Origin of the sequence: Rhodococcus sp. Z13, from assembly GCF_025837095.1 — a bacterium.
GTDB classification, from domain to species: domain Bacteria; phylum Actinomycetota; class Actinomycetes; order Mycobacteriales; family Mycobacteriaceae; genus Rhodococcus; species Rhodococcus sacchari.
Genome location: NZ_CP107551.1, coordinates 575,388 through 689,760 on the forward strand (window position 1 = coordinate 575,388; position 114,373 = coordinate 689,760).

Annotated in this window: 108 protein-coding genes, 1 tRNA gene, 1 pseudogene and 1 riboswitch (2 of these 111 only partly in view); of the genes and pseudogenes, 62 read left to right on the plus strand and 48 right to left on the minus strand. The window is 69.9% G+C overall.

Annotated features, from left to right (window positions below; genetic code table 11):
- From OED52_RS02685 to OED52_RS02715, 7 genes are all read right to left on the minus strand, one after another.
- On the minus strand, window positions 1–631 hold the 5' portion of the coding sequence (locus tag OED52_RS02685; protein WP_264153161.1) for an MCE family protein. It extends 386 nt beyond the left edge of the window; 631 of the gene's 1,017 nt are visible here — the first part of the coding sequence; its start codon is at window positions 629–631; its stop codon lies beyond the left edge, outside the window.
- Window positions 628–1,785, minus strand: a complete 1,158-nt coding sequence (locus tag OED52_RS02690; RefSeq protein WP_264153162.1) for an MCE family protein — start codon at window positions 1,783–1,785, stop codon at window positions 628–630. Before OED52_RS02690 ends, OED52_RS02685 begins: the two co-directional genes overlap by 4 nt.
- Window positions 1,786–1,790: 5 nt before the next feature.
- Entirely contained in the window at window positions 1,791–2,651 is an 861-nt protein-coding gene (locus OED52_RS02695) for an MlaE family ABC transporter permease (protein WP_264153163.1), read from the minus strand.
- Window positions 2,652–2,700: 49 nt separating this feature from the next.
- A complete protein-coding gene (locus OED52_RS02700; RefSeq protein ID WP_264153164.1) occupies window positions 2,701–3,465 on the minus strand; it encodes an MlaE family ABC transporter permease in 765 nt (254 codons plus the stop codon).
- A gap of 119 nt (window positions 3,466–3,584) precedes the next feature.
- A complete protein-coding gene (locus OED52_RS02705; RefSeq protein ID WP_264153165.1) occupies window positions 3,585–5,228 on the minus strand; it encodes a long-chain-fatty-acid--CoA ligase in 1,644 nt (547 codons plus the stop codon).
- Entirely contained in the window at window positions 5,225–6,340 is a 1,116-nt protein-coding gene (locus OED52_RS02710; RefSeq protein ID WP_264153166.1) for an acyl-CoA dehydrogenase family protein, read from the minus strand. Before OED52_RS02710 ends, OED52_RS02705 begins: the two co-directional genes overlap by 4 nt.
- A gap of 32 nt (window positions 6,341–6,372) precedes the next feature.
- The gene (locus OED52_RS02715) at window positions 6,373–7,557 is read right to left on the minus strand and encodes an acyl-CoA dehydrogenase family protein (protein ID WP_264154559.1); all 1,185 of its coding nucleotides are present in this window, start codon (window positions 7,555–7,557) and stop codon (window positions 6,373–6,375) included.
- A 137-nt stretch (window positions 7,558–7,694) separates the two neighbouring features.
- On the opposite strand from OED52_RS02715, the gene OED52_RS02720 reads away from it, so the two are divergent.
- From OED52_RS02720 to OED52_RS02775, 12 genes are all read left to right on the plus strand, one after another.
- Complete coding sequence (locus OED52_RS02720) at window positions 7,695–7,880, plus strand: ferredoxin (protein ID WP_264153167.1); 186 nt, start codon at window positions 7,695–7,697, stop codon at window positions 7,878–7,880.
- Between the two features lie 138 nt (window positions 7,881–8,018).
- Entirely contained in the window at window positions 8,019–8,927 is a 909-nt protein-coding gene (locus OED52_RS02725; RefSeq protein ID WP_264153168.1) for a 3-oxoacyl-ACP reductase, read from the plus strand.
- 507 nt (window positions 8,928–9,434) lie between these two features.
- Window positions 9,435–10,202 carry an MlaE family ABC transporter permease gene (locus OED52_RS02730; protein WP_413247707.1) on the plus strand — a complete coding sequence of 256 codons (768 nt, stop codon included), beginning with the start codon at window positions 9,435–9,437 and terminating at the stop codon, window positions 10,200–10,202.
- Window positions 10,203–10,218: 16 nt separating this feature from the next.
- Complete coding sequence (locus OED52_RS02735; protein WP_264153169.1) at window positions 10,219–11,067, plus strand: MlaE family ABC transporter permease; 849 nt, start codon at window positions 10,219–10,221, stop codon at window positions 11,065–11,067.
- A gap of 10 nt (window positions 11,068–11,077) precedes the next feature.
- Window positions 11,078–12,256: an MCE family protein gene (locus OED52_RS02740; protein ID WP_264153170.1), complete on the plus strand. Its 1,179-nt coding sequence runs from the start codon at window positions 11,078–11,080 to the stop codon at window positions 12,254–12,256.
- A gap of 2 nt (window positions 12,257–12,258) precedes the next feature.
- Complete coding sequence (locus tag OED52_RS02745) at window positions 12,259–13,278, plus strand: MCE family protein (protein WP_264153171.1); 1,020 nt, start codon at window positions 12,259–12,261, stop codon at window positions 13,276–13,278.
- On the plus strand, window positions 13,275–14,345 hold the full coding sequence (locus OED52_RS02750) for an MCE family protein (RefSeq protein ID WP_264153172.1): 1,071 nt from the start codon (window positions 13,275–13,277) through the stop codon (window positions 14,343–14,345). Before OED52_RS02745 ends, OED52_RS02750 begins: the two co-directional genes overlap by 4 nt.
- The gene (locus OED52_RS02755) at window positions 14,342–15,682 is read left to right on the plus strand and encodes an MCE family protein (protein WP_264153173.1); all 1,341 of its coding nucleotides are present in this window, start codon (window positions 14,342–14,344) and stop codon (window positions 15,680–15,682) included. Before OED52_RS02750 ends, OED52_RS02755 begins: the two co-directional genes overlap by 4 nt.
- Complete coding sequence (locus OED52_RS02760) at window positions 15,679–16,896, plus strand: MCE family protein (protein ID WP_264153174.1); 1,218 nt, start codon at window positions 15,679–15,681, stop codon at window positions 16,894–16,896. The genes OED52_RS02755 and OED52_RS02760 overlap by 4 nt, the downstream gene beginning before the upstream one ends.
- Window positions 16,893–18,305 carry an MCE family protein gene (locus OED52_RS02765; protein ID WP_264153175.1) on the plus strand — a complete coding sequence of 471 codons (1,413 nt, stop codon included), beginning with the start codon at window positions 16,893–16,895 and terminating at the stop codon, window positions 18,303–18,305. The genes OED52_RS02760 and OED52_RS02765 overlap by 4 nt, the downstream gene beginning before the upstream one ends.
- Window positions 18,305–18,880: a hypothetical protein gene (locus OED52_RS02770; protein WP_264153176.1), complete on the plus strand. Its 576-nt coding sequence runs from the start codon at window positions 18,305–18,307 to the stop codon at window positions 18,878–18,880. Before OED52_RS02765 ends, OED52_RS02770 begins: the two co-directional genes overlap by 1 nt.
- Window positions 18,877–19,443 (plus strand): twin-arginine translocation pathway signal, encoded by a 567-nt coding sequence (locus OED52_RS02775; protein ID WP_413247708.1) that lies wholly within the window; start codon window positions 18,877–18,879, stop codon window positions 19,441–19,443. The genes OED52_RS02770 and OED52_RS02775 overlap by 4 nt, the downstream gene beginning before the upstream one ends.
- 22 nt (window positions 19,444–19,465) lie before the next feature.
- Here OED52_RS02775 and OED52_RS02780 read toward each other — a convergent pair whose 3' ends face one another.
- The gene (locus tag OED52_RS02780; protein WP_264153177.1) at window positions 19,466–20,977 is read right to left on the minus strand and encodes an alpha,alpha-trehalose-phosphate synthase (UDP-forming); all 1,512 of its coding nucleotides are present in this window, start codon (window positions 20,975–20,977) and stop codon (window positions 19,466–19,468) included.
- A 46-nt stretch (window positions 20,978–21,023) separates the two neighbouring features.
- A complete protein-coding gene (locus OED52_RS02785) occupies window positions 21,024–21,233 on the minus strand; it encodes a hypothetical protein (RefSeq protein WP_264154808.1) in 210 nt (69 codons plus the stop codon).
- Window positions 21,234–21,407: 174 nt separating this feature from the next.
- On the opposite strand from OED52_RS02785, the gene OED52_RS02790 reads away from it, so the two are divergent.
- The 3 genes from OED52_RS02790 to OED52_RS02800 all read left to right on the plus strand — a co-directional run bounded on the left by OED52_RS02790 (window position 21,408) and on the right by OED52_RS02800 (window position 24,068).
- Entirely contained in the window at window positions 21,408–22,208 is an 801-nt protein-coding gene (locus OED52_RS02790) for an alpha/beta fold hydrolase (protein WP_264153178.1), read from the plus strand.
- Window positions 22,209–22,443: 235 nt separating this feature from the next.
- Entirely contained in the window at window positions 22,444–23,835 is a 1,392-nt protein-coding gene (locus OED52_RS02795; protein ID WP_264153179.1) for a lysine N(6)-hydroxylase/L-ornithine N(5)-oxygenase family protein, read from the plus strand.
- The gene (locus OED52_RS02800; RefSeq protein WP_264153180.1) at window positions 23,832–24,068 is read left to right on the plus strand and encodes an MbtH family protein; all 237 of its coding nucleotides are present in this window, start codon (window positions 23,832–23,834) and stop codon (window positions 24,066–24,068) included. Before OED52_RS02795 ends, OED52_RS02800 begins: the two co-directional genes overlap by 4 nt.
- A gap of 36 nt (window positions 24,069–24,104) precedes the next feature.
- On the opposite strand, the gene OED52_RS02805 is transcribed toward OED52_RS02800, so the two are convergent.
- The gene (locus OED52_RS02805; RefSeq protein ID WP_264153181.1) at window positions 24,105–25,793 is read right to left on the minus strand and encodes a threonine/serine exporter family protein; all 1,689 of its coding nucleotides are present in this window, start codon (window positions 25,791–25,793) and stop codon (window positions 24,105–24,107) included.
- A 145-nt stretch (window positions 25,794–25,938) separates the two neighbouring features.
- Here OED52_RS02805 and OED52_RS02810 point away from each other — a divergent pair.
- Together OED52_RS02810 and OED52_RS02815 are read left to right on the plus strand one after the other, a co-directional pair.
- Window positions 25,939–26,013 (plus strand) — tRNA-Thr (locus OED52_RS02810).
- Window positions 26,014–26,157: 144 nt separating this feature from the next.
- Window positions 26,158–26,622 carry a PPOX class F420-dependent oxidoreductase gene (locus OED52_RS02815; RefSeq protein WP_264153182.1) on the plus strand — a complete coding sequence of 155 codons (465 nt, stop codon included), beginning with the start codon at window positions 26,158–26,160 and terminating at the stop codon, window positions 26,620–26,622.
- Between the two features lie 124 nt (window positions 26,623–26,746).
- Here the strand turns inward: OED52_RS02815 and OED52_RS02820 are convergent.
- Both OED52_RS02820 and OED52_RS02825 read right to left on the minus strand, forming a co-directional pair.
- Window positions 26,747–26,983 (minus strand): annotated as a pseudogene (locus OED52_RS02820) (hypothetical protein); the annotation flags it as partial.
- 196 nt (window positions 26,984–27,179) lie between these two features.
- On the minus strand, window positions 27,180–27,653 hold the full coding sequence (locus OED52_RS02825; RefSeq protein WP_264153183.1) for a general stress protein: 474 nt from the start codon (window positions 27,651–27,653) through the stop codon (window positions 27,180–27,182).
- A 139-nt stretch (window positions 27,654–27,792) separates the two neighbouring features.
- Here OED52_RS02825 and OED52_RS02830 point away from each other — a divergent pair, with 139 nt between their 5' ends.
- Together OED52_RS02830 and OED52_RS02835 are read left to right on the plus strand one after the other, a co-directional pair.
- Window positions 27,793–28,410: a TetR/AcrR family transcriptional regulator gene (locus tag OED52_RS02830; protein ID WP_264153184.1), complete on the plus strand. Its 618-nt coding sequence runs from the start codon at window positions 27,793–27,795 to the stop codon at window positions 28,408–28,410.
- 34 nt (window positions 28,411–28,444) lie between these two features.
- The gene (locus OED52_RS02835) at window positions 28,445–29,314 is read left to right on the plus strand and encodes a ribokinase (protein ID WP_264153185.1); all 870 of its coding nucleotides are present in this window, start codon (window positions 28,445–28,447) and stop codon (window positions 29,312–29,314) included.
- On the opposite strand, the gene OED52_RS02840 is transcribed toward OED52_RS02835, so the two are convergent.
- From OED52_RS02840 to OED52_RS02850, 3 genes are all read right to left on the minus strand, one after another.
- Window positions 29,315–30,148 (minus strand): ABC transporter, encoded by an 834-nt coding sequence (locus OED52_RS02840; protein WP_264153186.1) that lies wholly within the window; start codon window positions 30,146–30,148, stop codon window positions 29,315–29,317.
- Between the two features lie 64 nt (window positions 30,149–30,212).
- Window positions 30,213–30,527, minus strand: coding sequence for a DMT family transporter (locus tag OED52_RS02845; protein ID WP_264153187.1), 315 nt, complete (start codon window positions 30,525–30,527; stop codon window positions 30,213–30,215).
- An 11-nt stretch (window positions 30,528–30,538) separates the two neighbouring features.
- A riboswitch (guanidine-III (ykkC-III) riboswitch) is annotated at window positions 30,539–30,603 on the minus strand.
- A gap of 40 nt (window positions 30,604–30,643) precedes the next feature.
- Entirely contained in the window at window positions 30,644–30,850 is a 207-nt protein-coding gene (locus OED52_RS02850) for a hypothetical protein (RefSeq protein ID WP_264153188.1), read from the minus strand.
- Between the two features lie 138 nt (window positions 30,851–30,988).
- Between OED52_RS02850 and OED52_RS02855 the strand changes: the two genes are divergently transcribed.
- A complete protein-coding gene (locus tag OED52_RS02855) occupies window positions 30,989–32,101 on the plus strand; it encodes an alpha/beta fold hydrolase (protein WP_264153189.1) in 1,113 nt (370 codons plus the stop codon).
- A gap of 12 nt (window positions 32,102–32,113) precedes the next feature.
- On the opposite strand, the gene OED52_RS02860 is transcribed toward OED52_RS02855, so the two are convergent.
- From OED52_RS02860 to OED52_RS02875, 4 genes are all read right to left on the minus strand, one after another.
- On the minus strand, window positions 32,114–33,589 hold the full coding sequence (locus tag OED52_RS02860; RefSeq protein WP_264153190.1) for an MDR family MFS transporter: 1,476 nt from the start codon (window positions 33,587–33,589) through the stop codon (window positions 32,114–32,116).
- 79 nt (window positions 33,590–33,668) lie between these two features.
- On the minus strand, window positions 33,669–34,097 hold the full coding sequence (locus OED52_RS02865; RefSeq protein ID WP_264153191.1) for an HIT family protein: 429 nt from the start codon (window positions 34,095–34,097) through the stop codon (window positions 33,669–33,671).
- 22 nt (window positions 34,098–34,119) lie between these two features.
- A complete protein-coding gene (locus OED52_RS02870) occupies window positions 34,120–34,584 on the minus strand; it encodes an ArsR/SmtB family transcription factor (RefSeq protein WP_264153192.1) in 465 nt (154 codons plus the stop codon).
- Window positions 34,581–35,702, minus strand: coding sequence for a class A beta-lactamase-related serine hydrolase (locus OED52_RS02875; protein ID WP_264153193.1), 1,122 nt, complete (start codon window positions 35,700–35,702; stop codon window positions 34,581–34,583). The genes OED52_RS02870 and OED52_RS02875 overlap by 4 nt, the downstream gene beginning before the upstream one ends.
- Window positions 35,703–35,835: 133 nt before the next feature.
- Here OED52_RS02875 and OED52_RS02880 point away from each other — a divergent pair, with 133 nt between their 5' ends.
- From OED52_RS02880 to OED52_RS02895, 4 genes are all read left to right on the plus strand, one after another.
- Window positions 35,836–36,501 carry a nucleoside/nucleotide kinase family protein gene (locus OED52_RS02880; RefSeq protein WP_264153194.1) on the plus strand — a complete coding sequence of 222 codons (666 nt, stop codon included), beginning with the start codon at window positions 35,836–35,838 and terminating at the stop codon, window positions 36,499–36,501.
- Between the two features lie 10 nt (window positions 36,502–36,511).
- The gene (purD, locus tag OED52_RS02885) at window positions 36,512–37,765 is read left to right on the plus strand and encodes a phosphoribosylamine--glycine ligase (RefSeq protein ID WP_264153195.1); all 1,254 of its coding nucleotides are present in this window, start codon (window positions 36,512–36,514) and stop codon (window positions 37,763–37,765) included.
- 156 nt (window positions 37,766–37,921) lie between these two features.
- The gene (locus OED52_RS02890; RefSeq protein WP_264153196.1) at window positions 37,922–39,661 is read left to right on the plus strand and encodes a CocE/NonD family hydrolase; all 1,740 of its coding nucleotides are present in this window, start codon (window positions 37,922–37,924) and stop codon (window positions 39,659–39,661) included.
- A gap of 30 nt (window positions 39,662–39,691) precedes the next feature.
- The gene (locus OED52_RS02895) at window positions 39,692–40,867 is read left to right on the plus strand and encodes a pyridoxal phosphate-dependent aminotransferase (RefSeq protein ID WP_264153197.1); all 1,176 of its coding nucleotides are present in this window, start codon (window positions 39,692–39,694) and stop codon (window positions 40,865–40,867) included.
- A 4-nt stretch (window positions 40,868–40,871) separates the two neighbouring features.
- On the opposite strand, the gene OED52_RS02900 is transcribed toward OED52_RS02895, so the two are convergent.
- Window positions 40,872–42,500, minus strand: coding sequence for a GMC oxidoreductase (locus OED52_RS02900; protein WP_264153198.1), 1,629 nt, complete (start codon window positions 42,498–42,500; stop codon window positions 40,872–40,874).
- 108 nt (window positions 42,501–42,608) lie between these two features.
- Between OED52_RS02900 and OED52_RS02905 the strand changes: the two genes are divergently transcribed.
- From OED52_RS02905 to OED52_RS02935, 7 genes are all read left to right on the plus strand, one after another.
- Window positions 42,609–43,238 (plus strand): TetR/AcrR family transcriptional regulator, encoded by a 630-nt coding sequence (locus OED52_RS02905; protein WP_264153199.1) that lies wholly within the window; start codon window positions 42,609–42,611, stop codon window positions 43,236–43,238.
- A 103-nt stretch (window positions 43,239–43,341) separates the two neighbouring features.
- A complete protein-coding gene (gene purB, locus OED52_RS02910) occupies window positions 43,342–44,763 on the plus strand; it encodes an adenylosuccinate lyase (protein ID WP_264153200.1) in 1,422 nt (473 codons plus the stop codon).
- 68 nt (window positions 44,764–44,831) lie between these two features.
- Window positions 44,832–45,464 carry a TetR/AcrR family transcriptional regulator gene (locus OED52_RS02915; RefSeq protein ID WP_264153201.1) on the plus strand — a complete coding sequence of 211 codons (633 nt, stop codon included), beginning with the start codon at window positions 44,832–44,834 and terminating at the stop codon, window positions 45,462–45,464.
- Window positions 45,461–45,889 (plus strand): HIT family protein, encoded by a 429-nt coding sequence (locus OED52_RS02920; protein WP_264153202.1) that lies wholly within the window; start codon window positions 45,461–45,463, stop codon window positions 45,887–45,889. The genes OED52_RS02915 and OED52_RS02920 overlap by 4 nt, the downstream gene beginning before the upstream one ends.
- 4 nt (window positions 45,890–45,893) lie before the next feature.
- On the plus strand, window positions 45,894–47,495 hold the full coding sequence (locus OED52_RS02925; protein WP_264153203.1) for an L-lactate permease: 1,602 nt from the start codon (window positions 45,894–45,896) through the stop codon (window positions 47,493–47,495).
- A 99-nt stretch (window positions 47,496–47,594) separates the two neighbouring features.
- A complete protein-coding gene (locus OED52_RS02930) occupies window positions 47,595–48,638 on the plus strand; it encodes a Dyp-type peroxidase (protein WP_264153204.1) in 1,044 nt (347 codons plus the stop codon).
- A 19-nt stretch (window positions 48,639–48,657) separates the two neighbouring features.
- Window positions 48,658–49,452 carry a family 1 encapsulin nanocompartment shell protein gene (locus OED52_RS02935; RefSeq protein ID WP_264153205.1) on the plus strand — a complete coding sequence of 265 codons (795 nt, stop codon included), beginning with the start codon at window positions 48,658–48,660 and terminating at the stop codon, window positions 49,450–49,452.
- Here OED52_RS02935 and OED52_RS02940 read toward each other — a convergent pair.
- The 4 genes from OED52_RS02940 to OED52_RS02955 all read right to left on the minus strand — a co-directional run bounded on the left by OED52_RS02940 (window position 49,419) and on the right by OED52_RS02955 (window position 56,965).
- The gene (locus OED52_RS02940; RefSeq protein WP_264153206.1) at window positions 49,419–50,657 is read right to left on the minus strand and encodes an MFS transporter; all 1,239 of its coding nucleotides are present in this window, start codon (window positions 50,655–50,657) and stop codon (window positions 49,419–49,421) included. The genes OED52_RS02935 and OED52_RS02940 overlap by 34 nt on opposite strands.
- Before the next feature lie 23 nt (window positions 50,658–50,680).
- Window positions 50,681–53,935 carry an NAD-glutamate dehydrogenase gene (locus OED52_RS02945; RefSeq protein WP_264153207.1) on the minus strand — a complete coding sequence of 1,085 codons (3,255 nt, stop codon included), beginning with the start codon at window positions 53,933–53,935 and terminating at the stop codon, window positions 50,681–50,683.
- A gap of 123 nt (window positions 53,936–54,058) precedes the next feature.
- On the minus strand, window positions 54,059–55,444 hold the full coding sequence (locus OED52_RS02950; RefSeq protein WP_264153208.1) for an aspartate aminotransferase family protein: 1,386 nt from the start codon (window positions 55,442–55,444) through the stop codon (window positions 54,059–54,061).
- A gap of 15 nt (window positions 55,445–55,459) precedes the next feature.
- Complete coding sequence (locus OED52_RS02955) at window positions 55,460–56,965, minus strand: CoA-acylating methylmalonate-semialdehyde dehydrogenase (RefSeq protein WP_264153209.1); 1,506 nt, start codon at window positions 56,963–56,965, stop codon at window positions 55,460–55,462.
- A 185-nt stretch (window positions 56,966–57,150) separates the two neighbouring features.
- On the opposite strand from OED52_RS02955, the gene OED52_RS02960 reads away from it, so the two are divergent.
- Window positions 57,151–58,770, plus strand: a complete 1,620-nt coding sequence (locus tag OED52_RS02960; RefSeq protein WP_264153210.1) for a PucR family transcriptional regulator — start codon at window positions 57,151–57,153, stop codon at window positions 58,768–58,770.
- Window positions 58,771–58,783: 13 nt separating this feature from the next.
- On the opposite strand, the gene OED52_RS02965 is transcribed toward OED52_RS02960, so the two are convergent.
- The 7 genes from OED52_RS02965 to OED52_RS02995 all read right to left on the minus strand — a co-directional run bounded on the left by OED52_RS02965 (window position 58,784) and on the right by OED52_RS02995 (window position 65,575).
- Complete coding sequence (locus OED52_RS02965) at window positions 58,784–59,431, minus strand: 3,4-dihydroxy-2-butanone-4-phosphate synthase (RefSeq protein WP_264153211.1); 648 nt, start codon at window positions 59,429–59,431, stop codon at window positions 58,784–58,786.
- 127 nt (window positions 59,432–59,558) lie between these two features.
- On the minus strand, window positions 59,559–60,830 hold the full coding sequence (locus OED52_RS02970; RefSeq protein WP_264153212.1) for an ethanolamine utilization protein EutH: 1,272 nt from the start codon (window positions 60,828–60,830) through the stop codon (window positions 59,559–59,561).
- 137 nt (window positions 60,831–60,967) lie between these two features.
- The gene (locus OED52_RS02975) at window positions 60,968–61,744 is read right to left on the minus strand and encodes an SDR family NAD(P)-dependent oxidoreductase (RefSeq protein ID WP_264153213.1); all 777 of its coding nucleotides are present in this window, start codon (window positions 61,742–61,744) and stop codon (window positions 60,968–60,970) included.
- Window positions 61,745–61,826: 82 nt separating this feature from the next.
- Window positions 61,827–62,165, minus strand: a complete 339-nt coding sequence (locus OED52_RS02980) for a cupin domain-containing protein (RefSeq protein ID WP_264153214.1) — start codon at window positions 62,163–62,165, stop codon at window positions 61,827–61,829.
- A gap of 75 nt (window positions 62,166–62,240) precedes the next feature.
- On the minus strand, window positions 62,241–63,320 hold the full coding sequence (locus OED52_RS02985) for an LLM class flavin-dependent oxidoreductase (RefSeq protein WP_264153215.1): 1,080 nt from the start codon (window positions 63,318–63,320) through the stop codon (window positions 62,241–62,243).
- An 85-nt stretch (window positions 63,321–63,405) separates the two neighbouring features.
- The gene (locus OED52_RS02990; RefSeq protein WP_264153216.1) at window positions 63,406–63,912 is read right to left on the minus strand and encodes a flavin reductase family protein; all 507 of its coding nucleotides are present in this window, start codon (window positions 63,910–63,912) and stop codon (window positions 63,406–63,408) included.
- A gap of 313 nt (window positions 63,913–64,225) precedes the next feature.
- The gene (locus OED52_RS02995) at window positions 64,226–65,575 is read right to left on the minus strand and encodes a TetR family transcriptional regulator (RefSeq protein ID WP_264153217.1); all 1,350 of its coding nucleotides are present in this window, start codon (window positions 65,573–65,575) and stop codon (window positions 64,226–64,228) included.
- Window positions 65,576–65,582: 7 nt separating this feature from the next.
- On the opposite strand from OED52_RS02995, the gene OED52_RS03000 reads away from it, so the two are divergent.
- On the plus strand, window positions 65,583–66,005 hold the full coding sequence (locus OED52_RS03000; RefSeq protein WP_264153218.1) for a hypothetical protein: 423 nt from the start codon (window positions 65,583–65,585) through the stop codon (window positions 66,003–66,005).
- Here OED52_RS03000 and OED52_RS03005 read toward each other — a convergent pair.
- The 3 genes from OED52_RS03005 to OED52_RS03015 all read right to left on the minus strand — a co-directional run bounded on the left by OED52_RS03005 (window position 66,002) and on the right by OED52_RS03015 (window position 68,070).
- Window positions 66,002–66,487 (minus strand): MarR family winged helix-turn-helix transcriptional regulator, encoded by a 486-nt coding sequence (locus OED52_RS03005; RefSeq protein ID WP_264153219.1) that lies wholly within the window; start codon window positions 66,485–66,487, stop codon window positions 66,002–66,004. The two genes, OED52_RS03000 and OED52_RS03005, sit on opposite strands and share 4 nt — an antisense overlap.
- Before the next feature lie 55 nt (window positions 66,488–66,542).
- The gene (locus OED52_RS03010; RefSeq protein WP_264153220.1) at window positions 66,543–67,277 is read right to left on the minus strand and encodes a PE-PPE domain-containing protein; all 735 of its coding nucleotides are present in this window, start codon (window positions 67,275–67,277) and stop codon (window positions 66,543–66,545) included.
- Window positions 67,278–67,407: 130 nt separating this feature from the next.
- On the minus strand, window positions 67,408–68,070 hold the full coding sequence (locus OED52_RS03015; protein ID WP_264153221.1) for an alpha-ketoglutarate-dependent dioxygenase AlkB family protein: 663 nt from the start codon (window positions 68,068–68,070) through the stop codon (window positions 67,408–67,410).
- 91 nt (window positions 68,071–68,161) lie between these two features.
- On the opposite strand from OED52_RS03015, the gene OED52_RS03020 reads away from it, so the two are divergent.
- Together OED52_RS03020 and OED52_RS03025 are read left to right on the plus strand one after the other, a co-directional pair.
- Window positions 68,162–68,974: an SDR family oxidoreductase gene (locus tag OED52_RS03020; protein WP_264153222.1), complete on the plus strand. Its 813-nt coding sequence runs from the start codon at window positions 68,162–68,164 to the stop codon at window positions 68,972–68,974.
- A gap of 69 nt (window positions 68,975–69,043) precedes the next feature.
- Complete coding sequence (locus tag OED52_RS03025; RefSeq protein ID WP_264153223.1) at window positions 69,044–70,015, plus strand: phosphotriesterase family protein; 972 nt, start codon at window positions 69,044–69,046, stop codon at window positions 70,013–70,015.
- An 8-nt stretch (window positions 70,016–70,023) separates the two neighbouring features.
- Here OED52_RS03025 and OED52_RS03030 read toward each other — a convergent pair whose 3' ends face one another.
- Together OED52_RS03030 and OED52_RS03035 are read right to left on the minus strand one after the other, a co-directional pair.
- Window positions 70,024–70,773, minus strand: coding sequence for a 2OG-Fe(II) oxygenase (locus OED52_RS03030; protein ID WP_264153224.1), 750 nt, complete (start codon window positions 70,771–70,773; stop codon window positions 70,024–70,026).
- A gap of 76 nt (window positions 70,774–70,849) precedes the next feature.
- Window positions 70,850–71,278, minus strand: coding sequence for a MarR family winged helix-turn-helix transcriptional regulator (locus OED52_RS03035; RefSeq protein ID WP_264153225.1), 429 nt, complete (start codon window positions 71,276–71,278; stop codon window positions 70,850–70,852).
- An 88-nt stretch (window positions 71,279–71,366) separates the two neighbouring features.
- On the opposite strand from OED52_RS03035, the gene OED52_RS03040 reads away from it, so the two are divergent.
- Window positions 71,367–73,241, plus strand: a complete 1,875-nt coding sequence (locus tag OED52_RS03040; protein ID WP_264153226.1) for an ABC transporter ATP-binding protein — start codon at window positions 71,367–71,369, stop codon at window positions 73,239–73,241.
- Here the strand turns inward: OED52_RS03040 and OED52_RS03045 are convergent.
- Genes OED52_RS03045 through OED52_RS03055 form a run of 3 tightly spaced genes read right to left on the minus strand, consistent with a single transcriptional unit; the run spans window position 73,192 to window position 76,803 of the window.
- Window positions 73,192–74,841: a (2,3-dihydroxybenzoyl)adenylate synthase gene (locus tag OED52_RS03045; protein WP_264153227.1), complete on the minus strand. Its 1,650-nt coding sequence runs from the start codon at window positions 74,839–74,841 to the stop codon at window positions 73,192–73,194. The genes OED52_RS03040 and OED52_RS03045 overlap by 50 nt on opposite strands.
- 40 nt (window positions 74,842–74,881) lie before the next feature.
- Window positions 74,882–75,667, minus strand: a complete 786-nt coding sequence (locus OED52_RS03050) for a 2,3-dihydro-2,3-dihydroxybenzoate dehydrogenase (RefSeq protein ID WP_264153228.1) — start codon at window positions 75,665–75,667, stop codon at window positions 74,882–74,884.
- A complete protein-coding gene (locus OED52_RS03055) occupies window positions 75,664–76,803 on the minus strand; it encodes an isochorismate synthase (RefSeq protein WP_264153229.1) in 1,140 nt (379 codons plus the stop codon). Before OED52_RS03055 ends, OED52_RS03050 begins: the two co-directional genes overlap by 4 nt.
- 180 nt (window positions 76,804–76,983) lie before the next feature.
- On the opposite strand from OED52_RS03055, the gene OED52_RS03060 reads away from it, so the two are divergent.
- A complete protein-coding gene (locus OED52_RS03060) occupies window positions 76,984–77,205 on the plus strand; it encodes a phosphopantetheine-binding protein (protein WP_264153230.1) in 222 nt (73 codons plus the stop codon).
- Between the two features lie 57 nt (window positions 77,206–77,262).
- Here OED52_RS03060 and OED52_RS03065 read toward each other — a convergent pair whose 3' ends face one another.
- Window positions 77,263–77,631, minus strand: coding sequence for a hypothetical protein (locus OED52_RS03065; protein WP_264153231.1), 369 nt, complete (start codon window positions 77,629–77,631; stop codon window positions 77,263–77,265).
- A 235-nt stretch (window positions 77,632–77,866) separates the two neighbouring features.
- Here OED52_RS03065 and OED52_RS03070 point away from each other — a divergent pair, with 235 nt between their 5' ends.
- The 3 genes from OED52_RS03070 to OED52_RS03080 are packed head-to-tail and all read left to right on the plus strand — an operon-like array spanning window position 77,867 to window position 81,395.
- Entirely contained in the window at window positions 77,867–78,754 is an 888-nt protein-coding gene (locus tag OED52_RS03070) for a phosphoribosylaminoimidazolesuccinocarboxamide synthase (RefSeq protein ID WP_264153232.1), read from the plus strand.
- A 6-nt stretch (window positions 78,755–78,760) separates the two neighbouring features.
- Window positions 78,761–80,908: a S9 family peptidase gene (locus OED52_RS03075; protein WP_264153233.1), complete on the plus strand. Its 2,148-nt coding sequence runs from the start codon at window positions 78,761–78,763 to the stop codon at window positions 80,906–80,908.
- A 34-nt stretch (window positions 80,909–80,942) separates the two neighbouring features.
- Window positions 80,943–81,395: an SRPBCC family protein gene (locus tag OED52_RS03080; protein WP_264153234.1), complete on the plus strand. Its 453-nt coding sequence runs from the start codon at window positions 80,943–80,945 to the stop codon at window positions 81,393–81,395.
- Between the two features lie 85 nt (window positions 81,396–81,480).
- Here OED52_RS03080 and OED52_RS03085 read toward each other — a convergent pair whose 3' ends face one another.
- Both OED52_RS03085 and OED52_RS03090 read right to left on the minus strand, forming a co-directional pair.
- Entirely contained in the window at window positions 81,481–82,173 is a 693-nt protein-coding gene (locus tag OED52_RS03085; protein WP_264153235.1) for a response regulator, read from the minus strand.
- Window positions 82,170–83,720 (minus strand): sensor histidine kinase, encoded by a 1,551-nt coding sequence (locus tag OED52_RS03090; RefSeq protein ID WP_264154562.1) that lies wholly within the window; start codon window positions 83,718–83,720, stop codon window positions 82,170–82,172. The genes OED52_RS03085 and OED52_RS03090 overlap by 4 nt, the downstream gene beginning before the upstream one ends.
- A gap of 156 nt (window positions 83,721–83,876) precedes the next feature.
- Between OED52_RS03090 and OED52_RS03095 the strand changes: the two genes are divergently transcribed.
- The 6 genes from OED52_RS03095 (at window position 83,877) to OED52_RS03120 (ending at window position 90,035) form a co-directional block, all read left to right on the plus strand.
- Window positions 83,877–85,238, plus strand: coding sequence for a cation:dicarboxylate symporter family transporter (locus OED52_RS03095; RefSeq protein WP_264153236.1), 1,362 nt, complete (start codon window positions 83,877–83,879; stop codon window positions 85,236–85,238).
- A 166-nt stretch (window positions 85,239–85,404) separates the two neighbouring features.
- Complete coding sequence (locus OED52_RS03100; RefSeq protein WP_264153237.1) at window positions 85,405–86,259, plus strand: IclR family transcriptional regulator; 855 nt, start codon at window positions 85,405–85,407, stop codon at window positions 86,257–86,259.
- Between the two features lie 67 nt (window positions 86,260–86,326).
- Entirely contained in the window at window positions 86,327–86,899 is a 573-nt protein-coding gene (locus OED52_RS03105; RefSeq protein WP_264153238.1) for an SRPBCC family protein, read from the plus strand.
- A gap of 34 nt (window positions 86,900–86,933) precedes the next feature.
- Window positions 86,934–87,428, plus strand: a complete 495-nt coding sequence (locus OED52_RS03110) for a glutathione peroxidase (protein WP_264153239.1) — start codon at window positions 86,934–86,936, stop codon at window positions 87,426–87,428.
- 5 nt (window positions 87,429–87,433) lie between these two features.
- The gene (bluB, locus tag OED52_RS03115) at window positions 87,434–88,090 is read left to right on the plus strand and encodes a 5,6-dimethylbenzimidazole synthase (protein ID WP_264153240.1); all 657 of its coding nucleotides are present in this window, start codon (window positions 87,434–87,436) and stop codon (window positions 88,088–88,090) included.
- Between the two features lie 301 nt (window positions 88,091–88,391).
- Window positions 88,392–90,035: an FAD-binding dehydrogenase gene (locus tag OED52_RS03120; RefSeq protein WP_264153241.1), complete on the plus strand. Its 1,644-nt coding sequence runs from the start codon at window positions 88,392–88,394 to the stop codon at window positions 90,033–90,035.
- 7 nt (window positions 90,036–90,042) lie between these two features.
- Here OED52_RS03120 and OED52_RS03125 read toward each other — a convergent pair whose 3' ends face one another.
- Together OED52_RS03125 and OED52_RS03130 are read right to left on the minus strand one after the other, a co-directional pair.
- Window positions 90,043–90,714, minus strand: coding sequence for an MBL fold metallo-hydrolase (locus OED52_RS03125; RefSeq protein WP_264153242.1), 672 nt, complete (start codon window positions 90,712–90,714; stop codon window positions 90,043–90,045).
- 28 nt (window positions 90,715–90,742) lie between these two features.
- Window positions 90,743–92,983 (minus strand): heavy metal translocating P-type ATPase, encoded by a 2,241-nt coding sequence (locus OED52_RS03130; protein ID WP_264153243.1) that lies wholly within the window; start codon window positions 92,981–92,983, stop codon window positions 90,743–90,745.
- Between the two features lie 177 nt (window positions 92,984–93,160).
- Between OED52_RS03130 and purS the strand changes: the two genes are divergently transcribed.
- The 15 genes from purS (at window position 93,161) to purM (ending at window position 110,217) form a co-directional block, all read left to right on the plus strand.
- The gene (purS, locus tag OED52_RS03135; RefSeq protein ID WP_264153244.1) at window positions 93,161–93,406 is read left to right on the plus strand and encodes a phosphoribosylformylglycinamidine synthase subunit PurS; all 246 of its coding nucleotides are present in this window, start codon (window positions 93,161–93,163) and stop codon (window positions 93,404–93,406) included.
- Window positions 93,403–94,080 (plus strand): phosphoribosylformylglycinamidine synthase subunit PurQ, encoded by a 678-nt coding sequence (gene purQ, locus OED52_RS03140; protein WP_264153245.1) that lies wholly within the window; start codon window positions 93,403–93,405, stop codon window positions 94,078–94,080. Before purS ends, purQ begins: the two co-directional genes overlap by 4 nt.
- Before the next feature lie 268 nt (window positions 94,081–94,348).
- Window positions 94,349–95,158, plus strand: coding sequence for an SDR family NAD(P)-dependent oxidoreductase (locus OED52_RS03145; protein WP_264153246.1), 810 nt, complete (start codon window positions 94,349–94,351; stop codon window positions 95,156–95,158).
- Window positions 95,159–95,213: 55 nt separating this feature from the next.
- Window positions 95,214–96,386, plus strand: a complete 1,173-nt coding sequence (locus OED52_RS03150) for a serine hydrolase domain-containing protein (RefSeq protein WP_264153247.1) — start codon at window positions 95,214–95,216, stop codon at window positions 96,384–96,386.
- A 51-nt stretch (window positions 96,387–96,437) separates the two neighbouring features.
- On the plus strand, window positions 96,438–98,684 hold the full coding sequence (locus tag OED52_RS03155; protein ID WP_264153248.1) for a cytochrome P450/oxidoreductase: 2,247 nt from the start codon (window positions 96,438–96,440) through the stop codon (window positions 98,682–98,684).
- A gap of 89 nt (window positions 98,685–98,773) precedes the next feature.
- Complete coding sequence (locus OED52_RS03160; RefSeq protein ID WP_264153249.1) at window positions 98,774–99,370, plus strand: TetR/AcrR family transcriptional regulator; 597 nt, start codon at window positions 98,774–98,776, stop codon at window positions 99,368–99,370.
- Between the two features lie 249 nt (window positions 99,371–99,619).
- Window positions 99,620–99,970: a VOC family protein gene (locus OED52_RS03165; protein ID WP_264153250.1), complete on the plus strand. Its 351-nt coding sequence runs from the start codon at window positions 99,620–99,622 to the stop codon at window positions 99,968–99,970.
- A 108-nt stretch (window positions 99,971–100,078) separates the two neighbouring features.
- Entirely contained in the window at window positions 100,079–101,374 is a 1,296-nt protein-coding gene (locus OED52_RS03170) for a M18 family aminopeptidase (protein ID WP_264153251.1), read from the plus strand.
- A 140-nt stretch (window positions 101,375–101,514) separates the two neighbouring features.
- A complete protein-coding gene (locus OED52_RS03175) occupies window positions 101,515–102,105 on the plus strand; it encodes a Uma2 family endonuclease (RefSeq protein WP_264153252.1) in 591 nt (196 codons plus the stop codon).
- Window positions 102,106–102,172: 67 nt separating this feature from the next.
- The gene (gene purL / locus OED52_RS03180) at window positions 102,173–104,452 is read left to right on the plus strand and encodes a phosphoribosylformylglycinamidine synthase subunit PurL (protein WP_264153253.1); all 2,280 of its coding nucleotides are present in this window, start codon (window positions 102,173–102,175) and stop codon (window positions 104,450–104,452) included.
- Window positions 104,453–104,454: 2 nt separating this feature from the next.
- Window positions 104,455–106,230 (plus strand): alpha/beta hydrolase, encoded by a 1,776-nt coding sequence (locus tag OED52_RS03185; protein WP_264153254.1) that lies wholly within the window; start codon window positions 104,455–104,457, stop codon window positions 106,228–106,230.
- A gap of 17 nt (window positions 106,231–106,247) precedes the next feature.
- Window positions 106,248–106,901, plus strand: coding sequence for a CPBP family intramembrane glutamic endopeptidase (locus OED52_RS03190; RefSeq protein ID WP_264154563.1), 654 nt, complete (start codon window positions 106,248–106,250; stop codon window positions 106,899–106,901).
- Between the two features lie 11 nt (window positions 106,902–106,912).
- Window positions 106,913–107,299 carry a sterol carrier family protein gene (locus OED52_RS03195; protein ID WP_264153255.1) on the plus strand — a complete coding sequence of 129 codons (387 nt, stop codon included), beginning with the start codon at window positions 106,913–106,915 and terminating at the stop codon, window positions 107,297–107,299.
- 124 nt (window positions 107,300–107,423) lie between these two features.
- A complete protein-coding gene (gene purF, locus OED52_RS03200) occupies window positions 107,424–109,007 on the plus strand; it encodes an amidophosphoribosyltransferase (protein ID WP_264153256.1) in 1,584 nt (527 codons plus the stop codon).
- Between the two features lie 136 nt (window positions 109,008–109,143).
- Complete coding sequence (purM, locus tag OED52_RS03205; RefSeq protein WP_264153257.1) at window positions 109,144–110,217, plus strand: phosphoribosylformylglycinamidine cyclo-ligase; 1,074 nt, start codon at window positions 109,144–109,146, stop codon at window positions 110,215–110,217.
- 325 nt (window positions 110,218–110,542) lie between these two features.
- Here purM and OED52_RS03210 read toward each other — a convergent pair whose 3' ends face one another.
- The 4 genes from OED52_RS03210 to ygfZ all read right to left on the minus strand — a co-directional run bounded on the left by OED52_RS03210 (window position 110,543) and on the right by ygfZ (window position 113,717).
- Window positions 110,543–110,734, minus strand: a complete 192-nt coding sequence (locus OED52_RS03210) for a DUF3073 domain-containing protein (RefSeq protein WP_264153258.1) — start codon at window positions 110,732–110,734, stop codon at window positions 110,543–110,545.
- A 195-nt stretch (window positions 110,735–110,929) separates the two neighbouring features.
- On the minus strand, window positions 110,930–111,910 hold the full coding sequence (locus OED52_RS03215) for an asparaginase (protein ID WP_264153259.1): 981 nt from the start codon (window positions 111,908–111,910) through the stop codon (window positions 110,930–110,932).
- Entirely contained in the window at window positions 111,907–112,590 is a 684-nt protein-coding gene (locus tag OED52_RS03220; protein WP_264153260.1) for an MOSC domain-containing protein, read from the minus strand. Before OED52_RS03220 ends, OED52_RS03215 begins: the two co-directional genes overlap by 4 nt.
- Window positions 112,587–113,717, minus strand: coding sequence for a CAF17-like 4Fe-4S cluster assembly/insertion protein YgfZ (ygfZ, locus tag OED52_RS03225; protein WP_264153261.1), 1,131 nt, complete (start codon window positions 113,715–113,717; stop codon window positions 112,587–112,589). Before ygfZ ends, OED52_RS03220 begins: the two co-directional genes overlap by 4 nt.
- Window positions 113,718–113,773: 56 nt before the next feature.
- Between ygfZ and OED52_RS03230 the strand changes: the two genes are divergently transcribed.
- A protein-coding gene (locus OED52_RS03230; protein WP_264153262.1) for an aminodeoxychorismate lyase crosses the window boundary here: on the plus strand, window positions 113,774–114,373 show its 5' portion. The gene runs 255 nt beyond the window's last position; the window shows 600 of its 855 coding nt (coding positions 1–600); its start codon is at window positions 113,774–113,776; its stop codon lies beyond the right edge, outside the window.

Below are 114,373 nucleotides of genomic sequence, written 5' to 3' on the forward strand. Positions count from 1 at the left end.
CGCGGTGCGCCGCGAGATTGGTGAGCACCGAGTCGAGGTTGCTCACCACCTGCCCGACCAGCACGTCCCGGTCCGCGATGTCCGAGGTGAGCGAGGCGGTGTGGGCGAGAACGGATTCGACGGTGCCGCCCTGACCCTGCAGCACCGTGATCAGGTCGGCCGACAACCGGTTGACCTGATCCGGGTCCAGGGCCCGGAACAGCGGGGTGAAGCTGCCGATGAGCACGTCGAGGTCGAGGGCGGGACGGGTGCGGTCGGTGCCGATCGTCTCCCCGGGCACCATCGGCGTGGGATCGCCGGGGCCCTCGGACAGTTCGAGATAGCGGTCGCCGACGAGGTTGAGATAGCGCACGGTCGCGACGGTCGCGCGGGTCGGGGTGTACGAGGAGTCGACCTCGAAGGTGACGTCGATGCGGTTGTCCTCGGCGAAGTCGACGGCGGAGACCCGCCCGACCTCGACGCCGGAGACCCGGACGAACTGTCCTTCCTCGAGACCGGACACTTCCTCGAAGACGGCCTGGTAGCGGGTGTGTTCGCCGAAGCGGACCTGGCCGAACACGACGAACAGGCCGGCGAGGATCACGACCATCACGAGGGCGTAGATCCCGGCCGCGAGCGCGGTGCGGGTCATCCGGCACCTCCGGTGAGCAGTTCGAACAGGGAACCGGGCACGAAGACGGGGGAGGTGTGGCCCGCCTCGAAGGGATTGGCGCCGGTGTTCGCGACGACGTAGGGCGCCGGGGTCTCGTCGAGGGTGACGATCGGCAGCGGACCGCAGCGGGGACCGCCGGTGGCCTCGACGACCGGCAGGTGCCGCGGGTACTCGTACGGGTCGACGCCGAGCAGGAAGGTCGACTTGAGCATCATCGACGAACCGTTGCCGCCGGCAGCGGGTTCGGTGAGCTGCCGTGCCCGGTCGGCGCCCTGCAGGAAGCAGGTCAGCACCGGCGAGTACTCCTCGAGCAGGGAAGCGGTGGGCCGCAGCAGGTCGAGCACATCGACGATCGGCTGCGCATTGGGTTCGACGACGCGCCGCCCGGTCTCGCCCATCCCGATGGCGGCGAGCAGGACCCGGTCGAGGTCGTCGGCGTGGTCGACGATCGTCGCGCCCGTGACCGTGAGGTTCCCGAGCGAGGCCATGATGTCGTCGGTCGCGGCGGCGTAGACGTCCGCGGTGGCCGCGGCGGAGCCGAGGTCCTCGCGCAGCACGTCGGTGCGCGGTTCCAACTGTGCGAGCACGGTGTCGGTGTCGCCGAGGGCCTGCCCGAGCGACTCGCCCTGCCCGCGCAGCGCCGACGCCAGCGACCCGAGGGTGCGGTTGAGTTCGGCCGGGTCGACGGCCTGCAGCACGCTCGACAGCGACTCGAAGACCGTGTTCGTCTCCACCGTCACGCTCGACGCGCGCAGGACCGTGCCCTCGGCCAGCCCGATCGGGTCCGGTGCGGGCGGGTCGATGAGGGTGACGTACTTGGCGCCGAAGACGGTGGTCGCGCGGATGTCCGCGCCCACGTTCGCGGGCAGCCGGGCCGCGTCGTCGGGGTTCAGCCGCAGTTCGATCACCGCGCCCTCGGGGGTGTGGTGCACCGCCGACACGCTGCCCACGTGCACCCCGTGCGCCTTGACCATCGCGCCGGGTTCGAGCACCAGGCCGGAGCGGCCGCTCTCGACCGTCACCGTCACGCCGGAGGTGAAGGTCCCGCGGAACCCGTGGTAGACGAGGACCAGCACGGCGACGGAGACGACGAGGAAACCCGCCGCCGCCGCTCGGGGCAACCACTTCGGCATCGCGTTCACCCCGCCAGGTGCAGCTGGCGGCTGCTTCCGTAGAGGACCAGGGAGATCAGCAGTGTCACCGTCACCACGGCGATGAGCGACATGCGCACCGCGCGTCCGGTCGCCACGCCCACCCCGGACGGGCCGCCGGTGGCGGTGTAGCCGTAGTAGCTGTGCACGGTCATCACGACCACGGCCATGGTGATGGCCTGGACGAACGACCACAGCACGTCGGTGGGGCGCAGGAAGGTCGCGAAGTAGTGGTCGTACACGCCGGGGGACTGGCCGAGGATCGTGACCGTGGCGATGCGGCTGGCCAGGAACGACGCGAGCACCGACAGCGAGTACAGCGGGACGACGGCGACGAGCCCGGCCAGGATGCGGGTGCCCACGAGATAGGGCACCGACTTGATGGCCATGACCTCGAGGGCGTCGATCTCCTCGCTGATGCGCATCGCGCCGAGTTGCGCGGTGGTGCCGGCGCCGATGGTGGCGGCGAGCCCCACCCCGGCGGTCACCGGTGCGACGACGCGGACGTTGACGTAGGCGGCGAGGAAGCCGGTGAGGGCCTCGACGCCGATGTTGCCGAGCGAGGTGAAGCCCTGCACGGCTACCGTCGCCCCGGCGAACAGGGTGAGGAAACCCATGATGGCGACACTGCCGCCGACCATCGCGAGAACACCGGTGCCGAGGCCGATCTCGGACACCACACGCAGCGTCTCGCGCGGATGGTGCCGCGCGGCGCGCCCGGTGGAGAGCAGGGCACCGATCAGGAAGATCACCTGACGACCGAGGGTGTCGACCGCGCGGGAGAGGCCGCGGCCGGCACGCCGCACCGCGTGCGCGGTGCGGCCGGTGGCGACACCGAGCACACTCATGCGTCCATCACCGCGAGTCCGCTCATGCGTCCATCACCGCCGGGTCCGCTCATCGGCCCATCACCGCGATCCCGATGGAGGTGAGCAGCATGTTGGCGAGGAACAGGGCGACGAAGGCGAACACCACGGTCTCGTTGACGGCCTCGCCGACGCTCTTCGGACCGCCGCTGACGGACAGTCCGCGATGGCATGCGATGAGGCCGGCGAGCAGGCCGAAGACCGCGGCCTTGATCTCCGACAGCAGCAACTCGCCCGGCCCCACGAGCAGGGTCACGCCGGCGGCGTAGGCGCCGGGGTCGACATTCTGCAGCGTCACCGAGAAGAAGAACCCGCCGATGAGCCCGATCGCGCACACCGCGCCGTTGAGGGTCACCGCCACCGCGGTGGACGCGAGCGCGCGGGGAAGGACCAGCCGGGCGGCCGGGTCGATGCCGAGGACCTCGAGCGCGGCGATCTCGTCGCGGATGGTGCGCGAGCCGAGATCGGCGGCGATGGCGGTGGCACCGGCGCCGGCGACGACCAGCACGGTCACCAGGGGGCCGATCTGGGTGATGGCGCCGAGCCCGGCCCCGGCGCCGCTGAGGTCGCCCGCACCGATCTCGAGGAGCAGCGAGTTGAGCGTGAACACCACGAGGACGGTGAACGGTACCGACATGAGGATGGTGGGTACGAGCGACACCCGGGCGATGAACCAGAACTGGGTGAGGAATTCACGCCACTGGAAGGGTGCACGGAACAGGGCTCCGAACGCGTCGAGCGACAACGCGTAGAAACCGCCCAGAGCCTGCGCTGTCGCGCGGGGCACCGATCCCATAGTCCTGCCTTCCCCCACGGTCGCATCGACGAAACCGCGCCCCGATGTCTCGGGGTCCGCCGAACATACCCCAGGGTATGTAGGTGGACAAGGGGTCGATCCCAGGAACCGGGACGACGTTAACCGGTCGTCACACCGGGCGGGAGGGGCTCGAGAAGGTGTGTCTCCGCGGGCGACAGCAGGTGGAACTCCGTGTCGCCGCGGTCCCGGACCCAGACCGGATCGGTGCAGTGCCAGCGCTCGGCGGCCAGCGACCGGGTGACGACCTTGAAGGTCGCGGTGCGGGGGAACTCGGTGCACACCCGCACCAGTGTCGGCCTCTGCTTCGGGCCGAGATCGGGTTGCGCGTCGAGGAAGCGGGCGACCTCGACGGGATCGAACCCGGTACCGGCCGCGGGGATCACCGCCGCCATCACCCGATCCCCGACCTGCCTGTCGGGCACCCCGTACACCACCACCTGCGCGAAGCCCTCGTAGCGGGACAGGATCCGCTCGATCGGTGCCGCCCCGAGGTTCTCGCCGTCCACCCGCAGCCAGCCCGAGCTGCGGCCGGCGAAGTAGACGAAGCCGTCCGCGTCCCGGTAGGCGAGGTCACCGCTGTGGTAGCGGCCGTCGCGCATCCGCTCCGCGTCCGCCTCCGGATTCCTGTAGTAGCCGTCGAACAGGCCCGGTCCACGCATGTTGACCAGCTCGCCGGTCGCCTCCGCGGGATTGAGGATGCGGCCGTCGGCGTCGAATTCGGCCGGGGGACAGACCCGTCCGGTCTCCGGATCGAGGATCTCGACGCCCTCCGGCAACCGGCCCAGTGCACCGGGCGGGGCGTCGGGGGCCGCGCCGATCGCGATGCCGCCCTCGGTGGAGCCGAAACCGTCGACGACGCGGGCACGGAAACGCCGCCCGAACTCGGCGACGTCGCGCGCCGACCCCTCGTTGCCGTACATGATCCGCAGGGGATTGTCGCCGTCGTCGGGTCGCTCAGGGGTCGCGACGATGTACGACAGGGGTTTGCCGACGTAGTGCGCGAAGGTCACCCCGAACCGGCGCACGTCGGGCAGGAAACCCGACGCCGAGAAACGGCGGCGCAGCACGATGTTGCCGCCCGCGGCCAGCCCGATCGACCAGCCGGCGATCATCGCGTTCGAGTGGAACAACGGCATGGAGACGTAGACGGTGTCGTCGCGGCCGAGCCCGAAACGGGTCGCGAGCATCACCGCCGGATCGGTGAACTTGCGGTGGGTGCAACGCACCGCCTTCGGATCCCCGCTCGTGCCCGAGGTGAAGATCAGCATGAACAGGTCGGCGGGATCGGCGGCCGGGGCCGGCACCGGGGTGTCCGCGAACGGGGCGAGCAGCGCCTCCCAGCCGGGCGAGTCCACGTCGATCACCCGCACGTCGCCGAGATCGAGGCCGTCGAGCAGCGGGGCGTGCACGGCCTCGGTGAACACCACCCGGCAGTCGGCGAGCGCGATGTCGCGGGCCAGCGCGTCGCCGCGGCGGGTCGTGTTCAGCCCCACCACGACCGTGCCGGACAGCGCGGCCGCCCCGAGCAGCAGGGAGAACTCCGGCACGTTGTCCATGAGGATGCCGACGTGCCGGGGCTCCCGCCCGTCGAGCAGGTGCCGCAGCAGCGCCGCCCGCCGGCGGGAGAGCCGTACGTGCTCGCGCCACGACAGTTCGACGTCCTCGAACCGCAGCCCGCGGTCGTCGACCTCGGCGAGGCCCAGGAACAGCTCGGTGACGGTCGCGGTGCCCACGTCGTTCATACGGGGGTGTCGGCGAGTTCGCGGCCGAGCGCCCGCAACTGTTCGGTGGCCGATCCGAGCAGGAACTCGTGCTGCTTGGCCGCGAGGAAGTAGCGGTGCACGGGATGGTCCTCGTCGAGGCCGACACCGCCGTGCACGTGCACCGTGGTGTGGGCGACGCGGTGCCCGGCGTCGGCCGCCCAGAACGCGGCGGTCCGCAGGGCCTCGGTGTGGGGCAGCCCCGCCGAGATGCGGAAGGCGGCCTGCCACAACGTCAGCCGCACCGCCTTGACGTCGATGTAGGCGTCCGCGAGACGCTGCGCCACCGCCTGGAAGCTGCCGATCGGCCGGTCGAACTGCACGCGTTCGCGGGCGTACGTCGAGGTCAGCTCGAGGGCCTGCTCGAGCACGCCGGTCTGGTAGGCGACCGACCCGAGCAGTGTGCGGTCGCGCAGCCACGACGCCACGGCCGCACCGTCGGTACCGAGTACACGGTCGGCGGGCACGGCGACCTGCTCGAGCCCGAGGACGCCGCGGCTGCCGAAATCGGTGGTGTGCAACCGTGTGACGCGCACACCCGGATCGTCGGCGCGGACCAGGAACACCGCGACCCCCGCGCCGGTGGTGGCCGGGACGAGGAAACCGTCGGCGACGGGCGCGGCGTCCACCATGATCTTCACGCCGTCGAGCACGTAGCCGTCGCCCGAGGCCTGCGCGCGGGTGGCCGGGGCGGTGGGATCCGGGTTCAGTTCCTCCTCCAGCGCCGCGGACAGGATCGTCTCGCCGGTCGCGGCGGGGCGGGCCCAGGCGGTGCGCTGGCCGTCGGTGCCGAACTCCGCGATCGCCGACGCGCACGCGGCGATGGAGGTGAGATAGGGGACGGCCGCGACCCCGCGGCCCAGTTCGCGCAGGATGCTCGCCTGCTCGAGCGGGCCGTAGCCGTCGCCACCCACCGCCTCGGGCAGTGCGGCGGCGAGAACGCCCGAGGAGGCCAGCGACTCCCACAGGGTGCGGTCGGTGCGGTCCTCGGCGGCGTCGAGCTCGCGCAGGTGCTCGTTGGTGACGATGTCCGTGACGATGTCGCGGGTCAGGCCCGCGAGATCCTGCTGGGCCTCGGTGAGAGTGAAGTCCACGATCGACAGTCCTTGTCCGCTCTGTGGGGTTGTCAGCGCTTGGACGGGGGCAGGCCGAGGGCGGTCATGGCGATGATGTCGCGCTGGACCTCGTTGGTGCCGCCGCCGAAGGTGAGGATGAGGGAGCTGCGGTGCATGCGTTCGATGCGGCCGCGCAGCAGCGCACCGGCCGAGTTCTGCCGGACCGTCGCGGCAGGGCCGAGGATCTCCATGAGCAGCCGGTAGGCCTCGGTGGCGAACTCGGTGCCGAACACCTTGTTGGCGGAGGCGGCCTCGGGGCCGAGGGGAGTGGTGCCCGCGCTCGAGGCGATGTCCCAGTTCATCAACTGGAGGTATTCGGCCTTCGCGTGCACCCGCGCGAGGTTGATCTGCACCCACTCCTGGTCGATCACCCGGCGGCCGTCGGGCAGGCGGGTCTGCTGGGCCCAGCGGCGGACCTCGGCGAGTGCGCTGAGGACGGGACCGGCGGAGGTGAGCGCGACCCGCTCGTGGTTGAGCTGGTTGGTGATCAGCGCCCAGCCGCCGTTGACCTCACCGACGAGCGCGGAGGCCGGTACCCGGACGTTCTCGTAGTAGGTGGCGCTCGTGTCCGGCCCGGCCATGGTGTGCACCGGGGTCCAGGAGAAGCCCGGAGCATCGGTGGGGACGATGAAGACGCTGATCCCCTTGTGCTTCTTGGCATCCGGATCGGTGCGGGCGGCGAGCCAGACGTAGTCGGCGTAGGCGATCAGGCTCGTCCACATCTTCTGCCCGTTGATCACCCACTCGTCGCCGTCGCGCACCGCGGTGGTGCGTAGCGAGGCGAGATCCGTTCCGGCCCCGGGCTCGGAGTAGCCGATGGAGAAGTGCAGTTCGCCCGCGGAGATGCGCGGCAGGAAGAACTCCTTCTGCTCCTTCGTGCCGTAGTGCATGATCGTCGGCGCGACCGAGTCGATGGTGAGGAAGGGGACCGGCGCCCCGGCGATGGCAGCTTCGTCCGTGAAGATCAATTGGTCCATCGCGGAACGGTTCTGGCCGCCGTACTCCTCGGGCCAGCCGAGGGTGAGCCAGCCGTCCTTGCCCATCTGCTGGACGATGTCGCGGTATACCGTGCCCGAACCGTACTCGCCGGTGGTGGTGGCGAGCGCCTCACGACGTTCGGGAGTCATGAGTTCCGCGAAGTACGTACGCAATTCCTCTCGGAGGGCCTGCTGTTCGGGGGTGTAGGAGATGTCCACGAACGCTCCAATTTCGGTCACCGCGGTGTCGCCGCGGATCGTCACTGCGGGAATACCGCGAATCATTGCACAGAATTGGAACGCGTTCTAGTCTGAACCTCGATCGGTCGGTGCGAAAGTGAAGCGAGGTCCGAGAAATGGATGTCAAGGTCGACTTCGATCGCTGCGAGGCGAACGGTGTGTGCGTCGGGTTGGCGCCCGAGGTGTTCGATCTCAACGACGACGACGAACTGATCGTCACGCATCCGGTTCCGCCGGGAAGCGAGGATGCCGTGCGGGAGGCGATCGCCCAGTGCCCGCGCGCCGCGCTCGTCGAGGCGTGACCCCTGCCGACTCGGTGCGTGCAGCCGAGCCTTGTCAGGAAAAGTAACAAGTTCTACATTCTCGATACCGCCCCGCCGCACGCGGGGTGTCGACCGGCCTGGGGCCGGGAATCGGGCCGAATCTCGAGGAGTGCGTGGATGAGTTCTGTCGCCGGCGACGGTGTGTCTCTCGAAGGGAAGGTCGCCGTTGTCACGGGCGCCGGTGCGGGTCTCGGCCGGGCGGAGGCGCTCGCGCTGGCGCGGGCCGGCGCCTCGGTGGTGGTCAACGATCTGGCCGGCAGCGACGCCGTGGAGGACACCCTCGCGCGTATCCGCGATCTGGGTGTGGAGGCGGAGTTCGTGCCGGGCAGTGTCGCCGAGCGCGACACCGCCGACGCGATGGTCGCCGCCGCCCGCGGCAAGCTCGGGGGCCTCGACATCGTCGTGAACAACGCCGGCATCACCCGGGACCGGATGCTGCCCAACATGTCCGACGACGAATGGGACGCCGTGCTCGCGGTGCACCTGCGCGGGCACTTCCTGCTGTGCCGCAACGCCGCGGCCCACTGGCGCGAGCTGTCCAAGGAGACCGGCGGTCCCGTCTACGGGCGGATCGTCAACACCTCCTCGGAGGCCGGGCTGCTCGGCCCGCCCGGGCAGGCGAACTACGGGGCCGCAAAGGCGGGCATCACCGCTCTCACGCTCTCGGCGGCGCGCGGACTCGAACGCTACGGCGTCCGGGCCAACGTCATCTGCCCCCGCGCCCGCACGTCGATGACCGAGGCGGTCTTCGGTGAGGCACCGTCCGACGGGATCGATCCGCTCTCGCCGGACCATGTCGCGAATCTGGTCGCCTACCTCGCGTCGCCGGCCGCCGACCGGATCAACGGACAGGTGTTCATCGTCTACGGCCCCATGGTGGCTCTCATGGCCGCGCCGGTCGTCGAGCAGCGCTTCGACGCCCCGTCGCAGTGGACGCCGGAGACACTGGCCACCGAGCTGGGCGGCTACTTCGCCGACCGCGATCCCGCGCGGACGTTCTCGGCGTCGTCGGCGCTCGATCTCTGATCGTTCCCGTGCCCGCCGCTCCGGCACCGGAGCGGCGGGCACGGCGTCTGTGGGGGCTCCGGGCCCGTGCGAGACTCCGGGTGCGAGTTCCCGGTCCGTGGGAGGCCCCGGCGTCCGGTTCCGGATGACGGTACCGTGTACTCCGGTAGCGTCACGCCCACCCCGCGGGGTTTCCTCCGGCTCGGCCGGCCCCTCCAGTGGATTCTGATACCTGTTCTAATTTTTCTTTCCCGGCAGCCGTCCGAATTCGTGTCTTCCCGCCGAATACGTCACATGTGCGCGGTGTGGGCCGGGCCGGCCCGATCGAAGAAAACGCCAGCGTAAACCCACTTACGGACTGTGGCGGATGTATAAATACATCCCCTGGTCGTCACCCGAACGAAAGTCGAGCGCGATGTCGATCGATGAACTTTTGACAGGTGAACACGTTCTAGTTAATATGACGCGGGTCACAGGATGCGGCATCGTTCGGCTGCACGCCGGCGAGACGAGGATCGAAGGGGGGAGATGGTGGTAGACCTCCTCGAGGTCCCCCTGCGGGCAGTGGGCGGACTCTTCGCCATGACCGGCGACACCGCCCGCGCGGCATTCTCCCGTCCCTTCCAGCGACGCGAGTTCGTCGACCAGGCGTGGTTCGTCGCCCGGGTCTCCCTCGTTCCCACACTCCTGGTGGCCGTGCCGTTCACGGTTCTCGTGAGCTTCACCCTCAACATCCTGCTCCGCGAGATCGGCGCCGCCGACCTCAGCGGCGCGGGTGCCGCACTCGGCGCCGTGACGCAGGTGGGGCCTATGGTCACCGTGCTCATCGTCGCCGGCGCCGGCGCCACCGCCATCTGCGCCGACCTCGCCGCCCGCACCATCCGCGAGGAGATCGACGCGATGCGCGTGCTCGGCATCGACCCGATCCAGCGGCTCGTCGTCCCGAGGGTCCTCGCCTCCACCGTGGTGGCCCTGCTGCTCAACGGGCTGGTGTGCACCATCGGCATCCTCGGCGGGTTCGTCTTCTCGGTCTTCCTGCAGGACGTGAACCCCGGCGCGTTCGTCAACGGCATCACGCTGCTCACCGGATTCGGAGAACTGATGATCTCCCAGGTCAAGGCGGGACTGTTCGGCATGATCGCCGGACTCGTCGCCGCCTATCTCGGTCTCAACGTCAAGGGCGGCGCCAAGAGCGTCGGTGACGCCGTCAACCAGACCGTCGTGTTCGCCTTCATGGCGCTGTTCGTGGTCAACCTCCTCGTCACCGCGGTCGGCATCAAGCTGACCGCCGGATGAGGGGAGCGGAGAACTCATGGCAGTGATTTCCTGGCGCTTCCCCCGTGCGGCGCGGCGCCTGTCGAGCATGTCCTCCTCCGTGGACCGGGTCGGGGAACAGGCGCTGTTCTTCGGGCGGGCCCTGGCGACCATGCCCCGCGCCCTCGTGCACTACCCCAAGGAGACCGTGCGGCTGGTCGCCGAGATCAGCATGGGCACCGGCGCTCTCGCCGTCATCGGCGGCACCGTGGTCATCGTCGGCTTCCTGACCCTGTTCACCGGCGGCATCATCGCCGTGCAGGGCTTCAGCTCGCTCGGGAACATCGGGGTCGAGGCGCTCACCGGCTTCTTCGCCGCGTTCATCAACGTGCGTATCGCCGCACCGACCATCGCGGGAATCGGTCTGGCCGCCACCATCGGCGCCGGCTCCACCGCCCAGCTCGGCGCCATGCGGGTCTCCGAGGAGATCGACGCGCTCGAGACGATGGCGATCCCGTCGATCCCCTATCTCGTCTCCACTCGCGTGCTCGCCGGGATGATCGCGATCGTGCCGCTGTACTCCCTCGCGGTGATCGCCTCGTTCGTGGCGAGCCGGTTCGCGACGGTGGTGCTCTACGGCCAGTCGGCCGGCGTGTACGACCACTACTTCTCGACGTTCCTCATACCCACCGACATCCTGTGGTCGTTCGTCCAGGCCATCGTGATGGCGATCGCCGTGATGCTCATCCACACCTACTACGGATTCACCGCCGGCGGCGGACCGGTCGGCGTGGGTGTCGCGGTGGGCAACGCGGTGCGGGCCTCGCTCGTCGCGGTCGTCACCGTCACCCTGCTCATCTCTCTCGCCGTCTACGGCGCGACCGGCAACTTCAACCTGTCGGGATAGGGCGCGTTGCATGGACACTCCTTCGTGGCAGAAGAAACTCGCCGCCCTCGGACTCGTGGGCGGACTCGCCGCCGTCGTCGCGGTGGCCCTGACTATGTTCGCCGGGGGCTTCACCAGCACCGTCCCCGTCACCGTCACCTCCGCCCGCTCCGGCCTGGTGATGGACCCCGACGCCAAGGTGAAGATGCGCGGCGTCGAGGTCGGACGCGTCGCCGCCGTCGAACACACCCCCGACGGTGCGGTGCTGAAGCTGGCGATGCAGCCGGGACAGATGCACTTGATCCCGTCCGACGCACGGGTGTCGATCGAGTCGACGACCGTCTTCGGCGCCAAGTTCGTCAACATCGTCGTCCCCGAGGACCCCTCGCCCGTTCCGCTGCAGGAGGGCGCGGTGATCGCCGCCGACAACGTGACGGTCGAGTTCAACACCGTCTTCGAGCACCTGTCCGACGTCCTCGCCCAGATCCGCCCCGAGAAGCTCAACGCCACCCTCGGCGCCCTCTCGGAAGCGCTCAACGGCCGCGGCGACGCACTCGGCGCGACCCTCGCGGAGGCGGACGCCTATCTCGCCGAGATGAATCCGTCGCTGCCCCAGCTACGGGCCGATCTCGTCTCCGCCGCCCAGGTGACCGAGCTCTACGCGGACACCGCCCCGGATCTGATGACCACGGTCGGCAACGCCACCGACGTCGGCAACACCGTCGTCGACGAACAGCAGCAACTCGACCTGCTGCTCATGAACCTCACCGGTCTCGCGAACACGGGACGAGACGTACTGGGAGAGAACGAGCCACAGTTGGTCACCGCACTCGACAGTCTCAGCCACACCACGGGCCTGCTCGGCGAGTACTCGCCGGAGCTGACCTGCTTCATCGTCGGCCTCAACGACGCCCGGATCGCCTTCGAACCGATGGCCGGCACCGGCAAGTACGCGGCCCTGACCCTGAGTACCAGCTTCATGGGCGGCGCGACCCGCTACAACGACGCCCAGGACCTGCCGGTGGTCGGTGCCAGCGGCGGCCCGAACTGCTGGGGCCTGCCGAACTTCGATCCGCGCCGCGACGGCCACGCACCGTTCGTCGTCACCAACACGGGCACCACCCCCTACCAGCCGGCGACGGAGGCCTGGATCCGGTACCCGACGATCTTCCAGTACCTGTTCGGCGATCATCTCGCAGGTGGGCAGTGACGATGAGAGCCACCACGATCAAGTTCCTCGTCTTCGCCGTCACGATGGCGCTGATCTTCGCGGGTCTGGCCGTCGTGTTCAGCCAGACCCGGTTCACCGGCACCGAGGACTACCACGCGACCTTCACCGACGTGTCCGGCCTCGGGGTCGGCGACAAGGTCCGCATCGCGGGCGTGCAGGTCGGCTCCGTGAAGAAGGTGGGCATCGGCCCCGACAACACCGCGGAGGTCGAGTTCGACGTCGATTCGAAGTACATGCTGTTCACCAGCACCCGGGCAACGGTGCGCTACGAGAATCTCGTCGGCGACCGCTATCTCGAACTGCTCGAGGGCCCCGGCGGACTCGACATCCTGCCGCCCGGCGGCAGCATCCCGCTCGACCGGACCGAACCGGCTCTCGACCTCGACCTGCTCCTCGGCGGGTTCAAGCCGCTGCTCCAGGGCCTCGACGCCCAGCAGGTCAACGAACTGTCCGGGGCGCTGCTGCAGGTCTTCCAGGGGCAGGGCGACACCCTCGTCTCGCTGCTGGGGAACACCAACTCCTTCACCAACTCCCTCGCCGACCGGGATCAACTGATCGGGGACGTCATCGACAACCTCAACGCCGTCCTCGGCACCATCGACGACCACGACCGCCAGTTCGCCGACACCATCGACCGGTTGCACACCCTCGTCGACGGGTTGGCCGCCGACCGCGATCCGATCGGCGCCGCGATCCCGCAACTGGCCGCCGGCACCGCCGATCTCGCGTCGCTGCTGCAGAACAACCGCCCCGACCTGCAGACCGTGATCGCCGAAACCAACCGCACCATGACTCAACTCGACCTCGGCAAGGACGACATCAACCGCTCCCTCGAGCGGCTGCCGTCCGACTACAAGAAACTCATCCGGGTGGGCTCCTACGGGAACTTCTTCCAGTTCTTCCTGTGTGCCAACACCTTCAAGTTCTCCGGGCCGGACGGCACCACCATCCGGTACACCACGGCGAACCACGACACGGGAAGGTGCGCGAAGATCGAATGAGTGCACCCCGCGACCCCAACCACGTCCGCACCGGCATCATCGGCCTGGCGGTCTCCGCCGCGATCGTCCTCGCCGGCCTGCAGTACGACCAGCTGCACTTCCTCTCGGGTGGCCTGACCTATTCGGCCCGCTTCGAGGACGCCGGAGGCCTCGTGCCCGGCGACGACGTCATGCTCGCCGGTGTCACCGTCGGGGACGTGACCGACGTCCGGCTCGACGAGCAGGCCGTTCTGGTGACGTTCCGCATCCAGGACGGCATCGGACTCGGCGACGGCACCGGCGCCGACATCAAGACCAACACGGTGCTCGGTCGCAAGTCGCTGGCGCTGCGACCCGGCGGCGACGGTGTGATGCGTCCCGGCACGGTGATCCCACTCGAGTACACCAACTCCCCGTACTCGCTCACCGACGCCCTCGGCGACCTCACCACCAGCGTGTCCGAACTCGACACCGACCGGATCAACGACTCGCTCGACGCGCTGTCCGAGTCGCTGCAGGACACCCCGCCGGAGATCCGCGGGGCCCTCGAGGGCATGACCCGGCTGTCGCAGTCGATCAACGAACGCGACGAGTCGCTGCGGGAGCTGCTCGAGCGCGCCGAGTCGGTGACCGGCATCCTCTCCGAACGCAGCGACCACATCAACGAACTCGTCGTCGACGCGAACGCCTTGTTCGGGGAACTGAGCCTGCGCCGCGACGCCATCACCGAGCTCATCGCGAACGTCTCGGCCGTCTCGCGTCAGCTCACCGGGCTGGTGCAGGACAACCAGGCGCAGATGGCCCCGACGCTCGAGAAGCTCAATCTCGTCACCGCGAATCTGCAGGCCAACAAGGAGAACATCGCCGGGGCGCTCGACGGTCTCGGTCCCTACATCAGCGCGCTCGGCGAATCCGTGGCGAGCGGCCCGTTCTTCAACGCCTACGTGTCGAACATCCTGCCCGCACCGTGGTGGAAGGCCGTGGTGGACAGCCAGGTTGCACCCGAACTGCTGGAACAGGACCTGCAGGACGTGATTCCGAAGGAGCCCCCCACCATCAAACGGGACGGCGAAGGGGAGGGTGAATGAGCACCGACACCACGCCGGCCGAGACCACCACCGGCCGCCGGCGCCCCCGCTGGCTGATCCCCGCGGCGATCGCGGTCGTCGCCGCGCTCGTGCTCGGCGGACTCGCCGCGTTCGTCCTTCCCGACCTCGGGAAGCGCACGGTGTACGCCGAATTCGTCTCCACCACGGGCCTCTACGAGGGCGACGACGTCCGCGTGCTCGGCGTGCCGGTGGGGAGCATCACCGACATCGAACCCCGCGAGGACCTCGTGCGGGTGACCATGAAGGTCGACGACTCCGTCGAGATCCCCGCCGACGCGAACGCCGTGATCATCGCCCAGAGCCTCGTCTCGGCGCGTTTCGTCCAGCTCACCCCCGTGTACTCGGGCGGACCCACCATCGAGGACGGTGCCACGATCCCGGTGCAGCGCACCGCATCCCCGGTGGAGTGGGACCAGATCAAGACCGAACTGATGCGCCTGTCCGAGGCCCTCGGTCCCGAGGAACTCGACCCGCAGGGCTCGCTCGGCCGGTTCATCGACACCGCCGCCGAGAACCTCGACGGCAACGGCGAATCCGTGCGTGCCGCACTGCGGGAGCTGTCGGACACGATGCACACCCTCTCCGAGGGCCGCACCGACCTGTTCTCGACGATCCGCAACCTGCAGACCTTCGTGTCGGTGCTGTCGTCGAGCAACGAGCAGATCGTGCAGTTCGGCGGCCGGCTCGCCTCGGTGTCCGACGTGCTCGCGCAGAGCTCCGACCAGCTCGGGATCTCCCTCGAGGAACTCGACATCGCCGTGGGCGACGTGCAGCGGTTCGTGCAGGACAATCGCGCCGCGCTCACCGAGTCGGTGGAGCGGCTCGCCGACGCCACCGAGGTGCTCGCTCGCAAGCGTCCGGAGATCGAGCGGGTGCTGCATTCCGGCCCCACCTCGCTCGCGAACTTCTACAACATCTACAAGCCCGCGCAGGGCTCGCTCACCGGCGCGCTCGCGATCAACAACCTCGCCAACCCGGTCGAGTGGATGTGCGGTTCCGTCGCGGCGGCCGCCAACGCCACCTCGGAACGCAGCGAGGAACTGTGCCGTCAGCAGCTCGGCCCGGTGCTCGCCTCGATGAGCCAGAACTACCTTCCGTACCTGGTCAATCCGCTGGGGAGCGTGCAGGCGTTCCCGGGCGACCTCGTCTACAGCGAACCGTGGCTCGAAGGCGCCGCCGAGGGACGGGGCACCGCCCCCGGACCGTCGCTGTCCGACCCGGCGCCGTCTCCGCTCGACGGCATCCTGGGCGGGCTGCCGTCGCTCCGGGTTCCCCAGGATCTCGGATCCCTGTTGCAGCCGGGAGGAGGACGATGACCGGCCGATCGAAGTCCCGACGTCTCGGCGTCGCGGTCACCGCGCTGGTGGTGGTGGCGAGCCTGTCCGCCTGTGAATGGAACGGGCTCAACTCGATTCCCATGCCGGGCACGGCGGGCCGCGGGGAGGGTGCCTACCAGGTGCGCATCCAGATGCCGAACGTGACGACGCTGACCCAGAACTCGCCCGTCCGCATCGACGACGTCACCGTCGGCTCGATCTCCGGGATCGAGGTGGAGGACTGGCACGCGCTCGTGACGATCTCGCTGGATCAGGACGTCGTCGTGCCCGAGAACGCCATCGCGCGCATCGGACAGACCAGCCTCCTCGGCTCCCAGCACCTCGAACTGCTGCCGCCCGTCGACGAACCGCCCCGCGGCCGGCTGAAGGACGGCGACCTCATCCCGCTCGAACGGGCCGGGACCTATCCCACCACCGAGCAGACCCTGTCGTCGTTGTCGGTGGTGCTCAACGGTGGTGGCCTCGCCCAGATCAACGACATCACCACCGAACTCAACGCCGCGCTCGTCGGCCGCGAGGACTCGATCCGGAATCTGCTGCCGCGTCTGGACGAACTGGTCCGCACCCTCGACGACCAGCGCGACGACATCGTCACGGCCCTCGAAGGACTCGACCGGCTCGCCGTCACCGTCGACGACCAGAACGAGACCCTGGTCCGGGCCCTGGAGGAGCTGCCGGCCGCGCTGGAGGTGCTGGCCGATCAGCGCGCGAACTTCACGAACGCGATGAGTTCGCTCGGTGAACTGAGTGTGGTCGCGAGCCGGCTGGTCGAGAGCTCCAACGACGATCTGAAGGCGAACCTCGAGGGCCTGGCCCCGACCCTGAAGGCACTCGCCGACTCCGGCAACGCCCTCACCGAGGTGCTCGGGGTGCTGCTCACCTATCCCTTCCCGCAGGCGGGCATCAACAACATCATCCGCGGCGACTACGCCAACCTGGCCATGACGATCGACCTCAGCCTCGACCGCCTCGACCTGAACTTCCTGTCCGGCACCCCGCTCGCCGGGCGGCTCGCCGGACCGGAGGGCATCCTCGGCCGCGACGCCGGACTCGCGGCGCAGGCCACCGACCCGTTCCGGGCGCCGCTCGAGCCGCCACCGCCGGCACCGGAGTTCCCCGAGGGGACACTGACGATTCCCGGCATCGGTGAGATCACGATTCCCGGTCTGCCCCTGGGGGTGCCCGCACCATGATGCTCACGCGGTTCGTCCGCATCCAGCTCACGATCTTCGCGATCCTCACGGTCGTCGGCCTGGTCGTGATGTCGGTGATGTACGTGCGCCTGCCCTCCCTGTTCGGGATCGGGCGGTACGAGGTGGTCGTCGAACTGCCGTCGACCGGTGGTCTCTACCCGCACGCGAACGTCACCTATCGCGGCAACACGGTCGGCACCGTCCAGAACGTCACGCTCTCGCCCACCGGGGTGGAGGCGAAGCTGTCCATCGACAGCGACGTGAAGATCCCCGCCGACGTCGACGCGTCGGTGCGCAGCGTCTCGGCGGTGGGGGAGCAGTACGTCGATCTGGTGCCCCGCCCCGGAAGCTCCGCCGGCAGTTATCTGGCGAACGGCGACGTCGTCCCCGAGGATCGCACGTCGGTGCCGCAGGAGGTCGGTGCGCTGCTCGACCAGGCCGACGTGCTGCTCGCCTCCATCGGCGACACCCGTCTGAGGACGGTCGTCGACGAGGCGTTCGACGCGTTCAACGGCACCGGCCCGGAACTGCAGCAGCTGATCGACTCCACGCGGCTGTTCGTCCAGGAAGCCGCGGCCAACAGCGCCGAGACCCGGCAGTTGATCGACCAGGTGGGTCCGCTGCTCGACACCCAGGTGGTCACGAGCGACGCCATCCGGTCGTGGACCCGGGACATGGTGACCTTCACCGATCGGCTGCGCGAGAGCGACCCGCAGCTGCGCGATCTGCTCGCCAAGGGGCCCACCGCCGCCACCGAGGCCGAGACGCTGCTGCAGGACCTGAAGCCCACGCTGCCGCTGCTGCTCGCCAATCTGGTGAGCGTCGGTGAGGTGGGCGTCATCTACAACGCGGGCATCGAGCAGATCCTCGTGCTCTACCCGCCGATGACGACGGCCCTGATCACCGCCGCCGGCTCCGGTCCGCCCGAGGACGGCGCGATCGTCGACTTCCACCTGCAGCTGCACGATCCGCCGCCCTGCCTCTCGGGCTTCGTCCCGCCGGACCAGTGGCGCAGCCCCGCCGACACGTCGATGGTCGACACGCCCGGCGACGTGTTCTGCAAACTGCCGCAGGACTACCCGAACGCGGTGCGCGGTGCGCGCAACCTGCCCTGCATGGAGTATCCGGGCCGCCGCGCTCCCACTCCGGACATGTGCCGCACCGGTTACGAGCCCACCTACTCCGACAACCCGTGGATCGGGCCGCCCACCCCGGTGGCCTCGGAGAACGTCGTGCCGACGCCCGCCTCGTACACCGAGGGTGGCGACACGGGTCCCACCGGCGTGACCGCGCGACGCATCGATCCGCGGACCGGCACGTACATTGGTCCCGACGGCACCGTGTACACGCACGCCGACCTCGGAGGAGATCGGAGCTTGGAGAGTTTCATGAAGGCGCAGCAGGGCTGATGACAGACGACGAGACCGACAAGAACGACACGCGGGTGAACCTGGACAAGGGTGCATCCGCGCACCGGCGGCCGGCTGCGGTGTCCACGGCACCCGAGTGGGCCAAACCGGTCGCGATCATCGCGTCCGTCCTGGTGGTCGCGCTCGTGGCGGCCGGTGCGTGGCTGATCGTCGACCGGCAGTCGGCGAACGACCGCGACGAGCGTCGCGACGCTTTCCTGCAGGCCGCCCGCCAGACCGTGCTCAACCTGACCACGATCGGCGCCGACACCGCCGACGCGGACGTCGCGCGACTGCTCGAGGGCGCCACGGGCGACTTCAAGGCCGAGTTCGAGGGCCGCGAAGGACCTTTCGTCGAGGTCGTGCAGCAGGCCGGCGTCAACACCACCGGTGAGGTCCTCGAGGCCGGGATCCAGAACGAGGACGGTACGTGCGCGTCGTCGCTCGTCGCGTCCCGGGCAATGGTGAGCAATGCCGACCAGAGCGACCCCGAACCCCGCGACTTCCGTCTGCGGGTGACGATCTGCGACGAGGACGGCCGGTTGCTGGCATCGAAGGTGGAGTTCGTGCCGTGACCGACGACGAGAAGGACCCGAACGTGACGGTTGTGGAATCGGACCGCCAGGCACCGACGAGCGATCCGGGCGAACCGCGCCCGTCCCATCTGCCGCATCTGGCGATCGGCTTGTCCGTCGTCGCAGTGGTTTTCGCGGTGCTGGTCGCGTGGCTCGGCTACGGTGCCGCGCAGGACTCCGCCGCGGAGACCGCGCGCACCGAGGCCCGGGTGGCCGCGGAGGAACAGGCCGTCGCGATGCTCGCCTACACCCACGACCAGGTGGACGCCCAGGCCGACGCGGCCGCCGAGGGACTGACCGGCGACTTCCGTGACGAGTACACGAACCTGATGAAGAACATCATCGCGCCGGGGGCCAAGGAGAAGGCCATCAGCGTCCAGGTGAGTGTGCAGGCGTCGTCGATCGTCGAGGCCACCGCCGATCATGCGGTGACGTTGCTGTTCCTCAACCAGATCACCACCAGCTCGGAGAACCCGGAGGCGGTGAGCAGCGGCAGCCGCGTGCGGGTGGAGCTCGAAAAGCACGACGGCCGTTGGCTCGTCAGCCGTCTGACCCCGATCTAGGAAGCGGATGCAGCCCGGCGGGTCACGACTCGTCGGGCTCGTCGCCCTCACCGGGAGCGATGAGCGCGCGACCCGCGGCGCCGGTGTTGGCGAGGGTGTCGAGGAACGACCGGGCCCAGCGGTCCACGTCGTGGGTGAGCACCTGACGGCGCAGGGCCCGCATCTTCCTCCGGCCCTCCTCGGGGGGCACCTCGATCGCGGCGTGCAACTTGTCCTTGACGTCCTCGAGGTCGTGCGGATTGCACAGGAACGCCTGGCGCAGTTCGGCTGCGGCGCCGGTGAATTCGCTGAGAACGAGTGCGCCGCCGAGATCGCTGCGGCACGCGATGTACTCCTTCGCGACGAGATTCATGCCGTCGCGCAGCGGCGTCACCACCATCACGTCGGCGGCGACGAAGAACGCGATGAGCTCGTCGCGGGGGACCGGGCGGTGGATGTAGTGCACCACCGGACGGCCGACCGTCGCGTACTCGCCGTTGATGCGGCTGACCGTCCGCTCGATCTCGCCGCGCATGTGGATGTACGAGTCGACCCGCTCCCGGCTCGGTGTCGCGAGCTGCACCATCACGGTGTCCTTCGGATCGACCCGGCCCTCCTCGAGGAGCTCGTGCAGCGCGTCGAGCCGGACGTCGATGCCCTTGGTGTAGTCGAGGCGGTCGACACCGAGCAGGATCTTCTTCGGGTTGCCGAGTTCCTTGCGGATCGCCTTCGCGCGGTCGCGGATGGCCTTGCTCCGTGACTGCTGGTCGAGCCGGCCGGACTCGATGGAGATGGGGAACGCGCCGACCCGCACCGACCGGAAGCCGACCTGGACCACGCCGAGCTTCGAGCGGACACCGATGTTGCCGCGCGAGGTCTGGGCCCCGGCGAGACGCCGCGCGAGGTACAGGAAGTTCTGGGCGCCACCCGGAAGGTGGAAACCGATGAGGTCGGCGCCGAGCAGACCCTCGACGATCTCGGTGCGCCAGGGCAGCTGCATGAACAGCTCGATGGGCGGGAAGGGGATGTGCAGGAAGAAGCCGATGGTCAGATCCGGGCGGAGCATCCGCAGCATCTTCGGGACGAGCTGCAGCTGGTAGTCCTGGATCCAGACGGTCGCGCCCTCCGCGGCCGCCTTCGCGGTCTCCTCGGCGAAGCGGCGGTTGATCGCGACGTAGGAGTTCCACCACTCGCGCCGGTACTCCGGGCGCACGATCACGTCGTGGTAGAGCGGCCACAACGTGGCGTTGGAGAAGCCCTCGTAGTAGTCGGCGATCTCCTCGGTGCTCAGCGGCACCGAATGCAGCGTCAGACCGTCCTCGACGATGACACCGGCATCGGCATCCGCCACCCCCGCCCAGCCGACCCAGGCGCCGTTGTTCGACCGCAGGATCGGTTCGAGTGCGGTCACGAGACCACCGGGGCTGCGCTTCCAGCGGGTCGAGCCGTCGGGAAGCCGTTCGAGGTCGACGGGCAGGCGATTGGCGACCACCACGAAGTCCGATCCGGCGTGCGTGCCGTTGTTCCTCGTCGTGTCCGCGTCGCCTGCTGTCACGTTCTGATCCTCTTTCGGTGGCCGGGTCGGCGGGGGTGGGGGTCGATCAGTGCTTGTCGCCGGGGCCGATGCCGAGCATCGACAGCAGCATGCGGCACTCGTCCGCATTCTCCGCGTACGCAGCGACGACGCGCTGCGCCTGTCGTGCGGTCTCGTCGGCGACGGGTTCGAGATCTTCGTCGGCGATATCGTTCGCGGTTGTCGGATCCGCGGCCATGGTGTCCTCCCGGGGTGGCTGCTCGGTGCGAGCACGCATCGTGCTTCGACTCTAGGAGAATCGGAGAGTCCGACGCCACCCGCCTGCCTGCTCACGCGCCGGATCGGGTCGGTGCCGGGATCGTCGCGGTACCGTAGGACCCGTCGTTTCGCACGCGGTTCCGCACACTCCGGCCCGCGGCGCACATCCGCGCCTCTCGTCAGGAAGGTCTTCATGCCCATTGCCACCGTCAACGGCATCCCGCTGAACTACCAGGTCAAGGGGACAGGCGACCTCGTCGTTCTCGTCATGGGAACGGGCAGCCCCGGACGCGTGTGGGATCTGCATCAGGTACCGGCGCTGGTGAAGGCCGGTTACCGCGTCGCCACCTTCGACAACCGCGGTATCGCGCCGTCGGGGGAGAGCGTCGACGGGATGACCATCGACGACCTCGTCGCCGACACCGCCGGGCTGATCGAGTTGCTCGGTGGTCCCGCTCACGTGGTGGGCACGTCGATGGGGGCGCGGGTCGCGCAGGAGCTCGCGCTGGCGCGTCCGGAGCTCGTCCGCAAGGCGGTCTTCCTGGCCGGTCACGCCCGGATGGACCGTTTCCAGCAGGTGCTCACCGAGGGTGAGCGTCAGCTCTACGACAGCGGCGTCGAGCTGCCGGCGAAGTACCAGGCCGCCGTCACCGCCGTGATGAACCTCTCGCCGGCGTCGCTGGCCGACGAGAACTCCGCCCGCGACTGGCTCGACATCTTCGAGTTCAGCAGCGGCCGGACGTCGGCGGGCGTGCGTGCCCAGCTGGGCATGGATCGCGCCTTCGACCGGCGCGCGGCCTACCGCGCCATCAAGGTGCCCTGCCTGGCCGTCGGGTTCGCCGACGACCGCATGATCCCGGCCTATCTGTCGCGCGAGGTCGCCGATGCGATCCCGGGTGCGCGCTACGAGGAGATCCCGGACGCCGGGCACTACGGCTATCTCGAACGCCCCGAGGCGGTCAACAAGGTCCTCATCGACTTCCTCGCGTCCTAGGGGAATCGAGTGGTGAGCGCGGTGGAGCGGGACGGCTCCACCGCGCTCGTCGCGTTCGGGGGTGAGGCTGCGGGGGTGGGGTCGAGACGAAGGTCCCTGCGATCCGGGTCCTCCGCGCGCCCGCGGAATCGGTGAACGCTGGTACGCTCATTCAACAAAGGTTAGCCTGAGCTATCTTCGAAGTCGTTCGATCCGATTACGGGCCGGCGGGCCCCCGAGTACGGAAGTTGAGTGGATGACCGACCGTTCCAGCCTTGTCGCCGACGACGCGGGGAGGTCGGAGGGCACCTCGCAAGGAGACGTCTTCGACTTCGTCGGCATCGGCTTCGGCCCCTCGAACCTGGCCCTTGCGATCGCCGTCGAGGAGCACAACACCGGCAGCCCCGAGTCTCCGATCCGCGCTCGGTTCTTCGAACGTCAGCCGGCCTTCGCCTGGCACCCGGGCATGCTGCTCGAGGGCGCGACCATGCAGATCGCGTTCCCCAAGGACCTGGTCACCTTCCGCAACCCCACGAGCTCGTACAGCTTCTTCTCGTACCTGCACGACCGCGGCCGTCTCGTGGACTTCGTGAACCACCAGACGTTCTTCCCCACCCGGCACGAATTCCAGGACTACCTGCAGTGGGCCGCCGCACGTGTCGACGCCGACGTCCGCTACGGCAGTGAGGTCGTGGCGGTCGAGCCGATCCGCAACTGCAAGGGTGTCGCCGACCTGTTCGCGGTCCGCACCGCCGACGGTGAGACCGCCTACGCCCGCAGCGTCGTGGTCGGCGTCGGGCTGCGCGCCCGCATCCCGCAGTGGGCCACCGAGTCCACCCGGTGCTTCCACAACCACCACTTCCTCTTCCATCTCGAGGACATGCCCGAGCCGACCCGGCAGCGATTCGTGGTCGTCGGTGCAGGTCAGAGCGCCGCAGAGGTCGTGCAATATCTGCACACCCACTTCCCGCAGGCCGAGGTGCACAACGTCTTCAACCGCTTCGGATACAGCCCCGCCGACGACAGCCCCTACGCGAACCGCATCTTCGACCCGCAGGTCGTCGACGAGTTCCACGCGGCACCGCTGTCGGAGCGCGAGCGGCTGCTCGCCCTGCACCGCGGCACCAACTACTCCGTCGTCTCGCCCGAACTCATCGAGGCGCTGTACGCGACGGAGTACCGCGAGCGGGTCAGCGGCCGTCGCCGCCTCTTCATGCACCGCGCCTCCGAGGTGCTGTCGGCCACCGAGCACGACGGCGGCATCGACGTGGAGATCCGCGACAATCTCGAGGGCGGCACGTCGACGCTCGAATGCGACGCCGTCGTCCTCGCGACCGGTTTCGCACCGGCACCCCTGCAGCCGCTGCTCGGCGACCTCGCTCCGGAGCCCCCGATCCTGGCCGTGGCCCGCGACTACCGGCTGCCCCTGCCCGAGGACGTGACGGCGGACGTCTACCTCCAGGGCGGAACCGAGAAGACCCACGGTCTGACCGCCTCGCTGCTGTCCAACGCGGCTGTCCGGGCGGGTGAGATCCTCACCTCGATCACCGGCCGACGGGACGGGCGACTGCCCGGAACCGAAGGAGAAATCGGTGAGCTTGGTAGGATATCGGACCATCACACCTACGCAACAAGTGAGGCGAGATGAGCACGAATCCATTTGACGACGAAGACGGCCGCTTCTACGTCCTCATCAACGATGAGGAGCAGTACTCGCTGTGGCCGACCTTCGCCGAGGTTCCGCAGGGGTGGCGAGTGGTATTCGGCGAGGAGTCCCGCGCGGCTTGCGTCAAGTACGTCGAGGAGAACTGGACCGACATGCGTCCGAAGAGCCTTCGCGACGCCATGGAAGCCGACGAGAAGGCCCGTCAGGGCAGCTGAGACTTCCCCCGACAGGGGCAGCTGAGACTTTCACAGTCACAACCGCCGAGAGTCACGCCCGCGCAGGAAGCGCAGCGTGGCTCTCGTCGTTTGTGGCGACGACCCCGTCCGGGAATCGGAGACGGGGAGCGGCCCGGTCGCGAGGGGACCCGACGCGATCGGCCCGGTGGGGATCGGCCCGGTCTGCAGCGGACCGGTGGCGATCGGTCCCGTCGGTGATCCGGTCGGGATCGGACCCGTGTGCAGCGAACCGGTGGGGATCGGGCCGGTCGCGGGACCGGGAGCGGGCCTCCGGATGGGCCGCTTGTCGAGGCGGATGCGGGGGATCTGCCGCAGCTGCGGACGGCGCAGCGCACCCACCCGGAACAGGATGCGGGGATTGCGGGTACGGCGGGCCAGCCACTCACCGAGCGTGACCCCGGCCGCGAGCGCACACCCGATGCCGAACGCCGAGAACAACGCCGTCATCCCCGTCGACATCTGGTTCCGCAGCATCGCGTACAGACCGCGGTAGAGCGCCAGGCCCGGCAGCAGCGGCGTGATGCCGGCGACCGCCACGACCAGTGGGGGAGTGAGCGCGCGGCGGGCCATCAGGCCACCGGCGAAACCGATGACGGTCGCGGCCACCGCCGACGAGATGATCGGCCCCAGCGTGAGCCCGAGCGCGAGCTGGTAACCGAGGCTGCCGGTCGCGCCGGCCAGCCCGGCCACCGTCAGCGCCCGGCGCTCCGCGTAGCAGGCGAGGGCGTAGAACAGCGCGGCCGCGGCGCCGGAGAGGATCTTCGTCGGCAGCTGGGTGAGGTCGGGTAGGGCCTCGTAGCTGATCAGGGGCAGTTCCGCGCCGAACACCGAGGCGATGCGCAGGGTGGTCGCGACACCCGCGATGATGCCGCCCGTCATCATCAGCACTTCGAAGAACCGCGCCGACGCGGTGATCGGGGCACCGGTGATCGCGTCCTGCACCGAACCCACCAGCGACAGCCCGGACAACAGCACCGTCACCCCGGCCGCGATGATCAGCCCCGGGGACACCTCGACCCCGAGTGATTCCCGGAATCCGTAGAGGGTGATCGCCGGGGCGGTCGCGACGATGCCGCCGACGAGGTGCTGGAAGAAGAACGGCAGGCCCGCGGCGTTGAGCTTGCGGTTGACCCGATCGATGACGAACGTCGACCCGAAGGCGACGAGGGCGACGAGCGCGTCGCCGCCGAGGAGGACGGCGATCGACGCGGCCATCGCCGACCACGCGACCGTCGCCACCCAGCGGTTGTAGGGGTGGGCGGCCGTGGTGATGGCGAGCAGTTCCTCGTGGGCCTGGGCGGGGGAGATCGCGTCGCGCCGGATGCGCCGGGTCAGCCGGTCGACCGCGGCGAGCCGCGTGAAGTCCATCGAACGGTAGTGGACGATCCGCATCGTGCTCGACGGCGGCATCGTCGGCCCGCGATAGGCCGACAGGACGATCGAGTTGTAGGTGACGTCGACGTCGCACTGCGCCAGACCGTAGGTCGCGGCGACGAACCGCACCTGCTCGGCGGTGTCGATCGCACCGGTGCCGGAGGCGAGCAGCACCTCACCGACGCGCACCGCGACGTCCAGGGCTTCGGCGACCACCGCGTCGTCGGTCAGGTCGATCGGCTGCAGCGGCGCCGGGGCTTCGGTGACCGCGTCGATGGTCGCGCGGCGGGTGCCGAGAACCCGGTCGAGGAACTCGCTGTACCGGCTCACCGTCCGCTGCCTCCGAGACGGCTGGAGGAATCCGGGAGGGTGCGCATGCAATCCACCGTAACGAAGCGGGTGGGTGCGCGCCGGGAGTGTGACGCGCTATATGATGGCGTCGCTCACGGGTCGTTCGGCGGCCGTGGAGCGCACTGCCTCCTTAGCTCAGTGGTAGAGCACTCGCCTTGTAAGCGAGCGGTCGTCAGTTCAATCCTGACAGGGGGCTCCACGGGGCCGGTTCCGCACGAGGAACCGGCCTTTCCTGTTTTCTCCTTCCCTCTTCGCGCGGTCGGTGGACCCGCACACCCCGGACGGCGGGGTGTACGGGTCCGTATCATTCGCGGGAAGGGACGGGGTGAGCGGAAGGGTGGTCATGGCACGCATCGCGAGGGCGGACAGGGTCGGGCGGGACGAACTCCTGGAGTTCCTTCGGCCACGGCACCGGGCGGTGCTGTCCACGCTGCGCGCCGACGGAACCCCGCAGGTGTCTCCCGTGACCTGCGGCGTCGACGAGGAGGGGCGCATCGTGGTGTCGACCTACCCGGAGCGCGCCAAGACCCGGAACATCCGACGCGATCCGCAGGTGACGCTGTGCGTGCTGTCCGATGACTTCGACGGTCCGTACGTGCAGGTCGACGGTCAGGCGGAGGTGCTGGACATGCCGGAGGCGCTCGACGGTCTCGTCGAGTACTACCGCTGCATCGCAGGCGAGCATCCCGACTGGGACGAGTACCGTGAGGCGATGGCGAAGCAGGGCAAGTCGCTGATCAGGATCCGCATCGATCGCTGGGGTCCCGTCGCGACCGGTGGTTTCCCGCCCGGGTGGTTGCCCGCCTGACTTCCGGTATCTCCGGGGTCTACGACTTCTCGGGGGATTCGGCCTTCTCCGCCTTTTCGGATTTCTCCGATCCATTCGAATTCGACGTCTCGTCCGACTTATTCGCCTTGTCGGATCTTTCGTCCTTCGGGGATTCGAAGGCGTCCTCGTCGACGAAGATCAGACGCCCGTCGTCCAGGGCGACGGCCCACCTGCGGACGGGAGCCCAGTCGCGGCCCAGGTCGTCGCCGACGGCCTTCTGCGCGGGCCCGAAATCGTCGACGATCGTCCCGGGGGCGGGCTCGTCACCGGCGACGCCCTTGCGCACGACGACTTTCGCCCCGACAGCAGGGGTGGATGGGGTGTTCGACGTTCCGGCCATAGCTCGCATGATGCCATTGGAATGGGCGACAAACGGGGAAATAGGACGTGCCGTCCACGAAAATCCCGGCGCCCCCGGGCGGGACTTCCGTCCGGGGCGGCGGGCCGATCGGCCCGTGCCGGCCGGGTGGGGAAACGACTCCGCCCCCGCCGGAGGGCGGGGGCGGAGGACTCGTCGGAGGAAGTAGAATTCCTGCTCAGCGCAGGGAAAGCTTCTCCCGTGCCTGCTCGGCGAACTCGGCGTCGACCATGAGGTCGTAGCGGGCCGCCTCGATGCTCTTGCGGGAGACGAAATCGCGGCGTCCACCCATGCTCCAGTGCGACACGAAGCCGAGTGAGCCTCCCCACACCACGCCGAAGGCGACGGCGACGAGGATGATCTGCGCCATGTCGGCGGCGGGAAGGAACAGGGCCAGCAACAGGCCGAAGAGCAGGCCCGTCCAGACGCCCGCGGCGGCTCCGCGCAGGGCGGCGCGGCCGTTGGTCATGCGGCCCTCGATGTGTTCGACGGTGGTGACGCCCTGGCCCACGACCCGCAGGTATTCGACGGGGAAGCCCTCGTCGGAGAGGTGGTCGACGGCCCGTTCGACGGCGTCGTAGGTGCGATAGCTCTCGAGAAGGGTTTCGGTTTCGGCGTAGTGCCCCGGTGCGGCTGCGTAGATATCGGTCATGCGGTCGTTCTCCCTTCGTCGACGGTCAGAACGATACGCTCATCGTAGCGTATCGTTTCGTAGTGTTTGATTCGGGGTCGCCGTTTCGGGGAGACTCGGGAATCCTGCGGGGTCGACCCCGCACGAGGAGGATGAGGACATGGTGGGCGAGGCCGGGACGGAAACGGCAGCGGTCGCGTCGCGACGTGCCGTCAAGGAACGCGCCGCGACGGACGCGCGCATCGTGAAGGCGGCGCTCGAGATCCTCCGGCTGCACGGGCCTCACCGCGTCACCGTCGAGGCGGTCGCGGCGCTGTCCGGCGTGGCGAAGACGACGATCTACCGGCGGTACGCCAACCGCGAGGAGATCCTGCAGGCGGCGCTCGACTCGAAGCTCGCCTCGCCCTGCGTCCCCGAGGGACTGTGCGCCTACGACCGCGTGAAGTGGACCCTCGAACTGATCCGCCGCGGCCTGGCCGACGACGTCGGCATGGGCAGCGTCGGCGCGATCCTCACCGACCAGGAACCCGACTTCACCGAGTCGATCCGCGAGATCATCAACGCCCGCAGCGAGGTCGTCGCCGACGTGCTGCGCGCCGCCGTCGACTCCGGGGCCGTCCGCAGGGACCTCGACGTCGACACCGCCGTGTCGATGCTCGTCGGCGCCTATCTCGGTGCCTACCTGCGGCACGGCGAGGTGGGGGAGTCGTGGGCCGACGAGGTCGTCCACATCGTCTGTCCCGAACTCGAACCGGACACGAACGCGTCTCGCTCGTAGTTCGGTGCCGCGTCCCGGCCGTAGGCTCGGGAACGTGACCGGAACGCGTCGATGCGTGGTGGCGGTCGTCGGCTCGCTCAACCTCGATCTGACGGCCTACGTCTCGCGCGCCCCGGAGAAGGGCGAGACCGTCCTCGGCCGGCACCTCGCCACCTATCCGGGCGGCAAGGGCGCCAACCAGGCCGTCGGCGCCGCGCGGCTCGTACCCACCGCGATCGTCGGTGCCGTCGGCCGCGACCACGCCGCCGACCTGCTGCGCGGGGTCCAGGAGAAGGCTGGGGTGGACACCACCCATCTACGCACCACCCGCGCGCCGACCGGTCGGGCGATCGTCATCGTCACCGACGACGGCGAGAACCGCATCATCGTGATCCCCGAAGCGAATTCGCTGCTGCGCGCCCGGGACGTCACCGCCGCCCTCGACGAGCTCGACCCGGTCGTGGTGCTCACCCAACTCGAACTGCTCCCCGCGGTCACCTGGGCGGCGGCCGAATGGGCGCGGTCCCACCACCGGCGGTTCGTGCTGAACCCGAGCCCGGTCACCGACATCGACGACTACATCCTCGCCGGCGCCGATCCGCTCGTCCTCAACGAGCAGGAAGCCCTTCTCTACGCGGCGCTGCCGGCCGAGGCGACCTTCGAGGACGTGGTGCACCGCCTGCTCGAACGCGTCCGCTCGGTGGTGATCACGCGGGGTGGGGAGGACGTGGTGGTCGGCACCGAGGACGCGATCGAGCACCTGCGCGTCCCGCACGTCGACGTCGTCGACACGACCGGCGCGGGCGACCACTTCGCCGGCACCCTCGCCGCGCTGCTCGGTTCCGGCCGCGACCTGTTCACCGCCGCGCGGGAGGCCTCGGAGGCGGCGGCGAGGCTGGTCGCGATGCGCCGGACCGACCGCTGATCAGCCCGGCGGCGGGAGCAGTTCGCCCTTGCCGCTGCGCAACCACCGTCCGGGCAGCCTGCCGGCGAGATCACCGAGCGGGCCGACCGCGCCGCGCAGCAGTTCGACGGTCTCGCGCAGCATGTCGATGCTCGCGTTCATCTGCGTGATGCCGGGTGTGAGGTGCGCGAGCGTCTCGGACAGCGACACGATCTGATCGAGCGGCCCGCCCTCGGCGAGCAGACGTTCGAGCGCACCCTGCTCGGCGAGCAGCACGTCGAGCACCCCACCCTGGGCGAGAGCGCGTTCGACGACACCACCGGGCCGGATCGCCACGTCGACGATGCCACCGGGGGCGGTGAGCCGTTCGACGGCGCCGTCCTCGGAGAGCAGCCGCTCGAGGGGGCCGTCGTGCGCGGTGAGCCGGTCGAGCAGACCACCTTCCGAGACGAGCCGGTCGAGGGCGCCGTCGTCGGCGAGGATCCGGTCGAGGGGCCCGCCCGGTGCGGTGAGCCGGTCGACCGGCCCGCCCGGCTCGAGCAGGCGGTCCAGCAGTCCTCCGGATTCGGTGAGCCGGTCGACCGGCCCGCCGGGGGCGAGCAGCCGGTCGAGCGGACCTCCCGGCCGCAGCGCGTGGCCCAGCGCGCGGTCCTCGGAGACGAGCTGCGAGATCTGCTGCAGCAGGCCCAGCGAGCTGCGGGTGTCGGGCAGGCCCACCGCTCCGAGCGCCGAATAGGTGGTCGGCGACACCGCGACCCGCACGGTCCCGACGACCGTCTCGGCGACGCTCAGGGCCGTCTCCGCGGCGGTCAGGCCCACGCGTACGGGGAACACGATTACGGACCCGAGATTCATGGACTCGACTGTAACCGCCGCGGGCCGTGTTCCGCGGATGGGACGGTGGCGGGGAGAAGGCGTGTCAGTGCACGAGTTTGAGGCCGATGACGCACCCGACGATGCCCACGATGAACAGGATCTTCAGCAGCGACGCGGTCTCGGTGCCGGTCGCCATCGCGTAACCCACGGTAAGAGCAGCGCCGATACCGACCCACACCGCGTAGGAGGTGCCCACCGGCAGGGTGCGCATCGCATAGGCCAGACCGGCCATGCTCAGGAGGAGGGCGGCGCCGAAGGTGAGCGACGGCCACAATCGGGTGAATCCTGCGGACCGGCCGAGTGCGGTCGCCCAGACCGCTTCGAGGACACCGGACAGGACGAGAACGATCCAAGCCATGATGCACAACTCCTGCACCGTCTTGTCGCTCGCCGGGTACGGTGCGCTCGTCCGGGAGGTCGTTTCCGACCACCTGCGAAAAGACTAGGAATTCCGGACGGCGGATGGCAAATCGTTCAGGAAATGCGCAACAGATGATCTTCCTGCGCAACGACGGTGCACGAGCAGCCACCGTCGATCTCGGTGCAGTCGAGCACCAGGGTGTGCCGGACGAGATCGAGGTCGGTGCAGTCCGGTTCGGTGCACTGGGCGGGAGTCACCGCGTGCAGCACCAGGGTGCCGTGGCAGTGGTCGATGTCCTGATTGCAGTGCGAGCACGTCATGGACCCTTGATAGCACCGGCACCCGACGGCCCGCCGTCACCGGCCCCTACCGCACCGTGGCCTGCTCGTGACCCGGACCCACCGTTATCGTGAGGGCGCACAACGGAACGTTCGGGTGAGCAGGGGAGGAATCGGCACATGGGGCTGACGGACGTGGTGACGAAGGCTGCACGGAACGCGTGGTCGTTGTTCGTCGCCGACGGGATCGCGCCCCCGCACCGCACTCCCTCGGTGGTCGTCGGGGACGGGCCGCACCGCACCCTGCGCCGCTTCGGCCCCGAGGACGCGGGTCCGCCCGTCCTGCTGGTGACCCCGCTCGCGGCGTCGCCGACCTGCTTCGACCTCATGCCCGAGCAGAGCCTCGTGCGGCACCTGCTCGACGCCGGACGCAGCGTCTTCCTCGTCGAATACGGCGAGATGACCTCCGAGGACCGCGATCTCGGGCTCGAGTTCTGGATCGACGAGGTGTTGCCCGAGTCGATCGAGCGCACCTCCGAACTGTGCGGCAACCGGGAGGTGGACGTCGTCGCGTGGAGCATCGGCGGCACCCTGGCCATGCTCACCGCCGCCGCTCACCCCGACCTGCCGATCCGGTCGCTCACGGCCTTCGGCAGCCCGCTCGACTATTCCCGGATCCCCGTTATGGCGCCCGCGCGGCTCGTCGGCCGGTTCGTCGCCGAACCGACCCTCGGTCTGCTCGAGCACCTCTTCGGCGGCGTGCCCGCCCCCATCGTGCGCACCGCCTACCGCCTCACCGCGATCGAACGGGAGATCAACCGGCCGCTGTTCGTCGCCACCCACATCGCCGACACCGAGACCCTCGCCCGGATGGAACGCGTCGACCGCTTCCAGGACGAGATCTACGGCTACGCGGGCCGGGTGTTCCGCCAGCTCGCGACGCGCGTGACCATCGACAACGAACTCGCCACCGGCCGGCTGCACCTCGACGACCGGGTCGTCGACCTCGCCGATGTCACGGTGCCCGTGCTCGCCTTCGGCGGTACCGAGGACGTGCTCGCGCCGGTCGCGGCGGTCGAGCCGGTGACGCGGTTGCTCTCAGGCGCCCGGGTGCGGTTCGTCCGCGTGCCGGGCACGCACCTGGGCATGCTCACGGGCAGCACGGCCCGCGACACCTCGTGGGTGGAGCTGACGGACTTCCTCGCCGACCCCGACGCAGACGCGCCGGCCACCGCGGACGGGACCGGATCCGACCAGAGCGTCGAACCGGAGACCGCGACGACCGACGCGTAGAACCTGCGGGAACTACCGGGAGACGGACACCTCGGGGTCGTCCTGGGCAGCCGGCGGCACGGGATCGAGTTCGGGTTCCGGCGCGCGCCGGACGAACAGCGACCCGACGACGGCGACGACGGCGATCACCGCCCCCCACACGAAGGCGCCGTGGACACCGTCCTCGAGCGCCACGGCCGGATCGGTGCCGCTCTCGGCGCCGGCGACCGTCGTGCGCGTCAGCACCGTGATGAACAGGGCGGTGCCCGCCGCGCCCGCGACCTGCTGCATCGTGCTCACGATGGCGCTGCCGTGCGAGTACAGACGCTGCGGCAGCGCACCGAGCGCCGAGGTCAGCAGCGGCGAGAACATCAACGCGAGGCCGATGTTGAGCACCACGTGCCAGGCGATGACCGTGCCCACGCCGGTCACGGCGTCGAAGGACGTCATGCCCCACATCGCGATGCAGGTGACGAGCGCACCCGGGGCGACCAGCGGACGCGGGCCGAATCGGTCGAACAACCGGCCCACGACATAGCCGAGCAGGCCCATCACGAGGCCGCCGGGCAGCAGCATCAGGCCCGTCTTCAGCGTGGACTCGCCCAGCACGTTCTGCAGGTAGATCGGCAGCAGGATCAGGGTGCCGAACAGCGACATCATGCTCACCGACACCAGCGCGACGGCGAGGGAGAACGCCGGGACGGCGAAGGCCCGCAGGTCCAGCAGCGCGTCGTCGCGGAGCTTCAGCTGGCGCACCACGAACAACGCCAGGGCGACCACACCGACGGTCAGCGGCAGCCAGGGCGGCAGCAGCGGATCACCCTCGGCGGCCTCACCCAGGCTGCTCAGCCCGAACACCAGACCGGCGAACGCGAACGCCGACAGCACCACCGACAGCGCGTCCAGCGGCACCGGCACCGGCTCGGTGACGTTGCGGATCCAGCTCAGGCCGAGCATCGTCGCGACGACCGCGATCGGCACGACCAGCCAGAACATCCAGCGCCAGCTCAGCTGGTCGAGCACCACGCCGCCGATGGTCGGGCCGACGGCGGGAGCGACCGCGATGACGATGGAGATCACACCCATCGTGCGGCCGCGACGCGCGGCCGGGACGACGTTGAGGACGGTGGTGAACAACAGCGGCAGCATCACGGCGGTACCGACGGCCTGCACCACGCGGCCGAGGACCAGCGCCCAGAAGACGGGGGCGGTCGCCGCGATCAGGGTGCCCACCAGGAAGCTGCCCATCGCGATCGCGAAGACGGTGCGCAGCGGCAACCGGGTGAGCAGATAGCCGGTCACCGGGATGACGACGGCCATGGTGAGCATGAAGGCCGTGGTGAGCCACTGCGCGGTCGCGGCCCCCACGGAGAAGGTCTGCATGAGACTGGGGATCGCGACGGACATGATCGTCTCGTTGAGGATGACCACGAAGGCCGCACCGACGAGGACGGCGATCAGACGTCCGGCTCGACTGTCGGCGGGGACGGAGAGCGGCTCGGCCGGCATCGGGGGAGTGGAAGGCACGAGGAGGTCAACGACCGGCCGCGGGAAGTTGTTCCCACGGCCGGTCGACGCTCCGGATCGGTCAGTCCTCGGGGACGAACTCGCCGTGTCCCTGCTCGCGCAGGGCGGCCTTGATCTTCTGCTGGGCGCGGTCGAGCGACTCGGGTGAGGGGTCCTTCTCGGCGGTCGCGAAGTCGAAGTCGCCGAGGCTGTAGGCGGGGAAGACGTGCAGGTGCAGGTGCGGCACCTCGAGACCCGCGATCATCAGGCCCGCGCGCGGCGCGTCGTAGGCGGCGGTGACCGCGCGGCCGAGGACGCGGGCCACGTTGTTCACCTTCGCCCACAGATCGTCGTCGATGCTCTGCCAGTGGTCGACCTCCTGCCGCGGGACGACCAGCACGTGTCCCTCGGTGAAGGGGTTGATGGTCAGGAACGAGACGACGTCGTCGTCCTTCCACACGAAGCGGCCCGGCAGCTCGCCGGCGATGATCTTGCTGAAGACGGAAGCCATAGGGGGAGGATAGGCGAGCGGATCAGAGTCGTTCACCGACATCCGCGGCGGCGACGGTGAGCACGAGCAGCGGCATCACCTTCTCGGGGGCGATGCGGTAGCGGTTGCGGCTCTCCTGCTCGACGACCTGCGCGGCCGACAGGGTCCTGAGGTGGTGGTAGAGCCGCCCTGACGAAGCCAGACCCGCGGCCTCCTGCAGTTCGGTGGCGGTCGCGGGGCCGCGCAGCAGGGTCCGCACGATCCCGAGGCGGGTGGGGTTGCCGAGCGCGTCGAGCACGGCGGCGACGGCGGTGGCGTCGAGTGCGAGGGCGGCCTGCGCGTCGTACTCGATGTTCCACCGCACGGTCCCGTCCAGCGCGACCGTCCCGCCGTAGCCGACACTCCCGGCGGCGTCCGGGGCCTGCTGCACACTCCCGGCGGCGGTGCCCTCGAGGATGCTCACCCGCCGCTCGAGATCCGCGAGACGGGCCTCGTACTCGTCGTTCACAGCGCGCAGCGTATCCGTTCCCGGACGTCGGGATCGGTGGTCGCCGCGACCAGCAGCTGCTGGTGCGCGTAGGACGCGGTCGCCTCCGCGTACTCCTCCGGGGCCATGCCGGCGGTGAGGATCACGGCGGTCGCGACCGTGCCGTCGGCGCGGCGGAAGGCGAACGCGTCGGTGAGGATGCCGGGCAGACTGCCGCCCTTGAACCCGAGCCCTTCGAAGCCCGGGGGAGCGGCCTGCTGCCATTCGAGGTGGGCCCGGGCGAGGTCGGCGCCCGCCCCGAACGAGCCCTCCGCGACGGACCGGTGCAGCGCCGCGAGTTGCACGGCGGAGCCGGTGTTGCCGAAACGCTGGATGCGGTCCATGCGGGTGAACACGTCCCCGGCCACGGGGGTCTGCAGGATCTGCTCGCGATAGGCCGGGTCGGTGGCGTAGCGGCGGGCGGCCTCCCACACAGCGTCGCGGTCGTCGAGTGCCGGGTCGAACATCGCGATGGTGGTGCCGAGCATCGTCGGTGGCTCGAAACCGTCCCAGCCGCCGCGGGCCGCGGCCTGGCGCAGCGCCTCGTCGCCGAGGCGGTCGCGCAGGTAGTCGGGCACGGCGTTGTCGCTCTCCCGGATCATCGCCGAGACCATGTCGTCGAGACGGACGGTGACGCCGGGGCGGGCCGGGGAGGCGGGGTCGCTCACGCCGAGCCGTTCGAGCGCGCGGGGGTGGGCGTCTCCGTCGGTGCCGGGCAGATACCACCGCTCCCAGTCGGCCAGGGGGACCGGCTCGGCGGGATCGAGGTCGCCGTCGGCCACCGCGCGGGCGTAGGCGGCGAGGTGCACGACCTTTACCGCGGACGCGAGGGGGTGCTGTTCGTCGGCGCGGTGCCCGAGGGTGCCGCCGGTGCCGTCGTCGAGCGCGAGGGCGACGGTGTCGGGATGTTCGGCGAGGTAGCCGATCCAGCCCTCGGCGGTGGTGACGTCGGCGGCGGGGGAGGTCTCGCACTCGACGGTGACCGGCGTGGGGGCCGGCCGGTCGTCCGCTCCTCCCTCGGTGCGCCCGGTGAGGGTGCCTCCGGCCAGGACGACGACGAGGCTCGTGGTTGCGGCGACCGTGCGGGTCCTGTCGGTCATGGGACCGTCCGTTCCTGTCGCGGTTCGTTTCTTCGCAATTCCGGACTTACGAAAAAACGATAGTGGTGTGGCTGCCGCGTGTCGAGGTCCGGACAGCGTTGCACCGCAACCCGCCCGCCGTATCGTCACCGTCATGGGAGGCGAGGAGAACGTGCGTGAGGCACCCCTGCGCACCCTCGTCGACGAACTCGTCACGCACGTCCTCGTAGGACTGCCCGGCGACCGGCGGACCGTCGTCGGCCTGTGCGGACCACCCGGCGCCGGCAAGAGCCGGGCTGGCGCCATGCTCGTCTACGCCCTCCGCCGCGCCGGGGTCGAGACCGGCCAGGTGCCGATGGACGGCTACCACCTGTCCAACCGGCAGCTCGACACCTTCGGGGCCCGCTCCCGCAAGGGCGCCCCCGACACCTTCGACGTCGCCGGCTTCCGCGCCATGCTCGAACGGGTGCGCACCTGCCGCGACGAGACGATCTACGCCCCCGACTTCTCCCGCGACCTCGACGAGCCGATCGCCGCCGTCCACACCGTGCCGCCGGGTGCGAAGGTGGTCGTCACCGAGGGCAACTACCTGCTCTTCGAGACCGGGGGATGGGAACGCATCCGACCCCTGCTCGACCTGGTGATCTACCTCGACGTGCCGCGGCGCACCCTGGCCCGGAGGCTGGTGCGCCGGCATCGGCACCACGGCCGCGACGACGACCGCGCCCGCGAGTGGGTGCGCACCGTCGATCTGCCGAACGTCGAAGCCGTCGTCCACACCCGTGGCCGTGCCGATCTGGTGTGGAGACCGGTCCCGTAGTCTGTCCTGCGTGCGCGTACTCGTTATCGGCTCCGGTGCCCGTGAACATGCTCTTGCTCTGGCTCTGTCCCGCGACCCCGGCGTGACCGCCGTGCTGGCCGCGCCCGGCAACCCGGGTATCGCGTCCGTCGCCGAGGTGTTCCCGGTGGACGCGGCCTCCGCCGAGCAGGTCGTCGCGCTGGCCACCGAGCAGAAGGTCGACCTCGTCGTCATCGGCCCCGAGGTGCCGCTCGTCCTCGGCGTCGCCGACGCCGTGCGTGCCGCCGGCATCCCGTGCTTCGGTCCGTCCGCCGCCGCGGCCCGCATCGAGGGTTCGAAGGCGTTCGCCAAGGACGTCATGGCCGCCGCCGGAGTGCGCACCGCTCACAGCGAGGTCGTCGACTCCACCGCCACGATCGACGAGGCGCTCGACCGTTTCGGCCCGACCTGGGTCGTCAAGGACGACGGTCTCGCCGCCGGCAAGGGCGTCGTCGTCACCGCCGACCGTGCCGCCGCCCGCGACCATGCCGTCGAGATCCTCGAGAACGGCCACCCGGTGCTGCTGGAGTCCTTCCTCGACGGCCCCGAAGTCTCCCTCTTCTGCCTCGTCGACGGCGAGACCGTCGTGCCGCTGCTCCCGGCGCAGGACCACAAGCGCGTCGGCGAGGGCGACACCGGCCCCAACACCGGCGGCATGGGCGCGTACACGCCGTTGCCGTGGCTGCCCGAGGGCACCGTCGAGCGCATCGTCTCCGAGGTCGTCGAGCCCGTCGCCGCCGAGATGGTCCGTCGCGGCTGTGGCTTCTCCGGCCTGCTCTACGCCGGCCTGGCGATCGGGGCCGAGGGCCCCGCGGTCGTCGAGTTCAACTGCCGCTTCGGCGACCCCGAGACGCAGGCCGTGCTGGCCCTGCTCGAATCCCCGCTGGGTGGAGCGCTGAACGCGGTCGCCACCGGCACCCTCGCCGATCTGCCGCCGCTGCGCTGGCGCGACGGCGCCGCGATCACCGTGGTCCTCGCCGCCGAGCACTACCCGGCCACCCCGCGCAGCGGCGACGTCATCACCGGCGCCGAGGGCGACACCGTGCTGCACGCAGGCACCAAGCTCCGCGAGGACGGCGCGCTGGTCTCCTCCGGCGGCCGCGTCCTCAACGTGATCGGGGTCGGCGACGACCTGTCCGCGGCCCGGCAGGCGGCCTACGACAAGCTCGCGACGATCAAGCTGCCCGGCGGTCACTTCCGCCGCGACATCGGTCTCGCCGCCGTCGAGGGTCGCATCTCCGTCTGACCCGAAGGCCCGGATTCACCCTCGGCGCTCACCTTGCACCCACCCGGTGCGTGTTGCACACTCGGTGCAACTTCGATGCCGGGGGGTGACTGCATGGGTTCTCGTGAACGGAAGACGGCATCGGACCCGACCCCGCTGAGACACCACAGCGTTGTCGTGTACGGCCTGCCGGACGACGTCGTCGTCGAACGCGACGTGCCCGTGCGCCTCGGGGACGGCACCGTCCTCCGCGCCGACGTGTACCGCCGCGCGGACAGCGACGAACCGTGCCCCGTTCTCGTGGCCGTGACCCCCTACGGCAAGGACACCGGGGTCGACGGATATCCCGTGGACTTCGACGCACTCGCCGAATCCGGCAACTACGTCGGCGCACTCGAACTCAGCGAGTGCACCTCCTTCGAGGCGCCCGACCCCGCCTACTGGGTGCCGCGCGGCTACGTCCTCGTCGTCGTCGACATGCGCGGTTATTTCTCCAGCGGGGGCCGCCCCCGGCTGATGCTCGGCCGGGCGGCCCTCGACTGCGCGGCCGTCGTCGAATGGGCAGGCGGTCAACCGTGGAGCAACGGGAAGGTCGGGCTCGCCGGCGCCGACTACCTCGCCACCCTGCAGTGGTACACCGCCGCACTGAACCCGCCGTACCTCGCCGCCATCGCCCCCTGGGAGGGCGTGAGCGATCCCTGCCGCGACATCCTCACCCACGGCGGCCTCCCCGAGACCCGCTACAGCGAGTTCTGGCACGGCGCCCTGAGCCGGGGCGCCCGCTGCGCCGTCTCCTCCCTGACCCGCCTCACCCCCTGGATGCTGCGCCGGTTCCCCGCCGCCTTCCGGCACATCGCCCCCGCACCCCGCCTCGAGGACATCACCGTCCCCGCCCTCGTCGGGGCGTCCTGGTCGGATCAGGGGCCGCGCACCCGCGGCTCGGTCGAGGGCTTCCGGCGAATCGGCTCGCAGCACAAGTGGCTGTACACCCACGGCCGCAAGATGTGGCAGACCTTCTACAGCAGCGACGCCCTCGACGTGCAGCGCCGCTTCTTCGACCGTTTCCTCAAGGACGAGGACAACGGCTTCGACGCCACCCCGCGGGTCCGCATCGAGACCCGCCACGACCTGCGCACCTACTCCGAACGGTTCGAGGCGGAGTGGCCGCTGCCGGACACCCGCTACGTGCCGTTCTATCTCGACCACGAGGGTTCGGAGCTGACGCCCACCCTCCCGGAGGAGCGTCGCTCCCGCCGCACCTTCCCGGTCGCCGGCGACGAACTGCACTTCACCCACACCTTCGCCGAGGACACCGAGATCACCGGGCACGCCGCGCTGCGGCTGTGGGTGCAGGCCAAGGACGCCAACGACATGGACCTGTTCGTCGGTCTCGCCAAGCGCGACGCGCACGGCCGCGACGTCTGGTTCGAGGGTCACAGCGGCTACGAGAAGGCCTACGCCGCGCACGGCTGGGTGCGGGTGTCGCGGCGCGCACTCGACCCGGAGGCCTCCACCGCCTACCGGCCGGTGCACGACCTGACGAAGTACTGGCCGCTGCTGCCCGAGCAGATCGTGCCGGTCGACATCGAGATCATGCCGCACAGCACCTTCTTCGAGGCCGGTTCCACGCTGGTGCTCGTCGTCGCCGGGCACGACCTCGACGAGAACCCCGGGGTCGGTCACGACCGCACGATCAACCAGGGCTTCCACATCGTGCACACCGGCGGCTGCTTCGACTCGCACCTGTTGCTGCCCGTCGTCCCCGAGCGCACCCCGGCCCCCGAGGGCACCGGGGGCGCCGCCGCGGACACCACCGCCGACCGGTCCGCGCCGCCGGCTCCCGAACCCGTCGTGGAACGGGTCGACCTGCCGATCGCCTGGGGTGCACTCGTACGACCTCAGCGGGTCCGGCTGTAAGAGACCGCCCGTCCGTACTACCGTCGAGCCGTGCGTCCCGAATCGAAGCGGTCGGATATCGAAACGTTCCACGTCATGGACGTGTGGAAGGCAGCCGCCGAGCGGCAGCGCACCCACGGCGACGTGCTGAGCCTCGCGGCGGGGCAACCCTCCACGCCCGCCCCGGCGCCCGTGCTGCGCGCCGCGGTGCGGGCCGTCGACGCCGAGCTCCTCGGTTACACGGAGACCTTCGGCATCCTGCCGTTGCGCGAGGAGATCGCCCGCTACCACCACGACCGCTACGGAATCGACGTCGATGCCGACGACGTCGTGGTCACCACCGGCTCGTCGGGTGCCTTCACCCTCGTGTTCCTCGCGGCCTTCGATCCGGGCGACAGTGTCGTCGTGGCCCGGCCCGGCTATCCCGCCTACCGCAACACGCTCGCCGCGCTCGGCTGCCGCGTCGTCGAACTCGACTGCGGCCCGGAGACCCGCTACCAGCCCACCGTCGCGATGCTCGAGGCGCTCGACAGCCCGCCCGCGGGGGTGGTGGTCGCCAGCCCCGCCAACCCGACCGGCACCATGATCGAGCCCGCAGAACTGGCCGCCCTGGCCCGCTGGTGCGACGAGCACGGCAGCCTGTTGATCTCCGACGAGATCTACCACGGCATCGAGTTCGGAACCCCCGGATCGCCGGAGACGTCCACGGCCTGGGCCACCTCCCGCGAGTCCGTGGTGATCGGCTCGGTGTCGAAGTACTTCTCGATGACGGGCTGGCGGCTCGGCTGGATGCTCGCCCCCGCATCGCTGCGCCCGGCGCTGCAGCGGCTCGCGTCGAACATGACGGTGTGCCCCCCGTCGATCTCCCAGTTCGCGGCGATCGAGGCGTTCGGCACCGAGGCCCGCACCGAACTCGACGGGCACGTCGCCCGCTACGCCGTGAACCGGGAACTGCTGCTCGAGGGACTGCCGGATCTGGGCATCACGAAGCTCGCACCCGCCGACGGCGCCTTCTACGTCTACGCCGACATCGAGCACCTGCTCGACGGGGAGAACTCGACGGCGTGGTGCGCGCGACTGCTGCACGACACCGGTCTGGCGCTGGCGCCCGGCGTCGACTTCGACACCGTGCACGGCGGGCACACCGTGCGACTGTCGTTCGCGGGCTCGACCGCCGACGTCACCGCTGCACTCGACCGGCTGGCGGGCTGGCTGCCCGTCGCCTGACCGGTCATCCGCGCGACGCGACGATCTGCGCGATGTTCCGTTCGGCCAGGGCGGTGATCGTGAGCGACGGGTTGACCGTGCCGGTGCTGCCCGGGATCAGCGCGCCGTCGACGACGTAGAGACCGGGATGCCCGTGCACGCGGCCGTAGCCGTCGGTGGCGTCGCCGAGCACCGCACCGCCGAGCGGGTGCGCGGTGAACGAGGCGTTGACGTCCGCGGCCACCGGTTCGGCACCCGGATAGGTGTTGCCCGCCTGGGCCATGCGGTTCTGCACCGCCCGCAACGCGTCGATGCTCGCCCGTTCCGCCCCGGCCGGCCAGTTCACGACCGCCCGGTCGGCGCCCGGGTCGTAGACCACGTCGGCGCGCGTCGGGTCGAGGGTCATGCCCAGCGAGGCGAGCATGCCGACGTCCTTCGCGGTGCCCGCGACGAACCAGTTCTCCAGGCTCAGCGGCATCCCCGACTCGTCGACGATCCGGGACGCCGACGGGGCGCCCTGGTCGCCGGTGAAGTTCTCGGTGAACGCGAGGGAGCGCACGAGCACGGCGTCGCCGTTGGTGCCCCAGCCGCGGCCGACCCGCTCGTCGAGATGCGCCAGCGAACCGGTGTGCCGGGCCTTGACCAGTAGTTCGGTGGTGCCGATCGAACCCGCGCCGAGCACGAGACGATCACAGGTGAGCGTCGTCGAACGCAGGACGTTGCCGAGCGGGTCGACGGCGTCGACGTCCACCCAGAACCGGCCGTTCGGCTCCTGACCGATGGCGCGGACGCGGTGCGCGTGGCACACCAGCGCGCGGCCGGTCGCCTCGGCGGCGGGGATGTAGTTCTGCGTGAGGTCGAACTTCGCGCCGTTGGAGTTGCCGAGATTGCTCTCGCCCGCCACGGCCGAGCGCCGCACCGAGCCGGCGAGTTCGGCGCGCACGATGTCCCAGTTCCACACGCCGTCGATGCGGTGCGGTTCGTATCCGGCGGCGCGGGCGTCGGCGTCCCAGCGCCGCGAGTGCGCGAACTCGCCGGCCCGGTAGATGTCGTCGGGCATCGGATCCAGGCGCAGCATGGACCGGACCTTCGGGTACCAGACGTCGGTCATCTCCCGGTAGGAGAGCCGGTCGCCGAACACGTGCTCGAAGAACCGCTGCTCGGGGGCGATCATCACGCCGGTGAACACGATCGACCCGCCGCCGACCGCGGCGCCGCGCCAGACCGACATGTGCGGGTAGTCCACCACGTCGAGCACCCCGGCGAAGTCGTCGCACCACACCGGGATACCCGTCGGGCCGGTGAACTGGGTGCGGTGGTAGTAGCCGCGGCCGTCGGCGAGCAGGTCGGTCGTGAAGATCTCGCGGTGCGGGTCGCGGGGCCATCGCAGCCCGCGTTCGAGCACGGTGACCCGGCTGCCGGCCTCGGCGAGCCGCAACGCGGCGACGCTCGCACCGAAGCCGGAGCCCACCACGATGACCTCCGAGTGCGACGGCGGGGTCGGCGGCGGAGCGAACAGTTCGGGGACGAGCCGGCGGTACTCGTCGATGCCGATGGGCAGGGCCGAGGCGCGGGGACGGTCGAGGCCGGGAATCCCGATCGCGGCGACTGCGGTGCCGAGGGCGGCGGCCTGGAGGAAGCGGCGACGTCTCATCCGGTACGGCTCCGATCGTTCGACATGCGCGGGCGGCGGCAATAGTACCGGCTGGTATGGAATCCCGTTCGCCCCTGGTGACGCGGCCGATGCTGTCACCATGAGACTGTGTCGACTGCTGCAACACCGAAAGGCGAACGGCGCCGGCAGGCGCTGGTCGAGGCCGCAGCCGACCTGATTCTCGAGGGCGGCATCGAAGCCGTGCGCCACCGTGCCGTCGCGACCCGCGCGGGGCTGCCCCTGGCCTCGACGACCTACTACTTCGATTCCCTCGACGACCTCGTCGCCTGCGCCGTCCACTTCAACGGCGAACGCGAACTCGAGGCGATGCGCGCCCGGGTCCGCGACATCGAGGAGCTGCCCCGCAGCCTCGAGGGCACCGCCGATCTCATCGTCGACCTGCTCATCGGTCCCGGCGAGGGCGACGACCGGCTCGAACGCGAACGGCTGATCTCCCGGTACGAGCGGTGCGTGGCCACCGCGCGCTATCCCGAGCTGCGGGCAGTGCAGGCACGGATGCGCGAGCAGGTCGACGAGCTGCTCACCGACCTGCTCGAACGCTGCGGTCGCGCGGTGCACACCCGGGACGTACGGCGGCTCGTGGCGGTGGTGGACGGCGCGGTCCTCGGTGGGCTGGGGGAGTCCGACCCCGATCCGCGCGCGCTCGCCCGCGGGATCCTGCTCGACGTCGTCGAATCGGTGGCACCCCCGGCGGAGGGCGCGACCGCCGAGCGGTGACCCCGGCAGCGTGACCACCGGCGGGGACGAACACCGCGGGTGAAGCGGGAGGGCGAGAGGTCGGACGGCGCCGGGACGGGACCGGACCGTAAACTGGCCTCTTGTGAGCCACATCCCGAACGTCCTCGCCACCCGCTACGCCAGTCCCGAACTGAGGGATCTGTGGTCGCCGGAGCACAAGATCGTGCTCGAGCGGCAGCTGTGGCTCGCGGTGCTGCGGGCGCAGGCGGAACTGGGCATCGAGGTCCCGGCCGAGGCGATCGCCGACTACGAGCGTGTCATCGACCAGGTCGACCTCGACTCGATCGCCGCGCGGGAGCGCGTCACCCGCCACGACGTGAAGGCCCGCATCGAGGAGTTCAACGCCCTCGCAGGTCACGAGCACATCCACAAGGGCATGACCAGCCGTGACCTGACGGAGAACGTCGAGCAGCTGCAGATCCTGCGCTCGCTCGAGCACGTCCACGCGCACGGTGTCGCCGTCGCCGCCCGCCTCGCCGAGCGGGCGAGCCAGTACTCGTCGATCGTCATGGCGGGCCGCTCGCACAACGTCGCGGCCCAGGCCACCACGCTCGGCAAGCGGTTCGCGTCCGCCGCCGACGAGCTGCTCATCGCCCTGAAGCGGGTGCGTGAGCTGATCGACCGCTACCCGCTGCGCGGCATCAAGGGCCCGATGGGAACCGCCCAGGACATGCTCGACCTGCTCGGCGGCGACTCCGCCAAGCTCGCGCAGCTCGAGGAGAAGGTCGCCGGGCATCTCGGCTTCGCCAACGTGCTCACCAGCGTCGGCCAGGTCTACCCGCGTTCGCTCGACCACGACGTGCTCTCCGCCCTCGTGCAGGTCGGTGCCGGACCGTCGTCGTTCGCCCACACCATCCGGCTCATGGCGGGCCACGAGCTCGTCACCGAGGGCTTCCAGCCCGGCCAGGTGGGCTCGTCGGCGATGCCGCACAAGATGAACACCCGCTCCTGCGAGCGCGTCAACGGCCTGCAGGTCGTGCTGCGCGGCTACGCCTCGATGGCCGCCGAGCTGGCCGGCGCGCAGTGGAACGAGGGCGACGTGTTCTGCTCGGTCGTACGCCGCGTCGCACTGCCCGACGCCTTCTTCGCCATCGACGGGCAGATGGAGACCTTCCTGACGGTCCTCGCCGAGTTCGGCGCCTACCCCGCGGTGATCGAGAAGGAACTCGTGCGCTACCTGCCGTTCCTCGCGACCACCAAGGTGCTCATGGCCGCCGTCCGCGCCGGTGTCGGCCGCGAGACCGCGCACGAGGTCATCAAGGAGCACGCCGTGGCCGTGGCGCTCGCGATGCGCGAGGAGGGCCGCGAACCGGACCTGCTCGACCGTCTCGCCGCCGACGACCGGCTGCCGCTGGACCGGGCCGCGCTCGACGCCGCCCTCGCCGACCGGGCGGTCTTCGCCGGTGCGGCCGAGGCGCAGGTCGAGGCCGTGGTGGCAGCGGTGCAGGATCTGGTGGCGCAGTACCCGGACGCGGCGAAGTACACGCCCGCACCGATCCTGTAGTCGACGAGGAAACCGCCTACCGGGGGGAGTGTTCGATGGGGGTAGCGGTATCAGCAGGGGAGAGAACAGTGTCGGTGAAGCCCGGAGGTTCGGGTCGGGTACGGGACGCTGCGCGCACGCGCACGGCCCTGTTGGATGCGGCCCAGGAGGTCTTCCTGCGTGACGGCTACGCCGCCGCGGCGACCGAGGAGATCGTCGCGGTGGCGGGGGTGACGCGCGGTGCGCTCTACCACCACTTCGCGAACAAGCGGGAGCTGTTCCGCGGGGTGGTCGAGCGCATCCAGAAGGATGCGGAGGAGACCCTCCTCCCGGAGGAGCCGGTCGGAGACCCCTGGGACGGGTTCAACCGTGCCGTGCTCGCCTCGCTCGACGCCGTCTACGATCCGGCCACCCGCCGGCTGTTGCTCATCGAGGCCCCGGCCGTGCTCGGCTGGGCGGAGGTCCGCGAGACGCACCGGCACTCGTCGCTCAAGGCCATCGAGCGGATGCTCGCGTCGCTCGATCCCGACACGCACGAGCGGTCGTCCACCCGCACGTCGGTGCTCGCGCACCTGCTCGTGGCGGCGGTGGAGGAAGCGATGCTGTACCTCGCGCACAGCGACGACCCGGTGCGGGACCGCCCGACCGTGCAGGCCGAGCTGCTGCGGCTGCTCGAGGCCGCCCGTCGTCCCGTGGTCGCCGCGGAGGCGCCGCTGTCGTGAGCAACTGCATCTTCTGCGCCATCGTCGCCGGGCGGGCCCCGGCCAGCGTGGTGCTCGACGAACCGGACGTGATCGCGTTCATGGACATCCGTCCGTTCACTCCGGGACACCTGCTGGTGATCCCGAAGCGGCACGCGTCCGGTCTCGCCGAGCTGCCACCCGAGGACGGCGCGAAGGTGTTCGCCGCGGGACAGCGCATCGCCGCCGCGTTGCGCGCGAGCGACCTGCCGATCGACGGCGTGAACATGTTCCTCGCCGACGGGGTCGCCGCCGGCCAGGAGGTCTTCCACGTCCACCTGCATCTCGTGCCCCGCCGGGCCGGGGACGGGTTCGGGATCGTCGCCCGCGCGCAGTCCCCGAACCGGACCGTGCTCGACGGCACGGCCTCCGCCCTGCGTGCCGCCGTGGAGGCGTATCGGTCGTGATGCGGTGACAGGTGCATACGTCCAGCCGATCGCACCGGTCGGCGCGTCCCTCGCGTGGTCGGCGCTGGTCGCGGTGCTGCCGCTGCTCACCATGCTGGTGCTGCTCGCGGTGTTCCGCTTCCGGTCGCACTCGGCCGCCGCGGTCGCGGTCGCGGTGGCGGTCGTCGTCGCCACCACCGTCTACGGCATGCCCGTCGGCTCCGCGCTGAGCGCCGGTGTCGAGGGTGCCGTCTTCGGTCTGTTCCCGATCATGTGGACGGTGGTCAACGCCGTCTTCGTGTATCGGCTGACCGTCGAGTCCGGGCACTTCGACGTGCTCACCCGCGCGTTCGGGCGGATATCCCCGGACCCGCGGATCCTCACGATCGTCATCGCGTTCCTGTTCGGTGCGCTGCTCGAGGCCGTCGCCGGTTTCGGCACCCCCATCGTCGTGTCGACGGTGGTGCTGATCGGAGCCGGTCTGCCGCCGGTGCGCGCGGCCGCGGCGGCGCTGCTCGCGAACTCCGTCGTCACCCCGCTGGGCGTGATGGGCACCCCGATCCTGACGATGTCGCGGGTGTCGGAGATCCCCATCGACGAGATCGGCCCGGTGGTCGCCCGGCAGGTCTGCCTGCTCGCGGTGTTCGTGCCGCTGGTGCTCGTCGCGGTGATCGACGGCAGGCGCGGTGTGCGACAGACCTGGCCGATCGCCCTGGCCGTCGGTCTGGCCTTCGGCGGCGCCCAGTTCGTGTGCGCGAGCTACCTCACCGTGGGGCTGAGCAACATCGCGGCGGCTGCCGCCGGGCTCGCCGTGCTGCTCGCGGTGCTGAAGGTGTGGCAGCCGCGCGGTGAGAGCCGGGAGCTCCCGGGCGAGCGGATCCACGACTCGCGGCGCCGCCGGGTCGAGGCCTTCGCCCCCTACGCGCTGATCGTGCTCGTCTTCCTGATCAGCCGGTTCGGCCCGGTCGCGTCGGTGCTCTCGGCGGCGAAGGTGTCGTTCGCCTGGCCGGGGGTCGACGTCACCACCGAGGACGGCCGGGTGCCCACGGCGGAGACCTTCACCTTCGATCTGCTCTCCGCGCCGGGCACGCTCGTGTTCGTCGCCGCGGTGCTGTCGACGCTGGTGCTGCGGGTCGCGGTCTCCGACGCCGCCCGCTGCTTCGTCGCCGCGGTCGTGCAGCTGCGCTGGTCGTTCGCGACGGTGACGGCGGTGCTCGCCCTGGCGTACGTGATGAACCTGTCGGGGCAGACCGGCACGATCGGCAGCTTCCTCGCCGGGGCGGGTGCCGCTTTCGCGCTGGTGTCGCCGGTGCTCGGCTGGCTCGGTGTCGTCGTCACCGGATCCAACACCGCCTCGAACGCGATGTTCGGCAGCCTGCAGGTCGCGGCGGCCCAGCAGTCGGGGCTCGATCCGACCGTGCTGGTCGCCGGGAACATGACCGGCGGCACCACCGGCACCCCTATCGCCCTGCAGAACCTGGCGCTGGTGTCGTCGGTGAAGGGATTGTCCGGCAAGGACGGTCTGCTCATGCGCCGGATCTGGCCGCTGAGCATCGCCGGGCTGGTCGTGCTGGCGCTGCTGGTGTGGTTGCAGACCACCTCGGTGCTGTCCTGGATGCTGCCCTGACACTGTCGTCCCCGGCGAATCCGTAGTGGTCTGTCACAACCCGCGGTCCGGCGGCGTGCCGCATATGCCGCATCGGTCCGGTTGATCTACGGTGAGCGGGTGGTTCGCGCACAACCGATACTGACGCCGCTCACCGAGGCGGCGATCTTCCTCGTGGTGACGGTCGACGACGGCGGGGAGGACGCGGTCCGCGACCTCCTCGCGGACCTGTCCGGGCTGCGACGCTCGGTCGGCTTCCGTATCCCCGAAGGTGGCCTGTCGGTGGTCACCGGCATCGGTTCGGCCATGTGGGACCGGCTCTTCGCCGGTCCCCGCCCCGCCGAACTCCACCCCTTCGTCCCCCTCGACGGCGGGAAGCACCAGGCACCGTCCACTCCCGGCGACCTGCTGTTCCACCTGCGGGCCTCGACGACCGACCTGTGCTTCGAACTCGCCGCCAAGATCAACGACCGGTTGCGCGGCGTCGCGACCGTCGTCGACGAGACCCACGGCTTCCGCTACTTCGACCGCCGCGACCTCCTCGGCTTCGTCGACGGCACCGAGAACCCGGAGGACGACGAGGCGGTCGACGCCGCGCTCGTCGGTGACGACGATCCCGACTTCGCCGGCGGCAGCTACGTCATCGTGCAGAAGTACCTGCACGACCTCGACTCGTGGAACTCGCTGTCGGTCGAGGAACAGGAACGGGCGGTCGGCCGGACCAAGCTCGACGACATCGAACTCGACGACGAGACGAAACCGTCCAACTCCCACGTGGCGCTGAACGTCGTCGTCGACGAGAACGGGCAGGAACGGCAGATCGTGCGCGCGAACATGCCGTTCGGCAGCTTCGGCGCCGGCGAGTTCGGCACCTACTTCATCGGCTACTCGTCGAGCCCGTCGGTGACGGAGCAGATGCTGCGCAACATGTTCATCGGCAACCCGCCGGGGAACACCGACCGCATCCTCGACTTCTCCACCGCGGTGACGGGTTCGCTGTTCTTCTGCCCGTCGCTCGAGTTCCTCGAAGATCTTCCGCCGGCGCCGGCGGACAACCCTTCCGAAGTCGGCACGGGTGTGCCTGCGCCGGACGCCGCAATCCGGCGTCCGAACTCGGACGGTTCACTCGGAATAGGTCCTCTGCGAAGGAGTTCGACACCGTGAACAAAAGGAGTTCGGCACTGTGAACAATCTGTACCGCGACCTCGCCCCCATCTCTGCCGCGGCCTGGGCCGAGATCGAGGAGGAGGCGGCCCGCACGTTCAAGCGGCACGTCGCCGGACGCACGGTCGTCGACTTCTCCGGTCCGCACGGAGCCGACTTCGCCGCGGTCGGGCTCGGCCGCACCCAGGTGATCGAGTCCCCGGCCACCGGGGTGACCGCCCGCCAGCACCGGGTCGCTCCGCTCGTCGAGCTGCGGGTGCCGTTCAGCCTGTCGCGCGAGGAACTCGACAACGTCGAACGCGGTGCCCGCGACATCGACCTCGATCCCGTGAAGGAGGCCGCGCGACAGATCGCCTTCGCCGAGGACCGTGCGATCTTCGAGGGATACGCCGCCGCCGGTATCGAGGGCATCCGGGCGTCGTCGTCGAACACCTCCCTGCAGCTGCCCGAGGATCCCCGCGACTTCCCGGAGGTCATCAGCCAGGCCCTGTCGCAGCTGCGTCTCGCCGGCGTGGGCGGGCCGTACTCGATCCTGCTCGGCGCCGACGAGTACACCAAGGTCAGCGAGACGTCCGACCACGGCTACCCGATCCGCGAGCAGTTGCGCCGCCTCATCGACGGCGACCTCATCTGGGCTCCCGCGATCGACGGTGCGTTCGTGCTCACCACCCGCGGCGGCGACTACGACCTGCAGGTCGGCCAGGACCTGTCGATCGGCTACCTCTCGCACGACGCCGAGACGGTGAACCTGTACTTCCAGGAGTCGTTCACCTTCCTCGTCTACACCGGCGAGGCGTCGGTTCCGCTGGTCTGATCGACCTGCCCGGGGCGTTCGCGCGTGCGGCGCCCCGGGGCCGCGGACGGCGTGCACAGCACCGCCGCCGCGACCACCACGATCGGCACGAGCAGCGCCGCCCGCAAACCCACCGCGTCGCCCATGAGGCCGATCACCGGCGGGCCGACGAGGAACGCGAGATAGGCCATCGCCGACGTCAGCGCGACGCGGGCCTCGGGCCGGTCGCCGGAGCGTCCCGCAGCGGACAGGGCGACAGGGACGCCCAGTGCCGTACCCAGACCCCACACCACCACGGCCGCGACAACGAGCGGGTCGCCGGTGAACCCCACGACCGCCATGCCCATCGCGGCCAGTGCCGCGCTCACCGCCAGAACCCGTGTGTGGCCGAACCGTTCGACGAGAACGGCGCCGGAGAACCGGCCGACGGTCATGGTCGCGGCGAACAGTGCGAAGACGGCCGAGCCGATCGTGTCGCCGAAACCGTGACCGTCCACCATGAGCAGTGGGAGCCAGTCGGTGGCGGTGCCTTCGGCCAGTGCAGTGGCCATGGCGACGAATCCGATGGCCCACAAGCGGGGATCGCGGGGGAGCGCGCGGCCACCGGAGGCGTGCTGCGGCCGTGAGGATCGCGCCCTGCGCCCGGTTCCCTCGGGAACTGTGCGGATCGCCCACGTCAGGACGATGCCGACGGCCGCTCCGACGAGCATCAGATGCCACAGGACCGGAAGGTTCCGGGCGGTGAGGAACATTCCCGTCAGGGCGCCGATGAGTGTGCCCAGGCTGTACCAGCCCTGGAGGGTGGGCAGGAACGATCCTCCGGTGACCCGCTCGAGAGCGGACCCTTCGATGTTGATCGCCACCTCGCACAGCCCCATCCCGATCCCGAAGAGCGCGAGTCCTGCTGCGACGGCGGGCGCCAGGCCCGCGGCCGCCGCGATGCCGACGATCGGCATGGCGACGGCCACGGCGGCGGTACTCACCGCGATGATCGGACGAGTGCCGAAGCGCGTCACCAGCCTTCCGGACAGGAGGATGCCGGTCATGGATCCGATCGACAGGCCGAGCAGGATCATGCCCATCTCCGCGATGGAGGCGCCGAGCAGATCCCGCACGGCCGGTGTGCGACTCACCCACGAGGCAATCGCCCAGCCGGGCAGGAAGAAGACGGCACACAGGCCCCGGCGGCGCAGCCGGAGCGAGGAGATGGCGGGATCCACGGGCACGGGCTTCCTTCTCTCGAGAGGGGTCAGATCATGAACGGTCCGGCGACCGAACGGATCTGGCGGGTGACGACGGTCATGGCGGCGAGGTCGGGATCGGGGGTCCCGTCGACCTCGTCGAGAATCAGGCGGATGCGTTCGAGCCGGGTGCGGTTGAGTTCCTCCCAGTCCACGATCGCCGCCTGCGGAGAGTCGTCCGACCGGATCGTGCCGACCACGTCGCGGCTGAGGTGCCGCAGCGAGCGGTACAGGTCGTCGCGAAGTGCCGAGCGGGCCAGGGACTGCCAGCGCTTCTCGCGGGGCAGGGCCGACACGCGGATCAGCCACGTGTCCACGTCCAGGTGTTCGGACAGCGCGAAGTAGATGCGACCCACCGTGGCGATGTCGTGCCGGGTCTCCTTCGCGATCTCGAAGATGTCGAGCAGACTGAACCGGTAGAGCCCTTCCGCCACACGCTGTGCGATCGACGGGTCGACCCCCGCCTCGACGTACCGTGCAACGGTGGCGCGCAAACGTTCCGCCTCGGCGCCCTGCAGCCAGTGCGCGATCTGCCCGGCTGCCTCGCCCACCATCCGGAAGCGGCCGATCGACGAGGACACCGACAGCGGTTGCGGGCGCCGTGTCAGGAACCAGCGCGACGCCCGGTCGAGCAGTCGGCGTGCCTCGGAAGCGAGTTCGTACTCGACCGCGGGGGGCAACTGGGCGTTCTCGATGTCCGCCCACAACTGCTCGAGACCGAACACCTCGGAGGTGACGACGAAGGCCCGCACGATGTCCGCAGCGTTGGCGTTGGTCTCCTCGCGCAGCCGGAAGACGAAGGTCAGACCGCCGCGCGCGAAGATGTCGTTGGTGATCTCCGTGGCGATGATCTGGTCCCGCAAGGGGAAGTCGTCGATCGGCCCGAGGGTGCGCAGTGCCTCGGGGAAGTAGGCGGCGAGCCTCGTGTCGAACCAGGTGTCGGTGAACTCCCCGGACGCGGCGAGTTCCCGCTTGAAATCGAGCTTGGCGTGTGCGAGCAGAGTGGCCAGCTCGGGGGAGGTGAGACCGCGTCCCGTTCGCGCCAGCTCGTCGAATCCCTCGGACTCCGGCAGGGATTCGAGCGTGCGGTCCAGACCGCGGCGCCGCTCCAGGTCCTCGACCATCCGTTCGTGCACGGCCAGCAGTTGCGCGGCGTTCGAACGGGCGTCACCGAGGATCCGGTTCTGTGCGCGGTTGTTCTCGAGGACCAGTTCGGCGACCTCGTCGGTGAGCCGCGCCAGGGTCTGGGCGCGCCGTTCCCCTGCGAGGTCGGATCCGCACACCGTGCTCAGCAGGACCTTGATGTTGACCTCGTGGTCCGAGCAGTCCACGCCGGCGGAATTGTCGAGGGCGTCGGTGTTGATCCTGCCGCCGGCCCGGGCGAACTCGATCCGTCCGAGCGGTGTGAAGCCGAGATTGCCGCCCTCGCCGACGACCCGGGCGCGTATCTGATCGGCGTCGACCCGCACGGCGTCGTTGGCCTTGTCGCCGACCTCGGCGTGGGTCTCGCTGCTGCTCTTGACGTAGGTGCCGATGCCGCCGTTCCACAGCACGTCCACGGGGGCGCGCAGCACGGCGCCGACCAGTTCGTGCGGGGACAGTCGCTCGACCTGCGGGTCCAGTCCGAGTGCCTCGGCGACCTGCAGGGTGACCGGGATCGACTTCGCGGTCCGCTCGAACACGCCTCCGCCCGCGCTGATCAGTGTGCGATCGTAGTCGTTCCACGACGAGCGCGGCAGTTCGAACAGCCGCTGCCGTTCGCGGTAGGAGGCCTCGGGGTCCGGGTCGGGGTCCAGGAAGACGTGCCGGTGGTCGAATGCCGCGACCAGTCGGATGTTGCGGCTGAGCAGCATGCCGTTGCCGAAGACGTCGCCGCTCATATCGCCGATGCCCACCACGGTGAACGTCGAGCGGTCGGGATCGATACCGGCTTCGGCCAGGTGCCGGGTCACGCTCACCCAGGCGCCGCGGGCGGTGATGCCCATCGCCTTGTGGTCGTAACCCACCGACCCGCCGGAGGCGAAGGCGTCGCCGAGCCAGAAACCGTAGTCGGCGGCGACGTCGTTGGCGGTGTCCGAGAAGCTCGCGGTGCCCTTGTCGGCGGCGACGACGAGATAGGGGTCCTCCCCGTCCCGGCACACCACGGCGTCGGGGTGCACGGCGTCGCCGCGGCCGGTGCGGTTGTCGGTGATGTCGAGCAGGCCGGAGATGAACTGCCGGTAGCCGGCCTCACCCGAGATCGCCGTGTTCTTGACGACGAATCCGCCCTTCGCGCCGGTGGGGACGATGACGGCGTTCTTGACGGCCTGCGCCTTGGCGAGTCCGAGGATCTCGGTGCGGAAGTCGTCGAAGCGGTCCGACCAGCGGATACCGCCGCGAGCGACCGCGCCGAACCGCAGGTGCACCCCCTCGACGTCGGGGGAGTACACGAAGATCTCGTGCTGCGGCCGCGGTTCGGGCAGAACCGGGATGTCCTGGGAACGCAGCTTGAACGACAACTGGGGCCGCTCGGAGCCGAGCGCGCCGGGACGGTGGAAGTTGGTGCGGTCGGTCGCCTCGATCGCGTCGAGATACGCCCGGAAGATGCGATCGGCGTCGAGTCCTTCGACCTCGTCGACGAGTTCCCGTACGACACGGCGACGTTCGTCGACCAGGGCAGGCCGGTCGTCGGAGAGGGTGGGATCGAAGTGGGCGTGGAAGAGTGCGACGAGCGCGGCCGCGATGTCCGGATGCGACGTGAGCACCGTCTCGATCCGCTTGCGTCCGTAGGGAAGTGTGCTCTGCCGCAGGAACTGCGCGTAGGCGCGCAGGATCACCACCTCGCGCCAGCTCAGCCCGGCGGTGAGGACGAGGACCGCGAAGCCGTCGGATTCGGCGCGTCCGGACCACATCGCACGGAAGGTCTCGACCACGGCGCCGGGGTCGAGATCGTTTCGGGCCGCTGCGGCGAGCGGCCCGCGGGCGACGACGAAACCGGAGAGATGGCAGAGCAATCCGTCCGGTCGCTGCACCACCGTGTGCTGGTGGTCCACGGGTTCGAGGTCGAGGCTGCGGAGGCGGTGCAGGACCCGTTCGAGGGAGACGTCCGCGCCACCGCTGTACAGGGTGAACCGGAGACGGTCGCCGTCACTGTCGAGATGGACGTCGAGAGCGCCCGAGGTGAGCTTCTGGAGGATCGACACTTCGGGGATCGGACACCGGACCCGGTGTTCCACATATCCGTCCGGTAGCGAAACCGGCTGGGTGTGCAGGGTGGTGGTCATGAGGACTCTCCATCGAGCTCGTGGTGGGCGGGGGAAGGGCAGGGGTGAACGGGGGCGGATCGACAGAGGTCCCCGCAGGCGCCGTTGCCTGCGGGGACCGGATTGATCATGTGATCGGGTGTGTCAGGACCGGACGTGCTCGTCCGCGACGTCCAGGGCGCGGTCGAGGATCTCGAGGCCCTCGCGGACCTCGTCGTCGCTGACGTTGCAGGGCGGCACCGCGTGGATGCGGTTGAAGTTCGCGAACGGCAGCAGACCGCCTGCCTTGCACGCGGCGATGACCGCGTTCATCGCCGGGCTCGACCCGCCGTAGGGAGCCAGCGGCTCCTTGGTGGCGCGGTCGGCGACCAGCTCGATCGCCCAGAACACACCGAGGCCGCGGACCTGTCCGACGGACGGGTGCTTGTCGGCCAGCGCCTGCAGGCCGGGTCCGAGGACCTCGGCGCCGATGCGGGCGGCGTTCTCGACGATGCCCTCCTCCTGCATGGCGTTGATGGTCGCCACGGCAGCGGCGGTGGCGAGCGGGTGACCGGAGTAGGTCAGGCCGCCCGGGTAGGCGCGGTCGGCGAAGGTCGCGGCGATCCTGTCGCTGATCGCCACACCGCCGAGCGGGACGTATCCGGAGTTGACGCCCTTGGCGAAGGTGAGCAGGTCGGGCACGACGTCGAAGTGGTCGATGGCGAACCACTCGCCGGTGCGGCCGAAGCCGGCCATGACCTCGTCGGCGATGAACACGATGCCGTAGCGATCGCAGATCTCTCGGACGCCGGCCATGTAGCCGGGCGGCGGGACCATGATGCCGGCGGTGCCGGGGACCGACTCGAGCACGATCGCGGCGATGGAGTCCGGGCCCTCGAAGCGGATCAGCTGGTCGAGGTACGCCAGGGCGCGCTCGGTCTCCTGCTGTTCGGTCTCGGCGTGGAACTGCGAGCGGTACAGGAACGGGCCGTGGAAGTGCACGATGCCGCTGTTGCCGTAGTCGTTGGGCCAGCGCCGCGGATCACCCGTCAGGTTGATCGCGGTGTCGGTGCCGCCGTGGTACGAGCGGTACCGCGAGAGCACCTTGTAGCGGCCGGTGTGCAGGCGCGCCATGCGGATGGCGTGCTCGTTCGCGTCGGCACCGCCGTTGGTGAAGAACACCCGGTTCAGGTCGCCGGGAGTACGTTCGGCGATCAGGCGGGCGGCCTCGGAGCGGGCGTCGTTGACGTGCTGCGGGGCGATGGTGCACAGCTTGGCGGCCTGCTCCTGGATCGCCTTCACCACGGTCGGGTGCTGGTGGCCGATGTTGGTGTTGACGAGCTGGGAGGAGAAGTCCAGCAGGCGGTTTCCGTCGCCGTCCCAGACGTACGAACCCTGCGAGGCGATCACCGTCATGGGGTTGATCTGCGCCTGAGCGGACCAGGAGTGGAAGACGTGCGCGCGGTCGAGTTCGTAGGCGCGGGCGCCCTCGGCGACGGCGACGTCGAGATCACGGCCGCCCGGGAGATCTACACGTTCGATGGTGGTCATGTCGTGCGTCCTGTCTCAGTTGTTCTGCGGGAAGCCGAGGTTGATGCCACCGTGGCTCGGGTCGAGCCAGCGGGTGGTGACGACCTTGCCGCGGGTGAAGAAGTGCACGCCCTCGGTGCCGTGGGCGTGGGTGTCGCCGAACAGCGAGTTCTTCCAGCCGCCGAAGCTGTAGTAGGCGGTCGGGACCGGGATCGGCACGTTGATGCCGACCATGCCGACCTCCACCTCGTTCTGGAAGCGACGGGCTGCGCCACCGTCGTTGGTGAAGATCGCGGTGCCGTTGCCGAACGGGCCGTTGTTGATGAGCTCGAGGGCCTCGTCGTAGGTCTCGACGCGCACGACCGACAGGACGGGGCCGAAGATCTCGTCGGTGTAGACCTTCATGTCGGTGGTGACGTTGTCGAGGATGGTCGGGCCGAGCCAGAAGCCGTCGGCCTCGCCGTCGGCGCTCAGGGTGCGGCCGTCGACGACGACGGTGGCACCGGCCTCCTCGCCGGCGTCGATGTAGGAGGCGACGCGGTCGCGGTGGGCCTTGGTGACCAGCGGCCCCATGTCGGTGCCGCGGGTACCGTCGCCGATCTTCAGGGTCTCGGTGCGCTCCTTGATCTTCGTGACCAGTTCGTCGGCGATGTCGCCGACGGCGACCAGTACGGAGATGGCCATGCAGCGCTCACCGGCGGAACCGAAGCCGGCGTTGACCATGGCGTCGGCGGCCAGATCGAGGTCGGCGTCGGGTAGGACGATGGCGTGGTTCTTCGCGCCGCCGAGAGCCTGGACGCGCTTGCCGTGGGCGGTGCCGGTGGCGTAGACGTACTGGGCGATCGGGGTGGAGCCGACGAACGAGACGGACTTGACGTCGGGGTTCGTGAGCAGCTCGTCGACGGCGGTCTTGTCGCCCTGCAGGACGTTGAACACACCGGCGGGCAGGCCGGCCTCGGCCCACAGCTCGGCGATCCACAGTGCCGCGGTGGGGACCTTCTCGGACGGCTTGAGGATCACCGTGTTGCCGGTGGCGATGGCGATGGGGAAGAACCACATCGGGACCATCGCGGGGAAGTTGAAGGGGGAGATGATCGCAACCGGGCCGAGGGGCTGGCGGATCGAGGCCACGTCGATCTTCGTCGAGGCGTTCTCCGTCATACCGCCCTTGAGGAGATGCGGTATACCGCAGGCGAACTCGACGACCTCCTGGCCACGGGTGACCTCGCCGAGCGCGTCGGAGAGCACCTTGCCGTGCTCGGAGGTGATGATCGCGGCCAGCTCCTCCTTGCGGGCGTTGAGCAGCTCGCGGAACTTGAACAGGATCTGCGTGCGCTTGGCCAGCGAGGTGTCGCGCCAGGCCGGGAACGCCGCCTTGGCGGCCTCGATCACGCGACGGGCGTCGGCGACGTCGGCGAGGGCGACCTGTCCGGTGACGCGGCCGGTCGCGGGGTTGGTCACCGGCGCGGTGCGCTCGCTCGTGCCGCCGAACGGCTTGTTGTCGAGCCAGTGGGCGACGGTGGCCTTCGTGTCTACGGTCATCAGGCGTATCCTTAGGGAGGCTCCCGGACCACTTCGTCCGGAAGGGAACTTCGAAACGGGAATTGGGGAACAAGGGTTTCCGTCGTCCCGGTTCCTACCGTGTGTCTACGATTCTGCCCCGCCCCACGCCCGCCCGAGGCCTACAGAGTGTCAATTCATGAGGTCGATCCCTTACACTCTGTAAGGTGCAACCGACCATCGCCGACATCGTCTCCCTGCCTGTGGTGCAAGCCGGCCTCCCCCAGCGCGTCGGGGGCGGAAATCTCGATCGAGAGGTGCGGTGGGTGCACGTCAGCGACCTCGCGGATCTGACGAATCTTCTGCAGGGCGGCGAGATGGTACTGACGACCGGACGTCCGCTGGCCGAGGATCCGGTGGCCTACCTCGAACGACTGGCGGCGGTCGGTGCGGTCGGCGTCATCGTTGAACTCGGCGGACTCGAACTCGCGGAAGATGTTGCACGGACGGCGGACCGGCTCGACTTCCCGGTGATCGCGCTGCACCGGGAGATCCGGTTCGTGGAGCTCACCGAGCAGGTGCACCGGTCGATCGTCGCCGACCAGTACGACGAGTTGGTGTTCGCCCGGCACGTTCACGAGGTGTTCACCGAACTGGCGATGAGGCGCGCGAACGCGCAGGAGATCGTCGACGCAGCAGCCGAGATGATCGGCAGCGCCGTCGTTCTCGAGGATCTGACGCGCCAGGTGCTGGCCTTCGCGTCGGTGAACGAGCCGGCGAAGAGGCTGCTCCGCGACTGGGAGCGACGGTCGCGCCTCACCCCGGTGGAATCCGCCACGACCAGCGTCGGCCCCGAGGGCTGGTTGACCGCGCCCGTCGGTGCGCAGGGGCAGGAGTGGGGAAGACTCGTCGTGCCGTCCCCGGGGGAGACCGGGCCGCGGACGCGAATGCCGTTGGAGCGCGCCGCTCAAGCGCTCGCGCTGCACCGCATGATCGAACAGAACTGGACCGCTCTCGAGGTGCAGGCGCAGATCGGTCTGGTGGACGATCTGCGGCTCGGCCGGATCGGCGACGAGGCCGAGGCCACAGCCCGGGCGCACGCGCTCGGGCTCCGTCCCGGTCTGACCTACGTGCCGATCGCAGTTCGGATCGTCGAATCGTCCGGTGTGGATCAGGTTCTCGTGCAGGGGAGGCGCACGCGTGCGCTCGATGCGGTGCGGCACGCCATCCGCGATGTGGGGCGGACCGCCCTGGTGGCCCAACGTCCCTCGGGCCGAATCGATCTGATCCTGTCGATGCCGCCGGCCAACACACGCGCGGACGTGCTCACCGAGACCTGTCTCGCGATCCGTACCGCGCTCTCCCGCGTCGACGGGGTGGTGCGGTCCGCGATCGGAGTGGCCCCGGATTCCACGCGGCTGCTCGATGCCGCGGGCCGGCTGGACGAATCGGCGCACGTCGCTGACGCCGCACTGTCGATGCCGGACGGCGACAAGGCGTTCCACCGCTCGTCCGACGTGCGGCTGCGCGGACTGATCGCCGTCGTCCGTTCGGACGCCCGGGTCCAGGCCTTCGCGGAGACGGAACTGCGGGGGCTGCTCGAGGATCGGGCACGGCACGGGGACGGCCTGTTCGACGTCCTGCGGGGGTTCCTCGAACTCGGTGGGAACAAGGCCGAGCTCGCGAAGCGGCTCGGTCTGGCGCGTCCGACGCTCTACGACCGGCTGGCCCGGATCGAGCGCCTGCTCGGGGTGGACCTCGACGACGGGGAGTCGCGGACGTCGCTGCACACCGCGATGCTCGTGCTCGACAGTCGGCCGGGACCGACGGAGGAGGTCGCGGACTGAGCGCCGCCGGGCGTCAGACGCCGGTGCAGTAGTCGACGAACGACGAGATCGCTTGCACACTCACGATTTCGAGACCGTGCTCGTCGGCGAACCGGTGCGCCTCCGACCGGGTCGCCAGCCGCGTCTCGTCCTCGGGGGAGACCAGATCGGCGAACGCGGCGGCCTCCGCCAGACCGAGGACCCGGGCGAACGACGCCAGTTCACGGGCGTAGGGGTAGCCGGACGAGCCGTCCTCCGACAGGCACACGACCAGCACGTGTCCCGGGCGGACGAAGTCCTCGTGCCCGTAGGAGTCGTCGGCGAGCCGACCGATCGTCACCGCCCGGTCGAGGGCGGAGATCCCCGTGCCGATGCCGTGGGCGGCGTCGACCGCCACGGTGAATACAGAACCGCTGCATCCCGATTCCGGTGCCCGCCCCACCATCGGTGGCAGGCCGAGTATCCGGCAGCGTTCCGCGGGGAGGGCGGTGGTGAGGAAGCCCGAGGTGTGCCGGATCGTGAAGGCGACCGTGCTGGTGGTGGCCCGGGCCGCCGCGAACGCGAGCATCGTGCGGCCGTTCTCGGCGGTGTCGTCCACCACGACGACGGGGCATCCCGACTGGAAGGCTGCCGCTCGGATCGGGTCGACGGCCGAGGTGGTGCGGTCGGCGGTGGTGGTCATCGGAGAATCCTCCTGAGGATCGGGTACGGGTGGAACACGGCCGCCGAGGTACGAACGGGGGTCGTACCTCGGCGGCTGTGGGGTGGGTGCGTGCGAACCGGGTTCGGGCCCGGCCGGTTCCGGAGCCTCAGGCCGAGGGGACCTGCTCTCCGGGAGTACCAACCGGCGCGGCGGGATCGCTGTCGGACCCCGGTGCGTCGTCGGCCTTCTCGGCCGCGGCGAGCCGGGTGGCGTGCGGGGTGGCGATCCACAGTGCGATGAGCACGGCGGCGACACCGCCGAGGAGCTTGCCGAGGATCATCGCCCCGATCATGTTCGGCTGGAAGTTCGCGGTGAAGGCGAGGAAGTCGCCGAACGCGAAGCCCGCGCACACCGCGAAGGCGATGGTGAGCACCTTGTCTTTCGCCGGCATGAGCGGCACGACCCGGAACAGAGCGAGGATGTTCGCCGTGGAGGCCAGGAAGCCCGTCATCCCGACCTCGGAGATGCCCAGCTTCCGGCCCAGCGCCGCGAGCGGCTTCTCGAGCCAGATCCGCATGCAGTACACCATCGGGAAGGCGCCGGCGAGCATGATGCCGATGTACCCGGCGGTCTCCAGGGCGCGGAACTGGTCCTCCCCGTCCGCGACGATCGGAGCGAGCGGCCACGACCCGAAGACCGTGGAGAACACCCCGGTGAAGTACTCCACGATCGACAGAGCGAGCACCGCCGTGGTGAGGGCGCGGAGGAACTGGCCGAAGGCCATGAACCCGGTGACGGCCTGCTTGGTGAAGAACCGCAGCAGGAGCGCGAGGACCACCATGAGCACGACCAGCGGCACCAGGTTGAGGAGGATGTCGCCCATGGGAAGATCGAACGGCCGGGTACTCGGCGCGTCGACCGACGGTTCCTCCCGGAGCAGGACACCGGTCTGCTGCAGGATCAGCGTCATCACGAAGGCGGTGAACGGGATCGCGAGCAGGCCCGACATGACGCCCAGCGCCATGTACTTGTGGTCGAGCTTCGGGAGCAGCGCCAGGCCGACCGGCACCGTGAACGCGATCGTCGAGCCCGCGGTCATGGCCACCGTGTAGGCCATGATCCAGGCGCTGTGGCTGCCGGCCACCTCGTACGACAGTTGGTACGCCCCCTGGTCCGCGGGGATGAACGAGGCCACCGCGATGGATGCGTCGGAGTGCACCCAGGTGTAGATCGGGGCGACCAGCTTGTCGATCCAGTCGACGAGCAGCGGGATGATCGCCATCATGCCGCCGACCGGGATGAAGATGTGCCCGATCGCCAGGATGCCTTCCTTGAACTCGTCGGCCAAGGGGGAGCTGGGGCGGACGATGTAGGCTGCCGCTCCCGCGAGCAGAAAGCCCATCATGATGTAGATGATGATCTGACCGAAGAGTTCCATCAGCACTCTCCTTCCGACCATCGTGCCGAAGTTGTCATGTCACACACCTCACCGTTCTCGTAACGATCCGAGGTCGAGTCTTTCAGGACGATCGTCCAGGACGGGGGTGTCCCGTACGACCGTCCCGAGCGGGCTCGTCAGCGTGCCGCCAGCAGGGCGCCGTCGATGAGCAGTTCCGCGCCGCTGATGTACGACGCATCGTCCGACGCGAGGAACGCGACGGCCGGGGAGATCTCCTCGGGGCCGGCCAGGCGGCCCATCGGGATGGTGGCGATCGTCGCCTCCTCGGCACCCTCACCGAGCTCCGCGAACTCGTCGCGCAGCATCTGGGTGTCGATGTAGCCGGGGTGGATGCTGTTGACGCGGATGCCGTATCGGCCGTAGCTCACCGCGGCCGACTTCGTCATGATCGTCACGGCGCCCTTGGAGGCGACGTAGGAGAGGTAGCCGTCGGCGCCGACGAGGCCGAAGATGCTGGAGGTGTTGACGACCGAGGCGTGCTTGCTCTTCTTGAGCAGCGGCACCATGGTCTTCAGCGACAGGAAGATGCTCTTCTGGTTGACGTCGATCGTCTTGTTCCAGGCGGCTTCCGTGCTCTCCTCGGCGGGGAGGACGTCGACCAGGATGCCGGCGTTGTTCACCAGGATGTCCAGGCGGCCCTCGGCCCGATCCAGCTCGGCGGCGAGTGCCTCCCACTGATCCAGCTTGCTCACGTCGAGGGTGTGGAAGGTGACCTTCAGTCCCTCGGCGGTGAGCTCGGCCTCGGCCTTCTTGCCGACCTCGGCGTTGATGTCGGCGAAGTGGACGTGGGCGCCCTCCTGGGCCAGGCGGCGGGTGTGCTCGAGGCCCTGGCCGGACGCGCCGCCCGTGACGAGTGCGATACGGCCTACGAGGCGTTGCGGGATCGTGGTCATGATGGATCCTTTCGGAAAAGCAAGCGGGGGAAGGCCACAGCGGCGCTGCTGTGAGAGGGGTTCGGTACCGGAGGCAGGAGCCTCAGCGGTTGACGACGAAGAACTTCCGGACGGTCTCGAGGACCTCCCAGGTAGCGGTCTCGTCGTTGTCGATGACGAAGACGTCGCCGGCGGCGATCTCGAAGACCTCGCCGGAGGGGTGGACGGTGACCCGGGCGCGACCCGCCAGCAGGGCCACCGATTCGGGTCCCCGTACCTCCTGGAGGGTTCCGGGGGTCATCTGCCAGATCCCGTGCGACTGACCGGATTCGGTCCACACGACGCGGGAGCTGATGTCCCCGGCCTCGGGCTGCGTGCGTTCCCGGGGGTCGAGGTCGGCGGCCATCACCCCGAGGTGACGAGGGCCTGCGATGTTGCTCATGCGTGGATTCCTTTCGGGGGCGGCCCGGAAGCGGCGCTGGTTCCGGGCCGCCCCAAGAGGGGAGCTGTGGGGTGATCAGCCGTTGAGGTGCGCGAGCTGCGGCTTGACCTTCTGGCCCAGCAGCTCGAAGCTGCGGCGGTAGGGCTCCGGGTTGTCGGTGTACTCGTGGACGAAGGTGACGAGGGTGCCGAAGCCGTCGACGGCGTTGTAGAGCTCCTCGATGCGCTGGGCGACCGTGTCGGGCGAGCCGATGATGAAGAAGTTCTCGATCATCCAGTCGAGGGACAGCTCGCTCACGTCGATCTGGCCACCGGTGAGCAGCGGGCCGAGGCCGAGCTTCACGAAGTTGGGGAGGTTGTACTCGCCCCACAGCTCGCCCATCGCGCCGTTGCGCACGAGGTCGAGGGCTTCCTCGTCGGTGTCGGCGACGAAGATGTCGCGGCAGACGCGCCAGTCGGACTTCTTCACCTCGCGGCCGGCGGCGGTAGCGGCGGCGGAGTAGGTCTCCCAGTGGTTGATCCAGGTCTTCTCGTGGACCTCCTGGCTGAGCAGGTAGGCGCCGCGCTCACCGGCGAACTTGATCGTCGAGGAGTTCTCGGACATACCGGTGATCATGAGCGGGATGTTCGTCTGCCGCGGCTTCAGGTGCGGGCCGTGGATGTCCTCCGAGTAGGCGGGCATGTCGACGGAGAAGTACTCGCCCTCGATCTTGTAGGGGCCCTGCCGGGTGAAGATCGCCTCGAGGATGTCGAGGGCCTCGACCATCATCTTGGGGTTGTTGTTGCCGGTGCCGAAGAGCTGGGCGTCGGAAGCGTATGCGCCCGGTGCGATTCCGGCGATGTAACGGCCGTCGGTCATGTGGTCGAGCCACATCATGCGGTGGGCCAGGGCGATCGGGTTGTGGTAGGGCAGCAGGTGGGCGGCGGCGCCGAGGCGCACGCGGCTCGTGATCTGGGAGGCCGCGGCGATCATCGCGTCCGGGGCCGGGGACGGCTCACCGCCGAGGGTGTAGTGCTCGGCGAAGAACGCCTCGTCCAGGTCGTATTCGTCGGCCCACTTGACCATCTGGAGGTCCCAGTCGATGACCTCCTTGGCGGTGCGCTTGCCGTTGGCGTACGCGTGGGAGTAGGGAGCACTGAAGATACCGAACTTCATGGGGATTCTCTTTCTGCTCGGAACCGGGCGGGGACCACGGGTCGGAGGGGGCGAGGGGTGCTCGGCGGGCGAGCGGGGAAGGGGATCAGGCGGGCTGCAGCTCGGTGAGAGCGCGGAACCCGGAGCGGTAGAACACGATCGGCTCGACGTCGTCCTGCTCGTCGTGCGTCTTCAGCTCCACGACCCTGCCGATGGCGATGATGTGGTCACCGCCGTCGAGGACGTTGTCGAGCGTGCAGTCGAGCCAGGTCACGGCCTCGTCGAGGACGGGATTCCCGGCCTTCGACGTGGAGTACGCGACCGATTCGAAGCGCTTCTCGGGGCTGAGGGAGAACGTGCGGGCGAGCGAGGAGTGGTGCCGGGCCAGGACGTTGACGGCGAACGATCCGCCGGCCTCGATGTTCGGCCAGGTCGTCGACGTGCGCGCCACCGCGATGGCGATCAGCGCCGGGTCGAGCGACAGCGACATGAAGGACTGCAGGGTCATGCCCTGGGGCAGACCGTCCCGGACGCCGGTCACGACCGTCAGGCCTGTGGGGAACCGGCCGACGACCTTCTTGAACAGGTCCGGATCGAAGTCTTGGGTACGCATCGAACGCCTCTTTCGGGAGAGAACAAGACTCTGAACATTTGTTGAAAGTTCGGAGGTGATCGAAAACCTAAACCTGACGAGAACTCTCCGTCAACGCCGAAACAAAAAAGACCCATTCCCGTAACATTCAGCCACATTGCAGGTTAAAGTCGTGTTACGCGAGACGTAGCCGTTGGCGGATGGGTCGACATCTGCTCGGTCCGATGTGGCTGACCGCTGACAGATTTCAAACTTTGTTCAAAAAGGGGTGGCGACGTGTGTCAGGAGGGGTTGTGGTCAGGGGTGGCTGGAGGCCGTGTCCGTCCCGGAAGGTCTAGCTCGAACGCCGCCGGCCGACGACGGGGTACTCACGTGACTCGTCCATCCGGATGATGCCGAGGACGACCTCGCGGAGCTCGTCGTCCGACAGGTGTGCGTCGCCGACGATCCGCTGCACCACGCACCCGTCCCAGACGGCCTCCAGCGTCGTCGCCGTCCGCGGGGAGCAGTACAGCTCGACCCCGGACTTCGCGCGCTTGGACCACTTGCGGATGAGCTGGCGGTACATCCTGTCGCGACCGCCCTGGGCGTACATCTCCCACATGAGGACCGCGGTCTTCGTGTCGTTCGACAGCTGGCGGGTCATGTCGATGACCGCCTCGACGAGGTCGTCGTCGCTGCGGACGAACGAGAAGTTGCCCTCGTACTTCTCCGAGATCCGGTCGACGTAGTAGGCGAACGCGTCGAGGATCAGTTCGTCGAGGTCGGCGTAGTGGTAGTTCACGGTGCCGAGCGACACCTCGGCGGCACTGCACACCTTGCGGTGGGTGACGTTCTTGACGCCGCTCTCCATGATCACCTGCAGCGTCGCCTCCATGAGGGCGATTCGCGTCGCCTCCGAACGGGAGCTCTTCGACCTCATCGACGGTCTCCCGGAACGGACGACCGGACGGCCGCCGTGCGAGCGCGGTGAGCTGCATGTGTGAGTGAACGCATGGTGCGTCCACCCTATCGGGCGCATGACCTGCGAGCGCGTCGGGGATCGAGGTGTCGGCCGGTCGAGCCAGTCCAGGATGTCCGCCATCGCAGAGCGGGGTACGGCGTACTCGAGCAGTTCGGCGGTCGCGGGGTCGTGGGGGTCGGCGAGGACCTCGGCGAGGATCGCCGGAAGGATCCGGGGCTCCCGTGTCCACACCTCCGCGATTCCCATGTAGAGCCGGGTCATGGTGGCCGTCGGGTCCTCACCCGGTTCGGTGTCGGCGTCGATGGGCAGTGTGGGGCGGTACCGCTCGAAGATCGCCTCGAGCAATCCCGACCGGCCGCCGAACGTCGAATAGAGGCTGTACACCGAGCAACCGGCCTCCGTCGCGACGGCTTCGAGGGTCGCGGCCGACAGTCCGCGCCTGCTGATGAGCCGGCCACCCGCGTCGATCGCGCGTTCCCGTACGGGGCGCTGCCCACCCGGGTCCACGCCGGCCGCGCGGAGGGCTTCGTCCAGCGACGCGCGTGTCCCGCCGAGTCTGCGCAGCAGGGTGCTGCGGGAGATGCCGGCGCGCTTGGCGATCTCGACGAGGGGGACCTCCGCGACGTCCTTGCCGAGATCGCGCGCCGCCTCCTGGGCGGCATCGAGCAGGGCCGCGGGTACCCCGTGGACCGGGCTCGTCGCGGTCGTCGTCGGCCTCACGGTGGTCGTGTCCGCGATGCCGGCCGCGTTCGCGCTGCCCTCCGTCAACGGCGGCCCGCACCACATGAAGCTCGGGATCGCGGCGCCCGATCCGGCCGTCGACGCCCTCTCGGCGGAACTCGACCCCGGCCAGTGGGAGATCGTCCGCTTCGCCGGCGCGGACGTCCTGTCCGCCGCGGTCGAGAAGCGTGAGGCCGCAGGCGGACTCGCCCTCGGTCCCGGAGGTGCCGAGGTGTTCACCGCCTCGGCGGGTGGCGCGGGTGCCGCGAGCGCTATCACCGCGATCGGCACCACCGTGGCGCAGCAGCAACAACTTCCGGTGCAGACCCACGACGTGGTGCCCTTCCCCGAGGACGATCCGCGCGGTGCCGGCCTGACCGCCGCCGCCCTGCCCATGGTCGTCGCCGAGACCGCGGACTCCTCCGCCTAGCCGCGCAACGCCCCGGCCCGCAGCGCGGCCGCGTTGACGCGGACGAGCGCCGCGTGCAGTTCCTCGAGTTCGGGTAGTCCGACGCCCAATGCCTCGAACACCTGCTGCGGCACGGACTCGGCCCTCGCGCGCAGCTCACGTCCGGCGTCGGTGAGCTCGAGGACGAGCTGCCGTTCGTCGACCTCGCTGCGGTGCCGGGTGAGCAGCCCCTGACCCTCGAGCCTCTTGAGCAGAGGCGAGAGGGTGGGGGAATCCAGCTGGAGGGTCCGGCCGAGCTGCCGGGCCGTGAGTGGAGCGCGCTCCCACAGCGCGAGCATCACGAGATACTGCGGGTGGGTCAGCCCGAGCTCGTCGAGGATCGGGCGGTAGACCGCGAGCACCGCCCGATTCGCCACCGCGAGCGCGAAACACACCTGCCGGTCGAGGGCGAGCGGATCGTCGCCGGGCGAGGGAAGCTGCGCAGCGGGGGTATCGACGCTCATGAGACGACGATAACCGACCGCACGGATCGGCTCCGGACTCGACGCCCGTGCCCGGTCACGGCGTGAAGTCCGGGTACCGGGTGTGGAGCAGCAGGTACCCGGTGACGTTCTCCATCAGCCAGGCCCGGCTCTCCTCCGGCCGCACCCCGTCGCACACCGCGTCGCCCTCGAGGCAGATCCGCTGCACCTCGATCTCGCCGAAGTCGTCCCGGCCGCCACCGAGCGTGATCCCGGGCAGGACCTCACCGGGGAACAGGGTCTCGACCCCGCGGGTGTCGCGCGGATCGGAGTACAGCACGCCGCGGATGCGGTCCGGCGGCACCGACCCGTCGGCGGCGATCTCGACGAGCACGTCGCCGGCGATCGAGGCGCCCTGCGAGTAGCCGAGGATCACCAGTTCGCTGTCGGGGCACGAGGTGTGCCGCAGGTCGACGGCCTCGCGCAGCCGCTGGTGCCCGATCCGCTTCGACTCGTCGTAGGCCATGCCGTCGGAACCCTCGCTCGACCCGGAGTCGGGCACGGGCACGACCACCGCCGGATACGGGATGTGCTCGACGACCGTGTCCGGTGCCGCGTACCGCGCGGAGACCTTTGCGAGCGGGGACTCGGGGTCGAGCGAGTCGGGTGTGTGCACGGGTCGGGTGCCGTCGACCGCGAGGACGAAGCGTTCCGGGCACGCGGACGCCTCGTCCGCTGCCGCGGGTGCGGCGGTGACGACCGCTCCGACCGATGCGACGGCCAGTGCTGCGAGCAGGGTCGCGGTCCGAGCGGACCGTGCGATACCGGACATGGCGCCTCCCCTGTGAGCTTCCCCCGACTCCGACGGCTGCCACATGAGAATAAAGTCCGATTTGCGAGATTTCGTGCTGAGAACGCCCTGATCGGCTGTGTTTTCGGCAACACCACCGCCCGGGAGTGGCTCAGCTCAATCCGGTGGTCCGCAACGTGATGTTGAGGCGTCCTCCGTTCGGACCACACCCCGCGGGAGCCGTGCCGGGGAAGACCGTGGGCACGCCGTGGAAGGCGAAGCGCGACGGTCCGCCGAAGACGAACAGGTCGCCGGATTCGAGCCGGACGTCGGCGTAGGGGCGGCCGCGGGACTCACCGGTGCCGAACCGGAACAGGCACGCATCGCCGATGCTCAGCGACACGATCGGCGCGTCCACCTGCTCGTCCTTGTCCTGGTGCATCCCCATCCGGGCGTCGCGATCGTAGAAGTTGATCAGCGCGGTGTCCGGCTCGTATCGCTCACCGGCGGCCGGATCGTCGTAGGCGTCCGCGACCGCCCGACGCCCCAGATCGGCGAGCCATCCGGGAAGCGGCGGCACGGGAGCGCCGTCGACGTCCACCGCGGTGCGGGTGTAACGGTAGGGCGACCAGTGCCATCCCAGGCAGACCGTACGCACCGACATCCTGCCCCCGCCGGGAAGCACGGTGCGGCGCATCGGTGCCGGGCCGCGTGCCCACTGCCGACACGCCTCGACAAGCCGGCGCTGCTCGTCGGTGGTCAGCCAGTCGGGCACGTGCACGGCACCCGGGGCGATCGTGCGCCGGTGCCGGGGAACCCGGAACAGTTCGTCCATGGGCGGTGAGGGGGCCTCCGGTGCGTGTAGACAGGTACGTGTCGACTGTGCCGCACGCGACAGCGGTTCGGCGAATCGGAGAGGAGACCCCGTGAGGATCGAAGGTTCGGTGGCGGTGGTGACCGGCGGCGGGAACGGGATCGGACGGGCGCTCGCGAGCGGACTCGTCGACCGCGGTGCCCGCGTGGTGGTCGCGGATCTCGACGGTGCGGCGGCGCAGAAGGTCGCCGACGACATCGACGCGAGGACACCGGGCAGCGCGGTCGCCGTGGCGGCCGATGTCTCCGACGAGGACCGGATCCGGGAGATCCTGGCCCGCGCCGAGTCCGAGTTCGGCCCGGTGGACCTGTATTTCGCCAACGCCGGAGTGGCCGGGCGCCCCGGCCTCGACATCGACGAGTCGGTGTGGGAACAGGCCTTCGACGTCAACCTGCGGGCCCACATCCGCGCCGCGAAACTACTGGTGCCCGACTGGGTCGAACGCGGACAGGGCTATTTCGTCAGCACGGCCTCCGCCGCCGGGCTGCTCACCCAGATCGGCGCGGCCGCCTACTCGGTCACCAAACACGCCGCGGTGGGCTTCGCCGAATGGCTGTCGGTCACCTACGGCGATCGCGGGGTGCGGGTGAGCTGTCTGTGCCCGATGGGCGTGGACACCGTGCTGCTGCACGCGGGCGAGGAATCCGGCAGTTCGCTCGGTGAGCTCGCGACCCGGGCCGTCGTCTCCGCCGGTGCCGTGCTCACCCCGGAGCAGGTCGCCGAGGCGGTGTTCGCGGCGATGGACGAGGAACGCTTCCTGATCCTCCCGCACCCGGAGGTCCTCGAGATGTACCGGCACAAGGGCGCCGACTACGACCGGTGGATCCGGGGCATGCGCCGATACCGGCAGAGTCTCGAGAGCTGAACCGGGCGCGTCGCGAGGGGTTCGCCGAATCGACCCTGCCGCGCCGCGCGGTGACCTACTGTGCCGGGCATGACAGCAGTCGAAACCGTTCGTGGCCCCGTCGATTCGAGTCGTCTCGGCACCGTCCTCATGCACGAGCACGTCTTCGTGCTGGGGGAGGAGATCCGCACCAACTTCCCCGACCACCCGAGCCCCTGGGACGAGGACGAACGCGTCGACGACGCGGTGGCGAAGCTGAAGGCGTTGTCGGAGCGCGGTATCGACACCATCGTCGACCCGACCGTCGTCGGTCTGGGCCGTTACATCCCGCGTATCCAGCGGGTCGCCGAACGCACCGACATCACCATCGTCGTCGCGACCGGCCTGTACACCTACAACGACCTGCCGTTCCAGTTCCACAACGTCGGACCCGGCCTGCTCGTCGACGGCCCGGAACCGCTCACCGAGCTCTTCGTGAAGGACATCCGTGAGGGCATCGCCGGTACGGGAGTCAAGGCGGGAATGCTCAAGTGCGCCATCGAACTTCCCGGGTTGACGCCGGGCGTCGAGCGGGTGATGCGCGCGGTGGGGCAGGCGCACGTGGAGACCGGGGTGCCGATCACCGTGCACACCAACCCCCACACCGGGTCGGGGGAGGTGGCGCAACGAGTCCTCGCCGAGGAGGGCGTGGACCTGCGGAAGGTGGTGATCGGGCACAGCGGCGACTCGACCGATCTCGACCACCTGTGCCGCATCGCCGACGCCGGATCGATCCTCGGCATGGACCGGTTCGGGCTCGACCTGCTGCTGCCCTTCGAGCAGCGCGTCGATACCGTCGCGGCGCTGGCCGCCCGCGGCTACGCCGACCGTATGGTGCTCTCCCACGATGCCGCGTGCTTCATCGACTGGTTCCCGCACGACGTCAAGGAAGCCGCCGTCCCCAACTGGAACTACAACCACATCAGCGACGACGTCCTGCCCGCCCTGCGCGAGAGGGGCGTGACCGACGAGCAGATCACCACGATGCTCGTCGACAACCCGCGCCGCCTCTTCGGAGGGTGACGCCGCGGTCACGCGGCGTCGTGCAGCACGAGACCGAGGGCGCGGCGCAGCCCCGACCGGACGGTGCTCACCCCGTGGCGCACGGGCGCCCGTGACCAGCCGCGCGCCGAGGACACGGGCCGGTCGCGCGTGGTGAAGACCAGGGCGTGCCCCTGCTCGAGCAGCGTGACGGTGCCGCGCGACTGTGCCCGCGGGCGTTGTTCGACGAGGAGGAATTCTCCCCCGGTGTAGTCGGTTCCCGGCCGGTCGAGGCCGATCACGACCTGCAGCGGGAAGACCAGCTCACCGTAGAGGTCGCGGTGCAGGGCGTTCCAGTCGCCCGCGGTGTAGCGCAGCATCAGCGGGGTGGGTTCGGTCTGGCCGGCGCGACGGCACAGGTCGAGCCAGTCGTCGAAGTCGTCGGGCCAGGATGCCGGGTCACCGAGGCGGGCGGCCCACTCGCGGGCGGTGCCGAGCAGGTGCCGGTAGAAGGCCGCCCGCAGTCGTGCGACCGGTTCGGGGACCGGCCGGCCGAAGTAGCGGTAGACACCCTGCCCGTAACGGTGCCGGGTCATGTCGACGGTGGTGCGGAAACGCTGCTCGTCGTCCCACAGTGCGGCGAGGGCGGCGCACTCGTCCGCGCTCAGCAGTGGGCCGGACAGCGCGCACCCGGTGGCGTCGACCTCGGCGGTGAGCGCCGGCCAGGCGAGGGCGTCGACGCGGGACGGCAGGGTGGTGGAGTACAGGGTGGTGGACTGCAGGCGGTCGGTGCTCGTCACGGGTGCCCCCTCCGGTTCGGTTCGTCGACGGGTAGACGTCGCGGCGCCCCGGAACGTGAGTATCCGCCCGGAGCGCTCAGTCCGGGAGGTCGTCGACGAGTTTGTGGAGCAGCCGGGACAGCTCGGCGCGTTCACCGGCATCGAGGCGGGTGAACACGGCGTCGGCGGCGGCGTCCCGCGCGGAGGCGAGTTCGGTGCGCAGGCGGCGTCCCTCGTCGGTGAGCCGGACGCAGACCGCGCGGCGGTCGGCCGGGTCGGGGAGCCGCTCGGTGAGGCCGCGGGCCTCGAGCCGGTCCACCACCTCGGTCGCCGAGCGGGGGGCGATGTGCAGGTCCCGGGCGACGACGCCGAGGCGGATCGGTTCGTCGGCGCGTCCGATCACGTCGAGGGCGCGGTGCTCGTGGGGTGACATCTCCCACGGCTGCAGGATGTCGTGCCAGCGTCGCCGCAGCGTGCGGGTGGTGAGGAGGAGGAGATCGCGCAACTCGGCGGGGGAATCCGACATGTCCCGGACTGTACCTCACTTGACGTCTACCACTCAATGAGGCAACCTCAACAAGTACGAATCACGACCACGAATCGAGGTGGCGCACATGATGCAGCCCCCACCCGGAACCGGCGGCCGACCCGGCCGCACCGGAAAGATCGACAAGCAGGACCTCGAACAGCTCCGCGAATCCCCCGTGAGCCTGCGCCGCATCGGCGGCCTGTTCACCCCCTTCCGCGGGCGCCTCGCGCTCGTCGTCGCACTGATCGTCGCCTCGTCGGTGATCTCCCTCGCGACACCCTTCCTCGTCCGCACCGTCATCGACGACGCCATCCCGCACCAGAACGTGCAGCTGCTGCTGTGGGCGGTCGGCGGCATGCTCACCGTCACCGTCACCGGATCGCTGCTGTCGGTGGTGCAGACCTGGATCTCCACGTCCGTCGGCCAGCAGGTCATGCACGACCTGCGCACCCGCGTCTTCGCCCACCTCCAGCGCCAGTCGCTGGACTTCTTCACCCGCACCCGCGGCGGCGAGATCCAGTCGCGCCTGACCAACGACATCGGCGGCATGCAGTCCGTCGTCACCAACACCGCGACCTCGCTCGCCGCCAATCTCACCACCGTCGTCGGCACCGCCGTCGCCATGGTCGTCCTCAGCTGGCGCCTGGCCCTGCTGTCCCTGATCGTGCTGCCGCCCGCCATCTGGCTCACCAGACGGGTCGCGCAGATGCGACGCGCCGTCACGGCCCGCCAGCAACGCCGCCTCGCCGACCTGCAGACCCAGATCGACGAGGGCCTGTCGGTCAACGGCGTGATGCTGGTCAAGACCCTCGGTACCGGGCCCGCCCTGTCGGAGAAGTTCGCGCGGACCTCCGCCGAACTCGCCGATCTCGAGGTGCACGCCCAGCTGTCCGGCCGCTGGCGCATGGCCACGATGAACATCGTCTTCGCGGCGATCCCCGCCGTCCTCTACCTCGTCGCCGGTCTGCCGGCCACCTCCGGCGGCATGACCATCGGCACCCTGGTCGCCTTCACAGGTCTGCAGGGCACCCTCTTCCGGCCCCTCATGGGCCTGCTCGACGTCGGCGTGTCCGTCACCAGCTCACTGGCACTGTTCAGCCGCATCTTCGAATACCTCGACCTGCCCGTCGACATCGACGACCCGCGCGAGCCCGTGCCGGTCGCCCCCGTGAACGTCGCCGGACGGGTGCGCTTCGAGGACGTCAGCTTCCGCTACGCCGGTGCCCACCGCGACGCCCTCTCGGGGATCGACCTCGACGTGCCCGCCGGTTCCCACCTCGCCCTCGTGGGCGAAACGGGATCGGGCAAGACCACATTGGGGTCCATGGTGGCGCGCCTGTACGACCCCACCGCCGGTCGTGTGACCGTCGACGGGATCGACCTGCGCGACATGCGGCTCACCGACCTGGCCTCCCTCGTCGGCGTGGTCTCCCAGGAGACCTACCTGCTGCACGCCACCGTCCGCGAGAACCTGCGCTACGCCGAGCCCGAGGCCACCGACGCCGAGATCGAGGCCGCGGCCCGGGCCGCCCGCATCCACGACCTGATCGTCTCGCTGCCCGACGGCTACGACACCGTCGTCGGTGCCCGTGGGCACCGCTTCTCCGGCGGCGAGAAACAGCGCATCGCGATCGCCCGCACCCTGCTGCGCGACCCACGGATCCTCGTGCTCGACGAAGCCACCAGCGCCCTCGACAACGACACCGAACGCGCCGTCCAGCAGGCCCTCGACGCGGCCCGCGCCGGCCGCACGACGATCACCATCGCGCACCGCCTGTCCACGGTGCGCGACGCCGACGAGATCGTGGTGCTCGACCGCGGCCGCATCGTCGAACACGGCACGCACGACGCGCTCGTGGCGCGCGGCGGCCGCTACGCCACCCTCGTCGGCCGGGCCGAGCGGGAACGGATCAGTTCTTCAGGGTCGCTGCGAGAGCGCGTCGGAGCTCGTTCCGGCTGATCTTGCCGACGCCCGTCACCGGGAAGGCATCCACGAACTGCAGCTTGTCCGGGATCTTGTACTCGGCCAGACCGCGCTCACGCAGGAACATCTTGAGCGCGAGCGCCTTCGGGGCCTCGCCCTCGGTGACGACGAACGCGCAGGTCCGCTCGCCCAGGTACTGGTCGGGCATGGACACCACGGCCGCGTCGAGCACCGCCGGATGCGCGACGAGGTGGTTCTCGACCTCCTCGGCCGCGATCTTCTCCCCGCCCCGGTTGATCTGGTCCTTGGCCCGGCCCTCGACGACGATGTAGCCCTGCTCGGTGAGCCGCACGATGTCGCCGGTGCGGTAGAAACCGTCGGGGGTGAAGGCAGTGGCGTTGTGCTCGGGGGCGTTGTAGTAGCCGCGGATCGTGTAGGGGCCGCGGGTGAGCAGATGCCCGGGCGTACCGTCCGGGACCGGTTCGTCGTTGTCGTCGACGATGCGGATCTCGTCGTCCGGGCTGATGGGACGGCCCTGGGTGTGGACGAGGATCTCCTCGTCGTCGTCGAGGCGGGTGTAGTTGACCAGCCCCTCCGCCATGCCGAAGACCTGCTGCACCGTGCACCCGAGTTCGGGACCGACCCGCTTGGCGGCCTCCGCCGGGAACTTCGCGCCCCCGACCTGCAGCACCCGGAGCGACGAGAGGTCCCGGTCGCTGCGGGCCCGCGCCGCCAGCCATGCCATCGCGAGCGGCGGCACCAGCGACGCCATCGTCACCCGCTCGCGCTCGATCAGCGCGAAGGCGGTGTCGGGGCTCGGATCCGGGGCGAGGACGACCGTGCCGCCGGCGTGCAGCACGCCGAGGATGCCCGGCGAGCTCATCGGGAAGTTGTGGGCGGCCGGCAGCGCGACCAGCATGCGGGTGTCCTCGTCCACCCCGCAGATCACCGCGGACTCGCGCACGGAGTACAGATAGTCGGCGTGGGTGCGGGGGATGAGCTTCGACGTGCCGGTGGTTCCACCCGACAACTGCAGGAACGCAACGCTTTCGGCGTCGTCCTCCGCGATCGGCGCCGGATCCCGCTCGCGCAGCGAATCGAGTGCCGTGAACTCCTCGGCCTCGCCGGCGACGACGATCGTCGGCGGGTTCTCCATCTCGGCGGTGACCTGACGGGCGAGTGTGCGGTAGTCGAATCCGCCGAACTCCGCGGCGATCACGTACGCCGCGGCGTCGCTGAACCGGCAGAAGTAGCCGATCTCCGAGGCGCGGTGGGCAGGCAGGGAGAAGACCGGCAGCGCCCCGAGCCGGAACACCGCGAACAGCACCTCGGTGTACTCGACGATGTTGGGCAGCTGTAGGACCACGCGATCGCCCTGCGCGACACCGATTTCCGCGAGACCGGCGGCGATCCGCGCCGAGGCATCGTCGAGCTCCCGATAGGTCAGGCGCCGCTCGGTTCCCGACGCGTCGCGGCCGACGACGGCGGTGCGATCGGCGAACCGGGCGGCCCGCGCGGGCAGGAACTGCCCGAACGTCTCGCTCGTCCAGTAGCCGGCCGCGCGGTACCGCTCGGCGAGGTCCTCGGGGTAGCGGGCGGTCTCGACGAGCGAGGTGCGCCCGGAACCGGTTGTCACGGAAGCGGATCCTTTCGGGTGGGGGACGGTGTCGGTGAGGTCAGGCCCGCAGGGTGGCGCCGCCGTCGACGTAGAGCGCCTGCATGGTGATGTGCCGCGCACGGTCGGACAGCAGGAACTCGATCGTCTCGGCGATGTCGGTGGGCTCGGCGATGCGGCCGAGCGGGATCCCGACCTTGAACTGCGAGAGGTCGCCCTCGATGGCACTGCGTGCACCGGCGTCGTCGTTCGGGTCCTCCCACAGCGACCGCTGCATCGCGGTGTCGGTGGAACCCGGGGCGACGATGTTGGCGCGGATGCCGTACTGCGCCAGTTCGAGTCCGAGCACCCGCACGATCATCGTGGCGGCGGCCTTCGACGATCCGTAGGCGCCCATGCCCATGCGGGGGACACCCGCGGAGTTCGAACCGACGACGACGATCGAACCCGAACGGCGTTCGCGCATCGCCCGTCCCACCGGGCGCAGCACGGACAGCAGCCCGGTGACGTTCACGTCGTACATGTACCGCCAGTCCTCGGGATCCGAGTCGAGCACCGAACCGGTGGTGAACACCCCGGCGACGTGCGCGAGGTGCTCGATCGGCCCGTGCTCGGCCTCGATGCTGCGGACGACGTACTCGACGGCGTCGTGGTCGCGGATGTCGACCGGATGGACGGGGGTGGGGGTGCCGAGCATCGATGCGGTCTTGTGCAGCCCGTCGGCGTCGCGGTCGACCAGGACGACGCGGTGCCCGGCATCGGTGAGGGTGCGGGCGGTGGCCCGGCCGATCCCCTGTGCGGCCCCCACGACGAGGGTGACGGGGGTGACGTGCGTGGTCTCGGTCATGAGTGGACTCCCAGGGCTTCGAGGACGGTGCCGAACTTGACGGTGGTCTCCGCGAGTTCGTCGGCGGGATCGGACGCCGCGACGATGCCGCCACCGGCGTAGGCGGTGAGGGTGACACCGTCCGGTTCGAGGACGGCACAGCGGATCGTCACCATCCACTCGCCGTCGCCGTCGGCGTCGCACCAGCCGAGGGCACCGGCGTAGAAACCGCGGTCGCCCTCGAGGTCGAGGATGAGATCACGGGCGGCGGCGGTGGGTGTGCCGCAGATCGCGGGGGTGGGATGCACCGCGAGCGCGAGGTCGAGGGCCGTCGTGCCCGGATCCCGCAGCCGGCCCGCGACGGGGGTGCCGAGATGCCAGAGCTGGCGGGTGCTCGTCAGCGACGGCCGGTCGGGGATCTCCAGGTCGGTGCACAGCGGTTCGAGGGCGGCGCGCAGCGCGTCGACCACGTGGGCGTGCTCGGCGAGGTTCTTCGCCGAGGCGGCGAGTCGTTCGCCGGTGGCGCGGTCGACCTCGGGATCGGGGTGCCGCGGCGCGGAGCCGGCGAGGGGGTGCGCGGTGACGCGGTCGCCCTGGCGGCGGACGAGGACCTCGGGGCTCGATCCCACGAGATGCCGTCCTGCCCAGACGTCACCGGCCGGAGTGAGGTCGACGGCGAAGCCGTTGCCGAGAGGGTCGTTCCGGGTGAGGGCAGCGAGCAGGTCGTCCGCGCCCACCGGGCGTTCGGCATCCAGGACGAGGGCGCGGGCCAGCACCACCTTGAGCAGGTCCGAGTCGTCGCTGCGCAGCAGGCGCAGGGCCGTGGCGACGCGGTCCACGTGCTCGGCCTCGGAGGGTAGCGCGGTCGAGATCCGGATCGGCGGCAGCGAGGGACGCGGGGTCTCCAGGGGGGCGGGGGAGTGCCGCAGGGCATGCGGTGCGGTGAGCGCAGCGGGGTGGCCGGGAGCGAACGGCAGCGCCCCGGTCAGAGCCGTGACGCGGCCGGAGCGGAGGGCGTCCGCGGCTGCGGACGCGGAGTCGAACCGCTGGTCGATCCCCTCGGCGGCGACGGTGCCGTGCGGGCGCGACAGGACGAACGGCCGGGCGACGGACCGTTCGGCCCGGTCGCCTGCGGGGGCGACGACCGGTACTCGCATACTCGTACCTTCCGGTTGTGGCGGCCTGCTGGACGACCGAGCCGCGGGGCACACGATCTCAGCAACATATACGGTTAGGCTTACCTATAGTACTGTGCCTCGTCCTGTCGTCGGGTACCGGCGGTCGCGGCGAACGGGCAGGTGCGAGTGAGCACGGTTGCAACAGAAGGAGTTACGTACATGCTGACGAGGGAGACCATTCTCGCCGACATCGCCCGGATCCTCGCCGTCGAACCCGACGAGCTCGATCCGGCCGCGAGCCTTGTCGACCAGGGACTCGACTCGGTGCGCCTCATGGCGCTCGTCGAGCAGTGGCGCAGCGCCGGTGTGGACGTCGACTTCGTCGACCTCGCCTCCTCCGCCGACCTCGAACAGTGGGTGGCCTTGCTCCAGGCACAGTGAACGGACGACGGCGGGGCCGGAGGACGAACCCCCGGCCCCGCCGTCGTCGTGGTCGTGTCAGCGCAGATCCGGACGCGTCCCCCGCGCCCAGGCGTCCACTGCCGAGTAGCCCTCGCTCACACCCTGCGTGTACGCGACGAGCGCGCCGTACAGGCGCGACCCCTCGGTCGCCAGCTCGATGGTGCCCACCCAGTCCGCGGTGCGGGCCATCACGTGCGCCGAGATGTCCTGGTGGTCCCGTGTGGCGGAGGACACCGCCCGGAACGCCTCGTCCGCGACCCGGAAGGTCTCCGACACACCGCGCCAGTAGTACTCGGCATCCATGGCGGCACGCAGTGACTCGTAGTCCGTCGTGTCCTGCATCGCGGTCGCCTGCGCCAGCCGTCGGTGCGCGTCGTCGGCCGCCCCGAGAGGGGTGTACGTCACGTCTTCGATGGTTTCCTTTTCGCCGCTTGTCGTCCTCACCGCAGTGATGGTGCCCGATTGCCTCGCGGAACGAAACATCGAGGTCCGTAACGATTCGGCACCGGCAGCCCCGGCTGTCGTGTCCACCACACCGGACGGCTCCGCGGCGGGCTCCCGAGCCGGTCCGGGACCGCCGGGACCGCGATATCCGCCACGGGTTGCAGTGCCGGAACCCGATCCGCACTAGGGTGTCACCGTGCGTCCTTCACTCGAGTCCTACCAACACCTCGCCGGCGGCAAGGTGCGCGACCTGTACGTGATCGACGACGAGCACCTGCTGCTCGTCGCCAGCGACCGGATCTCGGCCTACGATCACGTGCTCGAGACGACGATCCCGGACAAGGGTCGCGTCCTCACTGCGATGAGCGTGTTCTTCTTCAACCTGCTCGACGCCACCAACAACCACCTCGCGGGCGAACCCGACGACGAACGCATCCCCGAGGAGGTCCTCGGCCGTGCCCTCGTGGTCAAGCGCCTCGAGATGGTGCCCGTCGAGTGCGTCGCGCGGGGCTTCCTCACCGGATCGGGTCTGCTCGACTACCAGGCCACCGGCACGGTCTGCGGTGTCGCGCTGCCCGAGGGCCTCGTCGAGGCCAGCAAGCTGCCCGAGCCGATCTTCACCCCGGCCACCAAGGCGGCGCTCGGCGACCACGACGAGAACATCTCGTTCGACGACGTCGTCGAGAAGGTCGGCCTGAACCTGGCCATGAAGCTGCGCCAGGACACCCTCGACATCTACGAGCGTGCGGCGATGTACGCCTCCGATCGCGGCATCCTCCTCGCCGATACCAAGTTCGAGTTCGGCCTCGACAAGGCCGGCAACCTGGTGCTCGCCGACGAGGTCCTCACCCCGGACTCGTCCCGCTACTGGGACGCGAACGAGTACGAGGAGGGCAAGGTGCAGCCCAGCTTCGACAAGCAGATCGTCCGCAACTGGCTCACCGGCCCCGAATCCGGCTGGGACCGGGCCTCCGACACCCCGCCCCCGCCGCTGCCGCAGCACGTCGTCGACAGAACGCGTGCCCGCTACATCGAGGCCTACGAACGCATCTCGGGACTGTCCTTCGACGATTGGATCGGCTGACCGCACATGATCTCCTCGGACCTCACCCCTCCCGTCGCGAAGAAGGTGCCGTTCGAGCGCACCCACCACGGACACACCTTCGTCGACGAGTACGAATGGCTGCGTGACAAGAACGACCCCGAGGTCATCGCGTACCTCGAGGCCGAGAACGCGTACACCGAGGCGATGACGGAGCACCTCGCTCCGTTGCGGGAGGCGATCTTCGAGGAGATCAAGTCGCGGACCCAGGAGACCGACATGTCGGTCCCCACCCGCATGGGCGACTGGTGGTACTACGCCCGCACCGTCGAGGGCAAGCAGTACGCCATCCAGTGCCGCTGCCCGATCACCGACGCCGGGGACTGGACCCCGCCCACGGTCACCCCCGGCGTCGAGCTGCCGGGCGAGGAGATCCTGCTCGACGGCAACGCCGAGGCGGAAGGACACGAGTTCTTCTCCCTCGGTGCCTTCTCCATCAGCCACGACGGCAGACTGCTGGCGTACTCGACCGACGTCGTCGGCGACGAGCGCTACACCCTGCGGTTCAAGGACCTCACCACCGGCGAACTGCTGCCCGACGAGATCCCCGGCACCGCGCCCGGCGCCACCTGGGCGCTCGACCACAGCCACGTCTTCTACCAGACGGTCGACGAGTCCTGGCGGCCCGACACCGTCTGGCGGCACGAGCTCGGCACCCCCGTCGACCAGGACGTGAAGGTCTTCCACGAGCCCGACGAACGGTACTGGGTGGCGATCGGCTCGACCCGCAGCGAGAAGTACCTCATGATCTGGGTCGGTTCCAAGATCACCTCCGAGGGCTGGGTGCTCGAGTCCGACAACCCCACCGGCGAGTTCCGTGTGATCCTGCCGCGCCGGGAAGGTGTGGAGTACAGCGCCGAGCACGCCGTCGTCGCCGGGGAGGACCGCTTCCTCATCCTGCACAACGACGTCGATCCGGAGACGGGGGAGAAGGCCGAGAACTTCGTGCTCGCCGAGGCCCCCGTCGACGACCCCACGGCGCTGCGCACCCTCATCGGGCACCGCAAGGACGTCCGGCTCGAGGACGTCGACGCCTTCGAGGGCCACATCGTGCTCGGCTACCGGCGCGAGGCCCTCACCCGGCTCGCCGTGTGGCCGCTCACCGAGGACGGCTACGGCGACCTCGTCGAACTCGAATTCGACGAGGAACTGTTCGCCGTGGGCCCCGGGGGCAACCCCGAGTGGATCCAGCCGACCCTGCGGCTCGGCTACACCTCCTTCATCACCCCGAGCCGCGTCTACGACTACCGGGTGAGCACCGGCGAGCTGACCCTGCTCAAGTCGCAGCCCGTGCTCGGCGACTTCGATCCGTCGCTCTACGAGCAGCGCCGCGAGTGGGTCACCGCCGAGGACGGCACGAGGATCCCGCTGTCGATCGTGGCCCGCAAGGGCGCCCCGGCGGACGCACCGACGCTGCTCTACGGTTACGGCTCCTACGAGGCCAGCATCGATCCGGCCTTCTCCGTCGCGCGGCTGTCGTTGCTCGACCGGGGCATGGTCTTCGCCGTCGCACACGTCCGCGGTGGCGGCGAGATGGGCCGGCACTGGTACGAGAACGGCAAGACGCTCACGAAGAAGAACACCTTCACCGACTTCGTGGCGTGCGCGCGGCACCTGATCGACACCGGCGCCACGAGCCAGGGCAAGCTCGTCGCCGACGGCGGCAGCGCCGGTGGTCTGCTCATGGGCGCGGTCGCGAACCTGGCGCCCGAGTTGTTCGCCGGCATCCTCGCGAACGTGCCGTTCGTCGATCCGCTGACCTCGATCCTCGACCCGTCGCTGCCGCTGACGGTGATCGAGTGGGACGAGTGGGGCAACCCCCTCGAGGACCCCGAGGTGTACGAGTACATGCGGTCCTACAGCCCCTACGAGAACGTCGAGGCCAAGGACTATCCCGCGATCCTCGCGATCACGAGCATCAACGACACGCGCGTGCTCTACGTCGAACCCGCCAAGTGGGTGGCCCGGCTGCGGGCGACGAAGACCGGCGATTCCCCGCTGCTGCTCAAGACGGAGATGAAGGCGGGCCACGGCGGTGTCTCGGGTCGCTACGAGAAGTGGCGCGAGGTCGCGTTCGAATTCGCCTGGGTGCTCGAGACTTCCGGCGCCTACCGCGCGGAGGCTCCCGCGCAGTAACCTGCACCCCGAATCCGCGTGGAGGGAGGCGGCCGTGCGATCGCTCCGGCTCGAGACGGAGCTGCCCACCTCCGCGGAGCGGGTGTGGGAGGCGATGCTCTCTCCCGTCACCTTCCTGTACGTGGTCCGGGGTCTGATCGGGATGCCCGCGTTGGCCGGGCGTGCCACGCCGCTGCGGGAAGGCGAGAGCGGCGGTGGGTGGTTGTGGGTGTTCCACGTGATCCCGGCCTACCGCCACACGATCGAGATCGTCGAGGTCGATCCGGCGAGTCACACCATCCGCACCCGCGAACACGGTGGTGTGCTGCAGCAGTGGAACCACACCCTGCACGTCGAGCCCGCCGGGGAGGACCGGTGCCGGTACCGCGACGTCGTCGACATCGACGCCGGTCCGCTGACGCCCGTCGCGGTCGCCGTGGCCGGGGTGCTGTTCCGGTACCGGCAGCGGCGCTGGCACCGGCTCGTCCGCAAGCACTACCTGACCTGACGGTCCGCATCCGCTCGCTTCTTCGTCATCCGCCGCAGCAATTGCCGCAGCGGATGACCGAACTCGTAGCGGATCGGCGACTTCCTCAGCGGCGCAGTTCGTATCGCACCCGGGGGCGGCCGGCCCGTCCGTATTCGGTGATGCGGGAGACGGCACCGTCGTCGGCCAGACGCTCGAGATACCGCCAGGCCGTCACACGGGAAACGCCCACCGTAGCACCCACTTCCGCGGCGGATCTCGGGGCGTCCGCCTCGCGCAGACATCCCACGACACGATCGAGGGTGTCGGGGGAGATGCCCTTCGGTGTGGTGGTCCGCGACCCGGTGGTGCGCAACGCTGCCATCGCGCGGTCGATGTCGTGCTGCCCGCCGGCGGTCTCCGCGTCGCGCAGTGCGGTGCGGTAGGCGACGTACTGATCGAGCTTGTCGCGCAGGCCCGCGAAGGTGAACGGCTTGAGCAGGTACAGCACCACACCGCGCGACACTGCGGTGCGCACGACCTCCAGGTCGCGGTTCGACGTGACGGCGATGATGTCGGGGGTCGGGGTGCGCGCGCTCAGCCGGGCCGCGACCTCGAGGCCGTTGGTGTCGGGCAACCCGATATCGAGCAGCACCAGATCCACCGGTTGCCCGGACCGTGCGGCCGACGCGACCGCCCGCAACGCCTCGTCGCCGGTACCGGCGACACCCACCACCTCGAAATCGTCCATCCTGCCGACGTATTCGCGGTGCGCGTCGGCGATGAGCGGTTCGTCCTCGACGATCAGCACCCGGATCACGTCTCGTCCCCGATCGGGATCTCGGCAATCACCATCGCCCCCAGGGACGGTTCGGTGCGCAGCACACCACCGTGACGGGCGACCACCTGCGCGACGAGGGCGAGCCCGAGGCCGCGCTGCTCGGACTTGGTGGAGTAGCCGCGCTGCATCGCCCGGGCGAGCACCTCCGGCGACATGCCGGGGCCGCTGTCGGCGACTTCGACGATCATCGTCGAATCCTCTTGCCGGACGGTGACTTCCACCCACGGTTCGTCGGCGTCGTGGGCAGCGTCGATCGCGTTGTCGATCAGGTTGCCCACCAGGGTGACGAGATCCCCGGCCGGGATCGGCACCGGTCCGAGCGCCGTGTCGTCGGTGACCGTCAGCTCCACGCCGTGTTCGGCGGCCTCGTCGACCTTCCCGAGCAGCAGTGCCGACAGGGCGGGTTCGTGGACGGCGGTCGTGAGCCGGTCGATGAGGTTCTGGGAGACGGCGAGTTCCCGCGTCGCGAAGGCCACCGCCTCCTCCTGACGACCGAGCTCGACCATCGTGACGATGGTGTGCAGGCGGTTCGCCGACTCGTGCGCCTGCGCCCGCAGCGCCTCGGCGAAACCGCGAACCGAATCGAGTTCGCCCAGGACACTGCGCAACTCGGTGTGGTCGCGGAGCGTGACGACGGTGCCGATCCGGCGATCGTTCCAGGTCACCGCGTCGCTGTTGACGACGAGCACCCGGTCGCGCGTCAGGTGCACCTCGTCGCGGGCCTCCCCACCGGTCGCGAGGTCGCGCAGCGTCTCCGGCAGGGTGTCGAACGGAACGGGGCCGGCCGGAGGGAGGCCGAGCAGGCGGCGGGCCTCGTCGTTGACGACATCGACCCGGGGGGAGTCGTCCGGTCCGCCGAACACCAGCAGACCCTCACCGATCGAGTGCAGGACCGCGTCGTGGTGCTCGTACATGCGCCGCAGCTGATCGGGATTCAGCCCGAGCGTCTGTCGGCGCAACCTCCGGGAAACCAGATAGGCGCCGACCGCCGACACCGCGAGTCCCACGGCGACGATCCCCACGATCCCCGGCACGCCGCGCAGGAAGTTCTCGGCGATGCGCTGGCGGGTCACCCCCACCGACACGAATCCGACGAGATCGCCGTCGTCGGCGTACACCGGCGCGACCGTGCGGATCGACGGGCCGAGGCTGCCGGTGTACGTCTCGCTGTACGGCTGCCCGGAACGGGCCGGCTCGACGTGACCGGTGTAGGGCAGGCCGATCTGCTCGACGACCGGATGCGTCACACGGATGCCCGCGGGATCGACGATCACCACGAAATCCGTGCCGGTCGCCTCGCGGATCTCCTCGGCGCGCTCCTGGAGCGCGGCGGTCGGATCGGGGGAGTCCAGCCCCTCGGAGATCTCCGGGAACTGCGCCGTGGTCACTGCGATCTCGGTCACCGCCCGGCGGGTCGCGTCGTCGGCGTCGCGGCGCTCGTCGACGGCGAACAGCACACCAGCCACCACCGCGACCACGGTGAACACCACCAGCTGGAGGATCAGCAGCCGGCCCGCCACGCTCATGGGCTGCCGCCCCTCGCGACGTCTCACCCGGTCACCTCCCCGTGAACACTATGTACACAAACTTCCTCGGCAGGGTGTTTCCCTACAACCATCTCGGGTAGGTGGAAGTGACACCGGTCACCACCGCACACGACATCCGTGATCGAAGGGCACCCCATGAGCACCACGACTCGAGGCGGCGTGAAACGCCGTGACCGTACCCACTGGCTGTACGTCGGCGTCATCGTGGCCGTCGTCGCCGGCATCGCCCTGGGGTGGGTCGCCCCGGAGGCCGGCAAATCCGTGGGATTCCTGGGCACGATGTTCGTCGATCTCATCAAGATGATGATCAGTCCGGTCATCTTCTGCACCATCGTGCTCGGTATCGGGTCGGTGCGCGCGGCGGCCAGCGTCGGCCGGATCGGTGGTCTGGCGCTCCTCTACTTCGTGGGTATGTCCACGGTGGCGCTCGCGATCGGCCTCGGTGTCGGCAACCTGCTCGATCCCGGGACGGGGCTGTCCCTGAGTCCCGATACGGCCGGTTCGGGCGCCGAGCTCGCGGAGAAGGCCCATGCCGCCGGCGGCACCGTCGACTTCATCGCCTCGATCATCCCCACCTCGTTGCTGTCCGCCCTCACCGAGGGCAGCGTCCTGCAGACCCTCTTCGTGGCGCTGCTCGTCGGGTTCGCCCTGCAGGGCATCGGCAAGTCCGGTGAGCCGGTCCTCCGCGGCATCGGCCACCTGCAGAAGCTCGTCTTCCGGATCCTGACGATGATCCTGTGGCTGGCCCCCATCGGCGCGTTCGGTGCCATGGCCAACGTCGTCGGCCAGACCGGCCTGAGTGCGGTCCTGCAGCTCGGCGTGCTGATGATCGCCTTCTATCTCACCTGCATCGTGTTCGTCTTCGGTGTGCTCGGCTCGCTGCTGCGTCTGGTCGCGGGTGTCTCGGTGTTCAAGCTGGTGAAGTACCTGGCGCGCGAGTACCTGCTGATCTTCGCGACCTCGTCGTCGGAGTCCGCGCTGCCGCGCCTCATCGCGAAGATGGAGCATCTCGGGGTCCAGCGCACGACGGTCGGTGTCGTCGTGCCCACCGGCTACTCGTTCAACCTCGACGGTACCGCCATCTACCTGACGATGGCCGCGCTGTTCGTGTCCGACGCGATGGGCAGCCCGCTGAACATGGGCGAGCAGCTGTCGCTGCTGGTGTTCATGATCGTCGCCTCGAAGGGCGCCGCGGGGGTCACAGGCGCCGGCCTGGCGACGCTGGCGGGCGGTCTGCAGAGCCACCGCCCCGACCTGCTCGACGGTGTCGGCCTGATCGTCGGCGTCGACCGGTTCATGTCCGAGGCCCGCGCCGTCACCAACTTCTCCGGCAACGCCATCGCGACCCTGCTCGTCGGCACCTGGACGAAGTCGGTGGACCGCGAGCGCGTCGACGAGGTGCTCGGCGGGCGGCTGCCCTTCGACGAGAGCATGATGCTCGACGACCATCCGGTTCCCGAGCGCGAGCCCGCGAGCCTGGAGAAGGTCCCCGTCTGACTCCGGGCCATCCGCTACGACAACGACTGTCCGCTACGGAAATGTCCGTAGCGGACAGTCGTTTCTGTAGCAGATCTGCGAAGGACGAGGCGTGTGCTAGCTTCTCGTCGAAGCGGGGGAGCTCGATGTCCCGGAGGTCCGCGGATGCCGTGGAAGGAAGTGCCTCGTGACCAGTGGTGAGCCCCAGGCCCCACCCGTCAATGTGAAGCCGAGTATCGCGGTGGGCCGCGCGCTCTCGCTCATCGACGCCTTCCTCGACGCGGGCCACACCATGAGTCTGACCGAACTCGCCCAGCGCACCTCGCTGCCGAAGTCCACGGCCTTCCGCATCCTCGGTCAGTTGACCGCCAGCGGCCACGTGATCCGCAACGGCAACCAGTACCGGCTCGGCATCAAGATGTTCGAACTGGGCAGCCATTTCGTCCACGGCCGCCCCGGTGGGCTCAAGGACGTCGCGACACCGCTGCTCGGCGACCTGTTCCTGCAGTTCGGAACGTCGGTGGGGTTGTCCGTGCTCGACGGTTGGGACGTCGTCCTCATCGCGGAGCTCACCAGTTCGCGCACCCGCGTCGCCACTCCCGTCGTCGGCGGGCGGGCACCGGCACTGAGCACCGCCTCGGGCAAGGCGATCATCGCCTTCCTCGACGACGGGACCCGCAACCGCGCGATCGCCCACCACGTCCGGCACGTCCGCACCTCGAGTCACACGGTCCGGCATGCCGGGGTGCTCCGCTCCCAGCTCGACGAGGTGCAGGAGCAGGGCTGTTCCTTCGCCCACGACGAACTGAAGGTGGGGACCAGCGCGGTGGCGTCACCGGTGCTCGTCGGAGGGCGTCCGATCGCGGCGGTGAGCCTCTCGGCCGCCACCGGCCGCCTCGATCGGGCCGGGATCGAAGCGGCGGTGCTGCGCACCTCCCGGCAGATCGCCGCGGAGTTCGTCCGGGCCCGCGGGCTCGCCGAGGACGACGGGGCCTCCGGGCAGCCCTGGGACATCGAGGACGAGTTCGACCGGATCTCCTGAACGAAGCGTTCCTGTCGGACCTGTGGGGCATAGTTCCGGAAGGAACCGAGCCGCCGGAGGGATCGTCGTGAACACCCGAGCCCGATTCGTCGACGTCGACGGACGCCCCGCGATCCAGTTCGAGAAGCAGTGCCCGCACCAGCCCGAGCGGCTGTGGCGCGCCCTGACCGACCCGGCCGATCTCGCGCGCTGGTTCCCCTGCCGCGTCGACATCGAACCACGTGAGGACGGCACGGTCACCTTCACCGACGAACCGGGCGCCGAACCCACCACCGGCACGGTGCTGGCGTGCGAACCGGCGCAGCGTCTCGCCTACACCTGGGAGGGCGACGAACTGTGGTTCACGCTGAGCCCGTCGGGGCAGGGCAGTGTGCTGGTGTTCGCCAACGTCCTCGGCGACCGGGAGACCGCTGCGATGGTCGCCGCCGGGTGGACGACCTGCCTCGACGAGCTCGACGCACTGCTGGCGGGTGGGAACCCCCGGATCCCGAAGGGTGCGGGGAGGGAGCCGATCGAGGAATACATCGCGGCGATGCCCGAGTGGAAGCACGACATCGGCCGGCGCCTCGACGAGCTCGACGAGGAGCGGTTCCGCAGCCGGGTGCGGCGGGCCGCCGCATTGCCCGGTGAGAAGATGTAGCCGCCGGGAATCGGCCACGGGCTAGGTTGGAGACATGACCACGTCTCTCCACGACATTCCGATCAACACCCTCTCGGGTGAACCGACGACCCTCGGCGCGTACGCGGGCCACGCGATCCTGCTCGTCAACGTCGCATCCAAGTGCGGGCTGACCCCGCAGTACACGGCGCTCGAACAGCTCGCGCAGGACTACCGCGACCGCGGCCTGTTCGTCGTGGGCGTGCCGTGCAACCAGTTCATGGGCCAGGAGCCGGGCACGCCGGAGGAGATCCAGGAGTTCTGCTCCACCACCTACGGGGTCACCTTCCCGCTGCTGGAGAAGATCGAGGTCAACGGCGAGAACCGGCACCCGCTCTACGCGGAGCTCACCAAGCACCCCGACGCCTCCGGTGAGGCCGGCGACATCCAGTGGAACTTCGAGAAGTTCCTCATCGCCCCCGACGGCACGGTCACCGCGCGGTTCCGTCCCCGCACGGAACCCGATGCGCCCGAGGTCCTCGACGCCCTCGAAGAGATCCTGCCGGCCTGATCGACGTGTTCGGTACCGAAGCGCGTGATGCGCTCTACGACATCATCCGTATGCGCCGCGACGTGCGCGCCGAGTTCGCCGGTGAGAAGGTCGACGACGACGTGCTCTGGCGCGTCCTCGCCGCCGCGCACCACGCACCGAGCGTCGGCAACACCCAGCCCTGGGACTTCGTCGTCGTGCAGGACGAACAGCGACTGAAGGAGTTCGCCGAGCACGTCGCCGGGTGCCGGCAGGCGTTCGCCGACTCGCTCCCCGAGGACCGCAAGCGCACTTTCGATCCCATCAAGATCGAAGGGATCGTCGAGTCCCGCACCGGCATCGTCGTCACCTACGACCCGGAACGCGGCGGTCGGCACATCCTCGGCCGGCACACCATCGACGAGTCCGGGTTGTTCTCCGCGGTTCTCGCCATCCAGAACCTCTGGCTCGCGGCGACCGCCGAAGGGCTGGGTGTCGGCTGGGTGTCGTTCTACGAGGAGGATTTCCTCGCCGACTTCGTCGGTGTGCAGGCCCCGACACGGCCCATCGCCTGGCTGTGCGTCGGTCCCGTCACCCGCTTGCAGGAGATCCCCGACCTCGAACGGTTCGGCTGGCGCACCGGCCGGCCGCTCGAGGAGGCCGTGCACTGGGACGCGATCTCCGCGCCCCGGCACGACGCCTGACCGGAAGGTCGCGACCTGCTGCGTCACAGTACGGTCGCGACCTGCTGCTGTCCTTCGGCGAGCAGCGTCACCCGGCTGCCGCGTTCGGCCGGGAACTCGGCCGGTTCGATCCCGACGAGCGACCTCGGTGAACATCCGGATCAGCCACTCGATGTCGCTCTGTGCCCGGCCCGATGTGTCCGGCGTCACGGTCCCGGTGAGCGGGACGGTCCCGCACGGTCCGGCCGGTTCCTGCATCCGCACGGTCGTCGGCGGGTGGAGGACTCCCGGACGCGACTACCGCTCGGTAGTGTTGGCAGTCATGGACGCTGACGTGATCGTGGTGGGGGCGGGGCTCGCAGGACTCGTGGCGACCGGCGAGCTCGTCGACGCCGGCCGGAAAGTGATCCTGGTCGATCAGGAGAACTCGAACAATCTTGGTGGCCAGGCCTTCTGGTCGTTCGGGGGGCTGTTCTTCGTCGACAGCCCGGAGCAGCGTCGCCTCGGCATCAAGGACTCCTACGAACTCGCCCTGCAGGACTGGATGGGCACGGCCGCCTTCGACCGGGAGGCCGAGGACCGCTGGCCGCGGCGCTGGGCGCAGGCCTACGTCGAGTTCGCCGCGGGGGAGAAGTACGCCTGGCTCCGACAGCGCGGCCTGAAGATCTTCCCGATGGTCAACTGGGCCGAACGCGGCGGGTACGACGCTGCCGGACACGGCAACTCGGTGCCGCGCTTCCACATCACCTGGGGCACCGGACCCGCCCTGGTCGAGATGTTCGCCCGCAAGGTCCGCGAGGGCGTCGACCGCGGTCTCGTCACCTTGAAGTTCCGGCACCGCGTCGACGAACTCGTCGTCACCGGCGGGGCCGTCACCGGGGTGCGCGGCGCGGTGCTCGAACCCACCGACCTGCCGCGCGGCGTGGCGTCCTCCCGCACGGTGGTCGAGGACTTCGAACTGTCGGCGGGCGCCGTCATCGTCACCTCCGGCGGCATCGGCGGCAACCACGAACTGGTGCGCAAGAACTGGCCCAAGCGGATGGGGGAGCCCCCGAAGCACATGCTCTCCGGCGTCCCGGCCTACGTCGACGGCCGCATGCTGGAGATCACCGAGAAGGCGGGCGGCAACATCGTCAACCGCGACCGCATGTGGCACTACACCGAGGGCATCACCAACTACGACCCGGTGTGGCCCGAGCACGGCATCCGCATCCTGCCCGGCCCGTCGTCGCTGTGGCTCGACGCCACCGGAAAGCGCCTGCCGGTGCCGCTGTTCCCCGGTTTCGACACCCTCGGCACGCTCGAATACATCACGAGCACCGGTCACGACCACACCTGGTTCATCCTCGATCAGAAGATCATCGAGAAGGAGTTCGGGCTGTCGGGTTCGGAGCAGAACCCCGACCTGACCGGCCGCGACGTCAAGCTCCTGCTGCAGCGCGTGAAGTCCGGGGCGCCCGGGCCGGTGGAGGCGTTCAAGGAGCGCGGCGTCGACTTCGTCGTGCGCGACACCCTCGCCGATCTCGTCGCCGGGATGAACGAACTCACCCCCGAGGCGCCGCTCGACTACGAGAAGGTGCGCTCGGTGGTCGAGGCGCGCGACCGCGAGATCACCAACAAGTACACGAAAGACCTGCAGGTCGCGGCGGTGCGCGCGGCGCGTGCCTATCTGCCCGACCGGGTCGCGCGCATCGCGGCGCCGCACCGCATCCTCGACCCGAAGGCCGGCCCGCTCATCGCGGTCAAGCTGCACGTGCTCACCCGCAAGACACTCGGCGGCCTCGAGACCGACCTGTCGTCGCGGGTGTTGCGCTCCGACGGATCGGTCTTCGACGGCCTGTTCGCCGCCGGTGAGGTCGCGGGCTTCGGTGGGGGTGGAGTGCACGGCTACCGCGCGCTCGAGGGCACCTTCCTCGGCGGGTGCATCTTCTCCGGCCGGGCGGCGGGACGCGCCGCCGCCCGGTGACGGGGGACTAGACCTCCACGTCGCTCTCGTACGGGAGCACGCGGAACTCGGTTCCCTCCGGGGCCATCTCGGTGTACCGGCCGTAGAAGATGCCGCGGCCGTTGTCGTTGACGATGCCCTGGTGGATCGGGACGGCGACGCGCGGGTTCACGGCCCGCAGGTAGTCGACGGCCTCGGAGATCTTCAGCCACGGGGCCGTCGCCGGCAGAGCGAGCACGTCGACGCGCTCGTACGGGATGTACAGCGAGTCGCCGGGATGCATCAGCCGTGCGGGGTTCTCGTCGTCGCCGACGAGGAAGGCCGTGTTGTCGATGACCGGCATCTCCGGGTGGATCACGGCGTGCCGGCCCCCGGTGCCCCGCACGGTGAGCGATCCGACGGTGAAGCTGTCGCCGGGCCGCACCGCGGTCCAGTCGCCGCCGGGCCGTTCCGCGGTCCGGTCGTCCCCGAGCAGCCCGGCCGACTGCGGATCGGAGTACAGCTTCGCGTCGGGATTGGCCTCGAGCAGGGCCGGCAGCCGCGTGGGGTCGGCGTGGTCGGGATGCTGGTGGGTGACGAGGACGGCGTCGAGCCCGGTGATGCCCTCGAATCCGTGCGAGAAGGTGCCCGGATCGAACAGCAGCTTCACACCGAGATGCTCGACGAGGATGCAGGAATGGCCGAAGTGGGTCAGTCGCATGGCTGCCAGTATCTCCCGTCGCCGGCGGTCAGCGCGGGGAGAAGCGGCGCAACCGCAGGCTGTTGCTCACCACGAACACCGAGCTGAACGCCATCGCCCCACCGGCGAGCAGCGGGTTGAGCAGGCCCAGCGCCGCGAGCGGCAGCGCGGCGACGTTGTAGGCGAACGCCCAGAACAGGTTGCCCTTGATCGTCCGCAGCGTCGCGCGGGACAGCCGGATCGCGTCGGGGGCGGCCCGCAGGTCGCCGCGCACCAGGGTCAGGTCGGAGGCCTCGATCGCCACGTCGGTGCCGGGGCCCATCGCCAGACCGAGATCGGCCCGGGCGAGTGCGGCGGCATCGTTGACGCCGTCTCCGACCATCGCGACGACCCGTCCCTCCTCCTGCAGCCGGCGCACCACGTCGACCTTGTCGGCGGGCATGACCTCGGCGACGACCTCGTCGATGCCCACCTGCTCCGCGACCGCCTCGGCCGCTCCCCGGTTGTCGCCGGTGAGAAGCACCGGACGCAGGCCCAGTTCCCGGAGTTCGGCGACCGCGTCGGCCGCGTCGTCCTTCACCGAATCGGACACGACGATCACGGCGCGGACCGCTCCGTCCCAGGCCACCCAGATGGGGGTGCGTCCCTCGGACTGCGCGGCCTCGGCCGCGGACACCAGTGCGGCGGGAGGCGTCAGCGACCACTCGTCGCGCAGCCAGCTCAGCCGCCCGGCCACCGCGGCCCGGCCGTCCACCACACCCGAGACCCCGCGTCCGCCGTGGTTCTCGAAGCCCTCGACCTCGGTGAGGGCGCGTTCGTCCGCGGCGCGCTCGGCGATCGCCCGCGCGATCGGGTGCTCGGAGGCGTGCTCGAGCGCCCCCGCGACGTGCAGTGCCTCGCCGGTGTCCTCACCGGGCGCGACGTGCACCGCGGCGACGGTCATGCGGCCGGTGGTGACGGTGCCGGTCTTGTCGAGGACGACGGTGTCCACCCGGCGGGTCGACTCGAGGATCTGCGGGCCCTTGATGATGATGCCCAGCTGGGCGCCGCGCCCGGTGCCCACGAGCAGCGCCGTCGGCGTCGCCAGCCCGAGCGCGCAGGGGCAGGCGATGATGAGTACCGCCACCGCGGCGGTGAAGGCGGCCGAGACCGGATCGTCGGTGAGCAGCAGCCATGCTGCGAGGGTGAGCAGCGACAGTCCGATCACGATGGGGACGAACACCGCCGACACCCGGTCGGCGAGCCGTTGCACCTCGGCCTTGCCGGTCTGTGCCTCCTCGACCAGCCGCGCCATCTGCGCGAGCTGGGTGTCGGCGCCGATGCGGGTCGCGCGGACGGTCAGGCGTCCGCCGGCGTTGACGGTCGCCCCCACGACCCGGTCGCCGGGGCCGACCTCGACGGGCACCGATTCGCCGGTGAGCATCGACTCGTCGACGGCCGACGTGCCGGATTCGACGACACCGTCGGTGGCGATCTTCTCGCCGGGCCGCACGACGAACACGTCGCCGACCGCGAGCTGCCCGATCGGCACCTGCGTCTCGCGGCCGTCGCGCAGGACGGTGGCGTCCTTGGCGCCGAGGTCGAGCAGGGCGCGCAGTGCCGCGCCGGAGCTGCGCTTCGCGCGGGCCTCGAAGTACCGGCCGGCGATGATGAAGGTCGTGACCACGGACGCGACCTCGAGGTAGATGTCCGGGGCGCCGTCTGCGGACGGGAACAGATCGAAGGTCATCGTCATGCCGGGCATGCCGGCGTCGGTGAAGAACAGGGCCCACACCGACCACAGGTAGGCGGCGCTCACGCCGACGGAGATGAGCGTGTCCATCGTGGCGGCGCCGTGCCGCAGGTTCGTCCACGCGGCGCGGTGGAAGGGCAGCGCGCCCCACACGACGACGGGGGAGGCGAGGGTCAGGCACAGCCACTGCCAGTTGTCGAACTGCAGCGCCGGGATCATCGACAGGAGCAGGACCGGGGCGCTGAGCAGCGCCGAGACCACGAGCCGCTGACGCCAGGCGGTGGCCTCGTCGGGTTCGGGCGGCGCCTCGCCGGTGTCCGGTGTGGCCGGCGGTTCGGGCAGCTGCGCGGTGTACCCGGTGGCCTCGACGGTCGCGACGAGGTCGTCGGGGGAGACCTCGTCGGTGTAGCTGACCTTGGCCTTCTCGGTCGCGTAGTTGACGGTCGCGGTGACGCCGTCCATGCGATTCAGTTTCTTCTCCACGCGTGCCGCGCAGGATGCGCAGGTCATTCCCCCGATGACGAGTTCGATCTCGTGCGTGGTCCCGGTGGTGGTCATGAGTGCTCCTTTTCGGGTCGCCTCCTCCGTTATACCCCCGGGGGGTATAAATACGCCAGTGTGCGTCGAATGGGTCACTTCCGTCGGCCGATTCCTGTCGTGGCAGGACGGGCCGGTAAACTGCTGGGTGTCCGGTGTCCGTCCCCGGGCGCCAGCACTACTACCGAGGAGCAGCACGTGGCGCGTGTCGTCGTCGAAGTCATGCCCAAAGCCGAAATTCTCGACCCGCAGGGTCAGGCCATCACCGGGGCGCTGTCGCGGCTGGGCTTCGCGGGCGTGACCGACGTCCGTCAGGGCAAGCGGTTCGAGCTCGAGGTCGACGGCAGCGTCAGTGACGAGGAGCTGGAGAAGATCGCCGAGTCCCTGCTCGCCAACACGGTGATCGAGGACTGGGCCATCCGGCGGATCGACGGTGACGCATGAGCGCACGCATCGGAGTCATCACCTTCCCGGGCACGCTCGACGATGTCGACGCCGCCCGCGCGGTGACGCTCGCCGGTGGTGAGGCCGTGAGCCTGTGGCACGGCGATGCCGACCTCAAGGGGGTCGACGCGGTCATCGTGCCCGGTGGCTTCTCCTACGGCGACTACCTGCGCTGCGGCGCGATCGCCCGGTTCGCCCCCGTCATGGGCAAGGTCGTCGAGGCCGCAGGGAAGGGCATGCCGGTCCTCGGCATCTGCAACGGTTTCCAGGTGCTGTGCGAGGCGGGCCTGCTGCCCGGCGCGCTCACCCGCAACGCCGGCCTGCACTTCGTCTGCCGCGACCAGTGGCTGAAGGTCGAGACGAACTCGACCGCGTGGACCTCGCGGTACGAGGCGGGTGCGGAGATCCTGATCCCGCTCAAGTCGGGTGAGGGCCGCTACCAGGCCTCCGAGAAGGTTCTCGACGAGCTCGAGGGTGAGGGCCGCGTGGTGTTCCGCTACGCCGGCGACAACCCGAACGGCTCGCAGCGTGGCATCGCCGGCATCTCGTCGGCCAACGGTCGCGTCGTCGGCCTCATGCCGCACCCCGAGCACGCCACCGAGGCCCTCACCGGCCCGAGTGACGACGGTCTCGGCATGTTCTACAGCGTCCTGGACGCGGTCGTGAACGCCTAGGCCGCGTCCGCGGTTCCGGCCGCACGCATCCCTCCGGAGCCCCCATCGACCTCGAGGTCGATGGGGGCTCCGTCGTTCCCGGGACCTCTCCAGCGTCTCGGTTCCGATGTATTACAGGCGAATTACATATGATTCGACTGGAAAACAATAGGTCCTACCTGCCCTTTTCGATCTTGGGAAAAATTTCGCTAGACATGCGTCTAGTGAAATGCCATGCTTTCGATCCGTCGGGCGGCCACAGGTAGCCGCCATCGTCGAGGAGAATCGAATGCAGTTCCAGGACAAGGTCGTCTTCGTCACCGGTGCCGCGTCCGGCATGGGTCTGGCCACCGCTGCGGCGTTCGCCGCGCAGGGTGCCGTCGTGTACGGGGCCGACATCTCCGCCGAGAACCTCGAGCGCGACTTCGCGGCCCTGCCCGGTGCGCGCCCCGTCCCGCTCGACATCGCCGATCCCGACGCCGTCCGCGCCGCCTTCGCGCGCGTCGACGACGAGCAGGGCCACCTCGACGTCCTCGTCAACGCCGCCGGCGTCAACGCCCCCAACCGCGCCGCCGCCGAGGCCCTCAACGCCGAGAACTACAAGGGCTTCGTCGCCGCCAGGGAAGGCCGCCCGCACCACCCCGAATTCATCGAGTCGGTCACCGACGAGGACTTCGACCGCGTCCTCAAGATCAACCTGTACGGCCCCTTCTACACCACCCGTGCGGCGGTGCCGCTGATGAAGAAGGCCGGCGGGGGAGCGATCGTCAACTTCTCCTCGGCCGCCGCGCTGATGTCCGTCGTGATGCCCGCCTACTATCCGGCGTCCAAGGCCGGCGTCCTCGGCCTCACCCGCGAGACCGCAACCGAACTGGCGCCCTTCAACATTCGCGTCAACGCCCTCGCCCCCGGCGCCGTCGACACCCCGCTCTTCCGGCAGACCGAACCCGAGTTCAACGAGTTCCTCGTGTCCCTCCAGCCGATCAAGCGCGCCGCCACCCCGGAGGAGGTCGCCCGGACCGTGCTGTTCCTCGCCGGCGAGGAGGGTGCCTACTACACCGGCCAGACGTTCTCGCCGTCCGGCGGACTCGTGATGTGACGAGCCGCGTGATTCGTACAGCCACAGGATCATCCGAGAACAGGAACATCCGACCATGACAGTGCACGACCACTCCGCTCTCGACCGCCGCGCGCTCGTCCGCCTCGTCGACGAGATCCGCCGCGACATCGACCGGGGCGACTACGACGGCGTCAACATCATCGTCGCCCGCCACGGCGAGATCGCCCTGGACGAGACCATCGGCTACGCCGAACGCGCCACGAGCACCCCGCTGCGCCGCGACAACGTCTTCCGCATCCTGTCGATGACGAAGTCGTTCACCAACGCGCTCGCCTACCGGGCCCTCGGCGAGGGCAAGCTGGCCCTGTCGACCCGTGTCGTCGACATCATCCCGGAGTTCTTCGGCACCGACGTCTTCCGCTCGGTCCGCAAGGACCGGATCAACCTGCACCACCTGCTGACCCACCGCTCCGGCATGCCGGCCACCCCCAACCCCGGCCTCGGCCCCGACCGCTTCGGCGTGCTCGCCGACGTCATCGAGGCGCTGTGCTCGGTGGACGTGGTCAACGAGCCCGGCACCAACCTCAACTACGCCCCCTCGATCAACCACGCCCTCATGGGCGAGATGGTCCGGCGCGTCTACGGATACGAGCGGTTCCGGGATCTGGCGCGGGATCTGATCTTCGACCCGATCGGGATGTCGCGCACCGCTTTCGGCCTGCCCGAGGCCTGGCGCGCCGACGCCGTGCCGCTCAAGGCGTACGTGCCCGACAACGGCTGGCTCTCGCCCGCCGACATCGAGGACCTCAACGAGGCCATCACCGAGGACTCCGAGATCCCGTGGGTCGGTGCGGTGAGCACCGTCGACGACATCTTCGCCTACGCCGAGATGTTCCGCCGCAAGGGCGAGGTGAACGGCGAATACCTCATCGCCCCCGTCGTCGTGGACCAGGCGACCACCCTGCAGACCGGCACCATGCCGAACGACCTGTACGCCGGCATCGCAGCGTCCCGCGGCTGGGAGACCCCGCCCGGCAACTTCGGGCTCGGATTCTCCTTGTCCGGCACAGGCTCCCACGCATCGTTCTTCGGTCCCTTCACGTCGCCGCGCACCTTCGGCAACTACGGCGCCGGCTCCTCGTTGTTCTGGGTCGACCCCGAACTCGACATGACCTTCGTGTTCCTCTCCGCCGGCTGCATGGACGAGGGCGACAACGTCGCCCGCTTCCAGAAGCTGTCGACCATGGCTGCCGCCGCGGCCGTCTGACCGTCACGATCCCTGCAACGTTCCGGCCCCACGGCCGGGAAGGGAGCCCCCATGACCCTCACCCCCGAAGCTCCGGTCTCGCGCTGTCCCGTCGCCCACGGTTTCGACGCCCTCGGCGACGACTACTTCGTCGATCCCGCAGCTCATTTCGCGAAGTTCCGTGACGAGACCCCGGTCTTCTTCTACCCGCACCTGAACGCGTGGATCGTCACCCGCCGCGACGACGTCGAGACCGTGCTCGCCGACTGGCAGCAGTTCACCTCCGGCGGCAACTCCGGAACCATCGACGTGCCCGAGCAGTTCCGCGCGATCGTCCCGCCTGACCTGATCACCCAGATCCTGGTCGGTTCCGACCCGCCGAGCCATACCGACCACCGGTTCGTGGCACAGCGCGGCTTCACCAAGGCACGCATGCAGGCGCTGCAGCCCGAGATCGAGGCCCGCGCCCACCGCATCATCGACCGGTTCGAAGCGAACGGTTCGGCCAACCTGGTCACCGAGTACGCGCTCGAGCTCACCACCGGAACGATCATGGCGCACATGGGACTCGGCTACGAGCACGACGCCATGATGCGGCAGCTCCGCGACGACTTCGCCATGATCCTCGCCTCGGCCGCCGAGCCGATGGCCGAGCCGATGCGCACCGAGGTGTGGCAGCGCTACGTCGACGCCACCCTCGTGCTGCGCGGCATCATCGACGAGCGACGCGAGAACCCGGGCACCGACCTGATCTCCGACATGGCGATCGTCACCGGCAAGGACGGCGAGCCCATGCTGTCCTCGGCCCAGATCGCCGTGCACCTCACGGAATTCGCGATGGCCGGTGTCGACTCCACGACGCAGGCGGTGTCGAACGCCGTGTTGTTCCTGGCTCAGAACCCCGACGTGCTCGCCGAGGCGATCGCCGATCCGGACCTGTGGCCGCGGGTGTTCGAGGAGACCGTGCGCCGGCGCCCGTCGTCGACCTTCGCCGCCCGGCAGGCGCAGCAGGACATCGAACTCGGTGGCGCACAGATCAAGAAGGGCGACATGGTGTGGATGGCGCTGGCCAGCGCCAACACCGACCCGGCCCGCACCGCCCGCCCGTTCGAGTTCGACATCCACCGGCCCGATCCGGAGGACCACCTCGCCTTCACCCAGGGCCGACACACCTGCCTCGGCCAGGCCCTGGCCCGTGTGCAGGGCGCGACCGCGCTGAAGGTGCTCTTCGAGCGGCTGCCCTCGCTGCGGCCCGCCGCCGAGGTGCCGCTGGACTTCCTGCCGATCGCGCTGCTGCCGGTGCGCCGGACCCTGCCGGTCACCTGGGACGTCGCCGACGTCGAACGCGCGAAGAAGACCGTCGCACGCCACTTCTCGCTCACCGTCCTCGAACGGCGCGAGGAGGCCGAGGGCGTCGTCTCGCTGACCCTCGGACACGCCGACGGTCAGGCGCTGCCGCAGTGGAAGCCCGGCGCGCACGCCGAGGTCCAGTTGGGCGAGGGTGACGACGCGCTGGTGCGTCAGTACTCGCTGTGCTCGTCGCCGCAGGACGCCTCGCGGTGGCGGATCGGGGTGCTGCGCGAACCCGCCTCGCGGGGCGGATCGGCGTACGTCCACGACCGGTTGCACGAGGGATCGACCGTCACGGTCGGCCTGCCGCGCAACAACTTCCCGCTGCGGGCCGCGGCCCGGTACGTCTTCGTCGCCGGCGGCATCGGCATCACCCCGATCCTGCCGATGATCGAGCAGGTCGAGGCGCAGGGTGCACAGTGGTCGCTGCTGTACGGCGGCCGCACCCGCGCGTCGATGGCGTTCCTCGGTGAACTCGAGCGATACGGCGACAAGGTCACCGTGCGCCCTCAGGACGAATACGGTCTGCTCGACCTCGCCGGTCTGCTCACCGAACCCACCGAGGACACCCTGATCTATTGTTGCGGCCCCGAACCGCTGCTGCAGGCGATCGAGGAGGTGAGCGCGCACTGGCCCGTCGGCTCGCTCGTCACCGAACGGTTCGCCGCCAAGAAGATCGTCCGCACCGAACCCGACACCGCCTTCGAGGTCGAGTTCGCCGCTTCGGGCGTCACCGCGACGGTGCCGGCCGACACGAGCGTCCTCGAGGTCGCCGAGGCCAACGGGGTGCGGGTGCTCTCGTCCTGTCTGGAGGGCACCTGCGGCACCTGCGAGACCCGCATCGTGTCCGGCCGCGCCGACCACCGGGACTCGATCCTCACCGACGCCGAGCAGGAGGCGAACGAGACGATGATGGTGTGCGTCTCGCGGGCCGCGAAGGGCTGCACGAAGCTCGTGCTGGACGCCTGACCTGCGGTGGAACTCTGCCGTGCGGCACGATCACGGTAGGGTTCCACCCCGGATCCCGGCACGGCCCGGGGCGCGAAGCAGGAGGTACGGTGCGGGCCAAGCTGACGAGGGCCGAGCAGAAGCAGGCAACGCGGGAGGCGCTCGTCGAGGCGGCACGGACACTGTTCGTCGAGTCCGGCTACACGGCCACCACAGCCGAGGCGATCGCCAAGGCGGCCGGGGTCTCCCGCGCCACCCTCTACCTGCACTTCCGCTCGAAGGCGGAGATCGTGCAGTCGCACATGGCGGCGCTCGAGGCCCCCATCGCCGAGGCCTACGCGCGGCTCGACGCGATCGTCGAGCCCACCATCGAGGACGTCGTCGGGTGGCTCGAGGAGCACGCCGACTTCTGGCGGGCGCACCGCTCCGAGTTCGCGAGCATGGAACAGGCGCTGTCGCACGAGCCGCTCGTATCGCAGGAATGGTTCGCCATGCTGCGCCGCGTGGCCGAGGGCATGGAGAACCTGCTCGGACGCCAGTCCGGTCCCGAGGCCCGGCACCGCGCCCGTCTGCACGTGACCTCGATGCTGATGTCCACCGACCGCAACTTCCACTTCGCCCTGATCCAGGGGCACGACGAGAACTTCCCCGGCCTCGTCTCGGTGCTCGCCGAACAGTGGCTGTTCTGCCTGAACCGGGTGGAGTGAGCGGGCCTGTCCGGACGCTCGTACGGAGCGGGACGAGGGGCTCCGCGCGCCGTCCCGACCGGCGGCGGAGCCCCTCGCCCCGAACCCGGAGTCGAACCCCCCGATCCGATTCCGGGTGATGTCGCCGGTGTCCCCCCTGGTGCGACATCACCGACGAGTCTGCCCGAGCAGCAGTGGGGCGTCCTGAGTAGGACTACGCAATTCGGGCGATCCGGTGACCGCGTCGGTGGTGCGCGCTACCTTCGCCGCATGGCATCGACACTGGGCATGATCACCTTCGACTGCACCGACCCGGGTCCGCTCGCCACCTGGTGGGCCGAGCAGACGGACGGTCGCATCGTGCAGGAGAACGACGGCTGGTTCTACATCGTGGCGCTTCCCGACATACCGGTACGCCTGGGCTTCCAGAAGGTCGCCGACCCGACACCGGGGAAGAACCGCGTGCATCTCGATCTCGTCACCTCCGACCTGGACGCCGAGGTTCGCCGGCTCGTCGGCGCCGGCGCGAAGGAGATCGGCGGACAGGACATGGGCACCTTCCGCTGGGTCACGCTCGCCGATCCCGACGGCAACCTCTTCTGCGTCTCCGGCCAGCACTGAGGTCTCCGGCCGGCACCGAGGTCTCCGGCCGGCACCGAGGTCTCGGGGAACATCGGGACCCGGTGTTTCGGGCGGCGTCCGCGCCGTACCTGATGGAAAGATGCAGTCATGTCTTCCACGCGTGCCGATGCTCAGGGCCTGTGCAACTTCGTCGATCTGTCGCCGTCGCCGTTCCACGTGTGCGCCACGGTGGGGGCGGCGCTGACCGATGCCGGCTTCACCGAGCTGACCGAGCAGCAGGCCTGGCCCACCGAACCGGGACGCTGGTTCCTTGTGCGCGGCGGCTCCCTGATCGCGTGGAGCACCGAGGGTGACGACGCCGACCCGGCCCGCCCCTTCCGCATCGTCGGCGGGCACACCGACAGCCCCAACCTGCGGGTCAAACAGCACCCCGATCTGACCTCGGCGGGCTGGCGTCTCGTCGGCCTCGAACCGTACGGGGGTGCCTGGCTCAACTCGTGGCTCGACCGCGACCTCGGCATCTCGGGACGGTTCACCGTGCGCGCGGGCGAGGCCACCGAGGACGTCCTCGTCCGCGTCGACGCGCCCGTCCTGCGCGTCCCGCAGCTGGCCATCCACCTGTCCGAGGACCGCAAGGGCGTCCAGCTCGACCCGCAGCGTCACGTGAACGGCGTGTGGGGAGTGGGCACCGAACCGCGGTCGTTCATCGCGTGGGTCGCCGAACAGCACAGCATCGACCCCGGCACGGTGCTCGGCTGGGAACTGATGACCCACGATCTGGCGCCGAGCTCGATCGTCGGGCCCGACCTCGATCTGGTCAGCGCCCCGCGTCTGGACAATCAGGGCACCTGTTACGCCGGGCTGCACGCAATGCTCGAGGCAGCCGACCACGTCGCCGCGCACGCCGGCCCGATCCCGGTGCTCGCCCTGTTCGACCACGAGGAGGTCGGCAGCATGTCCGATCGCGGCGCCTTCTCGGACCTGCTGAACACCGTCCTCGAACGGATCGTCCTGGTGCGCGGCGGTGCCCGTGAGGAGTTCCTGCGGGCCCGTGCCGGCTCGATCGTCGCGTCGGGCGACATGGCCCACGCCACGCACCCCAACTACCCCGAGCGGCACGAACCCGCCCACCGCATCGCCGTGAACGGCGGCCCGGTGCTCAAGGTCAACCAGAACCTGCGGTACGCCAGCGACGCGACCGGCGCGGGTGCCTTCGCGTTGGCCTGCGAACAGGCCGGGGTCCCCCTGCAGCGCTACGTGCACCGCGCCGACCTGCCGTGCGGCTCGACGATCGGCCCCATCACGGCGTCGCGGACCGGCATCACCACCGTCGACGTCGGCGCCCCCCAGCTCGCCATGCACTCCGCGCGCGAGTTCATGGGAGCCGACGACGTGGCGAGCTACACCGCGGCCCTGACCGCCTTCCTCACCCCCGCATCGTGAAGGCCGGCGTCGTGAAGGCGGAGACCGTGGACGCCGAGGCCGTGAAGATCGGGAGCGGAACCGCAATCGCCGGTCCCGGCGGGCCCTCCGGTGCGAAACTGGAGACGGCCCTGTCCGGTCGGAGAGAACGGGGGAATGAGGTGAACGTCTCGTCCTATCCCGACCGTCTGCTGACCCTCGACGACTGGGTGGCGCTGGAACAGTCCGACCGGCACCACCTCGAGGTGTGCGAGGGGGTACTGATCGCCGCCCCGAAGCCGGGCGCCGCGCACGACCACGCCGCGATGGTGCTCGCACTGCTCCTCGACGAGATCCTCCCGGACGAGTGGTGCGCGCTCGGCGACGCCGAGGTGCTCGTGACGGAGAAGCCGCTCACGGTGCGGTGCCCGGACGTCGTCGTGGTGGGCCGTGAGCTGGTGGATGCCGACCCCGACCGCGCCCCGATCTCCGAGGTGGAACTGGTCGTGGAGGTCACCGTCGACGGCACCGCCCGCACCGACCGGGTCACCAAGTTCTCGGAGTACGCGGAAGCGGGTGTGCCGCAGTACTGGATCGTCGACCTGGGCGGCCCGCCCGTGATCGCCACCTTCACCCTCGACGACGGCTGGTACCGATTCGACGGCGAGTTCGACACCACGACGACGCTCAGGGCCGTGGGCAACGAGGTGACCGTCACACCTTCGGCACTGGTGCCCGCACCGGTGGACCCCGTGGCCCCGGCACACCGATAGACTGGCTCGCGGCAGTTCCCGCCCGGCCTGCCGTTTTCGATCCCAGAGTGAAGGGACCCGACGCCCAGTGTCACCGCACGTGGATACCGTCTCCCACGCCGCCGAAACCCCCGATGTCGCTCAGCCCTATCGGGAGCTGGGTCTGAAGGAAGACGAGTACGCCCGGATCAAGGAGATCCTGGGCCGGCGTCCCACCGACGCCGAGCTCGCCATGTACTCGGTGATGTGGTCCGAGCACTGCTCGTACAAGTCGTCGAAGGTGCACCTGCGGTACTTCGGCGAGACCACCACCGACGAGATGCGCGAGTCGATGCTCGCCGGCATCGGTGAGAACGCCGGCGTCGTCGACATCGGCGACGGCTGGGCCGTCACCTTCAAGGTCGAGTCCCACAACCACCCGTCCTACATCGAGCCCTACCAGGGCGCCGCGACCGGCGTGGGCGGCATCGTCCGCGACATCATGGCCATGGGCGCCCGCCCGATCGCCGTGATGGACCAGCTGCGCTTCGGTGCGGCCGATCACCCCGACACCCGTCGCGTCGTCGACGGTGTCGTGCGCGGCATCGGCGGCTACGGCAACTCCCTCGGCCTGCCGAACATCGGCGGCGAGACGGTGTTCGACGCCTCCTACCAGGGCAACCCGCTCGTCAACGCCCTGTGCGCCGGCGCGATGCGCGTCGAGGACCTGCACCTGGCCCACGCCTCCGGCACCGGCAACAAGGTCATCCTCTTCGGTGCCCGCACCGGCCTCGACGGCATCGGCGGTGTCTCCGTCCTCGCCTCCGAGACCTTCGACGACAGCGCCGGCGGCCGCCCGAAGAAGCTGCCGAGCGTGCAGGTCGGCGACCCGTTCACCGAGAAGGTGCTCATCGAGTGCTGCCTCGACCTCTACCGCGAGAAGCTCGTCGTCGGCATCCAGGACCTCGGCGGTGCCGGCCTGTCCTGCGCGACCTCCGAGCTCGCGGCGGCCGGCGACGGCGGCATGCACATCTGGCTCGACCGCGTCCCGACGCGCGCGAAGGGCATGACTCCGGCCGAGGTGCTGTCCTCGGAGTCTCAGGAGCGCATGTGCGCGGTCGTCACGCCCGACAACGTCGACGCGTTCATGGAGGTCTGCAAGAAGTGGGACGTCCTCGCCACCGTCATCGGTGAGGTCACCGACGGCGACCGCCTCGTCATCGACTGGCACGGCGAGACCGTCGTCGACGTGCCGCCGCGCACCGTCGCCCACGAGGGTCCGGTCTACGAGCGTCCCGTCCAGCGTCCCGAGTCGCAGGACGAGCTGATCGCGAACACCACCGCCGGCCTGAAGCGTCCCGAGACCGCCGAGGAACTGCGTGCCACCCTGCTGAAGATGCTGGCCTCGCCGGCGCTGTGCAGCCGCAAGTGGATCACCGAGCAGTACGACCGTTACGTGCGCGGCAACACCGTGCTCGCCGAGCACGCCGACGCCGGCATGATCCGCGTCGACGAGGCCACCGGCCGCGGTATCGCGCTCGCCACCGACGCCTCGGGCCGTTACACCCGGCTCGATCCGTACACCGGAGCCCAGCTGGCCCTCGCGGAGGCCTACCGCAACGTCGCCGCCACCGGCGCCACCCCGAAGGCCGTGTCGAACTGCCTGAACTTCGGGTCCCCCGAGGATCCGGGCGTCATGTGGCAGTTCCAGCAGGCCGTGCGCGGCCTCGCCGACGGCTGCGCCCAGCTCGGTATCCCGGTCACCGGCGGCAATGTCAGCTTCTACAACCAGACCGGCTCCACCGCGATCCTGCCGACGCCGGTCGTCGCCGTACTCGGCGTGATCGACGACGTGCACCGTCGCATTCCGACGGGCATCGGCCTCGAGCCCGGCGAGACGCTGATCCTGCTCGGCGAGACCCGGGACGAGTTCGACGGCTCCATCTGGGCGCAGGTCGAGCACGACCACCTCGGCGGTGTGCCTCCGAAGGTCGACCTCGAGCGGGAGCGGCTCATCGCGGAGATCCTCACCGCCGGTTCGCGCGACGGCCTGATCTCGGCCGCACACGACCTGTCCGAAGGCGGCCTCGCGCAGGCCGTGGTCGAGGCCGCTCTCGCGGGCGAGACCGGCTGCCGCGTGCTGCTCCCCGAGGACGCCGATCCGTTCGTGTGGCTGTTCTCCGAGTCGGCCGGCCGCGTGCTCGTGGCCGTCCCGCGCACGGAGGAGTCCCGGTTCACGGCCATGTGCTCGGCGCGCAACATGCCGTGGGTGCGTATCGGTGTCGTCGACGAGGGATCCGACTCCGTCGAGGTCCAGGGCCAGTTCTCGATCCCCATGACCGAGCTGCGCGAGGTCTGGGAGGGGACCCTGCCTGCTCTGTTCGGGTAACCGTGCCGGCCACCCAGGTCGATCGGCTGGCGGCGTTCGAGGTCCGGCAGGGCCGTATCATCGCCGCGGTCACCGACTTCGGTGACCGTCACCCCCTCACCGCGAGGATCTGGGGGTGGCTGCGCCTGGACTTCACCGGCGTCGCCTTCGCCGCGCTGTTCTTCTGCTGGTCGCTGACGCCGTCGTTGCTGCCCCGGGACTGGTTGTTCCAGGGCATCATCGGCGGCATCAACGCCGCGATCGGGTACGGCGTGGGCTGCGTCGTCGGCTGGGCAGGGGCCCGTTTCCTGCTCGCCGACCGTTCCTGGTGGCCACCGCCGCTGCCGGTGCTGCGCGCCATCAAGGTCGCGGTGCCGGTCGCGGCGGTCCTCGCCTCCGTCATCGCCCTCGTCCTGGCGGCGGGGGAACAGCGGGAACTGGCCGCGCTCATGGGTGCGGAGAGCACCACGACCAGCGGTTATCTGCGCACCATCCTGCTGAGTGTGCTCGTCGCGGCGGCGCTCATCGCGGCGTGGCGGGGCCTGCGCGACATCTGCCGCTGGGTGGCGGCGCTGCTGATGCGCCGCACCCGCATGCCGCTCGGGCTCGCCCGGACCCTCGGCGTGCTCGTCGTCGTGCTGATGACCTTCATGCTGATCGACGGCGTTCTGGTCCGTGGCACCTACGCATTCGTCAACCAGGTCTTCAGCCTGCAGGACGACACCACCCGCCCCGGCGCCGAGCAGCCGATGCACCCGGCGAAGTCGGGCAGCCCGGAATCCTTCGCCGCCTGGGACACCCTCGGCTTCGAGGGCCGCAACTTCGTCTCCCGCGGGCTCGACGCCGACGAACTGACCGTCGTCAACGGCACCCCCGCGCTGGAACCGATCCGGGTCTACGTCGGCCTCGACACCGCCCCCACCGCCGAGGAACGCATCGACCTCGTCCTTGCCGAACTCGACCGCACCGGCGCGTTCGAACGCTCCACCCTCGTCCTGATCCCCACCACCGGCACCGGCTGGGTCAACCCCACGGCTGCCCGGGCCATGGAGCTCGTCCACAACGGCGACCTGGCGATGGTGGCCTGGCAGTACTCCTACCTGCCGAGCTGGATCTCCTTCCTCGCCGACCGCGAGAAGGCCGCCGCGGCCGGGAAGATGCTGGTCGAGAGCGTGTACGAACGCTGGTCGCAGCTGCCCGAGGACGACCGCCCCGACCTGTTCCTCTACGGCGAGAGCCTCGGGACGCAGTCGGGGGAGGGTGCCTTCGACAGTCTCGCCGAGATCCGCGCCGAGATGGACGGGGTGCTGTGGGTGGGCCCGCCCAACTCGAACCGGTTGTGGCGCCAGCTCGTCGACCGCCGCGATCCCGGCACCCCCGAGGTGCGCCCGGTCTACGCCGACGGCCTCGTCGTGCGGTTCGCCGACAGCGCCGCGACCATCCACGAGCCGGACACCCCTTGGCTGGCCCCGCGCGTGCTGTACATCCAGCACGCCTCCGACCCGGTGGTGTGGTGGTCCCCGGACCTGTTGTTCACCCGCCCCGACTGGTTGTCGGAACCCCCGGGCCCCGACCGGCTCCCGGAGATGCGCTGGTTCCCGATCGTCACCTTCTGGCAGGTCTCCGCGGACCTCACCAACGCCGCCGGGGTTCCCGACGGGCACGGCCACAACTACGGCACCTCCGTGCTCGACGGATGGATCGCCGTCACCCAGCCCGAGGGCTGGACCGAGAACGACACCGAACGTGTGCGGTTCGCGCTCGAGGCGTTCGCCGACGCCGACGGACCCGAGAAGTGACCGTGCGGCGACCAGCCCTGCGCCGTGCCACAGCGGTGGGTTGTGCGGCGGCGCTGGTCGCGTGGAACGGCGTCGTGCTCCCGGCGATGCGTCTCGGCCCGCGCGGCCGGGCCGCCGCCAACGCCCTGGCCGGGGTGGCGCTGACCGCCGCGACCCGGGCGGCCGGTGTGTCCGCCGGGGAACTGGGTCTGCGGGACCCCGCCCAGGGTGCGCGCTGGGGTGCTGCGGCCGCGCTCGTCCCCGCCGCCGCGTACACGGTGCTGCTCACCGTCCCCGCCGCCCGCCGCCGCATGGCGGCCGGTCCGCGCCGGGCCGATCACGTCGAGTGGATCCTCGTGCACATCCCCTTCGGCACCGTCCTGGCCGAAGAGCTGCTGTTCCGGTCGGCGCTCTACGCGCTCGCGCGCCGCGCCTGGCCGCGACGGGGTGGGGCGCTCGGTGCCGTGACCTTCGGGTTGTGGCACATCGTGCCCGCCCGCAACGGCGGCGACTCGGTGGCCGGCACCGTCCTGCTCACCGGCCTGTCGGGCCTGCTGTTCGACGAACTGCGGCGCCGCAGCGGCAGCGTCGTCGCCCCGATGCTGGCCCATCTGGCGATCAACGTTGGCGGGGCCGTCGCCGTGGGTGTCGCCGCGCCCCCGGATCCCGATCCACGCGACGTGCGGCGATAGGCTGCGGCGACATGGCGCCACGTAGACCAGTCGATCCCGCCGACCTGCGCGCAGCGCTGCTGCGGGTCGGGCCGTGGGTGACGGGGGAGAGCGACGACAAGCCGCCCCGCACCGATCTCGCCGCCGCGGTGCGGCTCAGCGCCCGTACCCTCGAACAGCTCGCGCCCGGCTCGAGCGTCGAGGTGCGCGTGCCGCCCTTCGTGGCGGTGCAGTGCATCGAAGGGCCGCGGCACACCCGCGGAACCCCGCCGAACGTCGTCGAGACCGATCCGCGCACCTGGCTGCGGCTGGTGGTCGGGGTCCTCGGCTTCGACGAGGCCGCCGCCACGGGGTCCGTCGACGCCTCCGGGTCGCGTGCCGGGGAGATCGCCCGGTTGCTCCCGCTCGCCCGACTGTGACCCCTTCAGCCGCCCGCGGCTGTGACCTGCCGGACGGTCGGTCTGCTCACGAGGGCGGGAGCACCCCCTCGGTGGCCGTAGAATGGAGGGTGCCCCGCTTTGTCCAGCCCCAGGGAGCACGTCCGTGACCAGTGCCGATCTGTCGGTCCACACACGTAATCTTCTCGCCTCCACGGAACCCGAGAACGAGCCGCGCGAGGAGTGCGGTGTCTTCGGTGTGTGGGCTCCCGGCGAGGACGTGTCCAAGCTCACCTATTACGGTCTCTACGCTCTGCAGCACCGTGGACAGGAGGCTGCGGGCATCGCCGTGGCCGACGGTTCGCAGGTGCTCGTGTTCAAGGACCTCGGTCTCGTGAGCCAGGTCTTCGACGAGCAGACGCTCGCCGCGATGACCGGCCACATCGCCATCGGCCACTGCCGTTACTCCACCACGGGTTCGACCACCTGGGAGAACGCGCAGCCGATCTTCCGTACCACCGCCGCGGGTTCCGGCGTCGCGCTCGGGCACAACGGCAACCTCGTCAACACCGCGGAGCTGGCCGAGCGCGGCCGTCGCCTCGGTGTGCTGGATCCGACCCGGCCGGGTGCCGCGACCTCGGACTCCGACACCATCGGCGCGCTGCTCGCCCACGGTGCCCGCACCGCGACGCTCGAGGAAGCCGCCATGGAGCTGCTGCCGCAGCTGCGCGGCGCGTTCTGCCTGACCTTCATGGACGAGCACACCCTGTACGCGGCCCGCGACCCGTGGGGCATCCGCCCGCTGAGCCTCGGCCGCCTCGACCGCGGCTGGGTCGTCGCCAGCGAGACCGCCGCCCTCGACATCGTCGGTGCGTCCTTCGTCCGCGACATCGAGCCCGGTGAGCTCCTCGCGATCGACGCCGACGGCGTGCGGTCGTCGCGGTTCGCGAACCCCGAGCCCAAGGGCTGCGTCTTCGAGTACGTCTACCTTGCCCGCCCCGACTCGACGATCGCCGGTCGCTCCGTGCATGCGACCCGCGTCGAGATCGGCCGCCGGCTCGCGAAGGAACACCCGATCGACGCCGATCTCGTCATCCCGGTTCCCGAGTCGGGCACGCCGGCCGCGGTCGGTTATGCGCAGGGCTCGGGTCTGCCCTACGGCCAGGGCCTGATGAAGAACGCCTACGTCGGCCGTACCTTCATCCAGCCGAGCCAGACGATCCGCCAGCTCGGTATCCGCCTCAAGCTCAACCCGCTGCGTGAGGTCATCCGCGGCAAGCGCCTCGTCGTGGTCGACGATTCGATCGTGCGCGGCAACACCCAGCGCGCCCTGATCCGGATGCTCCGCGAGGCCGGTGCCCTCGAGATCCACGTGCGCATCGCCTCGCCGCCGGTCAAGTGGCCCTGCTTCTACGGCATCGACTTCGCGTCGCCGGCCGAGCTGATCGCCAACGGTGCGGGCACCCGCGACAGCGTCGAGGAGGGTCACGACTACGACGAGATGGTCGAGATGGTGCGCCGCTCGATCGGTGCCGACTCGCTCGGTTACATCTCGATCGACGGCATGATCGGCGCCACCGAACAGCCCGCATCCCGTTTGTGCGCTGCGTGTTTCGACGGGCACTACCCGATCGAACTCCCCACCGAACACGCAGTGGGCAAGGATGTTCTCGAAGGCGTCGTCGACACCGACTCCGCCACCCCGACCGTTCTCGACAACGACAACGCGGACGTTCTCAGCCGTCCGTAGAAGCTGGTCGGGTACCGTAAGTGCCGCGGTCGGCACTGTGCGGCGCGTGTTTCGCATGCCCGGACACGGGTGCCCGTTCGCACCACGTAGCCAACGTTCATAGATCGATACAACTCGAGGCTGGAGCCGACAACTCATGACCGAGGACGCAACCCCCGGAGCTTCCTACGCCGCTGCGGGCGTGGACATCGAGGCCGGTGACCGTGCCGTCGAACTGTTCGCGCCGCACGCGAAGAGGGCCACCCGCCCGGAGGTCCTGGGCGGCCTGGGAGGGTTCGCCGGTCTGTTCGCCCTCAAGGGCGGATACAAGGAGCCGCTGCTCGCGGCGTCCACCGACGGTGTCGGCACCAAGCTGGCCGTCGCCCAGGCGCTCGACAAGCACGACACCGTGGGGCTCGACCTCGTCGCGATGGTCGTCGACGACCTCGTGGTGTGCGGTGCGGAGCCGCTCTTCCTGCAGGATTACATCGCCGTCGGCCGGGTCGTCCCCGAGCGCGTGGCGGAGATCGTCGCGGGCATCGCCGAGGGCTGCGTCCAGGCCGGCTGCGCGCTGCTCGGCGGCGAGACCGCCGAGCACCCCGGTGTGATGGCCGCCGACGACTACGACCTGTCCGCCACCGGTGTGGGCATCGTCGAGGCCGACAAGCTGCTCGGCCCCGAGCGCGTGCGCCCCGGCGACGTCGTCATCGCCATGGGCTCCTCGGGCCTGCACTCGAACGGCTACTCGCTGGCCCGCAAGGTGCTGCTCGACATCGACAAGATGAGCCTGACGGCGCACGTCGACGAGTTCGGCCGCACCCTCGGTGAGGAGCTGCTCGAGCCGACCCGCATCTACGCCAAGGACTGCCTGGCGCTCGCCGCCGAGACCGAGGTGCGCACCTTCTGCCACGTCACCGGTGGCGGTCTGGCCGCGAACCTCGCGCGCGTGATGCCGAAGGGTCTCGTCGCCGAGCTCGACCGCACCACGTGGAGCCCCGCGCCGGTGTTCGGGCTCATCGCCCAGCGCGGCCGCGTCGAGCGGGCCGAGATGGAGAAGACGTTCAACATGGGCGTCGGCATGGTCGCGATCGTCGCCCCCGAGGACGTCGACCGCGCGCTGGCCGTGCTCACCGCCCGGCACATCGACTGCTGGACCCTCGGCACCGTCCGTAAGGCCCAGGACGGCTCCGATGAGCGCGCCGTGCTGCTCGGGGACCACCCCCGCTTCTGACGCTCTCAGCGGCGCTCCGGACACGACGAAAGGCCGGTTCCCACGGAAGGTGGGAACCGGCCTTTCGTCGTGTCCTTCGGCTGTGTCCACGGATCCGACCGTGTCGAGGGATCGGCAGTGCCGTCGAATTCGGCGGTATCGCGAATTCGACTGTGTCCGTGGATTCGACGCCGCTCGTGGATTCGGCCGTGCCGACGGATCTTCCGACGGTCGCGTGGTCTCGCGGCGTTGCCGGCGAGACAGCCCCCGGCGTACGCGGACTACACCACCGACGGAGGGGGAGCCGGAAGTCGGCTACCCCCTCCGTCGGAGAGAATGATGTAGGTCAGCGACGCCAGTCGTCGTCGTAATCGTCGTCCCAACCGGAACGCTGATCGGCGAAGACCTCGTCCCGCTGCGAGTTGGGTGCTGCGCCCGACAGCTCTCGCTGGAGGCTCTCGAAGTCGGTGGACGGCGAGCTGTACTTGAGTTGCCGTGCAACCTTGGTCTGCTTTGCCTTAGCCCGGCCGCGGCCCATGGCCAACCCCCTCGCGCTTTGACGGGGCGGCCTGGGGAAGTGGCGGCCCCGGTTCGTTGAGTATTTTCCTGGAGCCCACTTTAGCGTGGAAAACGCTCTTCCGCCTCCCACGACCGGGAAGGCCGGTGTCCGTTACGTCTCATAACGAACTCCGACCTGCGCGAACGGTGTGCGGACTGTGAGAAAGATGCCTCTTCAGAACACCCCCGGGACAGCACGAACCGTGCCGACACGCACTCCACCACCGAGAACGGGCTGCGACGCGAGTCCGGCGAGCCGCTCGACATCGAACGTCGCGGTGTGGCCGAGTTCACTGGTGGCGAGCCGCTGGAGCAGGGCGGCGGTGAGGGGGAGACGGGCCCGCTCGTGCCCGTCGTCGATCTTGAAGGCGAAGGCCGTGCCGTTCGGCAGCGCCCCGGCGTGGATGCCGTCGGCGCCCGCCTTGCACAGCAGTCCGTCCACGGCGCCCATCAGCTCGAGATCGTCCTTGCCGGAGCCGGAGATCAGGAAGGGATGCTCGCGCACGGCGTCGGCGACAGCCCGCTCGGGCGTGCCGGGCTGGGCGGTGACGAGCCGTGAGTAGGCGCGGGCGAGGTTGAACAGCGGCATCGGCACGATCGGCAGACCGCATCCGTCGACACCCAGATCGGTGTCCTCGACGTCGTCCGCCAGCTCCAGGACGGTCTCGGTCACCAGCTGCTGCAGCGGATGGCCGGCGTCGGTGTAGCCGGCGGTGTCCCAGCCGTTCGCGGCGCACGCGGCGAGCATGGCCGCGTGTTTGCCGGAACAGTTCATGTAGACCGGCCGACGCTCCCCGCCGGAGGCGAGCACCTCGGCGCGGGCCCGCTCGTTGCCGGGCACGTCCGCCGGGCACGCCAGGTCGGTCTCCGTGAAACCGGCCCCGTCCAGCAGGCGCTGCACCGCCTCGACGTGCTCGGTCTCGCCCTCGTGGGAGGCGGTGGCGATCGCCAGCTCGGCGCTGTCCCGTGGGACGAATCCGGCCCGCAGCAGCGCGACCGCCTGCAGAGGCTTGTTCGACGAGCGCGGGTAGATCGGCGTGTGGACCTCGCCGAGCGAGACCACGACCTCCCCGGCCGGGTCGAGCACGATCAGCGACCCGCGGTGGACGCACTCCCGGAAACCGGACCGCACCACCTCGACCAGTTCGACACTCAACGGTCCACTCCCTTCTGCGTCTGTCCGACGATGCGCCGGGCCCGCTCCGCGACGGTGGGCGCGAGATCGGTCTGCTGTTCGAGCATCGCGGCGACACGCTCGTGACCGTCGAAGGTGAACAGGTCCCGGACGGTCGCGCCGTGCGCGGGGACGTTCTCGACGACGACGGCGTCGCCCGCCCGCACCGGGCCCTCGGCGACCACCTTCAGATAGGCACCGCAGTCGCCGCGCGCGACGAACCGCTTCGCCCAATCGTCCTCGTCCGCCCAGATGCCGAAGGTGCGGCAGGGATTGCGGGGTCCGGTCACCTCGAGCAGCAACCCGCCGTCACCGACACGCCACCGCTCGCCGACGACCGCCTCGCTGGCGGAGAACCCGGCCACGTGGAGGTTCTCGCCGAACCAGCCGACGGGCAGTTCCCGGCCGAGCTCGGCGCCCCAGCGCCGGGACTCGTCCTGCGAGTAGGCGTAGACGGCTTTGAAGACACCGCCGTGGTTGGCGGTGTCGCACTGGCGGTCGCCGATCAGGCCGAGTTCACCGACGTGCACCGGCCCGTCCACGGGCCGCTTGTCGATGGCGGTGACGGGATTGCGTCGCAGCCCGGTCTCCCGCAGCGTGTGCACCACGCACACGGCGACCACGCTGCCGGCGGCCGTCGACCGCGTCCGTGGCGCGGTCACCGGCCGCGCAACCGGTCGACCGCTGCCCTTCCTGCCGGTACACCCTCGTCCGGTGGTACGGAGTCCGGGTCGATGGAGGCCGCGCACGGTCCGGCGACGAGCGCGGTGTCCGGGGTGATCGTGCGCTTGACGAGGGCCAGGGCGATGGGCCCGAGTTCGAAGTGGTCGACGACGGTGCCGATCCGGCCGACGGGACGGCCCCCGGCGGTAACGGCCTCACCCGTCTCGGGGCGCCCGTCCGCGGAGCCGTCGAGGTGCAGCAGCACGAGATGCCGCGGCGGCTTGCCGAGATTGTGCACGCGGGCGACGGTCTCCTGCCCGCGATAGCAACCCTTGTCGAGGTGGACTGCGCCGTGCTCGGCGGGTCCGCCGATCCAGCGGGCCTCGTGCGGGATGGTGCGGTCGTCGGTGTCCACTCCGATACGCGGGCGCAGCGACTCGACGCGCAGCGCCTCGAACGCCCACGTGCCGGCCGGCCGGACGCCGGCGCCGGTGAGCGCGGTGACGATCCCGGCCAGCCTGTCGCGGGGGACCAGCAGGTCGAAGGCGTCGTCGGTGGGCCAGGGCATCCGCCGCACGAAACCGCCGCCGGGCAGGGCGACCGCGGCGTAGGGCCGGTCGGGCAGCGAGTCTAGGCCGAGGGCCGCCGCAACCTCCGGGCGTCGCGTGTCGGGGCCCAGCAGCGTCAGTACGGCCAGTTCGTTGCCGTCCCGGGGTTCGGCCTTGGACCAGAAGACCATCTTCTTCAGGAAGGCCAGCAGGTCGGCGCCGCGGGCGGGTTCGGTGTCGATCCAGGTGACGCCGTCGAGGTCGGTCTGCACGAAGTGGTGTTCGATGCGGCCGTTGGCGTCGAGGCTCAGGTTCTCCGCGGACGTGCCGTCGGGGAGGGCGGCCACGTGCTGGCTCGAGATGGTGTGCAGCCAGCTCAGGCGCTCCTCGCCGGGAACTGCGATGACGAAGCGGGTGGAGCGGTCCACCACGGCGGCTCCGGTGGAGGCTGCGCGCTGTTCGCCCAGTGGATCGCCGTAGTGCCAGGGCAGTCCGGCATCGGGGCCCTCGGCGGGCGAAGCGACCGCATCGGGAAGGGCGAGCAGGGGACTCTCGGACACGATCGGAGACTCGGTCACGACACCAGTCTATGGGGAACCGGGCCGAGGGGCGGTCAGTGGCTAGGGTGGAGGCCATGGCTGACCGCGTGCTGGTGACATTGGACGGCGAGGTCAGGGATGCCGACGCACCCCTGCTGCACGCCGACGATTTCGGAGTTCTGCGTGGCGACGGCGTGTTCGAGACCCTGCTCGTCCGGAAGGGACGGGCGTGCGCCGTCGAACTGCACCTGGCGCGTCTCGCGGCTTCCGCCGAGGCTGCGGACCTGCTCGAACCCGACCGCGATGCGTGGCGCCGGGCGATCGGCGTGGCGTTGAAGGAGTGGGGCGACGAGCGCGAGGGCGTGTTGCGGCTGGTCTACACGCGTGGCCGTGAAGGAGCCGACGTCCCGACGGCCTTCCTGTTGATGACCCCGGTCGCCGAGCGGGTCGAGAAGGCCCGCCGCGACGGCGTGTCGGTGGTGACGCTCGAGCGGGGTTTCTCCGCGGATCTGGCGCAGCGGGCGCCCTGGCAGCTGCTGGGGGCCAAGACGTTGTCGTATGCGACGAACATGGCGGCGCTGCGGCACGCCGAGTCGGTCGGCGCCGACGACGTCGTCTTCACCAGCTCCGAGGGATACGTGCTCGAGGGTCCGCGGTCGACGGTGCTCGTCGCGCGGGGCCGGTCGCTCGTCACC

What these genes read in the sequence shown, in the direction of transcription:
- OED52_RS02785 (WP_264154808.1), bottom strand. Translation starts at nt 21,233, where the DNA reads ATGCGTGCTCGCACCGAGCAGCCACCCCGGGAGGACACCATGGCCGCG.
- OED52_RS03095 (WP_264153236.1), top strand. Translation starts at nt 83,877, where the DNA reads ATGAGCACCACGACTCGAGGCGGCGTGAAACGCCGTGACCGTACCCAC.
- OED52_RS02860 (WP_264153190.1), bottom strand. Translation starts at nt 33,589, where the DNA reads ATGCCGGCCGAGCCGCTCTCCGTCCCCGCCGACAGTCGAGCCGGACGT.
- OED52_RS03015 (WP_264153221.1), bottom strand. Translation starts at nt 68,070, where the DNA reads ATGGACGAACTGTTCCGGGTTCCCCGGCACCGGCGCACGATCGCCCCG.
- OED52_RS02790 (WP_264153178.1), top strand. Translation starts at nt 21,408, where the DNA reads ATGCCCATTGCCACCGTCAACGGCATCCCGCTGAACTACCAGGTCAAG.
- OED52_RS02690 (WP_264153162.1), bottom strand. Translation starts at nt 1,785, where the DNA reads ATGCCGAAGTGGTTGCCCCGAGCGGCGGCGGCGGGTTTCCTCGTCGTC.
- OED52_RS02970 (WP_264153212.1), bottom strand. Translation starts at nt 60,830, where the DNA reads ATGGAACTCTTCGGTCAGATCATCATCTACATCATGATGGGCTTTCTG.
- OED52_RS02770 (WP_264153176.1), top strand. Translation starts at nt 18,305, where the DNA reads ATGACAGACGACGAGACCGACAAGAACGACACGCGGGTGAACCTGGAC.
- OED52_RS03055 (WP_264153229.1), bottom strand. Translation starts at nt 76,803, where the DNA reads ATGCGAGTACCGGTCGTCGCCCCCGCAGGCGACCGGGCCGAACGGTCC.
- OED52_RS03210 (WP_264153258.1), bottom strand. Translation starts at nt 110,734, where the DNA reads ATGGGCCGCGGCCGGGCTAAGGCAAAGCAGACCAAGGTTGCACGGCAA.
- OED52_RS03075 (WP_264153233.1), top strand. Translation starts at nt 78,761, where the DNA reads ATGATCTCCTCGGACCTCACCCCTCCCGTCGCGAAGAAGGTGCCGTTC.
- OED52_RS02760 (WP_264153174.1), top strand. Translation starts at nt 15,679, where the DNA reads ATGACCGGCCGATCGAAGTCCCGACGTCTCGGCGTCGCGGTCACCGCG.
- OED52_RS03150 (WP_264153247.1), top strand. Translation starts at nt 95,214, where the DNA reads ATGACAGTGCACGACCACTCCGCTCTCGACCGCCGCGCGCTCGTCCGC.
- OED52_RS02840 (WP_264153186.1), bottom strand. Translation starts at nt 30,148, where the DNA reads ATGAATCTCGGGTCCGTAATCGTGTTCCCCGTACGCGTGGGCCTGACC.
- OED52_RS02745 (WP_264153171.1), top strand. Translation starts at nt 12,259, where the DNA reads ATGAGAGCCACCACGATCAAGTTCCTCGTCTTCGCCGTCACGATGGCG.
- OED52_RS02990 (WP_264153216.1), bottom strand. Translation starts at nt 63,912, where the DNA reads ATGCGTACCCAAGACTTCGATCCGGACCTGTTCAAGAAGGTCGTCGGC.
- OED52_RS03050 (WP_264153228.1), bottom strand. Translation starts at nt 75,667, where the DNA reads ATGACCGAGACCACGCACGTCACCCCCGTCACCCTCGTCGTGGGGGCC.
- OED52_RS03025 (WP_264153223.1), top strand. Translation starts at nt 69,044, where the DNA reads ATGACAGCAGTCGAAACCGTTCGTGGCCCCGTCGATTCGAGTCGTCTC.
- OED52_RS02730 (WP_413247707.1), top strand. Translation starts at nt 9,435, where the DNA reads ATGGTGGTAGACCTCCTCGAGGTCCCCCTGCGGGCAGTGGGCGGACTC.
- OED52_RS02695 (WP_264153163.1), bottom strand. Translation starts at nt 2,651, where the DNA reads ATGAGTGTGCTCGGTGTCGCCACCGGCCGCACCGCGCACGCGGTGCGG.
- OED52_RS02855 (WP_264153189.1), top strand. Translation starts at nt 30,989, where the DNA reads ATGGGGCTGACGGACGTGGTGACGAAGGCTGCACGGAACGCGTGGTCG.
- OED52_RS03090 (WP_264154562.1), bottom strand. Translation starts at nt 83,720, where the DNA reads ATGAGCGTGGCGGGCCGGCTGCTGATCCTCCAGCTGGTGGTGTTCACC.
- OED52_RS02800 (WP_264153180.1), top strand. Translation starts at nt 23,832, where the DNA reads ATGAGCACGAATCCATTTGACGACGAAGACGGCCGCTTCTACGTCCTC.
- OED52_RS02815 (WP_264153182.1), top strand. Translation starts at nt 26,158, where the DNA reads ATGGCACGCATCGCGAGGGCGGACAGGGTCGGGCGGGACGAACTCCTG.
- OED52_RS03125 (WP_264153242.1), bottom strand. Translation starts at nt 90,714, where the DNA reads ATGCGACTGACCCACTTCGGCCATTCCTGCATCCTCGTCGAGCATCTC.
- OED52_RS02825 (WP_264153183.1), bottom strand. Translation starts at nt 27,653, where the DNA reads ATGACCGATATCTACGCAGCCGCACCGGGGCACTACGCCGAAACCGAA.
- OED52_RS03110 (WP_264153239.1), top strand. Translation starts at nt 86,934, where the DNA reads ATGACCACGTCTCTCCACGACATTCCGATCAACACCCTCTCGGGTGAA.
- OED52_RS02965 (WP_264153211.1), bottom strand. Translation starts at nt 59,431, where the DNA reads ATGACCACCACCGCCGACCGCACCACCTCGGCCGTCGACCCGATCCGA.
- OED52_RS02750 (WP_264153172.1), top strand. Translation starts at nt 13,275, where the DNA reads ATGAGTGCACCCCGCGACCCCAACCACGTCCGCACCGGCATCATCGGC.
- OED52_RS02720 (WP_264153167.1), top strand. Translation starts at nt 7,695, where the DNA reads ATGGATGTCAAGGTCGACTTCGATCGCTGCGAGGCGAACGGTGTGTGC.
- OED52_RS03035 (WP_264153225.1), bottom strand. Translation starts at nt 71,278, where the DNA reads ATGTCGGATTCCCCCGCCGAGTTGCGCGATCTCCTCCTCCTCACCACC.
- OED52_RS02830 (WP_264153184.1), top strand. Translation starts at nt 27,793, where the DNA reads ATGGTGGGCGAGGCCGGGACGGAAACGGCAGCGGTCGCGTCGCGACGT.
- OED52_RS03170 (WP_264153251.1), top strand. Translation starts at nt 100,079, where the DNA reads ATGTCTTCCACGCGTGCCGATGCTCAGGGCCTGTGCAACTTCGTCGAT.
- OED52_RS02975 (WP_264153213.1), bottom strand. Translation starts at nt 61,744, where the DNA reads ATGACCACGATCCCGCAACGCCTCGTAGGCCGTATCGCACTCGTCACG.
- OED52_RS02735 (WP_264153169.1), top strand. Translation starts at nt 10,219, where the DNA reads ATGGCAGTGATTTCCTGGCGCTTCCCCCGTGCGGCGCGGCGCCTGTCG.
- OED52_RS02945 (WP_264153207.1), bottom strand. Translation starts at nt 53,935, where the DNA reads ATGACCACCACCCTGCACACCCAGCCGGTTTCGCTACCGGACGGATAT.
- OED52_RS02700 (WP_264153164.1), bottom strand. Translation starts at nt 3,465, where the DNA reads ATGGGATCGGTGCCCCGCGCGACAGCGCAGGCTCTGGGCGGTTTCTAC.
- purQ (WP_264153245.1), top strand. Translation starts at nt 93,403, where the DNA reads ATGAGCGCACGCATCGGAGTCATCACCTTCCCGGGCACGCTCGACGAT.
- OED52_RS03195 (WP_264153255.1), top strand. Translation starts at nt 106,913, where the DNA reads ATGGCGCCACGTAGACCAGTCGATCCCGCCGACCTGCGCGCAGCGCTG.
- OED52_RS02985 (WP_264153215.1), bottom strand. Translation starts at nt 63,320, where the DNA reads ATGAAGTTCGGTATCTTCAGTGCTCCCTACTCCCACGCGTACGCCAAC.
- OED52_RS02725 (WP_264153168.1), top strand. Translation starts at nt 8,019, where the DNA reads ATGAGTTCTGTCGCCGGCGACGGTGTGTCTCTCGAAGGGAAGGTCGCC.
- OED52_RS02740 (WP_264153170.1), top strand. Translation starts at nt 11,078, where the DNA reads ATGGACACTCCTTCGTGGCAGAAGAAACTCGCCGCCCTCGGACTCGTG.
- OED52_RS03060 (WP_264153230.1), top strand. Translation starts at nt 76,984, where the DNA reads ATGCTGACGAGGGAGACCATTCTCGCCGACATCGCCCGGATCCTCGCC.
- OED52_RS02955 (WP_264153209.1), bottom strand. Translation starts at nt 56,965, where the DNA reads ATGACCGTAGACACGAAGGCCACCGTCGCCCACTGGCTCGACAACAAG.
- OED52_RS02705 (WP_264153165.1), bottom strand. Translation starts at nt 5,228, where the DNA reads ATGAACGACGTGGGCACCGCGACCGTCACCGAGCTGTTCCTGGGCCTC.
- OED52_RS03120 (WP_264153241.1), top strand. Translation starts at nt 88,392, where the DNA reads ATGGACGCTGACGTGATCGTGGTGGGGGCGGGGCTCGCAGGACTCGTG.
- OED52_RS03155 (WP_264153248.1), top strand. Translation starts at nt 96,438, where the DNA reads ATGACCCTCACCCCCGAAGCTCCGGTCTCGCGCTGTCCCGTCGCCCAC.
- OED52_RS02765 (WP_264153175.1), top strand. Translation starts at nt 16,893, where the DNA reads ATGATGCTCACGCGGTTCGTCCGCATCCAGCTCACGATCTTCGCGATC.
- OED52_RS02950 (WP_264153208.1), bottom strand. Translation starts at nt 55,444, where the DNA reads ATGACCACCATCGAACGTGTAGATCTCCCGGGCGGCCGTGATCTCGAC.
- OED52_RS03165 (WP_264153250.1), top strand. Translation starts at nt 99,620, where the DNA reads ATGGCATCGACACTGGGCATGATCACCTTCGACTGCACCGACCCGGGT.
- OED52_RS02900 (WP_264153198.1), bottom strand. Translation starts at nt 42,500, where the DNA reads ATGAGACGTCGCCGCTTCCTCCAGGCCGCCGCCCTCGGCACCGCAGTC.
- purM (WP_264153257.1), top strand. Translation starts at nt 109,144, where the DNA reads ATGACCGAGGACGCAACCCCCGGAGCTTCCTACGCCGCTGCGGGCGTG.
- OED52_RS02795 (WP_264153179.1), top strand. Translation starts at nt 22,444, where the DNA reads ATGACCGACCGTTCCAGCCTTGTCGCCGACGACGCGGGGAGGTCGGAG.
- OED52_RS02875 (WP_264153193.1), bottom strand. Translation starts at nt 35,702, where the DNA reads ATGACCGACAGGACCCGCACGGTCGCCGCAACCACGAGCCTCGTCGTC.
- OED52_RS02850 (WP_264153188.1), bottom strand. Translation starts at nt 30,850, where the DNA reads ATGACGTGCTCGCACTGCAATCAGGACATCGACCACTGCCACGGCACC.
- OED52_RS03145 (WP_264153246.1), top strand. Translation starts at nt 94,349, where the DNA reads ATGCAGTTCCAGGACAAGGTCGTCTTCGTCACCGGTGCCGCGTCCGGC.
- OED52_RS03040 (WP_264153226.1), top strand. Translation starts at nt 71,367, where the DNA reads ATGATGCAGCCCCCACCCGGAACCGGCGGCCGACCCGGCCGCACCGGA.
- OED52_RS03005 (WP_264153219.1), bottom strand. Translation starts at nt 66,487, where the DNA reads ATGAGCGTCGATACCCCCGCTGCGCAGCTTCCCTCGCCCGGCGACGAT.
- OED52_RS02980 (WP_264153214.1), bottom strand. Translation starts at nt 62,165, where the DNA reads ATGAGCAACATCGCAGGCCCTCGTCACCTCGGGGTGATGGCCGCCGAC.
- OED52_RS02865 (WP_264153191.1), bottom strand. Translation starts at nt 34,097, where the DNA reads ATGGCTTCCGTCTTCAGCAAGATCATCGCCGGCGAGCTGCCGGGCCGC.
- OED52_RS02880 (WP_264153194.1), top strand. Translation starts at nt 35,836, where the DNA reads ATGGGAGGCGAGGAGAACGTGCGTGAGGCACCCCTGCGCACCCTCGTC.
- OED52_RS02845 (WP_264153187.1), bottom strand. Translation starts at nt 30,527, where the DNA reads ATGGCTTGGATCGTTCTCGTCCTGTCCGGTGTCCTCGAAGCGGTCTGG.
- OED52_RS03130 (WP_264153243.1), bottom strand. Translation starts at nt 92,983, where the DNA reads ATGACCACCACCGGGACCACGCACGAGATCGAACTCGTCATCGGGGGA.
- OED52_RS03010 (WP_264153220.1), bottom strand. Translation starts at nt 67,277, where the DNA reads ATGTCCGGTATCGCACGGTCCGCTCGGACCGCGACCCTGCTCGCAGCA.
- OED52_RS02755 (WP_264153173.1), top strand. Translation starts at nt 14,342, where the DNA reads ATGAGCACCGACACCACGCCGGCCGAGACCACCACCGGCCGCCGGCGC.